Source organism: Streptomyces sp. NPDC031379, from assembly GCF_055569615.1.
In genome coordinates this window covers 133,058-245,282 of record NZ_JBVIIT010000008.1, presented here as the reverse complement: position 1 = coordinate 245,282, position 112,225 = coordinate 133,058, and the positions used below count along the sequence as shown (strand labels likewise).

The 112,225-nt window shown below is 71.6% G+C and carries 105 protein-coding genes, 1 tRNA gene, 1 pseudogene and 1 riboswitch (2 of these 108 cut by a window edge); of the genes and pseudogenes, 65 read left to right on the top strand and 42 right to left on the bottom strand.

Annotated elements, in window-relative coordinates:
• A protein-coding gene (gene ccsB / locus ACZ5CW_RS14530; RefSeq protein WP_468600994.1) for a c-type cytochrome biogenesis protein CcsB crosses the window boundary here: on the top strand, positions 1–765 show its 3' portion. The gene continues 336 nt to the left of window position 1, outside the view; only the last 765 of its 1,101 coding nucleotides appear in the window; its start codon lies beyond the left edge, outside the window; its stop codon occupies positions 763–765.
• A gap of 25 nt (positions 766–790) precedes the next feature.
• On the top strand, positions 791–1,243 hold the full coding sequence (locus tag ACZ5CW_RS14525; protein WP_468600992.1) for an SRPBCC family protein: 453 nt from the start codon (positions 791–793) through the stop codon (positions 1,241–1,243).
• On the opposite strand, the gene ACZ5CW_RS14520 is transcribed toward ACZ5CW_RS14525, so the two are convergent.
• From ACZ5CW_RS14520 to ACZ5CW_RS14490, 7 genes are all read right to left on the bottom strand, one after another.
• Positions 1,240–2,787: a hypothetical protein gene (locus tag ACZ5CW_RS14520; RefSeq protein WP_468601114.1), complete on the bottom strand. Its 1,548-nt coding sequence runs from the start codon at positions 2,785–2,787 to the stop codon at positions 1,240–1,242. The genes ACZ5CW_RS14525 and ACZ5CW_RS14520 overlap by 4 nt on opposite strands.
• On the bottom strand, positions 2,787–4,889 hold the full coding sequence (locus ACZ5CW_RS14515) for a hypothetical protein (RefSeq protein ID WP_468600990.1): 2,103 nt from the start codon (positions 4,887–4,889) through the stop codon (positions 2,787–2,789). The genes ACZ5CW_RS14520 and ACZ5CW_RS14515 overlap by 1 nt, the downstream gene beginning before the upstream one ends.
• Positions 4,890–4,960: 71 nt before the next feature.
• Positions 4,961–6,367, bottom strand: a complete 1,407-nt coding sequence (locus ACZ5CW_RS14510; RefSeq protein ID WP_468600988.1) for a condensation domain-containing protein — start codon at positions 6,365–6,367, stop codon at positions 4,961–4,963.
• Between the two features lie 152 nt (positions 6,368–6,519).
• The gene (locus tag ACZ5CW_RS14505) at positions 6,520–7,485 is read right to left on the bottom strand and encodes an isopenicillin N synthase family dioxygenase (protein WP_468600986.1); all 966 of its coding nucleotides are present in this window, start codon (positions 7,483–7,485) and stop codon (positions 6,520–6,522) included.
• Positions 7,478–7,927 (bottom strand): nucleoside deaminase, encoded by a 450-nt coding sequence (locus ACZ5CW_RS14500; protein ID WP_468600984.1) that lies wholly within the window; start codon positions 7,925–7,927, stop codon positions 7,478–7,480. Before ACZ5CW_RS14500 ends, ACZ5CW_RS14505 begins: the two co-directional genes overlap by 8 nt.
• 4 nt (positions 7,928–7,931) lie before the next feature.
• Positions 7,932–8,648 (bottom strand): TioE family transcriptional regulator, encoded by a 717-nt coding sequence (locus ACZ5CW_RS14495; protein ID WP_468601112.1) that lies wholly within the window; start codon positions 8,646–8,648, stop codon positions 7,932–7,934.
• A gap of 123 nt (positions 8,649–8,771) precedes the next feature.
• Complete coding sequence (locus tag ACZ5CW_RS14490; protein WP_468600982.1) at positions 8,772–9,743, bottom strand: quinone oxidoreductase family protein; 972 nt, start codon at positions 9,741–9,743, stop codon at positions 8,772–8,774.
• A gap of 174 nt (positions 9,744–9,917) precedes the next feature.
• Between ACZ5CW_RS14490 and ACZ5CW_RS14485 the strand changes: the two genes are divergently transcribed.
• On the top strand, positions 9,918–10,865 hold the full coding sequence (locus ACZ5CW_RS14485) for a DMT family transporter (protein ID WP_468600980.1): 948 nt from the start codon (positions 9,918–9,920) through the stop codon (positions 10,863–10,865).
• On the opposite strand, the gene ACZ5CW_RS14480 is transcribed toward ACZ5CW_RS14485, so the two are convergent.
• Together ACZ5CW_RS14480 and ACZ5CW_RS14475 are read right to left on the bottom strand one after the other, a co-directional pair.
• Positions 10,762–11,643 carry a LysR family transcriptional regulator gene (locus ACZ5CW_RS14480; RefSeq protein ID WP_468600978.1) on the bottom strand — a complete coding sequence of 294 codons (882 nt, stop codon included), beginning with the start codon at positions 11,641–11,643 and terminating at the stop codon, positions 10,762–10,764. The two genes, ACZ5CW_RS14485 and ACZ5CW_RS14480, sit on opposite strands and share 104 nt — an antisense overlap.
• 22 nt (positions 11,644–11,665) lie before the next feature.
• Positions 11,666–11,968, bottom strand: a pseudogene (locus ACZ5CW_RS14475) (PLD nuclease N-terminal domain-containing protein); the annotation flags it as partial.
• A 63-nt stretch (positions 11,969–12,031) separates the two neighbouring features.
• Here ACZ5CW_RS14475 and ACZ5CW_RS14470 point away from each other — a divergent pair.
• Complete coding sequence (locus ACZ5CW_RS14470; protein ID WP_468600976.1) at positions 12,032–12,583, top strand: DUF3515 family protein; 552 nt, start codon at positions 12,032–12,034, stop codon at positions 12,581–12,583.
• On the opposite strand, the gene ACZ5CW_RS14465 is transcribed toward ACZ5CW_RS14470, so the two are convergent.
• Entirely contained in the window at positions 12,519–13,142 is a 624-nt protein-coding gene (locus tag ACZ5CW_RS14465; protein WP_468600974.1) for a TlpA family protein disulfide reductase, read from the bottom strand. The genes ACZ5CW_RS14470 and ACZ5CW_RS14465 overlap by 65 nt on opposite strands.
• Before the next feature lie 164 nt (positions 13,143–13,306).
• Between ACZ5CW_RS14465 and ACZ5CW_RS14460 the strand changes: the two genes are divergently transcribed.
• The 9 genes from ACZ5CW_RS14460 to ACZ5CW_RS14420 all read left to right on the top strand — a co-directional run bounded on the left by ACZ5CW_RS14460 (position 13,307) and on the right by ACZ5CW_RS14420 (position 20,495).
• Positions 13,307–14,764, top strand: a complete 1,458-nt coding sequence (locus ACZ5CW_RS14460; protein ID WP_468600972.1) for a menaquinone biosynthesis decarboxylase — start codon at positions 13,307–13,309, stop codon at positions 14,762–14,764.
• Complete coding sequence (mqnP, locus tag ACZ5CW_RS14455) at positions 14,761–15,663, top strand: menaquinone biosynthesis prenyltransferase MqnP (protein WP_468600970.1); 903 nt, start codon at positions 14,761–14,763, stop codon at positions 15,661–15,663. The genes ACZ5CW_RS14460 and mqnP overlap by 4 nt, the downstream gene beginning before the upstream one ends.
• A gap of 82 nt (positions 15,664–15,745) precedes the next feature.
• Positions 15,746–16,420, top strand: a complete 675-nt coding sequence (locus ACZ5CW_RS14450; RefSeq protein ID WP_468600968.1) for a UbiX family flavin prenyltransferase — start codon at positions 15,746–15,748, stop codon at positions 16,418–16,420.
• A 67-nt stretch (positions 16,421–16,487) separates the two neighbouring features.
• Positions 16,488–16,943: an Lrp/AsnC family transcriptional regulator gene (locus ACZ5CW_RS14445; protein ID WP_073901832.1), complete on the top strand. Its 456-nt coding sequence runs from the start codon at positions 16,488–16,490 to the stop codon at positions 16,941–16,943.
• Positions 16,944–16,981: 38 nt separating this feature from the next.
• The gene (gene mqnE / locus ACZ5CW_RS14440) at positions 16,982–18,145 is read left to right on the top strand and encodes an aminofutalosine synthase MqnE (protein WP_468600965.1); all 1,164 of its coding nucleotides are present in this window, start codon (positions 16,982–16,984) and stop codon (positions 18,143–18,145) included.
• A 54-nt stretch (positions 18,146–18,199) separates the two neighbouring features.
• Positions 18,200–18,850: a UdgX family uracil-DNA binding protein gene (locus tag ACZ5CW_RS14435; protein ID WP_468600963.1), complete on the top strand. Its 651-nt coding sequence runs from the start codon at positions 18,200–18,202 to the stop codon at positions 18,848–18,850.
• A gap of 16 nt (positions 18,851–18,866) precedes the next feature.
• Positions 18,867–19,391, top strand: coding sequence for a GNAT family N-acetyltransferase (locus ACZ5CW_RS14430; RefSeq protein WP_468600961.1), 525 nt, complete (start codon positions 18,867–18,869; stop codon positions 19,389–19,391).
• Positions 19,392–19,491: 100 nt separating this feature from the next.
• Positions 19,492–19,791 (top strand): DUF4229 domain-containing protein, encoded by a 300-nt coding sequence (locus ACZ5CW_RS14425; protein WP_468600959.1) that lies wholly within the window; start codon positions 19,492–19,494, stop codon positions 19,789–19,791.
• Positions 19,792–19,838: 47 nt separating this feature from the next.
• On the top strand, positions 19,839–20,495 hold the full coding sequence (locus tag ACZ5CW_RS14420) for a TetR/AcrR family transcriptional regulator (protein ID WP_468600957.1): 657 nt from the start codon (positions 19,839–19,841) through the stop codon (positions 20,493–20,495).
• On the opposite strand, the gene ACZ5CW_RS14415 is transcribed toward ACZ5CW_RS14420, so the two are convergent.
• Positions 20,483–21,565: a hypothetical protein gene (locus tag ACZ5CW_RS14415; RefSeq protein ID WP_468600955.1), complete on the bottom strand. Its 1,083-nt coding sequence runs from the start codon at positions 21,563–21,565 to the stop codon at positions 20,483–20,485. The two genes, ACZ5CW_RS14420 and ACZ5CW_RS14415, sit on opposite strands and share 13 nt — an antisense overlap.
• A 106-nt stretch (positions 21,566–21,671) precedes the next feature.
• On the bottom strand, positions 21,672–22,601 hold the full coding sequence (locus tag ACZ5CW_RS14410; RefSeq protein WP_468600953.1) for a MaoC family dehydratase: 930 nt from the start codon (positions 22,599–22,601) through the stop codon (positions 21,672–21,674).
• Between the two features lie 336 nt (positions 22,602–22,937).
• Between ACZ5CW_RS14410 and ACZ5CW_RS14405 the strand changes: the two genes are divergently transcribed.
• Entirely contained in the window at positions 22,938–24,878 is a 1,941-nt protein-coding gene (locus ACZ5CW_RS14405) for an AMP-dependent synthetase/ligase (protein ID WP_468600951.1), read from the top strand.
• Positions 24,879–25,080: 202 nt separating this feature from the next.
• Entirely contained in the window at positions 25,081–25,974 is an 894-nt protein-coding gene (locus tag ACZ5CW_RS14400) for a LysR family transcriptional regulator (RefSeq protein ID WP_468600949.1), read from the top strand.
• A gap of 21 nt (positions 25,975–25,995) precedes the next feature.
• Here the strand turns inward: ACZ5CW_RS14400 and ACZ5CW_RS14395 are convergent, their stop codons facing one another.
• A complete protein-coding gene (locus ACZ5CW_RS14395; RefSeq protein ID WP_468600947.1) occupies positions 25,996–26,181 on the bottom strand; it encodes a hypothetical protein in 186 nt (61 codons plus the stop codon).
• Positions 26,182–26,266: 85 nt separating this feature from the next.
• On the opposite strand from ACZ5CW_RS14395, the gene ACZ5CW_RS14390 reads away from it, so the two are divergent.
• The gene (locus ACZ5CW_RS14390; RefSeq protein ID WP_468600945.1) at positions 26,267–27,919 is read left to right on the top strand and encodes a serine/threonine-protein kinase; all 1,653 of its coding nucleotides are present in this window, start codon (positions 26,267–26,269) and stop codon (positions 27,917–27,919) included.
• Positions 27,920–27,992: 73 nt separating this feature from the next.
• Here ACZ5CW_RS14390 and ACZ5CW_RS14385 read toward each other — a convergent pair whose 3' ends face one another.
• A complete protein-coding gene (locus ACZ5CW_RS14385; RefSeq protein WP_468600943.1) occupies positions 27,993–28,307 on the bottom strand; it encodes an AzlD domain-containing protein in 315 nt (104 codons plus the stop codon).
• The gene (locus tag ACZ5CW_RS14380) at positions 28,304–28,999 is read right to left on the bottom strand and encodes an AzlC family ABC transporter permease (protein WP_468600941.1); all 696 of its coding nucleotides are present in this window, start codon (positions 28,997–28,999) and stop codon (positions 28,304–28,306) included. The genes ACZ5CW_RS14385 and ACZ5CW_RS14380 overlap by 4 nt, the downstream gene beginning before the upstream one ends.
• A 68-nt stretch (positions 29,000–29,067) precedes the next feature.
• Here ACZ5CW_RS14380 and ACZ5CW_RS14375 point away from each other — a divergent pair, with 68 nt between their 5' ends.
• On the top strand, positions 29,068–29,631 hold the full coding sequence (locus tag ACZ5CW_RS14375) for a helix-turn-helix domain-containing protein (RefSeq protein ID WP_468600939.1): 564 nt from the start codon (positions 29,068–29,070) through the stop codon (positions 29,629–29,631).
• A gap of 111 nt (positions 29,632–29,742) precedes the next feature.
• On the opposite strand, the gene ACZ5CW_RS14370 is transcribed toward ACZ5CW_RS14375, so the two are convergent.
• Positions 29,743–29,946: a cold-shock protein gene (locus ACZ5CW_RS14370; protein WP_003992177.1), complete on the bottom strand. Its 204-nt coding sequence runs from the start codon at positions 29,944–29,946 to the stop codon at positions 29,743–29,745.
• A gap of 286 nt (positions 29,947–30,232) precedes the next feature.
• Between ACZ5CW_RS14370 and ACZ5CW_RS14365 the strand changes: the two genes are divergently transcribed.
• From ACZ5CW_RS14365 to ACZ5CW_RS14345, 5 genes are all read left to right on the top strand, one after another.
• Positions 30,233–31,081, top strand: a complete 849-nt coding sequence (locus ACZ5CW_RS14365; protein WP_468600937.1) for a menaquinone biosynthetic enzyme MqnA/MqnD family protein — start codon at positions 30,233–30,235, stop codon at positions 31,079–31,081.
• A 52-nt stretch (positions 31,082–31,133) separates the two neighbouring features.
• The gene (locus ACZ5CW_RS14360; RefSeq protein WP_468600935.1) at positions 31,134–33,116 is read left to right on the top strand and encodes a protein kinase domain-containing protein; all 1,983 of its coding nucleotides are present in this window, start codon (positions 31,134–31,136) and stop codon (positions 33,114–33,116) included.
• A 145-nt stretch (positions 33,117–33,261) separates the two neighbouring features.
• The gene (locus ACZ5CW_RS14355; RefSeq protein WP_468600933.1) at positions 33,262–34,059 is read left to right on the top strand and encodes a prepilin peptidase; all 798 of its coding nucleotides are present in this window, start codon (positions 33,262–33,264) and stop codon (positions 34,057–34,059) included.
• 71 nt (positions 34,060–34,130) lie between these two features.
• Complete coding sequence (mqnC, locus tag ACZ5CW_RS14350; RefSeq protein WP_468600931.1) at positions 34,131–35,330, top strand: cyclic dehypoxanthinyl futalosine synthase; 1,200 nt, start codon at positions 34,131–34,133, stop codon at positions 35,328–35,330.
• A 52-nt stretch (positions 35,331–35,382) separates the two neighbouring features.
• Positions 35,383–36,048 (top strand): amidohydrolase family protein, encoded by a 666-nt coding sequence (locus ACZ5CW_RS14345; RefSeq protein WP_468600929.1) that lies wholly within the window; start codon positions 35,383–35,385, stop codon positions 36,046–36,048.
• 6 nt (positions 36,049–36,054) lie between these two features.
• On the opposite strand, the gene ACZ5CW_RS14340 is transcribed toward ACZ5CW_RS14345, so the two are convergent.
• A complete protein-coding gene (locus tag ACZ5CW_RS14340; RefSeq protein ID WP_468600927.1) occupies positions 36,055–37,062 on the bottom strand; it encodes a chitinase in 1,008 nt (335 codons plus the stop codon).
• 276 nt (positions 37,063–37,338) lie between these two features.
• Between ACZ5CW_RS14340 and ACZ5CW_RS14335 the strand changes: the two genes are divergently transcribed.
• From ACZ5CW_RS14335 to ACZ5CW_RS14320, 4 genes are read left to right on the top strand one after another with little or no spacing between them, the layout of a single operon-like run.
• Entirely contained in the window at positions 37,339–37,701 is a 363-nt protein-coding gene (locus ACZ5CW_RS14335) for a hypothetical protein (protein WP_468600925.1), read from the top strand.
• An 18-nt stretch (positions 37,702–37,719) separates the two neighbouring features.
• Positions 37,720–40,071: a bifunctional polysaccharide deacetylase/glycosyltransferase family 2 protein gene (locus ACZ5CW_RS14330; protein WP_468600923.1), complete on the top strand. Its 2,352-nt coding sequence runs from the start codon at positions 37,720–37,722 to the stop codon at positions 40,069–40,071.
• Position 40,072: 1 nt separating this feature from the next.
• Positions 40,073–41,218 carry an acyltransferase family protein gene (locus ACZ5CW_RS14325; RefSeq protein ID WP_468600921.1) on the top strand — a complete coding sequence of 382 codons (1,146 nt, stop codon included), beginning with the start codon at positions 40,073–40,075 and terminating at the stop codon, positions 41,216–41,218.
• Positions 41,215–41,910, top strand: a complete 696-nt coding sequence (locus ACZ5CW_RS14320; RefSeq protein ID WP_468600919.1) for a demethylmenaquinone methyltransferase — start codon at positions 41,215–41,217, stop codon at positions 41,908–41,910. Before ACZ5CW_RS14325 ends, ACZ5CW_RS14320 begins: the two co-directional genes overlap by 4 nt.
• 15 nt (positions 41,911–41,925) lie before the next feature.
• Here ACZ5CW_RS14320 and ACZ5CW_RS14315 read toward each other — a convergent pair whose 3' ends face one another.
• Together ACZ5CW_RS14315 and ACZ5CW_RS14310 are read right to left on the bottom strand one after the other, a co-directional pair.
• The gene (locus ACZ5CW_RS14315; protein WP_468600917.1) at positions 41,926–42,234 is read right to left on the bottom strand and encodes a PASTA domain-containing protein; all 309 of its coding nucleotides are present in this window, start codon (positions 42,232–42,234) and stop codon (positions 41,926–41,928) included.
• Between the two features lie 109 nt (positions 42,235–42,343).
• The gene (locus ACZ5CW_RS14310) at positions 42,344–42,862 is read right to left on the bottom strand and encodes a GNAT family N-acetyltransferase (protein ID WP_468600915.1); all 519 of its coding nucleotides are present in this window, start codon (positions 42,860–42,862) and stop codon (positions 42,344–42,346) included.
• Positions 42,863–42,961: 99 nt separating this feature from the next.
• On the opposite strand from ACZ5CW_RS14310, the gene ACZ5CW_RS14305 reads away from it, so the two are divergent.
• Positions 42,962–44,245 carry a geranylgeranyl reductase family protein gene (locus ACZ5CW_RS14305; protein ID WP_468600913.1) on the top strand — a complete coding sequence of 428 codons (1,284 nt, stop codon included), beginning with the start codon at positions 42,962–42,964 and terminating at the stop codon, positions 44,243–44,245.
• Here the strand turns inward: ACZ5CW_RS14305 and def are convergent.
• Both def and ACZ5CW_RS14295 read right to left on the bottom strand, forming a co-directional pair.
• Positions 44,211–44,879, bottom strand: a complete 669-nt coding sequence (def, locus tag ACZ5CW_RS14300) for a peptide deformylase (RefSeq protein WP_468600911.1) — start codon at positions 44,877–44,879, stop codon at positions 44,211–44,213. The two genes, ACZ5CW_RS14305 and def, sit on opposite strands and share 35 nt — an antisense overlap.
• A gap of 228 nt (positions 44,880–45,107) precedes the next feature.
• Positions 45,108–45,935 carry a C40 family peptidase gene (locus tag ACZ5CW_RS14295; protein ID WP_468600909.1) on the bottom strand — a complete coding sequence of 276 codons (828 nt, stop codon included), beginning with the start codon at positions 45,933–45,935 and terminating at the stop codon, positions 45,108–45,110.
• 744 nt (positions 45,936–46,679) lie between these two features.
• Between ACZ5CW_RS14295 and ACZ5CW_RS14290 the strand changes: the two genes are divergently transcribed.
• From ACZ5CW_RS14290 to nuoN, 14 genes are read left to right on the top strand one after another with little or no spacing between them, the layout of a single operon-like run.
• Entirely contained in the window at positions 46,680–47,039 is a 360-nt protein-coding gene (locus tag ACZ5CW_RS14290; protein ID WP_007383963.1) for an NADH-quinone oxidoreductase subunit A, read from the top strand.
• 13 nt (positions 47,040–47,052) lie between these two features.
• Positions 47,053–47,607, top strand: coding sequence for a NuoB/complex I 20 kDa subunit family protein (locus ACZ5CW_RS14285; protein WP_468600906.1), 555 nt, complete (start codon positions 47,053–47,055; stop codon positions 47,605–47,607).
• On the top strand, positions 47,604–48,368 hold the full coding sequence (locus tag ACZ5CW_RS14280; RefSeq protein WP_468600904.1) for an NADH-quinone oxidoreductase subunit C: 765 nt from the start codon (positions 47,604–47,606) through the stop codon (positions 48,366–48,368). Before ACZ5CW_RS14285 ends, ACZ5CW_RS14280 begins: the two co-directional genes overlap by 4 nt.
• Positions 48,365–49,705, top strand: coding sequence for an NADH-quinone oxidoreductase subunit D (locus ACZ5CW_RS14275; RefSeq protein WP_468600902.1), 1,341 nt, complete (start codon positions 48,365–48,367; stop codon positions 49,703–49,705). Before ACZ5CW_RS14280 ends, ACZ5CW_RS14275 begins: the two co-directional genes overlap by 4 nt.
• Positions 49,702–50,589, top strand: coding sequence for an NADH-quinone oxidoreductase subunit NuoE (gene nuoE / locus ACZ5CW_RS14270; protein ID WP_468600900.1), 888 nt, complete (start codon positions 49,702–49,704; stop codon positions 50,587–50,589). The genes ACZ5CW_RS14275 and nuoE overlap by 4 nt, the downstream gene beginning before the upstream one ends.
• On the top strand, positions 50,589–51,935 hold the full coding sequence (gene nuoF, locus ACZ5CW_RS14265) for an NADH-quinone oxidoreductase subunit NuoF (RefSeq protein ID WP_468600898.1): 1,347 nt from the start codon (positions 50,589–50,591) through the stop codon (positions 51,933–51,935). Before nuoE ends, nuoF begins: the two co-directional genes overlap by 1 nt.
• Positions 51,932–54,436, top strand: coding sequence for an NADH-quinone oxidoreductase subunit G (locus ACZ5CW_RS14260; protein WP_468600896.1), 2,505 nt, complete (start codon positions 51,932–51,934; stop codon positions 54,434–54,436). Before nuoF ends, ACZ5CW_RS14260 begins: the two co-directional genes overlap by 4 nt.
• Entirely contained in the window at positions 54,433–55,797 is a 1,365-nt protein-coding gene (gene nuoH / locus ACZ5CW_RS14255; protein WP_468600894.1) for an NADH-quinone oxidoreductase subunit NuoH, read from the top strand. The genes ACZ5CW_RS14260 and nuoH overlap by 4 nt, the downstream gene beginning before the upstream one ends.
• Positions 55,790–56,431 (top strand): NADH-quinone oxidoreductase subunit NuoI, encoded by a 642-nt coding sequence (gene nuoI / locus ACZ5CW_RS14250; protein ID WP_468600892.1) that lies wholly within the window; start codon positions 55,790–55,792, stop codon positions 56,429–56,431. Before nuoH ends, nuoI begins: the two co-directional genes overlap by 8 nt.
• On the top strand, positions 56,428–57,270 hold the full coding sequence (locus ACZ5CW_RS14245) for an NADH-quinone oxidoreductase subunit J (RefSeq protein WP_468600890.1): 843 nt from the start codon (positions 56,428–56,430) through the stop codon (positions 57,268–57,270). The genes nuoI and ACZ5CW_RS14245 overlap by 4 nt, the downstream gene beginning before the upstream one ends.
• A complete protein-coding gene (gene nuoK, locus ACZ5CW_RS14240) occupies positions 57,267–57,566 on the top strand; it encodes an NADH-quinone oxidoreductase subunit NuoK (protein WP_028420845.1) in 300 nt (99 codons plus the stop codon). Before ACZ5CW_RS14245 ends, nuoK (ACZ5CW_RS14240) begins: the two co-directional genes overlap by 4 nt.
• Positions 57,567–57,581: 15 nt before the next feature.
• Positions 57,582–59,528, top strand: a complete 1,947-nt coding sequence (gene nuoL / locus ACZ5CW_RS14235; protein ID WP_468600887.1) for an NADH-quinone oxidoreductase subunit L — start codon at positions 57,582–57,584, stop codon at positions 59,526–59,528.
• 5 nt (positions 59,529–59,533) lie between these two features.
• Positions 59,534–61,105 (top strand): NADH-quinone oxidoreductase subunit M, encoded by a 1,572-nt coding sequence (locus tag ACZ5CW_RS14230; protein ID WP_468600885.1) that lies wholly within the window; start codon positions 59,534–59,536, stop codon positions 61,103–61,105.
• Complete coding sequence (gene nuoN / locus ACZ5CW_RS14225; RefSeq protein ID WP_468600883.1) at positions 61,102–62,751, top strand: NADH-quinone oxidoreductase subunit NuoN; 1,650 nt, start codon at positions 61,102–61,104, stop codon at positions 62,749–62,751. The genes ACZ5CW_RS14230 and nuoN overlap by 4 nt, the downstream gene beginning before the upstream one ends.
• Before the next feature lie 63 nt (positions 62,752–62,814).
• On the opposite strand, the gene ACZ5CW_RS14220 is transcribed toward nuoN, so the two are convergent.
• A complete protein-coding gene (locus tag ACZ5CW_RS14220; protein ID WP_468600881.1) occupies positions 62,815–63,351 on the bottom strand; it encodes a hypothetical protein in 537 nt (178 codons plus the stop codon).
• Positions 63,352–63,689: 338 nt separating this feature from the next.
• Here ACZ5CW_RS14220 and recQ point away from each other — a divergent pair, with 338 nt between their 5' ends.
• Positions 63,690–65,708 (top strand): DNA helicase RecQ, encoded by a 2,019-nt coding sequence (gene recQ, locus ACZ5CW_RS14215; RefSeq protein ID WP_468601110.1) that lies wholly within the window; start codon positions 63,690–63,692, stop codon positions 65,706–65,708.
• A gap of 55 nt (positions 65,709–65,763) precedes the next feature.
• Here the strand turns inward: recQ and ACZ5CW_RS14210 are convergent, their stop codons facing one another.
• The 8 genes from ACZ5CW_RS14210 to fahA all read right to left on the bottom strand — a co-directional run bounded on the left by ACZ5CW_RS14210 (position 65,764) and on the right by fahA (position 75,381).
• Entirely contained in the window at positions 65,764–68,529 is a 2,766-nt protein-coding gene (locus tag ACZ5CW_RS14210) for a fumarate reductase/succinate dehydrogenase flavoprotein subunit (RefSeq protein WP_468600879.1), read from the bottom strand.
• Between the two features lie 11 nt (positions 68,530–68,540).
• Positions 68,541–69,329 carry an ABC transporter ATP-binding protein gene (locus tag ACZ5CW_RS14205; RefSeq protein ID WP_468600877.1) on the bottom strand — a complete coding sequence of 263 codons (789 nt, stop codon included), beginning with the start codon at positions 69,327–69,329 and terminating at the stop codon, positions 68,541–68,543.
• Positions 69,313–70,227, bottom strand: coding sequence for an ABC transporter permease (locus ACZ5CW_RS14200; RefSeq protein WP_468600875.1), 915 nt, complete (start codon positions 70,225–70,227; stop codon positions 69,313–69,315). The genes ACZ5CW_RS14205 and ACZ5CW_RS14200 overlap by 17 nt, the downstream gene beginning before the upstream one ends.
• Positions 70,224–71,567: an ABC transporter substrate-binding protein gene (locus ACZ5CW_RS14195; protein WP_468600873.1), complete on the bottom strand. Its 1,344-nt coding sequence runs from the start codon at positions 71,565–71,567 to the stop codon at positions 70,224–70,226. Before ACZ5CW_RS14195 ends, ACZ5CW_RS14200 begins: the two co-directional genes overlap by 4 nt.
• Positions 71,568–71,602: 35 nt before the next feature.
• The gene (locus ACZ5CW_RS14190) at positions 71,603–71,830 is read right to left on the bottom strand and encodes a 4Fe-4S dicluster domain-containing protein (protein ID WP_018568287.1); all 228 of its coding nucleotides are present in this window, start codon (positions 71,828–71,830) and stop codon (positions 71,603–71,605) included.
• Positions 71,831–71,910: 80 nt separating this feature from the next.
• The gene (locus ACZ5CW_RS14185) at positions 71,911–72,699 is read right to left on the bottom strand and encodes a GntR family transcriptional regulator (protein ID WP_468600870.1); all 789 of its coding nucleotides are present in this window, start codon (positions 72,697–72,699) and stop codon (positions 71,911–71,913) included.
• A gap of 223 nt (positions 72,700–72,922) precedes the next feature.
• Positions 72,923–73,861: a M56 family metallopeptidase gene (locus ACZ5CW_RS14180; protein ID WP_468600868.1), complete on the bottom strand. Its 939-nt coding sequence runs from the start codon at positions 73,859–73,861 to the stop codon at positions 72,923–72,925.
• Positions 73,862–74,163: 302 nt separating this feature from the next.
• Positions 74,164–75,381, bottom strand: coding sequence for a fumarylacetoacetase (gene fahA / locus ACZ5CW_RS14175; protein ID WP_468600866.1), 1,218 nt, complete (start codon positions 75,379–75,381; stop codon positions 74,164–74,166).
• 304 nt (positions 75,382–75,685) lie between these two features.
• On the opposite strand from fahA, the gene ACZ5CW_RS14170 reads away from it, so the two are divergent.
• The 3 genes from ACZ5CW_RS14170 to ACZ5CW_RS14160 all read left to right on the top strand — a co-directional run bounded on the left by ACZ5CW_RS14170 (position 75,686) and on the right by ACZ5CW_RS14160 (position 79,119).
• Positions 75,686–76,930 carry a carboxylate--amine ligase gene (locus tag ACZ5CW_RS14170; RefSeq protein WP_468601108.1) on the top strand — a complete coding sequence of 415 codons (1,245 nt, stop codon included), beginning with the start codon at positions 75,686–75,688 and terminating at the stop codon, positions 76,928–76,930.
• A 45-nt stretch (positions 76,931–76,975) separates the two neighbouring features.
• Positions 76,976–78,178: an FAD-dependent oxidoreductase gene (locus ACZ5CW_RS14165; protein ID WP_468600864.1), complete on the top strand. Its 1,203-nt coding sequence runs from the start codon at positions 76,976–76,978 to the stop codon at positions 78,176–78,178.
• A gap of 128 nt (positions 78,179–78,306) precedes the next feature.
• Positions 78,307–79,119 (top strand): HAD family hydrolase, encoded by an 813-nt coding sequence (locus ACZ5CW_RS14160; RefSeq protein WP_468600862.1) that lies wholly within the window; start codon positions 78,307–78,309, stop codon positions 79,117–79,119.
• Between the two features lie 133 nt (positions 79,120–79,252).
• On the opposite strand, the gene ACZ5CW_RS14155 is transcribed toward ACZ5CW_RS14160, so the two are convergent.
• Positions 79,253–79,738, bottom strand: a complete 486-nt coding sequence (locus ACZ5CW_RS14155) for a transglycosylase SLT domain-containing protein (RefSeq protein WP_468600860.1) — start codon at positions 79,736–79,738, stop codon at positions 79,253–79,255.
• Positions 79,739–79,741: 3 nt separating this feature from the next.
• A riboswitch (cyclic di-AMP (ydaO/yuaA leader) is annotated at positions 79,742–79,923 on the bottom strand.
• A gap of 726 nt (positions 79,924–80,649) precedes the next feature.
• Here ACZ5CW_RS14155 and ACZ5CW_RS14150 point away from each other — a divergent pair.
• The 4 genes from ACZ5CW_RS14150 (at position 80,650) to ACZ5CW_RS14135 (ending at position 85,180) form a co-directional block, all read left to right on the top strand.
• Positions 80,650–81,660 (top strand): polyprenyl synthetase family protein, encoded by a 1,011-nt coding sequence (locus tag ACZ5CW_RS14150; protein WP_468600858.1) that lies wholly within the window; start codon positions 80,650–80,652, stop codon positions 81,658–81,660.
• 315 nt (positions 81,661–81,975) lie between these two features.
• The gene (locus tag ACZ5CW_RS14145) at positions 81,976–83,172 is read left to right on the top strand and encodes a LolA family protein (protein WP_468600856.1); all 1,197 of its coding nucleotides are present in this window, start codon (positions 81,976–81,978) and stop codon (positions 83,170–83,172) included.
• 33 nt (positions 83,173–83,205) lie between these two features.
• Positions 83,206–84,309: an ABC transporter ATP-binding protein gene (locus tag ACZ5CW_RS14140; RefSeq protein ID WP_468600854.1), complete on the top strand. Its 1,104-nt coding sequence runs from the start codon at positions 83,206–83,208 to the stop codon at positions 84,307–84,309.
• On the top strand, positions 84,296–85,180 hold the full coding sequence (locus tag ACZ5CW_RS14135; protein ID WP_468600852.1) for an ABC transporter permease: 885 nt from the start codon (positions 84,296–84,298) through the stop codon (positions 85,178–85,180). Before ACZ5CW_RS14140 ends, ACZ5CW_RS14135 begins: the two co-directional genes overlap by 14 nt.
• 27 nt (positions 85,181–85,207) lie before the next feature.
• On the opposite strand, the gene ACZ5CW_RS14130 is transcribed toward ACZ5CW_RS14135, so the two are convergent.
• Positions 85,208–85,795: a flavodoxin family protein gene (locus ACZ5CW_RS14130; RefSeq protein WP_468600850.1), complete on the bottom strand. Its 588-nt coding sequence runs from the start codon at positions 85,793–85,795 to the stop codon at positions 85,208–85,210.
• 198 nt (positions 85,796–85,993) lie between these two features.
• On the opposite strand from ACZ5CW_RS14130, the gene ACZ5CW_RS14125 reads away from it, so the two are divergent.
• A complete protein-coding gene (locus ACZ5CW_RS14125) occupies positions 85,994–87,055 on the top strand; it encodes a hypothetical protein (RefSeq protein ID WP_468600848.1) in 1,062 nt (353 codons plus the stop codon).
• Between the two features lie 37 nt (positions 87,056–87,092).
• On the opposite strand, the gene ACZ5CW_RS14120 is transcribed toward ACZ5CW_RS14125, so the two are convergent.
• The 3 genes from ACZ5CW_RS14120 to ACZ5CW_RS14110 all read right to left on the bottom strand — a co-directional run bounded on the left by ACZ5CW_RS14120 (position 87,093) and on the right by ACZ5CW_RS14110 (position 89,802).
• A complete protein-coding gene (locus ACZ5CW_RS14120; protein WP_468600846.1) occupies positions 87,093–87,569 on the bottom strand; it encodes a VOC family protein in 477 nt (158 codons plus the stop codon).
• Positions 87,570–87,683: 114 nt separating this feature from the next.
• Positions 87,684–88,715, bottom strand: a complete 1,032-nt coding sequence (gene rarD, locus ACZ5CW_RS14115; RefSeq protein WP_468600844.1) for an EamA family transporter RarD — start codon at positions 88,713–88,715, stop codon at positions 87,684–87,686.
• Positions 88,716–88,947: 232 nt separating this feature from the next.
• On the bottom strand, positions 88,948–89,802 hold the full coding sequence (locus ACZ5CW_RS14110) for an SDR family oxidoreductase (RefSeq protein WP_468600843.1): 855 nt from the start codon (positions 89,800–89,802) through the stop codon (positions 88,948–88,950).
• A gap of 108 nt (positions 89,803–89,910) precedes the next feature.
• Here ACZ5CW_RS14110 and ACZ5CW_RS14105 point away from each other — a divergent pair, with 108 nt between their 5' ends.
• Positions 89,911–90,315, top strand: coding sequence for a winged helix-turn-helix transcriptional regulator (locus ACZ5CW_RS14105; protein ID WP_468600840.1), 405 nt, complete (start codon positions 89,911–89,913; stop codon positions 90,313–90,315).
• A gap of 13 nt (positions 90,316–90,328) precedes the next feature.
• Here ACZ5CW_RS14105 and ACZ5CW_RS14100 read toward each other — a convergent pair whose 3' ends face one another.
• The 5 genes from ACZ5CW_RS14100 to ACZ5CW_RS14080 all read right to left on the bottom strand — a co-directional run bounded on the left by ACZ5CW_RS14100 (position 90,329) and on the right by ACZ5CW_RS14080 (position 97,715).
• Positions 90,329–91,393: a 2-oxoacid:ferredoxin oxidoreductase subunit beta gene (locus tag ACZ5CW_RS14100; protein WP_468600838.1), complete on the bottom strand. Its 1,065-nt coding sequence runs from the start codon at positions 91,391–91,393 to the stop codon at positions 90,329–90,331.
• A complete protein-coding gene (locus ACZ5CW_RS14095) occupies positions 91,386–93,314 on the bottom strand; it encodes a 2-oxoacid:acceptor oxidoreductase subunit alpha (protein ID WP_468600836.1) in 1,929 nt (642 codons plus the stop codon). Before ACZ5CW_RS14095 ends, ACZ5CW_RS14100 begins: the two co-directional genes overlap by 8 nt.
• A 336-nt stretch (positions 93,315–93,650) precedes the next feature.
• Positions 93,651–94,310 (bottom strand): LuxR C-terminal-related transcriptional regulator, encoded by a 660-nt coding sequence (locus tag ACZ5CW_RS14090; protein WP_468601106.1) that lies wholly within the window; start codon positions 94,308–94,310, stop codon positions 93,651–93,653.
• Between the two features lie 658 nt (positions 94,311–94,968).
• Positions 94,969–96,312 carry a sensor histidine kinase gene (locus ACZ5CW_RS14085; protein ID WP_468600834.1) on the bottom strand — a complete coding sequence of 448 codons (1,344 nt, stop codon included), beginning with the start codon at positions 96,310–96,312 and terminating at the stop codon, positions 94,969–94,971.
• Positions 96,313–96,506: 194 nt separating this feature from the next.
• The gene (locus tag ACZ5CW_RS14080; protein ID WP_468600832.1) at positions 96,507–97,715 is read right to left on the bottom strand and encodes a sensor histidine kinase; all 1,209 of its coding nucleotides are present in this window, start codon (positions 97,713–97,715) and stop codon (positions 96,507–96,509) included.
• 222 nt (positions 97,716–97,937) lie between these two features.
• Here ACZ5CW_RS14080 and ACZ5CW_RS14075 point away from each other — a divergent pair, with 222 nt between their 5' ends.
• From ACZ5CW_RS14075 to ACZ5CW_RS14020, 12 genes are all read left to right on the top strand, one after another.
• Entirely contained in the window at positions 97,938–98,357 is a 420-nt protein-coding gene (locus tag ACZ5CW_RS14075) for an NADH-quinone oxidoreductase subunit A (RefSeq protein WP_468600830.1), read from the top strand.
• Positions 98,348–98,983 carry an NADH-quinone oxidoreductase subunit B gene (locus tag ACZ5CW_RS14070; RefSeq protein ID WP_468600828.1) on the top strand — a complete coding sequence of 212 codons (636 nt, stop codon included), beginning with the start codon at positions 98,348–98,350 and terminating at the stop codon, positions 98,981–98,983. The genes ACZ5CW_RS14075 and ACZ5CW_RS14070 overlap by 10 nt, the downstream gene beginning before the upstream one ends.
• Entirely contained in the window at positions 98,980–100,560 is a 1,581-nt protein-coding gene (locus ACZ5CW_RS14065) for an NADH-quinone oxidoreductase subunit C (RefSeq protein ID WP_468600826.1), read from the top strand. The genes ACZ5CW_RS14070 and ACZ5CW_RS14065 overlap by 4 nt, the downstream gene beginning before the upstream one ends.
• On the top strand, positions 100,557–101,525 hold the full coding sequence (locus ACZ5CW_RS14060) for a complex I subunit 1/NuoH family protein (protein WP_468600824.1): 969 nt from the start codon (positions 100,557–100,559) through the stop codon (positions 101,523–101,525). Before ACZ5CW_RS14065 ends, ACZ5CW_RS14060 begins: the two co-directional genes overlap by 4 nt.
• A complete protein-coding gene (locus ACZ5CW_RS14055) occupies positions 101,525–102,085 on the top strand; it encodes a NuoI/complex I 23 kDa subunit family protein (RefSeq protein ID WP_468600822.1) in 561 nt (186 codons plus the stop codon). The genes ACZ5CW_RS14060 and ACZ5CW_RS14055 overlap by 1 nt, the downstream gene beginning before the upstream one ends.
• Positions 102,082–102,732, top strand: a complete 651-nt coding sequence (locus ACZ5CW_RS14050) for an NADH-quinone oxidoreductase subunit J family protein (RefSeq protein ID WP_468600820.1) — start codon at positions 102,082–102,084, stop codon at positions 102,730–102,732. Before ACZ5CW_RS14055 ends, ACZ5CW_RS14050 begins: the two co-directional genes overlap by 4 nt.
• Complete coding sequence (gene nuoK, locus ACZ5CW_RS14045) at positions 102,732–103,106, top strand: NADH-quinone oxidoreductase subunit NuoK (protein ID WP_381655417.1); 375 nt, start codon at positions 102,732–102,734, stop codon at positions 103,104–103,106. Before ACZ5CW_RS14050 ends, nuoK (ACZ5CW_RS14045) begins: the two co-directional genes overlap by 1 nt.
• Positions 103,103–105,097, top strand: a complete 1,995-nt coding sequence (locus ACZ5CW_RS14040; protein WP_468600817.1) for an NADH-quinone oxidoreductase subunit 5 family protein — start codon at positions 103,103–103,105, stop codon at positions 105,095–105,097. The genes nuoK (ACZ5CW_RS14045) and ACZ5CW_RS14040 overlap by 4 nt, the downstream gene beginning before the upstream one ends.
• 6 nt (positions 105,098–105,103) lie before the next feature.
• Positions 105,104–106,678, top strand: coding sequence for an NADH-quinone oxidoreductase subunit M (locus ACZ5CW_RS14035; protein WP_468600815.1), 1,575 nt, complete (start codon positions 105,104–105,106; stop codon positions 106,676–106,678).
• The gene (locus tag ACZ5CW_RS14030; protein ID WP_468600813.1) at positions 106,675–108,192 is read left to right on the top strand and encodes an NADH-quinone oxidoreductase subunit N; all 1,518 of its coding nucleotides are present in this window, start codon (positions 106,675–106,677) and stop codon (positions 108,190–108,192) included. Before ACZ5CW_RS14035 ends, ACZ5CW_RS14030 begins: the two co-directional genes overlap by 4 nt.
• Before the next feature lie 204 nt (positions 108,193–108,396).
• On the top strand, positions 108,397–109,260 hold the full coding sequence (gene htpX, locus ACZ5CW_RS14025; protein ID WP_468600811.1) for a zinc metalloprotease HtpX: 864 nt from the start codon (positions 108,397–108,399) through the stop codon (positions 109,258–109,260).
• Positions 109,257–109,649, top strand: a complete 393-nt coding sequence (locus ACZ5CW_RS14020) for a YccF domain-containing protein (RefSeq protein ID WP_468600809.1) — start codon at positions 109,257–109,259, stop codon at positions 109,647–109,649. The genes htpX and ACZ5CW_RS14020 overlap by 4 nt, the downstream gene beginning before the upstream one ends.
• A gap of 64 nt (positions 109,650–109,713) precedes the next feature.
• Here ACZ5CW_RS14020 and ACZ5CW_RS14015 read toward each other — a convergent pair whose 3' ends face one another.
• Positions 109,714–110,967 (bottom strand): APC family permease, encoded by a 1,254-nt coding sequence (locus tag ACZ5CW_RS14015; RefSeq protein ID WP_468600807.1) that lies wholly within the window; start codon positions 110,965–110,967, stop codon positions 109,714–109,716.
• Positions 110,968–111,122: 155 nt separating this feature from the next.
• Between ACZ5CW_RS14015 and ACZ5CW_RS14010 the strand changes: the two genes are divergently transcribed.
• Complete coding sequence (locus tag ACZ5CW_RS14010; protein ID WP_361684418.1) at positions 111,123–111,389, top strand: GlsB/YeaQ/YmgE family stress response membrane protein; 267 nt, start codon at positions 111,123–111,125, stop codon at positions 111,387–111,389.
• A 55-nt stretch (positions 111,390–111,444) separates the two neighbouring features.
• Here ACZ5CW_RS14010 and ACZ5CW_RS14005 read toward each other — a convergent pair whose 3' ends face one another.
• A complete protein-coding gene (locus ACZ5CW_RS14005; RefSeq protein ID WP_073940588.1) occupies positions 111,445–111,933 on the bottom strand; it encodes a YajQ family cyclic di-GMP-binding protein in 489 nt (162 codons plus the stop codon).
• Positions 111,934–112,159: 226 nt separating this feature from the next.
• Between ACZ5CW_RS14005 and ACZ5CW_RS14000 the strand changes: the two genes are divergently transcribed.
• Positions 112,160–112,225: transfer RNA gene (locus tag ACZ5CW_RS14000), tRNA-Tyr, on the top strand; it runs 16 nt beyond the window's last position.

Genomic DNA, 112,225 nt, shown 5'->3' with positions numbered 1-112,225 from the left:
CTCTACGGGCGTATCGCCATCTCCCTCACCGTGCTCGCCTTCCTGGTGGAGCTGAGCGGGGTCGTCTCCCGCGCGGCCTCCGTGGAGCGGGCTCCGTGGGGCAACATGTACGAGTTCAACATCACCTTCTCCACCGTCGCCGTCGGCGTGTACCTCTCGCTGCTGGCGCTGAAGAAGAACGTGCGCTGGCTCGGGCTGTTCCTGATCACCACGGTCCTCCTCGACCTCGGTCTGGCCGTCACCGTCCTGTACACCGCGAGCGACCAGCTGGTTCCCGCCCTGCACTCGTACTGGCTGTACATCCACGTCTCCACCGCGATCTTCTGCGGCGCGGTGTTCTACGTCGGCGCGGTCGCCACGATCCTGTACCTGTTCAAGGACTCGTACGAGAACAAGCTGCAGACCGGCGGACGGCCCGGCAGCTTCGCGAGTTCGGTGCTGGAGCGGCTGCCCGCCTCCGCCTCGCTCGACAAGTTCGCCTACCGGATCAACGCGGCCGTCTTCCCGCTGTGGACGTTCACGATCATCGCGGGCGCGATCTGGGCGGGCGACGCCTGGGGCCGCTACTGGAACTGGGACCCGAAGGAGACCTGGTCCTTCATCACGTGGATCGCCTACGCCTGCTACCTGCACGCCCGCGCCACGGCCGGCTGGAAGGGCCGCAAGGCCGCCTACCTGGCACTGCTCGCCTTCGGCTGCTGGCTGTTCAACTACTACGGCGTCAACATCTTCGTGAGCGGCAAGCACTCCTACGCGGGCGTGTAATCGCCCGGTCGGTGACACTGGTGTCATGAGCGGTTCCATCGAACAAGGCATCAGCCAGACGCACGGGAACACGCACATACTCCACTTCCTGGTGCGGATCCCGCGGTCCATGGAGGACGTCTGGTCGGCGGTGGCCACCCCCGAGGGACTCGGGGGCTGGTTCACCGCCGTCGACGTTCTGGAGCCCCGTCTCGACGGCTTGGTCACCCTGGGTGACCTGGGCACCGGCCGGATCACCGCGTGGGACGTGGACCGGGTCGCCGAGTACACCGTCGGGGACGGCGGCCGGATCCGGTTCCATCTGGAGCGGGAAGGGGACCGGGGGAGCGTGCTGCGCTTCACCCACGAGTTCCAGGGCGAGGGGGAGTCCGAGTCCGCCTGGCGCACCCGATTCGAACGGTTGATCGCCAACCTGGGGGGCCCGCGGGACCTCCCCGACGAGGAGCCCTCGCAACCCCTTCCCGGCCAGTTCACCTAGGACGGCGGCAGGCACTCCTTCCCCGGCGGCTTCCCCTCCGGCCAGGCGATCCGGACGAAGCGCGAGCCGCCCTGCGGGGTCAGCTCCACGATCGGCACGGCCTTGTCGTACGGGTTGCCGTGCACGTCCAGGCAGATCCACCCGCTCGCCCCGTCCACCCGCAGCGAGCCCTTGACCTGCGGCCACTGCAGGCCCACGTCCGCGAGCGCCGGAACGCTCCGGCCGCCCGGCACCGCCTCGCGGATGCCGTGCACGGCGAGCCGCAGGGTGTCGTAGCCGATGATCAACTGCCCGTCGTCCAGGGCGACGGAACCGATCGGGCCCATCGGCTCCCGCCCGGCGCCCGACACCAGCTTCCGCAGCGCGGTGAAGTCCGCCGCCGAGCCGCCCGTGCGCACCGGGTCCTTCGTCCAGGCGTCCGGGTGGGCCAGGGAGGTGTAGCGCACGGAGAGGTTGTGCCGCAGTGCCGCGCGGTCCAGGTTCTTCTCGTGGGTCAGATAGGAGGCCTCGTCGCCGGTCAGCACCGTGAACTTCCGGTCCTGGCAGCCGCGCCCGCCGAGCGCGTTGATGAACTGCCGCAGCTGGGTGTGCCGGCCCGCGAACAGGATCGTGTCCGTCTCCCGGGAGGTGTCGCACACCAGGTGCGTGATCTGCCGGAAGGTGTTCGCGGTCGTGCCCTCCGCGCTGCGGTCGGCGGGCGGGGTGAACGGTTGCGGCTCGTACGGCGAGCCCTTGATCAGCGCCGCGAACGACTCCTGCAGCGTGCGCGTGTACGGGTCGCCGGGCTTGTCGTACACCAGCAGCGCCTTGCCCGCGCTCACCTTGGCGAAGGAGGCCAGCGCGCGGGCCTCGTCGGTGTTGGTCGGCGAGACCCGGGCGAGCCCGGGGTAGGGGTCCTGGCCGCGCTGTCCGTTGGCGAGGTCGTCGGCGGTGATGGAGGAGCCGATCACCGGGATGTGGCGCCGGGTCAGCTCCTTCACGGCCTTCTTGTTGGCGTCGGTGCTCTGCCCGACGCCGGCGACCGCGCGCAGCCGGTCCGCGCTCGTCGTCATCCGGGTCAGCTGGTCGACCGTCTGCAGCCAGTGGTCGCCCGTCGCCCCGGGGTTGGCCAGCACCAGACGGATCTGCGGGGCCTCCCCGTTGGAGTCGTGGTTGGCCTGGTACTGCGCCAGGTAGGCGCCCTGGAGCTGGTGCTGGATGTCGTTCAGGTTGGTCGGCGAGGTGGAGGTGTACGGCAGCATCAGCGCCACCGTCACGTGGTCTTCGGGCTTGAGCCGGTCGTTCTCCCGCCCGATCGCCCGGACGACCTGGCGCAGCTGGGCCTGCCCGAAGTCGTACGGGCCCGTCGCCACGCCCACGCACTCCTCACTGCCCTCCGGGCGGCTCACCCCGGGCCCGCAGGAGCGGTCCTCGTGGGTGAGGGCCCGCACCGCGAACACCAGGCCGGCCACCAGGGCGGCCGTCACCACCAGGGCGAGGTAGCGGCGCAGCGGGATCTCCCACACGCCTTCGCGCACCCATGTCGCCACACCCCTGCGCGCCATCATTCCTCCCCGCTCCGGTCGTCCGGGCCCTCGTCCGTGTCGTCGGGGTCGTCGGGGCCGTCCATCGGGCGCCCGGCGAGCGCCGCCGCCGGCCAGTCCCGCGAGGCCCGCCACAGCAGCGCGTTGCCCGCCGGCCGCAGGTTGGACAGCTGCTCCAGCTCGAAGCGGAGCCGGTCGCAGACCTGCGGGTCGGGCACCGCCAGTGGATCCGCCAGCTGCCACACCGCGTGCAGCAGCCGCCGTACCCGCAGGTGCAGTACGGCGTCCGCGCCCTCCGGCACGGCGTGCTCGGCGTCCGTGCGGCCCAGCGCCACCGCGGCCCGCCGGTCGCCGTGACCGCCGAAGTCGTGGCCCTCGGCGTCGTGCGCGTGGAAGTAGGGCGCGGACGCGATGAACTGCAGGGTGCGCAGCCAGGCGCCGGGAGCCGCGGTGGGGAAGGTGTCGCGCAGGTGGGCGACCGCCGGCTCCGTGAGGCCGAGGGCGAGTTCGTGGTGCAGCCGGTAACGGGCGTGCTCGGGGGCGGTGTAGTGGGCGATCAGCGTCTCGTGCGCGGTACGCCAGGACGCGTGGTCCGCGTCGCGCAGGTGCAGCCGGAGCAGCAGCAGGGTGCGCACGAACGGGTCACCGACGAACCGGCCCGGCACGACGGGCAGTCCCTCCTCGGCGAGCAGCGTCTGCAGGGCCCGTACGCTCGCCGGACCGAAGGTGTCCGGGAGCAGCTCCGCGGCCAGCGCGCAGGCCGATCCGTGGTCGTGGGCTGCGGCCAGCACGGTCAGTTCCCCAAGGTGCTCGGCCGGCACCAGCCGGTCCAGCAGCGCCTCGTGGACGGGCCGGCCGGGCCGGTCCTCGGCGGGCCGGATCTCCGCGGTGAGCAGCTCGCCCAGCGCGGACGCCCCGGGCAGATGCCGCGCGGCCGCCTCGGCGAGCAGCACGATACCCAGCGGGTTCCCGCCGGTCAGCCGGTGCGTGGCAGGCGGCAGCTGGGGCGGTACGGGGGTGTCCGCGCAGACCGCGCCGACGATGTGCAGGGTGTCGTCCGGGCTCAGCGGCGGCAGCGCGAGCAGCAGCGCCCGCGAGGAGGGCGCCGCGTCCGGTGTCCAGTCGCTGCGCCGGGCCACCTCCGCAAGCTCCCGCCGGACCGCGCTGCGCAGCTCCTCACGGCCCTCACCCCGCCGCGCCGCGACGAACGCCACCTGGTCGGCGATGCCCTCGGTGCGGTCGCGCAGCACGGCCGCCACGAGTCCGGGACCGGGCGCCGACTGCGCGTTGTCGAGCAGCACCAGCGGCCGGCCGAGCCGCTGCATCCGCGGCAGCACGCCCGCGTACGCCTCCGTCAGATCGGCCAGCAGCGCCCGCACCAGATACCGCTCGGCGTGCTCCCGCGAGGGGCCGTCCGCGCGGAAGTGCCCGGACAGCAGGATCAGCCCGCGCTGGGCGTTGCCGCCCGCGTTCGGATACGTCCGGTACCAGACGGACGCCTTCTGGTGCCGGCGGCTGGCGAAGCCCTCCGCGACGGACTCCAGCGTCGCCTCGATGGCCCCCGACACCAGCGGCCCGGTGCCGGTGGCCGCGGCGACCACCTTGGCCGCCACCTTCCCGGCCCAGCGCCCGGCCAGCCCGCTGATCCACGAGCCGCTCTCGTTCAGCAGCAGGATCCGCTCGACCTCCCGGCGGATCCGCTCGGAGTCGGCGTCGCCCCAGCCGCCCGCGGCCACCGCGACCAGGCCCGACATCAGCCGCGGGAAGGTGATCCGCCCGGCACCCGTCACCGGCTCCGCGAGCTGCTCGGCGAGCACCAGCAGCGCCTGCGCGAGCGGCGACCAGGACTCGGCGGGCCGGTCCGTCGGCGGCCGCGCGAACTGTTCCTCCGCGCAGTCGACCAGCGCGACCGGCGTGTGCCCCTGGTAGGAGTCCCGCAGCTCGGCGAGGACCGCGCTCTTGCCGAGCCCGCGCGCCCCGGTCAGCACCACGAACGGCGGTTCCTCCGGGTGCTCCAGCGTATGACCGCGATGGTGATGGGGGCGCATGCCCACCAGCCGCGGCGCGAGACCGGCCGGATCGACATCGAAGAGCGCCCCACGCCCGTGCAACCGTCTGTGCACCGCATCTCCCCCTCAACAGCAGTGTAGAAAGGGGGAGTTGCTTCGGGCCAGGGTCAGTGGTGTCCGTTGTGTTACGAAACCGCCGGGAGACTGCCGTGGGTCACCGAGGCGATGTGGTCCCGCAGCCGCTCCACGTACAGCCGCAGGTTCTTCGCCGCCACGTCCGTGTCCGGGTACCGGCCGGCCAGCCACAGTCCTTCGTGCAGCCGGTTCACCCACACGCACACCTGGTCCCCGTACGACACCCGGATCAGCCCGTGCGCCCTCTGCTCCGCCCACCGCTCGGCGCCGGGGATGGCCCGGGCGTCGAGGTAGGAGACGATCGAGTACAGGTCGGGGGAGGTCGGCCGGAAGTCCGTGCCGAGCAGGCTCAGCACCCGGGCCAGCGGCATCCGGGACAGCGGCCGGTTCGCCTGGAGTTCGGCGCGGACCGCCCGCAGCGTCTCCGGGAAGCCCGGAGCGCGGCCCACGGGCACCTCGATCGGGGCGCCGCCCACGTACCAGCCCACCGAGTCGCTCCACCGGGACTTCACCCGGGTGTGGAACGGCACCACCGTCCGGTACACCGACTGTCCGCCCAGTTCGTGGACGATGAGCGCGGTCGCGGCCAGCAGGCCGACCAGGCTGCCGCCGTAGGGCCTGCAGTACGCCTCGAACGCCGCCGCCTCGTCGGCGTCGGCCAGCGGCTCGCACAGCATCTGCTGCCGGGGCAGCGGGCCGCCCGGCTCCAGGCCGAGGTCGACCGGGAAGCCCGGCAGCGTCCCGTCGCAGCGGCGGATGAACTCGCGCCAGCGGCTCACGATCGCGTGCCGGTCGTCGATGCCGTCCGCGTCCGCCCGCTCGATCTCGCAGAAGTCGACGTAACTCGCGGCCGGCTCGAGGGAGTCCGGTGCGGTCCCGGCGAGGCCCGCCGTGTACAGCTCGTGGATCTCGGCGGGGATGCGGTGCAGGGAGTAGGCGTCGACGTTGCTGTGGTCGAAGGCCATGTACACGCTCGTGCCGTCGTCCCGTACGACCGCCGTGTAGATGAGGTTCGGCCAGCGCAGCGCGTCCGCGACGGCGTCGAAGCGGTCCTGGAGGTGCCGGACGAGGACGTCCGCGTCGGGGAAGTCGCCCGCCTCCTCCCGGCGCAGCGAGACGTCGGCCGCGTCGAGTGTGAACCGGCGCAGTTCCTCGCCCGCCCAGCGGAATCCGCTGCGCAGCGTCTCGTGCCGCACGGTCCAGGCGCGCAGCGCCTCCTGCAGCACGTCCAGGTCGACCGGGCCCGGGAGGTCGAAGGCGGTGCCGAGCCAGGTCGGCACGAACAGGCCGTCCTCCCGGACGGACCTGGCCGTCCGGATGTGCGACTCCTGGATGTAGGCCGGAGGCCGGAAGTCCTCCGGAAGCCCCGTCGCCACCGCGACGGTCGCCGGGCTCAGCGTCCACTCGACGAGCCGTCCCGGCCGGACCTCGCAGCGCTGGATGTCAGTGATTCGCACGCGTCTCCCATCGCAGAAGGGGGCCTTGGATGCGGGCCCCCCTCAGGGCAATGCCGCGGGACGCGGCCGGGACATGCCCGGCCGGTTCAATTCAGCGGAACGGGTGGCAGACCGAACGCGGAAGTGATTAACCGACGGTGACCGGCCGGGGCTCAGCCGACGGTGATCGAGTCGAGCTTCGCGCGCAGGTAGACGTGCGAGTCGACCGGCGGGTACGCCACCCGGCCCACCGGAGCCGGCACGGACTCCACCCGGGTGCCCGGGGTGCACTCACCGAAGTACACGAGCGACATCAGCTCCTCGGCGGGCGCGTCGGCGGGCGGCGGCAGCACCCGGTGCCGCCCCGAGCGCCAGCGGTCACCGGTCCAGCGGGCCAGCAGATCGCCGACGTTGACCGTGAGGGCGGCCGGGTCGTAGGGGGCGTCCTCCCACCCGCCCTCGTCGGTGTAGACCTGCAACCCGCCCTTGCCCACCTGCCGGTCGAGGATGGTGACGGTCCCGAAGTCGGTGTGCGGCCCGATCCGGAACTGCCCCGGCCGCGGCTCCCCGACGACGTCCCTGCCGGGGTACCAGTTGATGTTGAAGCCGTACGTCGGATGGTCCATGTGCCGGGAGAAGAAGTCGGGCTCGAGGCCGAGGGCGTACCCCAGCAGCGTCAGCAGCTCCTTCTCCAGGCCGGCCATCCGCCCGAGGTACTCCTCGCACAGCGGCCGGAGTTCCGGTACCTGGGCCGGCCAGACGTTGGGCGCGTACCACTCGGCGTTGACGACCGGGTCCTCGAACGGCTCGTGCGTGGCGAAGGTCAGCGACTCCTTCAGGTCGGGCGGGGTGGGAGTGCCCTCCGCGTACGCGTTGGCCTCGGCGCCGGGCCCGAGCCAGCCGCGGCCGCCGACCCTGGCCTCGTACGCCTGTTTCGCCTCGGTGGGCAGCACGAAGAACCGCCGGGCGGCCCCGCGGACGGCGGCGCGCAGCCCCGGGTCCACCCCATGCCCGGTGACCAGCAGGAATCCCGCGGTCTGCAGGGCCTGGTCGACGGTACGGGCGAGGGCCCTGCGGGCTTCGGCGTCCCCGCCGAGCCAGGGCCGGAGATCGATGGCGGGAATCCGCGGTTCACTCACCGATGTCCTCGTTCCACAGAGCCGGGTTGTCCTCGACGAAGGCACGCATCATCGCCACGCACTCCGGGTCGTCCACGAGCACGATCTCCACTCCGGCACCGGCCAGCCAGTCGTGGCCGCCGTGGAAGGTCGTGGCCTCGCCGATCACCACCCGGGAGATGCCGAACTGGCGGACCAGGCCGCTGCAGTACCAGCAGGGGGAGAGGGTGGTGACCATGGTCGTGCCACGGTACGTGCGCTGCCGGCCCGCCGCGCGGAACGCGGCCGTCTCCGCGTGCACGGACGGGTCGTCGTCCTGGACGCGGCGGTTGCGGCCACGGCCGAGGAGGGCGCCGTCCGGGCCGTAGAGGGCGGCGCCGACGGGGATGCCGCCCTCGCCGAGTCCGGTGCGGGCCTCCTCGACGGCGGTGGCGAGCCAGGCGCGGGCCTGCTGTTCGTCCATGTTCTTACTGTGCTGCGCCGAGGTGGTCGGCGTCGAGGTAGCCGGCCAGGGCGCCGGCGCCCTGGAGCATCGCCCGGGTGCGGGCGGTCAGGGTCCGCTCGCGGGTGTCGAGCGCGGCCCGCAGCGCCTTCCGGCTGCCCTCCCGGCGCAGCTCGTCCAGGACCGGGCGGATCTGGTCGAACAGGTGGTGGCCGCGGCGCAGGGAGTGGATCACGCGGGCGTCGCGGACGTCGGCGGGGGAGTAGACGCGGTAGCCCGTGCCCGGGTCGCGGCCCGGGGCGAGCAGCCCGGCGTCCTCCCAGACCCGCAGCGCGGAGGTGCGGACGCCGAGGAGGGCGGCCACCTCGCCGACGCGCAGGGCGCCGGACCGCGGCGAGGGGTGATCTTCGGCCAAGTTCTCCAGCGCCGCCCGGGTCGCCTTCAGGGCCTCCCGCTCGCCGTGCAGGGCCGCGTGGGCCGCGTCCACCAGGGACAGGGCGGCCGGGGCGTCACCGGCGTGCACGCACCGCATGATCCGCGCCGCGGTGGTGGTGCCGTACCCCTGCGCCAGGGAGCGGTACGTCAGCAGGGCGTGGCGGTGCGGTGGGCCGAAGCGGCGATAGCCGGAGGCGGTGCGCTCGGCCGGGGGCAGCACACCGGCGTCCTCGTAGTTGCGGATCTGCTGCGTGGACAGACCGGCTGAACGGGCCAGGTCCACGGGCCGGAGCCGGCCGCCGCTCATGCCTCCCGCGCCCCCGCCGCTCGTGTCTCCTCCGCCCGGCCCGGTGTTCATCCCGGCTCCGCCGCGACCGCGCGCCAGATGCCTGACGGCCACGCCGACGCGCGGGCTGCGTGGGCCTGCCGCTCACGCATCCACGCGCAGCAGCAGCTTGCCCGTGCTGGTCCGTCCGCCCATCAGCCGGTGCGCCCGCGCCGCGTCCTCCAGGGCGAACTCGGCCGTCACCGGAAGCGTCACCGTCCCGTCGGCCGCCTTCGCGAACGCCTGCGCCGTCAGCCGGCGCAGGGCGCCCGGGTCGGTCCGGGCCAGGGTGAGGATGGAGAAGCCGGAGACGGAGATGCCGAGCGGGTACAGCTCGGGCTGGCCGACGGTCCACGGCTCGGCGGAACTGGCGTTGCCGAAGGAGACCAGGCGCCCGAAGACGGCCAGCGAGGCCAGCCCGGCACGCAGGGTGTCGCCGCCGACGGGATCCAGGACCAGGTCGACGCCCCGGCCGGTCGCCCTGCGCACCGGCTCCTGGAAGGCGCCGACGAACACCTCGTCGTAGCCGTGCTCCTTGGCGTGGGCGGCCTTCGCGGCCGAGGACACCACGCCGTACACCGCGCCGGCGCCCGCCGCCCGCGCCAGCTGGCCGACCGCCGTGCCGATGCCGCCCGCGGCGCCCTGCACGAGCAGCGTCTCGCCGGGCTGCAACCGGCCCACGGAGTGGACCAGCGCGTACGCCGTCGGCAGGACCGTCGGCAGGGCGGCCGCGGCCCGCGGGTCCAGGCCGGCGGGGAGCGGGAAGACGGTCGTCGCGTCGGCCACGACCACCTCCGCGTACGCACCGCCCTCCGTCAGCGCCACCACCTCCTGGCCGACGGCCAGGCCGGTGACGCCGGCGCCGAGCGCGCGGACGCGGCCGGAGACCTCGAGGCCGGGGACGTACGGCAGCGCGGGCACCCGGTACCCCTCCGAGCGGGCCTTCAGATCCGCGAAGTTCACCCCGGCGTAGGCCACGTCGATGCTCACCCGTCCCGGCCCGGGTTCCGGCACCTCGGCCGTCACCACCTTCAGCACCTCGGGCTCGCCGTACTCCTGGAACTCCACCGCGCGCATGGGCCGCCTCCCCGTTGGCTGTTCTCCGGCACTCGACTGCTCTCGCAGCAACGAACACCCGGCACCGCTCAGTTGATTCCGGCCCGCGCCCATCGACGGCACCGATGGGGCCATCGGCAGGACGCCCCGCCGGCGCGTGGACCGGCGCCTCGGGCCGCTCATAACGTCGTGGGCATGACCCCAGAGAACAAGGGCACGGCCCAGCTGACGACCGCGATGGTGCTCTCCGGCACCCTCGGTCTCTTCGTCGTCGAGTCGGGTGCCTCGCCCTTCAACGTGGTGTTCTTCCGCGTCCTGTTCGGCGCCCTGGCGCTGGGCTCCTACGTCGTCGCCCGCGGCTGGCTGCGCGGCCACGGCTTCACCGCGCGCACCTTCGCACTGGCCGTGCTCGGCGGCGTGTTCATCGTCTTCAACTGGGTCCTCCTCTTCCAGTCGTACGAGAACACCTCGATCTCGGTCGCCACGGTCGTCTACCACACCCAGCCGTTCTACGTGGTCCTGCTGGGCGCCCTGCTGTTCCGTGAGCGCCTCACCGCCGCCAAGGTCGGCTGGATCGTGCTGGCCTTCGCGGGCCTGATCCTGGTCTCGGGCGTCACACCGGGCGACTTCGCGGGCGGCGGGTCGTATCTGACCGGCGTCGGGCAGGCCCTGCTGGCCGCCCTCCTGTACGGCCTGTCCACGCTGGTCACCAAGCGGATCACCGGCGTACGCCCGCACCTGATCGCCCTGGTCCAGGTCCTGGTCGGCATCCCGCTGCTGCTGCCCTTCGCGGACTTCGGCGCGATGCGGGGCACCGGCGCCGACTGGGGCTGGCTGGCCGGGCTCGGCCTCGTCCACACCGGCGTGATGTACGTCCTGATGTACGCCGCCTACGCCCAGCTGCCCACCGCGAAGATCGCCGTACTCGCCTTCGTCTACCCGGCCGTCGCCATGGTGATGGACTGGGCGGTGTACGGACACCACATCGGGCTCGTCCAGGCGCTGGGCGTCCCGCTGATCGTGACGGCCAGCCTCAAGGTCACCCTTGCCCGGAAGCCAGCTTCCGCGCCTGCTCCACGAACAGCCGGGCATGCGCCGGAAGCCGCTTCCCGGTCCGCCACGCCAGCTGCGTGCGAAGCGTGAACGGCGGCTCCCACGCGAGCCGTACCAGGGAGCCCTCCGCGAGTTCGGCGGCGACCGTCACCTCGGGCAGCAACGCGGCCCCGAGGCCGGCCGCCGCCGCACGCTTGGTCGCCTCGATCGTGCCGAACTCCATGAACTCCACCGGTCCCAGCGCCGACAGCTCCCGCTCGAACAGGTCCCGGTAGGCGCAGCCCGGCTCGGTGGCCAGCAGCGCCTGCCCGGTCAGCTCGGCCGTCGCGACCGGCTTTCCGGCCAGCGCGTGTCCGGGCGCCGCGACCAGCGCCAGCGGCTCCACCGCCAGCACCACGCCGTCCAGACCGGGGTGCTCGGTCTCCTCCTCCATCAGGAAGCCGACGTCGTACGTCCCCTGCCGCAGCGCCTGCCGGGTCTCGTCGCCGATGGTGGTCCGCAGGGCGAGCCGCACCCCGGGGTGACGGTGATGGAAGTACTCCAGCAGCGGGGGCAGCCGGTAGGAGGTCAGCGACTCCATCGTGCCGACGGTCAGGGTGCCGGACGGCTCCTGCGGCTCGGTGACGGCCGCCCGGGCCTCCTCGGCCAGCTCGATGATCTGCCGGGCGTAGGGCAGCAGCCGCTCGCCCGCCTCGGTGAGCCGGATCCGGCTGCCGAGCCGGTCGAACAGCTCCACGCCGAGGGAGGCCTCCAGCGCCCGGACCTGACTGGTCACACTGGACTGCGCGTACGACAGCTCGGCCGCCGCCCGGGTGAAGCTCAGGACCGTGGCGACCTTCTCGAAGGTGACGAGCAGCCGGAGTTCCACGGGGTCAGTCGCCGTTCTTCGGGTCGTCCTTGTCCGTCCTGTCCAGGGACTTCAGGAACTCGGGGTTGTCGTCGGGGGCGACCCAGCCGGTGGCGGTGCCGCGATGCCCTTCCGAGGGGGCGGAGCCGTCCGCGGGGGCGTGCCGCACCTTGCCGGTGATCAGCCAGGCGACCGGGCCGACCAGCACCTCGCCGAAGAGCAGGATGATGATCACCCACACCACCTTCGGCAGGTGGCGCACCTCTTCCTCGGGCGTGTTCAGGCAGTCCACGAAGGCATAGATCCACAGCGCCAGGACCAGCAGGAACGGCAGATACCTGAGCATGGTCGTGCGATCTCCCGACGGTGTGAGACGGCCCCGGTGACCGGGCCAGGGTAGCGGGTGGCCATGATGGTCGTCGGGGGTCGCCGGTCGCCGGTCGTCGGCCGGGTGGGAACGGGGGACGAGACGATGAGGGTGCGCAGGCGCAGGACCTGGGCCGCGGCCGGGGTGGCCGCGGGCGGCCTGGCCGTCGCGGGGGTGCTGGTGGCCCAGGAGCTGTCCTCGCCGGTGTTCGGCCTGCGGCAGGGCCCGTTGGCGAAGGACCCGGCGTGCGCGCGGATCGCCGACCACTATCCGGACCGGCTGGACGGCGATCGGCGCGACCGGATCACCTTCGAAGGACTCGCGGTCTGGGGCCACGGGGCGGTGCGGCTGCGCTGCGGCCTGAACCCGCCGGCCCCGACGAAGGATCCGTGCGTCGCCGTGGACGGGGTGGACTGGGTGCTGCGCGAGGCCGAGTCCCGAGGCGGCCGCAAACTCCTCGTCACCTACGGCAGACGGCCCGCCGTGGAGGTGTCGCTCGCGGACTCGGTCCGGCGGACCGACACCGTGCTCATAGAGCTGAGCCGGCTGGTCGCGCCGGTGCCGCCGAAGGGGCACTGCCTGAGCCGCGACTGACCGCCCCAGGGGCCTTCTCCCGCAACAGCGGGCGCGTGATCTCGCCGACCTCCTCCTCCGTGAGCGTGCTCAGACACAGCCCCGCCATCTTCCCGTTCCGGTCGATGAGCAGCGTGTACGGCAGCGCCTGGGGCCGGTATCCCCGGGGCAGCAGGGCGAGCTGCCGGCTGCCGGGGTCGTGCAGGCTCGGGTAGGCGAGGTCGTGGTCGCGCTGGAACGCCAGGCCCGCGGCCCGCTCGGCGTCCGTGTCCAGGCCCAGCACCTGGACGCCCTTCGCCGACAAGCGGCGCTGGGCGCGGGAGAGTTCGGGCGCCTCGGCACGGCAAGGGCCGCACCAGGAGGCCCACATGTTGAGGACGACGACCTTGCCGCGGTAGTCGGAGAGGCGGACCGGCTTCCCGTCGAGGGTGGTACCGGCGAGGTCCGGCGCGGCGCGCCGGTCGGCGGCCGGTACGCGGGTCAGCGGCGAGCCGGAGGTGCCGCCCGCCTCCTGTCCCGGCGCGCACGCGGCGAGTGCGAACAGCAGGGCGAGGCCGGGCAGCAGACGGTGACGTCTCATGACCGAGGAGTATCCCAGCCGCCCCGAAGACCCCCGGTGCCGCCCCGGTGACCTGTCCGCGGCGGCCGCCGGCCGCTGTGCCGTCCCCGGGGCCGACCCCCGGCGCCCCGGCCGGGCAGGGGTGGGCGCATGGACAAAGCGGCCCGTCGGCGATACTGGGGCACATGGCTTACGACGATCTTCGCTCCCTGCTGCGGGCGCTGGAGCGCGAGGGAGACCTCAAGCGCATCAAGGCCGAGGTCGACCCCTACCTGGAAGTCGGGGAGATCGTCGACCGGGTGCAGAAGTCCGGCGGACCGGCGCTTCTCTTCGAGAACGTCAAGGGCTCCGCGATGCCGCTGGCGATGAACGTCTTCGGCACCGACCGGCGGCTGCTGAAGGCGCTGGGCCTGAAGTCGTACGGGGAGATCTCCGAGAAGATCGGCGGCCTGCTGCGGCCCGAGCTGCCGCACGGCTTCGTCGGCGTCCGTGAGGCCTTCGGCAAGCTCGGCGCGATGACGCACGTGCCGCCGAAGAAGGTGAAGCCGGACAACGCGCCCGTGCAGGAGGTCGTCCTGCACGGTGACGAGGTCGACCTGGAGCGGCTCCCGGCCCTCTTCACCTGGCCCCAGGACGGCGGCTCCTTCTTCAACCTGGGCCTGACCCACACCAAGGACCCCGAGACCGGCATCCGGAACCTGGGCCTGTACCGGCTGCAGCGCCACGACAAGCGCACCATCGGCATGCACTGGCAGATCCACAAGGACAGCCGGAACCACTACCAGGTGGCGGCCCGGCGGGGCGAGCGCCTGCCGGTCGCGATCGCCTTCGGCTGCCCGCCGGCGGTGACGTACGCCTCCACCGCCCCGCTCCCCGGCGACATCGACGAGTACCTCTTCGCCGGGTTCATCGCGGGCAAGCGGATCGAGATGGTCGACTGCAAGACGGTCCCGCTCCAGGTCCCGGCGAACGCCGAGGTCGTCCTGGAGGGCTGGCTGGAGCCCGGCGAGATGCTGCCGGAGGGCCCCTTCGGCGACCACACCGGCTTCTACACCCCGCAGGAACCCTTCCCGGCGCTGAAGATCGACTGTGTGACCATGCGCAGGCGCCCGCTGCTCCAGTCGATCGTCGTCGGCCGCCCCCCGACCGAGGACGGCCCGCTGGGCCGCGCCACGGAACGCTTCTTCCTGCCCCTGCTGAAGATCATCGTCCCGGACATCGTGGACTACCACCTGCCCGAGGCCGGCGGCTTCCACAACTGCGCGATCGTCTCGATCGACAAGAAGTACCCGAAGCACGCGCAGAAGGTGATGCACGCGATCTGGGGGGCGCACATGATGTCCCTGACGAAGCTGATCGTGGTCGTGGACGCCGACTGCGACGTCCACGATCTGCACGAGGTCGCCTGGCGGGCCCTCGGCAACACGGACTACGCCCGTGACCTCACGGTCGTCGAGGGTCCCGTCGACCATCTCGACCACGCCTCCTACCAGCAGTTCTGGGGCGGCAAGGCGGGCATCGACGCCACGAAGAAGTGGCCGGAGGAGGGCTACACCCGCGACGGCGGGTGGCCGGACATGGTCCTGTCGGACCCGGATACGGCGGCCCTGGTGGACCGCCGCTGGAAGGAGTACGGCCTGTGAGCTCCGCCTCCGCGGCCATCCCCCGGCCGGGACGCACCAAGGCGTTCCTGCGCCTGGTGATGATCGAGCACTCGGTCTTCGCGCTGCCCTTCGCGTACATCGCCTCGCTCACGGCGATGTACGACCTGGACGAGAACATCCACTGGGGCCGGCTGCTGCTGGTCACGATCTGCATGGTCGGCCTGCGGACGTTCGCGATGGCGGTCAACCGGATCATCGACCGCGAGATCGACGCCCGTAACCCGCGCACGGCGCACCGGGAACTGGTGACCGGCGCGATGTCCGTCCGGCACGCCTGGACGGGCGCCCTCGTCGCGCTGGTGGTCTTCCTCGGGTCCGCGGCCCTGCTGAACCCCCTGTGCCTGGCCCTGGCGCCGGTCGCGGTGGTCCCGATGGTGGTCTACCCCTACGGGAAACGCTTCACCAACTTCCCGCAGGCCATCCTCGGGCTCGCCCAGGCCATGGGCCCCGTCGGCGGCTGGCTGGCCGTCTCCGGTTCCTGGTCCTGGGAAGCGGTCGTCCTGGGCCTCGCCGTGGGCGTCTGGATCGGCGGCTTCGACCTGATCTACGCCTGCCAGGACGTCGAGACCGACCGCGAGATCGGTGTCATGTCGGTGCCGGCCCGCTTCGGGATCCCGGCCGCGATCTGGGGCGCGCGGGCCTGTCACACGGTGACGACGGCCCTGTTCGTCTGGTACGCCCTGGCCACCCACGCCGGTGCCTTCTTCTGGCTGGGCCTCGCGATCGTGGCGGGCGCGTTCGTCTACGAGCACCGCATCGTCCGCCCGCACGACCTGTCCCGCCTGAACCGGGCGTTCTTCTCGGTCAACGGCTTCATCGGTATTGCCCTGTTCGTGTGCGCGCTGCTCGATCTGCTGGTGCGCGGTCTGACCGTCTGACTGGCCCCGGCCCGTCTCCCCGCCGCCCCCGGGGCGTACGACCCGGCCTGAGCGCGGGGCGACCCGCCGGTACGCTCAAGGTGTGAACGCAGGAGAAACGCAGCGCGCGCCTTGGATCGTGGGGGTGTCCGGAGCTTCCGGGACGCCGTATGCCGCTGCCGTGCTGCGGGCGCTGCTGGGGGCGGGGGAAGCGGTGGACCTGGTGGTCAGCCGGGCCTCGCGGCTGACGCTGCTGGACGAGACGGGGATCCCGTTCCGTGACGCCCACTGGCAGGACGACCTGCGCGAATGGCTGGCCCGGGGCGCCGACGGCAAGCCCGGGACCTTCGACGTGGACGTCAGCGGGGTGCGGTACTGGGGCGCGGGGGACCTCGCGGCCGGGCCGTCCTCGGGTTCGTACCCGGCGAAGGGGATGCTCATCGTGCCCGCCTCCACGGCCTGCGTGGCGGGTGTGGCACTCGGCCTGTCCAAGGACCTTCTCCAGCGGGCGGCGAGCGTCACACTGAAGGAGCGCCGGACGCTGGTCGTCGCGGTGCGGGAGACCCCCCTGAACGGCCAGACGCTGCGGCACCTCGTCGCGCTGGACGACGCCGGTGCCACGGTCGTACCGGCCTCGCCCGCCTTCTACGCGGGCGCCACACACATCCAGGACCTGGTGGACTTCGTCGCCGGGCGGGTGCTGGACGCGGCGGGCGTCGGGCACGGCCTGTACCGGCGGTGGCAGGGCGACCTGGGCGGCGGCCGGCCCGACCAGTAGGGCCCGGCGGAGCCGGGCGCAGTACCTCATCACTCTTCGGAACTCTTCAGCGGAAGGCTTCGATCGCATGGACGCGGTGGACAGGCAGCTCATCCAGGCCCTGAGGGAGAACGGCCGGGCCTCCTACGCGGAGTTGGGGCGCCTCGTCGGCCTGTCGGGACCCAGCGTCACCGACCGCATCAACCGGCTGGAGGCGGCCGGAGTCATCACCGGCTACCGCGCCACGGTGAACGCGGCCTCCCTCGGCCTCGGGGTCATCGCCCTGATCGGCATCTCGCTCTCGGACGCCGCGGACCACGAGGACGTGGCGCAACGGCTGCGGGACCTGCCCGAGATCGAGGACTGCTGGTTCATCGCCGGCGACGACTCCTTCATGCTCAAGGTGCGCTCCACGGACGTGGACGGCCTGGAGAAGACGATCCGTCGGCTGAGCGGCACCAAGGGCGTCTCCCGGACCCGTACCACCATCGTGCTCTCCACCAAGTGGGAGAACCGGGTCGGCGAGCTGCCGGAAGAGGTCTAGGGATACCGTTGGTCGGGCTGTCGGAGAAAGGTGTTGGCATGGACGTCGGGCTCAAGCGCGCGCTGGAGGAGAAGGTCCGCTCCGGTGAGCGGCTGACCCGCGAGGACGGCATCGCGCTGTACGAGTCGGACGACCTGGCCTGGCTCGGCGGCCTCGCGCACGAGGTGCGGACCCGTAAGAACGGGGACGTCGTGCACTTCAACGTCAACCGGCACCTGAACATGACCAACGTGTGCACGGCCTCCTGCGCCTACTGCTCGTTCCAGCGCAAGCCGGGCGAGAAGGACGCGTACACGATGCGCATCGAGGAGGCCGTCAAGCTCGCCAAGTCGATGGAGAGCGAGAACCTCACCGAGCTGCACATCGTCAACGGGCTCCACCCGAACCTGCCGTGGCGCTACTACCCGCGCTCGCTGCGGGAGCTGAAGGCCGCGCTGCCGAACGTGTCGCTGAAGGCGTTCACGGCGACGGAGATCCACCACTTCGAGACGATCTCCGGGCTGTCGGCGTCGGAGATCCTGGACGAGCTGATCGACGCGGGCCTGGAGTCGCTGACCGGCGGCGGCGCCGAGATCTTCGACTGGGAGGTCCGGCAGCACATCGTGGACCACCGGACCCACTGGGAGGACTGGTCCCGCATCCACCGCCTGGCGCACGAGAAGGGTCTGAAGACCCCGTGCACCATGCTCTACGGCCACATCGAGGAACCCCGGCACCGCGTCGACCACGTGCTGCGGCTGCGTGAGCTGCAGGACGAGACGAACGGCTTCCAGGTCTTCATCCCGCTGCGCTACCAGCACGACTTCGTGGACATGAAGGACGGCAAGGTCCGCAACCGCCTTCAGGCCCGCACCCAGATGGCGACCGGCGCCGAGGCCCTGAAGACCTTCGCCGTCTCCCGGCTCCTCTTCGACAACGTCCCGCACGTCAAGGTCTTCTGGGTCATGCACGGCGTGCAGACCGCCCAGCTGGCCCTCCAGCACGGTGCCGACGACATGGACGGCTCGGTCGTCGAGTACAAGATCACGCATGACGCGGACAACTTCGGCACGCCGAACAAGCTGACCCGTGAGGACCTGCTGGACCTGATCCGCGACGCCGGCTTCCGCCCGGTGGAGCGCAACACGCGCTACGAGATCATCCGCGAGTACGAGGGTTCCGACCCGGCGCGTCGCGACTCCCCCCAGCCGATGCGGGTGTGATTCGCCCGGACGCCCCCCTCGGTTCCCCAGGTGACCGAGGGGTACCCGGCGTCCATGGCCACCACGAAGACCCCCGAGGACGCCTACACGGCGGAGCCCTTCGTGCCGGACCACCCCACCCTGTCCACTCTCCGCGAAGCCGCCGCCGGCTGCCGGGGCTGCCCCCTGCACCGCGACGCCACGCAGACCGTCTTCGGCGCCGGAAACGCGGACGCCCGCGTGATGCTCGTCGGGGAGCAGCCCGGTGACCAGGAGGACCGCCAGGGCAGGCCGTTCGTCGGCCCCGCCGGCAAGCTCCTGGACAGGGCGCTCGCGGAGGCCGGCATCGATCCCGCCGAGGCGTACGTCACCAACGCCGTCAAGCACTTCAAGTTCACCCGGGCCGAGCCGCGCAAGCGCCGCATCCACAAGGCGCCGAGCCTGCGGGAGACGGCCGCGTGCGGGCCGTGGCTCGCGGCCGAGCTGGCGATCGTGGAGCCGGAGCTGATCGTGGTGCTGGGGGCGACGGCCGGGAGGGCGCTGCTCGGTTCGTCGTTCCGGGTGGGCGAGGTGCGCGGGACCGTACTGGAGCGGGAGATCCACGGGCGGGCGGAGCGGCTGGTGCCCACGGTGCACCCGTCGTCCGTGCTGCGGGCGGACGACCGGGAGGGTGCCTACCGGGGGCTGGTGGCCGATCTGGAAGTGGCTGCACGCGCACTGGCGTAATAGATACCATGCGCCTATGCCCCTTACCTTTACGCTGGATCCCGCCCTCACCCCCGCCCTGCGCGACGGCGTCCTCGAGCTGTGGACGGACGTCTCCAACGCGGGCGGCGCGGTCGGCTTCGTGCCCACCGTGACCCCGGAGGACATCCGCCCCGAGCTGGTGAAGCACCTCGTGGCCATGGCGGAGGCCCGGCACCGGCTGCTCGTCGGGCACGACGAGGCGGGGGAGGTGGCCGCGACCGCGTTCTTCTCCTTCAACACGCACCGGCTGCAGCGGCACTGGGTGTGGCTCTACACGGTGATGGTCCACCCCCGGCACCAGGGCAAGGGATACGGACGCGACCTGCTGGCGGCCGCCGCGGACGCGGCGCGCGCCTTCGAGGGCATCGACGCGATACGGCTCACCTGCCGGGGCGGCCTCGGCCTGGAGCACTTCTACGCCTCCTGCGGCTACAAGGAGGTCGGCAGGGTGCCCGACGCCATCCGGGTGGCCCCTGGCGACGACCGCGACGACATCACCATGCTGCTGCCGCTCGCGTGAGGCGCCCCCACCCCCTGCCAAGATCACCGGCCCGGCGTGCTTCACTGGACGATGCCCGATATGGGTTTTCGGACCGTACGACACGGAAGAGTGGATTGAGATGCTCCGCTACACGCTGATGCGCCTCGGCATCTTCGCCGGCTGCCTCGTGGTCGTCTGGGGAGCCGTCTACTCCGGCATCTTCCCGCGCGGCTACGGCGACGCCAACTTCCTGTGGGTCCTGCTGCTCGCCATGGTGCTCTCGGCGCCGATCAGCTGGGCGGTGCTGCGCAAGGAGCGGGAGCGGGCCTCGGTGCAGGTCGCGGGCAGGGTCGACCGGATCAAGGCCAACCTGGACGCCAACCGCAGCCAGGAGGACGGCGCCGACGACACCGCCCACGCCCAGGGCCAGCCCTCCTGACCGAGTACACGGCTCCCGGCGCCCCCGGTCGCAATTAGTCTTGCCCCATGGGTGCCGTGAAGACCAAACGGATGCCGCGTGCGGTGCGGGAGCAACAGATGCTCGACGCCGCCGTACGGATTTTCGGCCGACGGGGGTACATGGCCGCGTCGATGGACGAGATCGCCGAACTGGCGGGCGTGTCCAAGCCGTTGGTGTATCTGTACCTGAACTCCAAGGAAGACCTCTTCACGGCGTGCATCCGCCGGGAGGCGGCCGCGCTGACCGAGGCCGTGCGCGCCGGTGTGCGGCCGGACCTGCCCGCCGACCGGCAACTGTGGGACGGGCTGCAGGCGTTCTTCGCGCACACCGCCGAGCATCCCGACGCGTGGTCCGTGCTGCATCTGCAGGCCCGCACCCATGGTGAGCCGTTCGCGGCCGAGGTCGCCGCGATGCGCGAGGAGATCGTCGCCTTCGCGACCCGGCTGATCGCGGTCGCGGCCCGGGAGGCCCACCGGGACCCGGACCTGCCCGAGCACGAGGTCGCCGGGCTGGCCGAGGCGCTGGTCGGAGCGGCGGAGTCGCTCGCCGCCTGGGCCAACGCCACGTCCCGTGTCACCGCCCGCCAGGCGGCGGCCACGCTGATGAACTTCGCCTGGTCGGGTCTGGGCAACCTCATGGACGGCCGGCCCTGGAGCCCGCCACCGGCCGTTCAGCCCGCCTGAGCCGTCCGGGCGCGGTCGGACAGGAGCCGGGTGAGGCTCTCGAGGTCGTCGCTGGTGTAGCTACGGCTCTCGTTGTCCTCGCCGGTGACGAGCGTGAGGACGGTTCCGGTGCGGACCATCGTGCTGCGGCTGGTCTCGGTGACGTAGGCGTCCCCCCGGCTCGTCGAGACCACGAACGCCCTGACCTGGTCCCCTACCTGCGGCATGGTCAGCGCCCGCGCGCCTTGGCTCCCCACCTCCTCGGCTTTCGCGTCGAAGGCCGACCGGGCCGTGCTCGCGTCCGGGTAGGAGAACACCGCGAACCGGGTCGTCATGCCGTACCGGCCGAAGTAGGTGGCCGTGCCCTGGAACTCCGAGCCGTCGTCCTGTGAGGAGACGCCCACGGTGGGCGCGTCGCTCTCCGTCCAACCCGACGGCAGGCTCGTCGCGTCCGGCAGGACGTCGCGCAGGGCGTAGGCGTCGGGGAGCCGTCGCGCCTCACTGTCGCCACCGTCCGCCGCGTCGTGGCCGGTCCCGGCCTCCTGCCGGCCCTGCCCCCCGGAGGCCGCCCCGCCTGCGGCCCGGGAGTCCGGTGAGCCGTCGTCCAGGACTTGGACGCCGCCGTAGAACACGAGCGCCACCAAGGCGGCCACCAGCACACAGAGAGCCCCGAGGGCGGTGCGGCCCGCGGGCGTCCGGTCGAAGTGCACCGGGCCGAGCGCGATGGTGTTGCCGCGGACCCGCGCTCCGCCGCCGATCACCACACTGTTCCGGATGTGCTGTCCGGGCGGCTCCGCGGGTCGCGGCCCGGCGAGGACCGGGGCGAGGGCCGTGTCCAGCGCGGCGGCGAAGTCCTGGTCGGCCGCGACCGTGGCCACCAGCTCGTCGCGCAGTCCGTCGGCGGCCGCCGGATCGTCGGGCCGGTCGTCCACGGCCGCCAGGGCCGCCTGTCCCGACGGCGTACCGGCGAGCCGCCGGCGTACCAGGTCGGTGACGGCCTGCCCCGCTCCGGTGGCGGCAGCGGTGGCCGCACCCCCGGCCAGGCCGGTCACCACTCTCACGGCGTGCGACACGAGTTCGGTCGGTTCCATGGTTCCCCCGTCTGGTTGCCTGCTGTGTACATGCTAGGAACGAGGGCGGCTTTCATCGAGGCAACGTGCGTACCCCAAAAGGGAGTTGGCGCATTGGTGCCGTCGTTCACCGTGGTGAAGGCCGCACCTCACCCGTGACGTGCAGCCGTCCGCCCGCGCCCCGCAGTTCGAAGCGGCCGGTGCCGTCCGCGCCGTACACCACCGTGCCCGGGAGCAGCACCGGCGCCCGGAAGCGGGCCCGGACCACGGCCGCGGTGGGCGTGCCGTGGGCGGCCAGACAGCGGGCCACGGTCCACATGCCGTGCGCGACGGCCCGCGGGAAGCCGAAGAGGCGGGCGGTGAGCGGGTGCAGGTGGATGGGGTTGCGGTCGCCGGAGGCCGCGCCGTACCGGCGCCCCACATCCCCGGCCAGCCGCCACTCGGCGACGGCGGGCAGCGGGGTGTCGTGGGCGTCGTGGGTGTCGTGCACGTGTGCCTCGTCCATGTGTGCCTCGGGTTCCGTACCGCCCTCGGTGCGGTGCCGGGCCAGGTAGGTGCTGCGGGACTCCCAGACCAGGTCGCCGCCGGAGCGCAGCCCGGTCACCACGGTGGCCTCGGTGCCGCGCCGGTGCGGGGCCAGGCCGTCGATGTGCACGGCGAGTTCGTACTCCCCGGAAGCGGGCAGTTCGGTGTGGCGGACGATCTCGATGGACGTGTGGACCAGGCCCAGCAGCGGCAGCGGGAAGTCCCGTCCGCTCATCAGGCGCATGGCCAGCGGGAAGCCGAGGACGTGCGGGTGGGTGACGGGCAGCGCGTCCGCGCCGGTACCGCCGACGGCACCCGTGGCGAAGCCGCACACGCGCTCGTACGCGGCCAGCTTCGCCAGGTCGACGCGCAGGCCGGGCAGGACGAGGCGGGTGCGCGGGAAGTCCGCGCCCGGGGCGGGGCGCTTGAAGGGGGAGCGCAGGGCGCCCCGGGCCAGCAGCGGGGCCAGCGTGGGGGCGGTGGCCAGGGTGACGGCGCCCGGCGCGTCCCCGGCAGGCTCTCGGTCGGCCATGTGCAACTCCCGCGACTCGGTTTCCGAGGGGCTCCAAAATGCTTACTCTGGAGTAAGGTTACCGAAGGTAAGGCTAGGTGAGCCACTGTGGTGAGGAGGAGCAGGTCGCGGCGGACCCGCAAAGCTGAACCCCCCTCACATAACCCCCGAGGCTGCACATCCCCGGCCCCGGACCATCCCCGAACCCGCACAAGGCCCTCACAGTGGGCCCGTACGATCACCTGCCTAACCGTCGGTAACCCCTTTCTGCGGCCCGCCGCCGGTGAACGCCTCGGTGTGCGAGGCACGTACGTCATGCAGCAAGCCGTGCACCGCTGCACGTCCGAGGAGCCGCCCGTGTCCACCCCGTACCCGAACGCCCCCGTCTCCTCCGGCGCCCCGGTCTCCGCCGTCGACTACGACGGCCGCCCGGTCCTGGTGGAGCCGGAGATCAGGCGGCTGGACGGCGTCGTACGCGAGGCGTCCGTACCGCCGTTCGCGCCGCAGGTCACCCATGGCTCGCTGGCCGACCTGCCGTTCGAGAACGCCGAGGCGGACCCCGGCGCCGTCGCCCTCAGCCGCCGCGCGCCCGACGGCCGCTGGGCGGACGTCACGGCCGCGCGGTTCGCCGAGCAGGTGCTCGCGGTGGCCAAGGGACTGATCGCCGAGGGACTGCAGCCGGGCGACCGGATCGCCGTCATGGCCCGCACCCGGTACGAATGGACCCTGCTCGACTTCGCCGCCTGGGCGGCCGGCCTGGTCACCGTCCCCGTCTACCCCACCTCCTCCGTCTTCCAGACCCGCTGGATCCTGCACGACTCCGGAGCGGTCGCCCTGATCGCCGAGACCGCCGGCGAGGCCTCCGCCATCGGTCCCGAGCTGCAGCACCTGCCCGACCTCCGGCATGTCTGGGTGATGGACCAGGACCACGTGGAGCGCCTCGCCGAGGCGGGCGCCCAGACACCGGACGGGGAGGTGGCCGTACGCCGGGGCATGCTCGGCCCGGACACCCTCGCCACGCTCATCTACACCTCGGGCACCACCGGCCGCCCCAAGGGCTGCGCCCTCTCGCACGGCAACTTCTTCGCCGAGGTCGACAACGCCATCGAACTGCTCTACCCGGTGTTCAAGGCGCAGAACGACGAGCCGTCGGTCCTCCTCTTCCTGCCGATGTCCCACGTCTTCGGCCGGATGGTGGCCATCGCCTGTGTCCGCGCGCGCGTCCGCCTCGGCCACGCGCCGAGCCTGGCGGCGCAGGACCTCCTCCCGGACCTGGCCGCCTTCCAGCCCACCTGCCTGCTGACCATCCCCTACATGCTGGAGAAGATCTACAACTCCGCGCGGGCCAAGGCCGAGACGGGCGGCCGGGTGGCGGTCTTCGACCGGGCGGCGGCCGTGGCCCAGCGCTACGGCGAGGCGGTCGAGGCCCGGCAGACCGGCACCGGCAACGGCCCGGGCCGCGCCCTGAAGACGGCCCGCACCTTCTACGACCCGCTCGTCTACCGCCGCATCCGGGCCGCCATGGGCGGCCGCGTCCGGTACGTCATCTGCGGCGGCTCCCCCCTCGGCCGGCGTCTCGCCGCGTTCTACGCCGGCGCCGGCATCGAGATCTTCGAGGGCTACGGCCTGACCGAGACCACCGCCGCCTCGACGGTCACCCCGCCGCTCAAACCCCGCCTCGGCACGGTCGGCTGGCCCCTGCCCGGCACCCGCGTACGGATCGCGGCGGACGGCGAGATCCTCATCGCCGGCGACCACGTGCTGCGCGGCTACTGGGATCCGCAGGCCGGCGGAGTCGTCCCCGCGACCCGGGACGGCTGGCTGCCCACCGGCGACCTAGGCGAGCTGGACGACGAGGGCTATCTGACCATCACCGGCCGCAAGAAGGAGCTGCTGATCACCGCGGGCGGCAAGTCGGTGGCCCCGGCCCCGCTGGAGAACTGGCTGCGCCAGCACCCGCTGATCTCCCAGGTCATGCTCGTCGGCGACGGCCGTCCGTACGTCGCCGCCCTGATCACCCTCGATTCCGACGGCATCACCCACTGGCGCCAGATGATCGGCAAGCATCCGGTGCCACCCGAACTCCTGCTGGACGACCCCGAGCTGGCGGCCGTCCTCCAGCGCGCGGTCGACGAGGCCAACAGGCTGGTGTCCCGGCCCGAGTCCATCCGCCGGTTCGCCGTGCTCCCCGGCGACTTCACCGAGGCGGCCGGTCATCTGACGCCCTCGATGAAGCTGCGGCGGGAGCAGATCACGCGGGACTTCGCGAGCGCGGTGGAGGGCCTGTACCAGCGCTGAGGCCCGCTGCCCGGTCCGCTCGCCCGGCGGACTGTCGGTCGGCACCCGCTCCTTGCCGGTCCCACCTCTGTCCGGACTCGGCGGGGGCGCGGAGCGGGTTGCCGCCTGGGTCGGTCACGGCCCGGGAACGATCCTCGTACGCCGCCTGAAGCCAGTCAATCCTTGGGTTTTCTCGCCAAACCCAAGTGTTAGCTTGGGTGTTGTGACCCTGGACGACCTCCGTGTGTTCGTGGCCGTATGCCGCGCGGGCAGCCTCAGCTCCGTCGCCCGCGACCTCGGCTGCACCCAGTCGGCCGTCAGCCAGCACGTCAGGCGGCTGGAGCGGGAGACCGGCGTGGCGCTGCTGGAGCGCCAGCCGCGAGGCGTCGTGCCGACCCAGGCCGGCCGCATACTGGAGGCCGCCGCGGCCGAGGGCATCTCCGGCCTCGACCTCGCCGTACGGCACCTGCGTGATCTCCTCGACGGCCACAGCGGACACGTCCGCGTCGCCACCGGCGCCACCACCGTCCGGCACTTCATGTCGGACGCGGTCGTCACCTTCCGCCACCGCCACCCCAAGGTGAACCTCGAGTTCCGCACGGTCAGTTCGGGCCGCGGCACCTTCGACGCCCTCGCGGACGGCACCCTCGACCTCGCCTGGATCACCATCGGCCCGCCGGTGCGCGGCATCGAGCAGCGGACGGTCGTCGAACTGCCCTGGGTGCTCGCGGTCCGGGCCGACGACCCCCTTGCCGGACGCGCCCGCCTCGACGCGGCCGAACTGACCGGCACGCGCCTCATCCGGCTCCCGCCGAACTCCACCTCCGCCGCCCACCTCGACGCCGCGTGTGCCGAGCGGGGTGTCCGCTTCGCCTACGAGCCGAGCGTGGCCGACTGGGACACCGCCCTGCTGCTCGCCGAACTGGGCGTGGGCCGGGCGGTCGTGCCCGCCGTACCCGGCCTGCCCGTGCCCGGCGAGGGCCCGCTGCGGCTCGTCCCCCTCCCCGGACTCCGGCCCCTCCCCGTGGGCTGGGCGGTCCGCCGCTGGGACGCGCTCGGCCCGCCGGCCCGGGCCTTCGCGGACACGGTCGTGGAGTGCCGGGCCGCCGCCCGCTGAGGACCGGCCGCCCTCGGGTCCTCAGCCCTCGGCGGGCTTCCGGGCGGCCACGGCGCCCTCGGGGCCGACCAGTTCGGCGTACCCGCCGAGCAGCGCCCGCTCCAGCGGCCGGGCGGCGAGGGGGTTCCGGAAGTGGTCGGCGTAGTCCTCGGAGACGGTGTCGTAGAAGGTGCGGGTGACGGTCAGGAAGTCCTCGGTGCCGGTCACGGGGAGGGACCGTAGCGGGCCGCACCGACACCCCCTTTAGTCTGCTGCCCTTGGCCGATGCATCTGAGCGGGGGGTAGTGGGCCGATGGACCATGCGACGGACGTCTTCCAGCCACTGCAGGCGGACGACCCACCGGTGGTGGCCGGGTACCGGCTCGCCGCCCGACTGGGGGCCGGCGGCATGGGCCGGGTCTACCTGTCGCACACCCAGGGCGGCCGGCCCGTGGCGATCAAGGTGGTGCGGCCTGAACTGGCGGACGACCCGGACTTCCGGCGGCGCTTCGGCCGGGAGATCAAGGCGGCCCGGCAGGTCCGGGGCGCGTACACCGCCGAACTGATCGACGCGGACGCGGACGGTGTACCGCCCTGGCTGGCCACGCTGTACGTGCCCGGGCCCTCCCTGACGGAGGCGGTGGCCCGGCGTGGGCCGCTGCCGGTGCCGGCGGTGCTGTGGCTGATGGCGGGGGTGGCCGAGGCGCTGGGGGCCATCCATGACGCGGGCATCGTGCACCGGGACCTGAAGCCGTCGAACGTACTGCTGGCCGCCGACGGACCGCGAGTGATCGACTTCGGTATCGCGCTGGCCGCCGACGGGACCGCGTACACGGCGACGGGGGGCACCATCGGCACGCCCTCGTTCATGGCTCCGGAGCAGGCGGCCGGGGGCGAGGTCACCGGGGCGACCGACGTCTTCGCGCTCGCCCAGACCGCTGCGTTCGCCGCGCTGGGCAGACCGCTCTACGGCGACGGCCCGGCCCTCAACGTGCTGTACCGGATCGTGCACTCCGAACCCGACCTGTCCCTGCTGCCCGAGCCGCTGCGTCCACTGCTCGCCCGGTGCCTGGCCGCCGATCCCGCCGAGCGGGCCACCCCGGCGGAGGTCGTGGAGTGGTGCCGGCAGCGGCTGGGAGGCGACGCCGACGCCGGTGGCGGGCCCGCCGTGTGGCGGGAGATCACCGGGCCGGAGGTCGCGGTCCCGGCTCCGGCCCCGGACCCCACCCCGGTCGTCCCGCAGCCGCTGATCGCGTACCCGCGGCCGCCGGCCGGGTGGCCGCAGCCGGCACCGGAGGAACGGAAGGCCCGCAGGCGGCGCACCGCGCTGATCACGGCCGCCGGTGTGGCGGGAGGCGCGCTGCTGGTGGCGGCCCTGGCATGGTCGGTCATGGACGCGAAGGACCGGCGCGGAGAGCGGGACACGGCCGGGTCCAAGACGTCCGCCACGGGACCGGCCGCACGGTCGTCGGCATCCTCGCCGGGGTCCTCCTCGGATTCATCGGATCCGGCGGACTCGTCGGCGGCCGGGGCCGGTGACGGCGCATCCGGCGACGCGGCGTCCGCCTCGGCCTCGCCCCGGGACCCGCGGCCGGAGGCCTTCGCCCCGGTATGGCTGGACGCGAAGACCTCGCTGAGCCTCAAGGCCGAGAACCCCGAACGGAAGGACCGCAAGGGCGACATCCGCTTCGACTGTCGGACACCCGGCTGCGAGCTGAAGAGCGACAGCACCGTGTTCGTCCAGATCTTCGGCGGGCACGGCACCACGCTCGACATGTGCCGTCTCATGCTCAGGAGCGCCACCCGGCACAGCTGGACGCTGGCCGCGGCGGCGCCCGGCTCCGAGTTCTGCGTGAAGGACACCGAGGGCAACATCGGCCTGTACGTGATCCAGACGAAGTCGACCGCGATGCCGGACATCGCCTTCCTGACGGGCGATCTGACGGTCTGGCGGAAGGCGGCCTAGGGGGTTTCGTCGGATCAGGTCGGATCAGGCCGTGCCGGGCGTCGCGGACCCGGGCTGATCCGGACGAAGACCCCTAGCCCATCCCCGCCAGCCGCAGCAGTGCCGCCGTCGCCGCCGCGGCGAGGACGACGACGGCGAAGGGCGCACGGCGCCAGGCGAGGGCCGCGCCCACCAGGACCCCGGCGGGGCGGGCCCAGCCCGCGAAGCCGCCGGACTCGGTCAGCGCGCCCGTGGCCAGCAGCGCGACCAGCAGGACCACCGCGCCGGCCGAGGCCAGTTCCTGGACGCGGGGCGGGACGGTGACCCGGCCGTGCAGGGCCGGGCCGACCAGCCGGAAGGCGTACGTCCCCACGGCCAGGGCGAGGATCACGGCGACGGTGCTGTTCATGCGGCGGCTCCCCGGGCGGCCGGGCGACGGTGCAGGAACAGTCCGGCGAGAGCGAGCAGCACCGGCACCCCGGCCGGGACCGCGGGCGTGACCGCCAGGGCCAGGGCGGCGCCGAGCAGGGCGCACCGCCGTACCGTCGCGTCCGCGCGCAGGGTGGGCAGGACCAGGGCGACCAGGACGGCCGGGAAGGCGGCGTCCAGACCGTAGCGGGCGGTGTCGCCGAGGGCGCTGCCCGCGAGCGCGCCGGCCAGGACGCCGAGGTTCCACACGGCGAACAGGCCGAGCCCGGAGATCCAGAACGCCCGCCGCCGCCGTGCCGGATCGGGCTGGGCGAGGGCGAAGGCGACCGTCTCGTCGGTGACCAGATGGGCACCGAGGAAGCGGCTGGCGCGGCTGGTGCCGATGATCTCGGCCACGGCGAGGCTGAAGGCGGCCGTGCGGGTGTTGAGCAGCAGCCCGGTGGCCGCGGCGGCGACCGGCCCGCCCCCGGCGAGCAGCACGCCCACCGCGCTGAACTGCGCCGATCCGGCATACACCACCAGTGACATGAGCACCGGCACCCACACCGGCAGCCCGCCGGCGACGGAGACGGCGCCGAAGGACACGCCGACGATGCCGCTGGCCAGCCAGACGAGCGAGCTGTCACGGAGCAAGGAGTCGACGGCCTGTGGTGTTCGTTGTGGCGAACGCATGTTCTCTACAATGGACAGAAGTCGCCCTGTCCGTCAAGGCGAACGATCGTACCGATGGAGCGAACGATATGGCCGACGCACCCGCCCGGCTCCCCCTGGAGTGGATCGCCGCGTCCCTGAAGCGGGAGCGCACCCGCGCCGGGCTCTCCCTGTCCGAACTGGCCAAGCGCGCCGGCATCGCCAAGTCCACGCTGTCCCAACTGGAGGCGGCGAGCGGGAACCCGAGCATGGAGACCATCTGGGCGCTGGGGGTGGCGCTCGGCGTCCCGTTCAGCGCGCTGGTCGAGCCGCCGGTGGCGAGGGTCCGGGTGATCCGCTCCGGCGAGGGCCCCGCCGTCGCCTCGGAGCAGGCCAACTACGTCGCCACGCTGCTCTCGGCGAGCCCGCCCGGGGCCCGGCGGGACATCTATCACCTGCGGGCGGAGCCGGGGGCGGCGCGCGCGTCGGAGCCGCACATCCCGGGCACGGTCGAACACCTGGTCGTCAGTACCGGCCGGGTGAAGGCGGGGCCGGCCGGAGAGGAAGTCGAACTGGATCCCGGGGACTACATCACCTATCGGGGGGATGTGGCGCACTCGTACGAGGCGCTGGTGCCGGGCACGACCTTCGTCCTCGTCATGCAGCACACGTAGAGAATTCGCCGAGAATTCACAAAGGGCGGGGCCCAAAAAGGCAGGAGCCCCTTTGCCTTACGGCGCGGGGCTCCTTGGGTACTGCACTCAGGTTCTGCGATCAGGCAGTGATCAGACGGGGGTGACGTTCTCCGCCTGCGGACCCTTCGGGCCCTGCGTCACGTCGAAGCTCACCTGCTGGTTCTCCTCGAGGGAGCGGAAGCCGCTCGCGTTGATCGCGGAGTAGTGAACGAAGACGTCGGGGCCGCCGCCCTCCTGGGCGATGAAGCCAAAGCCCTTTTCGGCGTTGAACCACTTAACGGTTCCGGTAGCCATAAGCCCTCCTTGGGCTCAAAAGGGTTGCCCTGCTCCAGAACCTGCACGTGCGAAACGGTGCTGCACAACTGCATTCGTCTGAAAACGACGAGAGCCCGCGGTCACATGCTCCGCAGGCTCTGTACTGCAAGGGAAACCAAACTGCAACTTGCGGCGAGCCTAGCACGCAGGCAGCCGAAAGCAATAGAGGTCAAGATCACTTCACCCGGATGTTTGAACACTCGCTAGCCCGTTTGGCGGCGGGGTCGGTCCCGGCACCGTACCGCACGGGGTCTAGTCTCGCGATGTGGACAATGCTCGCACCCGGCCGCGCGTCGGCCACATCCAGTTCCTGAACTGCCTGCCCCTCTACTGGGGGCTCGCGAGAACCGGCACGCTCCTCGACTTCGAGCTGACCAAGGACACCCCGGAGAAGCTCAGCGAGCAGCTCGTGCGCGGCGACCTCGACATCGGCCCCGTCACCCTGGTCGAGTTCCTGCGCAACGCCGACGACCTCGTCGCCTTCCCGGACATCGCCGTCGGCTGTGACGGCCCGGTGATGTCGTGCGTGATCGTCTCCCAGGTCCCGCTGGACCGGCTGGACGGCGCCCGCGTCGCCCTCGGCTCGACCTCCCGCACGTCCGTCCGCCTGGCGCAGCTCCTCCTCGCCGAGCGCTACGGGGTCCGCCCCGACTACTACACCTGCCCGCCCGACCTCAGCCTGATGATGCAGGAGGCCGACGCCGCCGTCCTCATCGGCGACGCCGCCCTGCGCGCGAACCTCCTCGACGGCCCGCGCTACGGCCTCCAGGTGCACGACCTCGGCGCCCTCTGGAAGGAGTGGACCGGTCTGCCGTTCGTCTTCGCGGTCTGGGCGGCCCGCCGGGACTACCTGGAACGCGAACCGTCCATCACCCGCAAGGTCCACGAGGCCTTCCTCGCCTCCCGCAACCTCTCCCTGGAGGAGGTCGGCAAGGTGGCCGAGCAGGCCGCCCGCTGGGAGGCCTTCGACGAGGCGACCCTGGAGCAGTACTTCACCACCCTCGACTTCAGCTTCGGCGCCCCGCAGCTGCGGGCCGTCGCCGAGTTCGCCCGCAGGGTGGGCCCGACGACGGGCTTCCCGGCGGATGTGAAGGTGGACCTGCTGCGGCCGTAACCACGAATCACTACGCTGCTGCACACGAGGCGTCGGGGGGGGAGAGTGCGCCATGCAGCCGCTGGAAGCTGACGAGCCGGCCGAGGTCGGTCCCTACCGGCTGCTCGGCCGGCTCGGTTCCGGCGGCATGGGCCGGGTCTACCTCGGCCGCAGCACGGGGGGCCGCACGGTCGCGGTGAAGATCGTGCACCCGCACTTCGCCCTGGACGAGGAGTTCCGCGCCCGGTTCCGGCGCGAGGTGGAGGCCGCGCGCCGGGTCGGCGGTGCCTGGACCGCGCCCGTCCTGGACGCGGACCCGGACGCCCCGGTGCCCTGGGTCGCCACCGCCTACGCGGCCGGCCCGTCCCTCGCGGCGGCCGTCACCGACAGCGGACCGCTGCCCGCGCACTCCGTACGGGCCCTGGGCGCGGGCCTCGCCGAGGCGCTGACGGCCGTGCACGAACTGGGTCTGGTCCACCGGGACGTGAAGCCGTCCAACGTCCTGCTGACCCTGGACGGCCCCCTTCTCATCGACTTCGGCATCGCCCGGGCCGTGGACGGTACGGCGTCCCTGACCTCCACCGGTGTGTCGATCGGTTCCCCGGGCTACATGTCGCCCGAGCAGATCCTCGGCAAGGGCGTCACCGGCGCCGCCGACGTCTTCTCCCTCGGCGCCGTCCTCGCCTGCGCGGCCACCGGCGAACCGCCCTTCCGGGGCGACTCCTCGGCCGCGCTGCTCTACAAGGTCGTCCACGAGGAGCCCGAACTCGGCTCCCTCGTCGGTGAGCTGCGGGAGGTGGTGGCGGCCTGCCTGGCCAAGGACCCGGCCGCCCGGCCCGAACCCGCCGACGTGGGCCGACGGCTCGCCCCCGAGGGCGCCGACCGGCTGATCGCGGGCGGCTGGCTGCCGGGCCACCTGGTGGAACAGGTCAGCCGCAGCGCCGTACGCCTGCTCAACCTCGACACGGGGGAGGCGGTGCGGTCGGGACCCGTGGCGTTCACGAGCCCTTCGGTGGGCGACCCGGCAGACGCTTCACCGGCGGTCTTTGCTGCCGGCGCCGGCGAGTTCGGCCCCGCGCCCGTCATGGGTCCCGGAGGGGACTCGGGGGCGGTGGCCGCCGGTTCCGGAGCGGGCCGGGGCGCGTCGGAGGCGGGTTCGGGGGCGGATGCGGGCGCGTCGACGGCGGGTTCGGGGGTGTCGACGGCTGGTTCGGGGATGGGCTCGGGGGTGCCGGCGGCTGGTGCGGGGGTGGATGCGGGGGTGCCGCTCGTCGGGTCCGGGACGGGCTCGGGGGCGCCGACCGCCGGGTCCGGGATGGCCGGGGTGCCGACCGCCGGGTCCGGTATGGCCGGAGTGCCGACCGCCGTGCCGTCACCGCAGGATGTGCCGCCTCCCGGGCGGGTCTCCCTCAGCGTGGCGGCGACCTCCGCGCCCGCACAGGGCGGCCGGGGGCGCCGGGTCAGCTGCACGGTGGCGCTGGCGGTCGCCGGTGCGCTGGCCGCGGCGTCCCTGGGGCTCGGCGTCCTGCTGCGCCCCTGGTTCGACGGCGGCGAAGACACCAACGCCGGCAGCGGCACCGAGTACTCCACGGCGCCGAGCGGGTCCGCCGCGAGCACCGCGGCCACCGACGGGCCCGCCGCCAGCGGTCCCGCCACCAGCAGCCCCTCGGCCGGCGGCTCCGGCACCGCAAGTGCCCAGCCCGCCAAGATCCCGGACCGCTACCTCGGCACCTGGGAGGGCCCGGCCACCGGTCTCGGCGGCAGCCTGCCCATGGGGACCTTCCGGCTCACCGTCCACCGGGCGGAGCCGGGCGAGGAGTTGGGACGGCTGCGGCAGACCGACCAGATCGGCGCCGTCTGCACCGACATCCTCACCCTCGAGAAGGTGACCGGTACTCAGATCCTGGCCACCTCGAAGGGCGCCGAGGGCAACCACGCCGGCTGCAACCCGGCCCCGCACCAGGTGGAGTTGACACCGGTCGGGGACGATCTGAAGTACACCTCGGACAGTTCGGCCGAAGGCAACCCCGTGTCGCGGATGTCAAGGATCCGCTAGCGGGCGCCGCCCCGCCCCTCGAGCCGGATCCGGGTGCACGCGGCGGCCGGATGTCCGTAGGCTGCTCGGCGCACTTCCGGCAACCCGCGAGGACACCCGCCATGGCACTGCGCAGCACGGTGAGTTCGACGGAAGACCCCGCCGCATGAGCGCGGCCGGGGTGACCACGGGGGTGCTGGTGCTCATCGCGGCACTGTGGGGCGCGGTGGCGGGCGCACTGCTGCCCCGGGCCGCGTACCGCTTCGCCGTCCCGTCCGGGGAGCCCTGGCGGGACCGGTGCCCGGACGGCCACCCGGTCCGCGGGTGGCTCGGAGGGGCGACGTGCGGGACATGCGGGACGAGCCGCACGCGCGGGGCGAGCCGCACGCCCGGGGTGAACGCGGAGGAGCACGCGGGCGCGTACGCACCCTCCGCCCTCCTCCTCGCCACCGGCACCGCCCTGACCTGTGCCGCCCTCGCGGCCGCCACCGGCACCCGGCCCGAGCTGGCGGTCTGGCTGCTGCTCGCGCCCGTCGGGGTGCTGCTGGCCGCGGTGGACCTCCGGGTGCAGCGGCTGCCCGATCCGCTGACCCTGCCGCTCGCCGCCGCCGCGCTCGCCCTGCTGGGCCTCACCGCGCTGCTGCCCGAGCACGCCGGCCACTGGCTCACCGCGCTCTACGGCGCCCTCGCGCTCGGCGGCGGTTATTACGCGCTGTACCGCATCAACCCGGCCGGCATGGGCTTCGGCGATGTGAAGCTGGCGGTGGGCATGGGTGCCGTCCTCGGCTGGTACGGCTGGCCCACCGTGCTGCTCGGCACCTTCGCCGGCTTCCTGCTCGGCGCGCTCTACGGCGGCGCGCTCGTCGTCGCCCGGCGGGCGGGGCGCAAGACGGCGATCCCGTTCGGCCCGTTCCTGATGACCGGTGCCTTCGCCGGGCTGCTGATCGGCGCGTACGCGGCCTGAAGGCAGGCGGTGGAAACCGCTGGCGTAGGCTGGTTCGGTCCGTCCACAACCCTTGACGAAAGGGACGCCCGGTGTCCGAGAAGGCCGACCTTCAGTCCGTCCTCGACCGTGCCGCCGCCGGTGGGCGGATCACCCCGGAGGAGGCGCTCGTCCTCTACCGCGACGCCCCGCTGCACGCCCTCGGCGCCGCCGCCGACGCCGTGCGCCGCCGCAAGTACGCCGGCACCGAGCACATCGCCACGTACATCATCGAGCGCAACATCAACTACACGAACGTGTGCGTCACGGCGTGCAAGTTCTGCGCCTTCTACGCGGCTCCGAAGGACACCGCCAAGGGCTGGACCCGGGACCTCGACGACATCCTGCGCCGCTGCGCGGAGACCGTCGAGCTGGGCGGCACCCAGATCATGTTCCAGGGCGGCCACCACCCGGACTACGGCGTCGAGTACTACGAGAAGCACTTCAAGGCCATCAAGGACGCCTTCCCGCAGCTGGTGATCCACTCGCTGGGCGCCTCCGAGGTCGAGCACATGGCCCGTATCTCCAAGGTGTCGGTCGAGGAGGCCATCACCCGGATCCACGAGGCGGGCCTCGACTCCTTCGCCGGTGCCGGCGCCGAGCTGCTGCCCGAGCGCCCCCGCAAGGCCATCGCCCCGCTGAAGGAGAGCGGCGAGCGCTGGCTGGAGATCATGGAGGCCGCGCACAAGCTGGGCGTGGAGTCGACGTCCACCATGCTCATGGGTACGGGCGAGACCAACGCCGAGCGCATCGAGCACCTGCGCATGATCCGGGACGTGCAGGACCGCACCGGCGGCTTCCGCGCCTTCATCCCGTACACCTACCAGCCCGAGAACAACCACCTGAAGGGCCGCACCCAGGCGACCCTCTTCGAGTACCTGCGGATGATCGCGATCGCCCGCCTCTTCCTCGACAACGTCCAGCACATCCAGGGTTCGTGGCTGACCACCGGCAAGGAGGTCGGCCAGCTCTCCCTGCACTACGGCGCGGACGACCTCGGCTCGATCATGCTGGAGGAGAACGTGGTCTCCTCGGCCGGTGCCAAGCACCGCTCCAACCGCCTGGAGATCATCGACCTGATCCGCAAGGCGGGCCGCGTCCCGGCCCAGCGCTCGACGACGTACGAGCACCTCGTCGTGCACGACGACCCCGCGAACGACCCCGTCGACGACCGCGTGGTCTCCCACATCTCCTCCACGGCGATCGAGGGCGGCACGGCCCACCCCGAGCTGAAGCTGCTGGCCTCCAACTGAGCGGCGGCCGGATGAGCGGCGCCCGAAGGAGTGGCGTCCGAATGAGCCTGCCGTGCTGACGATGCACGCCGCCCCACTGGTCCTGCCGGTGGGTGCGGAACCCGTCGTGGACGGGGCCGTCCTGGTGGAAGGCGACCGGATCAGGGCCGTCGGGCCGTATGCGGAGGTCGCCGCCGGGGCGCCCGGCGCGCGGGTGCGGCGCTGGCCGGGCGTGCTCACCCCGGGCCTGCGCCAGTGGCACCCGCTGTGGCTGCTGCGCCACTGCTACCATCCCGACCCGCGCGAAGCCGACGAGCTGGGTGAACTGCCCCTGTGGGGCGAGCGGTTGGGCGCCCTCGGCGACCTCGGCGAGACCCGCTGGGCAGGCAGCGTACGGCGCGGTGTGCAGCGGATGCTGCGGTACGGCACGACGGCGGTCGCCTCCCCCGGAGCCCGCTTCCACGATCCGCTGGTGGCCACGGCCGTCGCCCGGTCCGGGCTGACCGTCGTAGGAGTCACGGGCGCCCCCGGCGGCATGCTGCTCGGCGAGCGGCCGGACCTCGACCCGTTCGCCGAGGGGTACGACCTGCCCGGCACGGTCCACGGCCCCCTGACCGTCGGCGGCCGGGCCGACCTGGCCGTGTTCGACGTACCCGACGAGGCGGCCCTCACGGAGCGCGGCGCGGGGACCTGTGTGGCGACCGTGCTGGCCGGCCGACTGGTGTACCGGGGCCGCTGACCGGCTTCAGCCGCCGAACCTCTCCCCGAACGCCCCCGAAGCCTGTGTCACGCCACTGCAGTCGGTCGCCGCGTCGTCCCGCCCGGACTCCCCGTCCCGGCACTGCCGGTCGCGGAAGGCCGACCACATCGACACCCAGGCGATCCCCTTGTCCTCGGCGAAGGTCCGCACCTGGTCGGCGTCGGAGAGCGTGAACGTCTCACCGTCCACGTCGTTGACACCGATCATCGAGGTGAGCGCCATGCCTTGCCAGGCACCGGTGTCCGACAGCCCGAACACCTTCTTGAGCTGGGCGTGGGCGGCCCGCGCGGAGGCGAGGGCGTAGTCGCCCATGTCACCCGCGTACGACTCGCCGTAGTTCATGGTCATCAGGTTGACCGTGGAGACCTGGACGTCGTACCTGTTCGCCGACTCCAGCAGCGCGAGGCCGTCGGAGTCGAGACCCGAGGGCATCACGGACAGGGTGAAGGAGACCTGCAGATCCGGGCGTTCCTTCTGCAGCCTGGCCATCGCCCGTGAACGCAGGGCGACGGAGGCGGAGTCGGTCAGTTCGTCGCCCTCGATGTCGAAGTCGGCCCTGGTGGAGCCCGCCGCGTCCAGCGCCTCGGCGTAGGCGGCGGCCAGCGCGGAGACGCTGTCGCAGGTGGCGGCCAGCTCCTTGCCGGAGGCGCCGCCGAAGGAGACGCGAACGGTGGCGCCGTCCTTCTTCAGCCCCGAGATCCGGGAGGTCACCGCGGAGGCGTCGATCGCCTCGGTGCCGTTCCACCGCGGGGTGCAGCCGTTGTCGTCGGAGATCACGAAGGCGAGGTTGTACGTCGAGGGCGACCCGGCGGGATCGGTGTCGGCGGCCTCGGTGGCACTGACGTAGGGGGCGTAGGTGGGCGTGTACGCGGGGGACGAGCTGGGGGAGGAACTGGGGGAGCGGGCTGTGCCCGCCGCGTCCGCGGAACAACCGGTCACTGCGAGTGCAAATGCACAAGTGAACCCTGAAATCGGCCCCAGTGAAGTCCTCATCGCGTATGCACCCGTTCTTGTGACGTCGGTCGCAGGAGGGGAACAAGGCGCGTTCCCGGGAGGGAATCTCTCACACGAAACCGTGTGAATGCCCGGTCTTCTCAGGGAAACGACAGGTTGAAGCAGTCCTCATGGGCGGCTCACAGGGATTTCCGGGAAAGGGCCACATAAAGCGTCCCTAATATCCGAGGAATGCAATCCGAACCCGCCATCGAAAGTCGCGCCGCCGGGCGTGATCGCCGTCGCAAACATGGCAACGGGTCCGCCGAGGGGCCCGTGTTCGTTGACGCCACCGGACGCCGGTCCAAGGTGCTGCGCCGCGTCGGCCTGCTGGTCGGCGCCGTCTGCCTCACCTACGCGGGCGTGCTCGTCGCCGCCTTCATGGGCTGGGGCACCTCCCTCACCCCGTCCTCCCTGCTGCCCTTCGGCAACGCCGGTGACCGCCAGACCCCCGGCCGGATGCAGCCGCAGGGCGGTATCGGCCGCCAGGCGGACCTGCCGAACGGCACCCCCTCGGCGCCGCCCGCGGCCACCGTCACCCCGTCCGCTGCCCCGTCCGTGTCCGCTGCCCCGTCCGTGTCCGCCGCCCCGTCCGTGTCCGCGGCCGTGTCCGCGGGCACGGGCGCGGGCGCCAACTGAGCGGAGCCGGCGGAAGTCATGACCACTCCGACGTCCTCCCGGGGCCGCAGGCGCGCGCCCACCCGCATCGAACGCGCCGCAGGCAGGGCCGCGGCGCTCCAGCGGCCCCGCATCATCCTCGCCTTCCTGCTCCTGCTGGCGCTGACCTGCGTGATGCTGCTCGACGGGTATCTGCGCGCCGAGGTCGGCGGCGACCAGCGGGTGCGCACCGGCGCGAGCGCCGACCAGGTCCCCGACAAGATCCTGAACGGCGGCCCGATCCTCACCTTCCGGGGCGGCCAGGCCACCACGGTCTCCGTCCCGTCCAAGACCATCGCGCTCACCTTCGACGACGGCCCGAACCCGACCTGGACGCCCCAGGTCCTCGCGATCCTGCGCAAGTACCACGTCCCGGGCACGTTCTTCCTGGTCGGCTCGATGGTGTCGCGCTACCCGGGCATCGTGAAGACGATGGTCCAGCAGGGCAACGAGGTCGGCATCCACACCTTCACGCACGTCGACCTGTCGTACCAGAGCGCTGCCCGTGTCAACCGCGAGATGGAGCAGACACAGCTCGCCCTCGCCGGCGCGGCCGGCATCACCACGACCCTGTTCCGCGCGCCGTACTCCTCCGAGACCGACGCCATCGACGACTACAGCTGGCCCGTCTACCAGAAGCTCGGCGAGGACGGCTACACCAGCGTCTTCGTCGACACCGACAGCGACGACTGGAAGCGGCCGGGCGTCTCGAAGATCGTCGACTGGGCCACCCCGAAGGACGGCAAGGGCGCCTCCGTCCTCTTCCACGACGCGGGCGGCGAGCGCTCGCAGACGATCGAGGCGCTGCCCGAGTACATCCAGAAGATGCGGGCGAAGGGCTACACCTTCACCACCATCAGCGGCGTCATCGAGAAGCAGCGCGCCACCGAACGGCAGGCGGCGAGCGGGGGCACGGCCGGCCGGACGGCGCAGGACACGGCCGGCCGGACGGCGCAGGGCACGGCCGAAGCCGGTGCGACCGGCACCGGGGGCGGAGCGACTGCGGGGGGCACCGGGGCCGGTACGGGGGCCGGGACCGGCCGTCTGCAGGCCGCCCACCGCACCGCCACCGGCATGACCCTCTACGAGGGCAAGGCCCTCGTCGCGGCCGTCGCCGTCGCCGAATGGACCCTGCCGGTGCTCTCCGTCGGGCTGACGGTCGTCGGCGTGGCCGTGATGGGCCGCTTCGGGATGATGGTGATCCTCGCCCGGCGCCACCACCGGCAACGCAACAGGCGCCGGTTCGCCTGGGGCCCGCCGGTCACCCGGCCGGTGAGCGTGATCGTCCCGGCGTACAACGAGAAGGAGTGCATCGCCAACACCCTGACATCGCTGGCGCGGAGCACCCACCCGATCGAGATCATCGTCGTGGACGACGGTTCGACGGACGGCACCGCCGAGATCGCGCGGGAGGCGGCCGAGTCGCTCGGCATGACGAACGTGCGTGTCATCCGGCAGGAGAACGCGGGCAAGCCGGCCGCCCTGAACAACGGCGTCCGCAACGCCGCTCACGGCATCGTCGTGATGATGGACGGCGACACCGTCTTCGAACCGGACGCCGTACGGCACCTCGTGCAGCCCTTCGCCGACCCCCGGGTCGGCGCGGTCGCCGGCAACGCCAAGGTCGGCAACCGCAACACGGTCATCGGCGCCTGGCAGCACATCGAGTACGTGATGGGCTTCAACCTCGACCGGCGCATGTACGACCTGCTGCGCTGCATGCCGACGATCCCGGGCGCGATCGGAGCGTTCCGCCGGGAGGCGGTGCTCGCGGTCGGCGGGATGAGCGAGGACACCCTCGCCGAGGACACCGACATCACGATCGCCATGCACCGCGCGGGCTGGCGCGTCGTCTACCAGGAGCACGCCAAGGCGTGGACCGAGGCGCCGGGCTCCCTGAAGCAGCTCTGGTCCCAGCGCTACCGCTGGTCGTACGGCACCATGCAGGCCCTGTGGAAGCACCGCAAGTCCCTGACGGACAGGGGCCCGTCGGGCCGCTTCGGCCGCGTCGGCATGCCCCTGGTGGTGATCTTCCAGATCATCACACCGGTCTTCGCCCCGCTGATCGACGTCTTCACCGTCTACTCGATGATCTTCATCGACTTCCGCGCGGCCCTGCTGGCGTGGCTGGCGGTCCTCGGCGTCCAACTGGCCTGTGCCGCCTACGCCTTCCGCCTCGACCGCGAGAGGTACCGCTACCTCCTCATGATGCCTCTGCAGCAACTGGCCTACCGCCAGATGATGTACCTCGTCCTCATCCACTCCTGCATCACCGCCCTCACCGGCGGACGCCTGCGCTGGCAGAAGCTGAAGCGCACGGGCGAGGTCGGGACACCGGCGGGGGTGAGCTGACGTGGGAGCGCACAGCCGGGGCGCCACCCGGTCCCGGGCCCGGGCGGTGCCGGACACCGCCCACGGCACCGCCCAGCCGCAAAGGCCGCCGGCGCGCGACCGCTACTTCGACACCCTCCGCGCCCTCGCCCTGATCCGCGTCGTCACCTACCACACCTTCGGCTGGCCCTGGTGCGGCCTGCTCTTCCCCTCCATGGGCGTCATGTTCGCCCTCGCCGGCACCCTCATGGCCAAGTCCCTGGAACGCCCCGCCCTGAAAGTGCTCAGAGGCCGCCTGCGCCGCCTCCTGCCCCCCTTCTGGTTCTGGGGCGCGTTCGTGGTGCTCGCGATGCTGGTCCACGGCTGGATGCCGGGCCCGCAGATCGTCTACTGGATCGTCCCGCTCGGCGACCCGCCGGGCAACGCGTGGGGCGAGCAGGCCTGGGAGATCCTCTGGTACCTGCGCACGTACCTCTGGTTCGTCCTGCTCTCCCCGGCCCTGCTGTGGATCTTCCGCAGGGCTCCCGTCCCCGTCCTGCTCCTCTCCCTCGCCCCGATCCTGGTCCTCGGCTTCGTGTGGTCCGGCCCGGACGACCGCTTCGGCAGCGCCCTGTGGGACCTGTCGACGTACCTCTTCTGCTGGATCCTCGGCTTCGCCCACCACGACGGCGTGCTCCAGCGGATGAGACCCCTCCTGGTGCTCGCGCCGTCCTGCGCGGCACTGGGCTACGGCGCCTGGTACGCCTTCTCGCACCAGGCCGACTTCGGCACCTACGACCTCGACGAGAACCCCCTCGCACAGGCCTTCTGGTCGGCCGGTTTCGTGACGCCGCTGATGTGGGCGAAGACGTACTTCCGCATCGACTTCGCCCGGCTCTCCCGCTTCCGCCGCCTCGACCGGACGGTCACCGCGTTCAACGCGCGCGCGGTGACGATCTACCTCTGGCACGAGATCGCCCTGATCCTCGCCGTCCCGCTGATCGACCGGTTCTGGAACGTGCCCGCCTTCGAGGCGCACCTGCCGCTGGACAGCGAGTGGTTCATGTTCGGCGTCGGCTGGCTGCTGATCGCCGTCTTCGTTCTGCTGTGCGGCTGGGTGGAGGACGTCGCGGCGCGCCAGAAGCCCAGGCTCGTGCCGTGGGACCGGGCTGCAACAATGGGCGGGTGACCCGCGCTTCCTTGAACAAGCAGCCGCACGAAGTCGCCTCGATGTTCGACGACGTGGCGGAACGGTACGACCTGACGAACGACGTGCTCTCGCTCGGCCAGGACCGGCGCTGGCGCAAGGAGGTGGCGTCGGCGGTCGACGCGCGCCCGGCGCAGAAGGTCCTCGACCTCGCGGCCGGCACGGCGACCTCCTCGCTGCCCTTCGCTCAGACGGGCGCCTACGTCGTCCCCTGCGACTTCTCCCTCGGGATGCTGCAGGTCGGCAAGAAGAAGCACACCTGGCTGCCGTTCACGGCGGGCGACGCGACGAGGCTGCCGTTCAAGGACGACACCTTCGACGCCGTGACGATCTCCTTCGGGCTGCGCAACGTGCAGGACACGGATGCGGCACTGCGGGAGATGTACCGGGTGACGCGGCCCGGCGGGCGCGTGGTGATCTGCGAGTTCTCGCACCCCACCTGGGCACCCTTCCGGACCGTCTACACCGAGTACCTGATGCGGGCGCTGCCGCCGGTGGCGCGCGCGGTGTCCTCGAACCCGGACGCGTACGTCTACCTCGCCGAGTCCATCCGTGCCTGGCCCGACCAGCCCGGCCTCGCCGAACGGCTGCGCAAGGCGGGCTGGTCGAAGGTGGCCTGGCGCAACCTCACCGGCGGTGTGGTCGCGCTGCACCGGGGCTTCAAGGAGAGCTGAACCCCCTCCGGTGCCTCACCGGTCGATCATCTCGAAGGCGTCGCCGGGCTCGCCCAGCTCCCGCTGGAGTCCGCCGGCGGGCGGCCGCGGGATGCGTGGTTCGCGCACGCCCCCGCCGCCCTCGCCCTCACCGAAGTCGAACCACACGTACACCATCGAGTCCGGCGGCACCTCGGCACCGGCCTGCGGATACTGGCGTACGACGTAGTCGACGACCGTGCGGTGGAAGTCCGGGCGGTCCGGCGCGTTGAGGAACAGGCCCCGCGCCCGGGCCGTTTCGCGCGCGTCCACGGCCATCAGACCGACCAGACGGGGAACGCGCACTTCGGGTGTTTTGGGTGTTATACGCACAGATGTCACCCCCAGCGGTACTGGAAGGGTAACTCCCGCGCACGGCCCCCGGAAGGCGTCGGTGTCTTTCTGTAACAGACGACTACTGTGCGTGTTCGAGGGTGAGTCGGAAGCAGAGCGCCGGCTCGTTCAGCGTGGGGTGTTCGTAGGACTCCGCCGGCTCCATGCCGAGCCGCCGTGTCACCGCGATCGACCGTTCGTTGCCCGGCCGGACCATCGCCACCACACCCGGCACCCCGGCCGCCCGCACCCGCCTGAGGGTCTCCAGCGCCGCCGCGGTGACGTACCCCTTGCCCCAGTGCTCCCGGCCCAGCCGCCAGCCGATCTCCATCTCGCCGGCCGGCCCCCACTCGGGCCGCCAGGGCTGCGCGCCGGTGAAACCGATGACCTCGCCCGCCTCGTCCAGCATCGTCCACAGGCAGAAGCCCAGCTCCGCGTCGTGCCGCCGCTGGCGCGCGGTGAGTTCCTCGTAGACCGACAGCGCCGCGGGCTTGCCGCCGTAGAACTCCATGACCTCGGGGTCGTCGAAGATCCGGTGCCAGGCGACCGCGTCCTCGTGGGTGGGGACGCGCAGCCGTACCGCGGGGAGAGGTCGGTTCACAGGGCAGCCCTTCAGACGGGTGATCAATTCTGCTGAATAGACTGCCCATGTCCAGTGCCGGTCGGCACGCATATTTCGAACCTTGGGGGAGATCCCGCCGTGACCGAGCCCCTCTCCGACAACACCGCCGATGTGATCGTCGTGGGCGCGGGGCCAGCCGGCTCCACGACCGCGTACCACCTCGCCAAGGCCGGCCTCGACGTCCTGCTCCTGGAGAAGACCGAGTTCCCGCGCGAGAAGGTCTGCGGCGACGGCCTCACCCCTCGAGCGGTCAAGCAGCTCGTCGCCATGGGCATCGACATCTCCGAGGAGGCCGGCTGGCTGCGCAACAAGGGTCTGCGCATCATCGGCGGCGGCAGCCGCCTCCAGCTGGACTGGCCGGATCTCGCCTCCTTCCCGAACTACGGCCTGGTCCGCAAGCGCGACGACTTCGACGAGCAGCTCGCCCGCAACGCCCAGAAGGCCGGCGCCCGCCTGTACGAGCGCTGCAACGTCTCCGGCCCGGTCGTCGACGACCGCACCGGCCGCATCACCGGCGTGACCGCCAAGCTCGGCGAGGAGAAGCGCGAGGTCACCTTCCGCGCGCCGCTCGTCGTCGCGGCCGACGGCAACTCCACGCGCCTGTCCCTCGCCATGGGGCTGCACCGCCGCGAGGACCGCCCCATGGGTGTCGCGGTGCGCACGTACTTCACCTCGCCCCGCCACGACGACGACTACCTGGAGTCCTGGCTGGAGCTGTGGGACCGCCGCGGCGCCCAGGACCGCCTGCTGCCCGGCTACGGCTGGGTCTTCGGCATGGGCGACGGCACCTCCAACGTCGGCCTCGGCGTGCTCAACACCTCCGCCTCCTTCAAGGAGCTGGACTGGCGCGAGATCCTCAAGGCCTGGTGCGCCTCCATGCCGGAGGAGTGGGGTTACACCCCGGAGAACATGACCGGCCCCATCCGAGGCGCCGCACTCCCCATGGCCTTCAACCGCCAGCCGCACTACACGCGCGGGCTGCTGCTCGTCGGCGACGCCGGCGGCCTGGTGAACCCCTTCAACGGCGAGGGCATCGCCTACGCCATGGAGTCCGGCCAGATCGCCGCCGACGTCATCGTCCAGGCCCACGCGCGGGCCACGCCCGCCCAGCGCGAGATCGCCCTGCAGCGCTACCCGCGCGTCCTCAAGGACACCTACGGCGGCTACTACACCCTCGGCCGCGCCTTCGTGAAGCTCATCGGCAACCCGAAGGTCATGCAGATCGCCGCCCAGCGCGGCCTCACGCACCCGATGCTGATGAAGTTCACCCTGAAGCTGCTGGCCAACCTCACCGACCCCACCGGCGGGGACGCGATGGACCGCATCATCAACGGTCTGAGCAAGGTGGCCCCGAAGGCGTGAGCACGCCCTGGGCCCGGCTCAGGGCCTCGGCCTTGGCGGCCCGGCGGGCGTGCACCTCGTCCCGCCGGTCCGCCATCTGCCGCAGCGCGTCCTTTTTCTCCCGCTTGGAGAGCCGGTCCAGGTAGACGCACCCGTGGGTGTGGTCGGTCTCGTGGGCCAGGCAGCGCGCGAAGTACCCCGTGCCCTCGACGACCAGTGCACGGCCGTCCTTGTCCTGGCCGCGCATGACGGCCCGGTCCGGCCGCGGTACGGCCATCACGGCACCCGGCACCGACAGGCATCCCTCGCCCTCGTCGAGCAGCCGTCGCCCGCTCGAGGGTGTTTCGAGGACCGGATTGACAATGTGTCCGACATGCCGGATTCCTTCGTCATCGAGGCAGTCGTACACGAACAGACGCAGATCGACCCCGACCTGATTGGCCGCCAGTCCGGCTCCGTCGGCGACGTACATGGTGCGGAACATGTCGTCGATGAGCGCGGCGAGGTCGGGCCCGAACTCCGTGACGTCCCGGCACGGCCTGTGCAGCACCTCCTCGCCGACCTCGGTGACACGGCGCACCGCACCGCGCCCGGCCTCGGGTGCGTACCGGGGGAATCGGTCTACGGGGCTTCCCTGCACGAACACGCGTGGCATCGCGCTGTCTCCTTCGCTCGTGGACGAACCGCCGTCCGGCGGTCCGAGCCGAGCATGTCAGGGAAGAGCGGAGCCGGGCAGCCCGGAGAAGGAGAGGGCCGGGCGGCGCGCTGGAGGAGAGGGCCGGGCGGCGCGGGAAAGGGGCGGGCCGGGCGGCGCGGGAAAGGCGTAAGGGCCGCTGCCCCCGAGCGGCTGCGGCCCTACACGCGTAAGAGGTGCGAGGTGCGCTCAGAGCACCCGCACGGCGCCGGTGGGCGGGTCGTACGACAGAGGCCTCTCCACGACGCCGGTGGAGGGGTTCTGCGCCCCGACGAACATACCGTCGCCGACGTACACGCCGACGTGGTACGCGCTGCCGGCGCTGCCCCAGTACAGGATGTCGCCCGGCTGCAGGTTGCTCAGCGAGACCTGGGTGCCGGCGGTCGACTGGTCCTGGGAGACGCGCGGCAGGCTGATGCCGACCTGCTTGAAGGCCGTCTGCACCAGGCCGGAGCAGTCGTAGGCGGAGGGGCCGGTGGCGCCGGAGACGTACGCCTTGCCGACCTGCGCCTTGACGAAGCTGATGACGGCAGCGGCCGACCCGGTGGCCGTGGACGTGCCGGTGGAGGTGCTGCCGGTGCTGGTGCTCCCGCTGTCGGCCGTCGTGGAGAGCGTCGTCCGCTCCGCGTTGCGCGTGGCGCGAGCGGCGGCCTCCTTGCGGGCGGCCTCCTCGGCCTTCTTCTTGGCCTCCGCCGCCTTCTTCTTCGCGTCCGCGAGGTCCGCCTTGGCCTGCTTCGCGGCCTTTGCGGCGGCCGCGTCGCGCTCGGCCTGCAGCTGGTAGTTCGCCGCGGCCTGCTGGGTGGCGTCCGCGGACTTCGCGGCCTGGGCGGCCAGATCGGATGTCAGGGTGGGCAGTTCGAGGGTCTGCGTCACCGGCTCGGCAGCGTTCGCCGAACCGGACGCCCCGGCGACTGCCAGGGTGCCGAGGACGCCACCGGCAACTCCGGCCCGCATCGCGAGGGTCGACGCGCTGCGGCGGGGCTTCCGGTGGCTGCGTATGTGAGCGGTGTGGGACATGGGAACAACCGGTACCAGGGGCTCCTTCATATCTTCAAGAAACGTGTGCTGCGCCACAGTTGTTCAATCAGGCCTACGAATCCCGGGCGTGTCGCTCTTTATTGACGCCGTAACGGACATTGCGGACGCGGGTGATCAAGCCCTTGATCACGGTCTTTGATCATTACGTCCGAATTGCCCCTCGCCTACCACTGCTTTGGGTGGTTGGCCAAGCCCGGTTCTCATGGATCTCTCATCGATGTGGCGGAGGTCACGGAACGGTTGCCGGAGGGGTGGCGTCCGGTGCGCGCGGAGTTCGTGAACGCGCGCACACGCCCCGACCCGCGTCCACATCCCGCCCGGCACTCCCCCTGATGTGTGAACGAGTCCCTCTATCAGGGCCCCGCGTCCAGCACCAATTTGCATGCAGCGGAAGTCTCTTGATATTGAGACGACCCTTCCGGCCTGCGATGACGAGCGAAAATGTCACTTCTGGTGATCAAGTGAACGCTTCCGGTGTGAAGATCACTCATCATCCGACTTCATGATCCTTCGTCAGGTGGTGGAGATCACAAAGCTTGTGTAATACCCCGTGTCGCAGATCACAGAGCGGCGGGCATAAGATGCGAGGCAGTTGGGCTTGTGACCTGCTTCACATGTTCTCGATCTTCGCCCGGGACGAGCGGGGCTCGTGGGACCGGTGAGGCGGGTGTGAGCCCAGTGCAACCGCCAGCAGTCAGCGCCGACTGAGAGGAGCGAGGAGCGGTGAACGCGTATGCGCCCATCCTCGTACTGGGAGCCCTCGGGGCAGGCTTTGCGATCTTCTCCGTGGTCATGGCCACGCTGATCGGTCCGAAGCGGTACAACCGCGCCAAGCTCGAGGCCTACGAATGCGGCATCGAGCCGACCCCCACGCCGGCCGGCGGCGGGCGCTTCCCCATCAAGTACTACCTGACGGCGATGCTCTTCATCGTCTTCGACATCGAGATCGTCTTCCTCTACCCGTGGGCCGTCACCTTCGACGCCCTGGGTGTTTTCGGGCTCGTGGAGATGCTGCTCTTCGTGCTCACCGTCTTCGTCGCGTACGCGTACGTATGGCGGCGCGGCGGCCTGGAATGGGACTGAGGGGCCTTTAGACATGGGACTCGAAGAAAAGCTGCCGAGCGGCTTCCTGCTGACCACCGTCGAGCAGGCCGCGGGCTGGGTGCGCAAGGCGTCCGTCTTCCCGGCCACCTTCGGCCTCGCCTGCTGCGCCATCGAGATGATGACCACCGGTGCCGGCCGGTACGACCTGGCCCGCTTCGGTATGGAGGTCTTCCGCGGCTCGCCGCGCCAGGCCGACCTGATGATCGTCGCCGGCCGGGTCAGCCAGAAGATGGCGCCGGTCCTGAGGCAGGTCTACGACCAGATGCCCAACCCGAAGTGGGTGATCTCCATGGGCGTCTGCGCCTCCTCGGGCGGCATGTTCAACAACTACGCGATCGTCCAGGGCGTCGACCACATCGTGCCGGTCGACATCTATCTCCCCGGCTGCCCGCCCCGCCCCGAGATGCTGATGGACGCGATCCTCAAGCTCCACCAGAAGATCCAGTCCACCAAGCTCGGCGTGAACGCCGCGGAGGCGGCCCGCGAGGCGGAGGCGGCGGCACTCAAGGCCCTGCCCACGATCGAGATGAAGGGGCTGCTGCGGTGAGCGACGCGAACGGCACCAACGGCGTGAACGGGTCCGGGAACGGGGTGAACCCCGAGAAGGACCTCGCCGCCTCCAACCTCCCCGGCCAGCGCGGCCAGGGCGGCGAGGAGATCCGCGTCCAGCGCGGCATGTTCGGCGCCGACAACGGCGGCGACACCTCCGGCTACGGCGGCCTGGTCCGCTCGGTCCGACTCCCGGGACCGGCGACCCGCCCCTACGGCGGCTGGTTCGACGAGGTCGCCGACGAACTGGAAGGCGCGCTGGAGGAGCAGGGACTCCTCCCTGGCAACGCCCTCGAGAAGACGGTCGTCGACCGCGGCGAGCTGACCTTCCACGTCGAACGCGAACACCTGGTCCGCGTCGCCCGCACCCTGCGCGACGACCCGGCCCTGCGCTTCGAACTGTGCACCGGTGTCAGCGGCGTCCACTACCCGCACGACAAGGGCCGGGAACTGCACGCCGTCTACCACCTGCGCTCGATCACCCACAACCGGCTGATCCGCCTCGAGGTCAGCGCCCCCGACAGCGCCCCGCACATCCCGTCCCTGGTCTCCGTCTATCCGACCAACGACTGGCACGAGCGCGAGACCTACGACTTCTTCGGGATCGTCTTCGACGGTCACCCGGCCCTGACGCGGATCATGATGCCGGACGACTGGCAGGGCCATCCGCAGCGCAAGGACTACCCCCTCGGCGGCATCCCCGTCGAGTACAAGGGCGCCCAGATCCCGGCTCCGGACCAGCGGAGGTCGTACTCGTGAGCACGCAGTCAGCATCCGCGGCCTCCGCCGCCTCGGCACGTGAGACCACCGAGGGCACCGTATATACGGTCACCGGTGGCGACTGGGACGAGATCGTCCAGTCCGCGGCCCGCGCCGACGACGAACGCATCGTCGTCAACATGGGTCCCCAGCACCCGTCCACCCATGGAGTGCTCCGCCTGATCCTGGAGATCGAGGGCGAGACGGTCACCGAGGCCCGCTGCGGCATCGGCTACCTGCACACCGGCATCGAGAAGAACCTCGAGTTCCGCACGTGGACGCAGGGCACCACCTTCGTCACGCGCATGGACTACCTGACGTCCTTCTTCAACGAGACCGCCTACTGTCTCGCCGTCGAGAAGCTCCTCGGCATCGAGGACCAGATCAGCGAGCGCGCCAAGATCATCCGGGTGCTCCTGATGGAGCTGAACCGGCTCTCCTCCCACCTGGTGTGCATCGCCACCGGCGGCATGGAACTGGGCGCCACCACGATCATGATCTACGGATTCCGTGATCGTGAAATGATTCTCGACATCTACGAGCTGGTCACGGGCCTGCGCATGAACCACGCGTACATCCGGCCCGGCGGACTCGCCCAGGACCTGCCGCCCGGCGCGGTGGACCAGATCCGCGAGTTCGTGAAGAAGATGAAGAAGAACCTCCCGGAGTACGACAAGCTCGCCACCGGGAACCCCATCTTCAAGGCCCGCATGCAGGACATCGGCTACCTCGATCTGGCCGGCTGCATGGCCCTCGGCGCGACCGGCCCGATCCTGCGCTCCGCCGGCCTGCCGCACGACCTGCGCAAGACACAGCCGTACTGCGACTACGAGACGTACGACTTCGACGTCCCGACCGCCGACACCTGCGACGCCTACGGCCGCTTCCTGGTCCGCCTGGAGGAGATGCGCCAGTCGCTCGGGATCGTCGAGCAGTGCCTGGACCGGCTCCAGCCGGGCCCCGTGATGGTCGCCGACAAGAAGATCGCCTGGCCCGCCCAGCTCGCCCTGGGACCGGACGGGCTCGGCAACTCCCTCGACCACATCAAGAAGATCATGGGCACCTCCATGGAGGCCCTGATCCACCACTTCAAGCTGGTCACCGAAGGCTTCCGCGTCCCGCCGGGACAGGCGTACGCGGCCGTCGAATCGCCGAAGGGCGAACTCGGGGTGCACGCCGTCTCCGACGGCGGCACCCGCCCCTACCGGGTCCACTTCCGCGACCCGTCCTTCACCAACCTTCAGGCCATGGCGGCGATGTGCGAGGGCGGCCAGGTCGCCGACGTCATCGTCGCCGTCGCGTCCATCGACCCCGTGATGGGAGGCGTCGACCGGTGACCACCAGTTCCTCGGAGCGGGGCGTCAGCCTGGGCATGCCCGAACTGCCCGCACCCGCATACCCGGACGACGTCCGGGCCCGGCTGGAGACGGACGCGCGCGAGGTGATCGCGCGCTACCCGGACTCCCGGTCCGCCCTGCTCCCGCTGCTCCACCTCGTCCAGTCGGAGGAGGGCCACGTCACGCGTACCGGGATGCGGTTCTGCGCGGACATGCTCGACCTGACCACCGCCGAGGTCACCGCCGTCGCCACCTTCTACACGATGTACCGGCGCAAGCCGTCCGGTGACTACCAGGTCGGCGTCTGCACCAACACGCTGTGCGCGGTGATGGGCGGCGACGCGATCTTCGAGACCCTCCAGGAACACCTGGGCGTCGGCAACGGCGAGACCACCGACGACGGCAAGGTCACCCTGGAGCACATCGAGTGCAACGCGGCCTGCGACTTCGCGCCGGTCGTGATGGTCAACTGGGAGTTCTTCGACAACCAGACCCCGGCGAGCGCCAAGCGCCTGGTCGACGATCTGCGCGCGGGACGGCCCGCCCAGCCCACGCGCGGGGCGCGGCTGTGCACCTTCAAGGAGACCGCGCGGATCCTGGCCGGCTTCCCCGACGAGCGGCCCGGGGCCGTCGAGGAGAGCGGCAGTGCGGGGCCCGCGTCGCTGGTGGGCCTTCGCCTGGCAAGGGGAGAGGCCGCACCCGCGCGCGTGGTCCATCCGCGCGACGGCGGTCCGCACGAAACGGGGCCGCACGACGAACCGCAGGACCGGACGGTGCACGAGCCGTCGCCGGCCGAGCACCTCAGCTCGCATGACGCGCCGCAGGACACATCGGCCTCCGACCCGGCTCACCCGGCAGGGCCTACCGCCGAGGAGGGGGAGTGATGACCGTGGTACCCGAGGTCAAGGACACGAGCCCCGAGAAGCTGCTCGCACCCGTGCTGTCGGCCTTCTGGGACGAGGACCGGTCCTGGACTCTGGACGTCTACCGGAGGCACGAGGGGTACGAGGGGCTCCGCAAGGCGCTCGCCATGTCGCCGGACGACCTGATCGCGTACGTCAAGGACTCCGGTCTGCGCGGGCGCGGCGGCGCTGGATTCCCGACCGGAATGAAATGGCAGTTCATTCCGCAGGGTGATGGAAAGCCGCACTATCTAGTTGTCAACGCCGACGAGTCGGAGCCCGGAACCTGCAAGGACATCCCGCTCCTCTTCGCGAACCCGCACAGCCTCATCGAGGGCATTGTGATCGCGTGCTATGCCATCAGGTCGTCGCATGCCTTCATCTATCTGCGTGGTGAAGTCGTCCCCGTTCTGCGGCGGCTGCACGAGGCCGTGCGCGAGGCCTACGCGGCGGGCTACCTCGGCGAGAACGTCCTGGGCAGCGGACTCGACCTCGACCTCACCGTGCACGCGGGCGCCGGCGCGTACATCTGCGGTGAGGAGACCGCACTGCTCGACTCGCTCGAAGGCCGCCGTGGTCAACCGCGGCTCCGTCCCCCCTTCCCTGCGGTGGAAGGCCTCTACGCCTGTCCGACTGTGGTGAATAACGTCGAATCGATCGCGTCAGTTCCCGCCATCCTGAAAAACGGCAAGGAATGGTTCAGGTCGATGGGCAGCGAGAAGTCCCCGGGCTTCACGCTCTACTCGCTCAGCGGCCACGTGGCGAGCCCCGGCCAGTACGAGGCGCCGCTCGGCGTCACGCTCCGCCAGCTCCTCGACATGAGCGGCGGAATGCGGCCCGGGCACCGCCTCAAGTTCTGGACGCCGGGCGGCTCCTCGACGCCGATGTTCACCGACGAGCACCTCGACGTCCCCCTCGATTACGAAGGGGTGGGCGCCGCCGGTTCCATGCTCGGCACCAAAGCCCTGCAGTGCTTCGACGAGACGACCTGCGTGGTGCGGGCGGTGACCCGCTGGACCGAGTTCTACGCCCACGAGTCCTGCGGCAAGTGCACGCCGTGCCGCGAAGGGACGTACTGGCTGGTGCAGCTGCTGCGGGACATCGAGGCCGGCAAGGGCGTCATGTCCGACCTCGACAAGCTGAACGACATCGCCGACAACATCAACGGCAAGTCCTTCTGCGCCCTCGGCGACGGCGCCGCCTCACCGATCTTCTCCTCGCTGAAGTACTTCCGCGAGGAGTACGAGCAGCACATCACGGGCCGGGGCTGCCCCTTCGACCCGGCCAAGTCGACGGCCTGGGCGGACCGCCCGGAGGTGAACGCATGACCGTGACCACCAGCGCCCCCACAGGAGGGGGACAGGCGGCGGTCCCGCCGGAAGACCTCGTCACGCTGACGATCGACGGCATCGAACTCAGCGTGCCCAAGGGCACCCTGGTCATCCGGGCCGCCGAACAACTCGGCATCGAGATCCCACGGTTCTGCGACCACCCCCTGCTGGACCCGGCCGGTGCCTGCCGCCAGTGCATCGTCGAGGTCGAGGGCCAGCGCAAGCCGATGGCGTCCTGCACCATCACGTGCACCGACGGCATGGTCGTGAAGACCCACCTCACCTCGCCTGCCGCCGAGAAGGCCCAGCACGGCGTGATGGAACTGCTGCTCATCAACCATCCGCTGGACTGCCCGGTCTGCGACAAGGGCGGCGAGTGCCCGCTGCAGAACCAGGCCATGTCGCACGGCAACGCCGAATCCCGTTTCGAAGGCAAGAAGCGCACCTACGAGAAGCCCGTACCGATCTCCACACAGGTGCTGCTCGACCGTGAGCGGTGCGTGCTGTGCGCCCGCTGCACCCGCTTCTCCAACCAGGTCGCCGGCGACCCGATGATCGAGCTGGTCGAGCGGGGCGCCCTCCAGCAGGTCGGCATCGGTGAGGGCGACCCGTTCGAGTCGTACTTCTCCGGCAACACCATCCAGATCTGCCCGGTCGGCGCGCTGACCTCGGCGGCCTATCGTTTCCGCTCCCGCCCCTTCGACCTCGTCTCCTCGCCCTCGGTCTGCGAGCACTGCTCCGGCGGCTGCGCCACCCGCACCGACCACCGGCGCGGCAAGGTCATGCGGCGGCTGGCCGCCAACGACCCCGAGGTCAACGAGGAGTGGATCTGCGACAAGGGACGCTTCGCGTTCCGGTACGCGCAGCAGAAGGACCGCCTCGACGCCCCCCTGGTCCGCAACGCCGACGGCGTCCTGGAGCCCGTCTCCTGGCCGGAGGCACTGGAAGCGGCCGCGCGCGGGCTGACGGCCGCCCGCTCCCGGGCCGGTGTCCTCACCGGTGGCCGGCTGACCGTCGAGGACGCCTACGCGTACAGCAAGTTCGCGCGCGTGGCGCTCGACACGAACGACATCGACTTCCGCGCGCGCGTGCACAGCGGCGAGGAGGCCGACTTCCTCGCGGCCCACGTGGCAGGCCGCGGCCGCGACCTCGACGGTACGGGAGTCACGTACACCTCCCTGGAGAAGGCGCCCGCCGTCCTGCTCGCCGGGTTCGAGTCGGAGGAGGAGGCGCCCGGCGTCTTCCTGCGCCTGCGCAAGGCCTGGCGCAAGCACAAGCAGCAGGTGTTCGCGCTGGCCACACACGCCACACGGGGACTTCAGAAGGCGGGCGGCACCCTGCTGCCGGCCGCACCGGGCACCGAGACCGAGTGGCTGGACGCGCTCGCGAGCGGCGTCGGCCTCGAGGAGCTTGGCGCACGTGCCGCCGAGGCGCTGCGAGCCGAGGGCGCGGTCATCGTCGTCGGCGAGCGGCTCGCATCGGTCGCGGGCGGGCTCACGGCCGCCGTACGCGCCGCCGCCGCGACCGGCGCCCAGCTGGTGTGGATCCCGCGCCGCGCCGGTGAACGCGGCGCGGTCGAGGCGGGCGCGCTGCCGTCGCTGCTGCCGGGCGGCCGCCCTGCGACCGACCCGCGGGCGCGGGAGGAGGTCGCCGCCGTCTGGGGGCTCGCCGAACTCCCGCTGCGCTACGGCCGCGACACCCACCAGATCGTCGAGGCCGCCGCAAGCGGCGAACTCTCGGCACTCCTGGTCGCCGGTGTGGAGGTCACCGACCTGCCCGATCCGGCACGCGCGCGTGAGGCCCTCGACGGCGTCGGCTTCCTGGTGTCGCTGGAGCTGCGGCCGAGCGAGGTCACCGAGCACGCCGACGTCGTCCTGCCGGTCGCCGCGGCCGCCGAGAAGGCGGGCACCTTCCTCAACTGGGAAGGCAGGGTGCGCTTCTTCGAGGCCTCCCTCAAACCCGAGCAATTGACCCGCCGTGTCGCACCGACCGACACGCGCGTGCTGCAGATGCTGGCCGACGCCATGGACGTGCACCTGGGCCTGCCGGATCTGCGCACCACGCGCGCGGAGATCGACCGGCTCGGCCCCTGGGACGGCCCCCGCGCCACCGAGCCCACGGAGTCCGCGGGCGTACTGCCCCGCCCCGCAGTCGGCGAGGCCGTACTCGCCGGACACCGGCTGCTGCTCGACCAAGGTGTCCTTCAGGAGGGTGACGAGGCGCTCGCCGGAACCCGGCACGCAGCGCACGCGCGCGTGTCGGCCGCGACGGCCGCAGAGGCGGGCGTCGAGAACGGCACCCTCCTCGCCGTCACCGGCCCCGCCGGCACGGTCGAACTCCCGCTCCAGGTCACCGAGATGCCCGACCGGGTGGTCTGGCTCCCGCTGAACTCCGTCGGCGCGGGCGTCGCCTCCGACACCGGAGCACAGCCCGGCTCCCTCGTCCGCATCGGCCCGGCGACACCCGCCGAAGTGGCCCCCAAGGAGGTGGAGGCATGAGCCCGTACCTCGCCGCTGAAGACCTCTCGATGTTCGGCCGCGACCCTTGGTGGCTGGTCGTCGTCAAGGCCGTCTTCTGCTTCGCCTTCCTGATGGTGACCGTGCTGTTCTCCATCGTCTGGGAGCGCAAGGTCGTCGCCTGGATGCAGCTGCGCATCGGACCCAACCGGCACGGCCCCTGGGGCATGCTCCAGTCGCTCGCCGACGGCATCAAGCTGATGCTCAAGGAAGACGTCATCGTCAAACGCGCGGACAAGGTGGTCTACGTCCTCGCGCCGATCGTCGCGGCCATCCCGGCCTTCATGGCGATCGCGGTGATCCCCTTCGGGCCGGCCGGCAACGAGATCTCGATCTTCGGCCACCGCACCACGATGCAGCTCACCGACCTGCCGATCGCGATGCTCTACATCCTCGCGGTCGCCTCCGTCGGCATCTACGGCATCGTCCTGGCGGGTTGGAGTTCCGGATCCACCTACCCGCTGCTCGGCGGCCTCCGCTCCTGCGCGCAGATGATCTCGTACGAGATCGCCATGGGCGCCGCGTTCGCCTCCGTGTTCCTCTACTCGGGGTCGATGTCGACGTCCACGATCGTCGAGCAGCAGCACGACCGCTGGTACATCCTGCTGCTGCCGGTCTCCTTCATCCTCTACATCGTCACGATGGTCGGCGAGACCAACCGCGCCCCCTTCGACATGCCGGAGTCCGAGGGCGACCTGGTCGGCGGTTTCAACACCGAGTACTCGTCCATCAAGTTCGCGATGTTCATGCTCGCCGAGTACGTGAACATGGTGACGGTCTCGGCCGTCGCGACCACCCTCTTCCTCGGCGGCTGGCGCGCCCCCTGGCCGATCAGCTCCTTCTGGGAGGGCGCGAACCACGGCTGGTGGCCGTTGCTCTGGTTCGTCATCAAGGTCCAGTTGCTGCTGTTCCTCTTCATCTGGCTGCGCGGCACGCTCCCGCGCGTCCGCTACGACCAGCTGATGAAGCTCGGCTGGAAGGTCCTCATCCCGGTCTCGGTGACCTGGCTGATGCTCGTCGCGACCGTGCGGGCCCTGCGCAACGAGAACTACGACTTCGCCGACATCGCTCTCTACGTCGGCGGCGGGGTCCTGGCCCTGCTGCTGATCTCCTTCGTCGCCGACATGTTCCGCGAGAAGACGAAGGCGCCCGAGCAGCCCGCCGCCCAGCAGCCCGGATTCGACCCCATGGCGGGCGGATTCCCCGTACCACCGCTGCCCGGGCAGGAGCTGCCACCCGTGCCGAGGCGCCGCCCGCGCCGCGAGCGCGAGCTGATTGTCAGTGGCGGGTCGGACACTGTCAGTGACGGATCTACGGATGGAAAGGAGGCGTCCGATGGCTGAGGAGCCCAAGGAGACCAAGCCCGGTTTCCAGAACCCCGTGGCCGGCTTCGGCGTGACCTTCAAGGCCATGTTCAAGAAGCGGCTGACCGAGCAGTACCCGGAGCAGGAGAAGACCACGGCTCCGCGGTTCCACGGACGGCACCAGCTCAACCGCCATCCGGACGGCCTGGAGAAGTGCGTCGGCTGCGAGCTGTGCGCCTGGGCCTGCCCCGCCGACGCCATCTACGTGGAGGGCGCCGACAACACCGACGAGGAGCGCTACTCCCCGGGCGAGCGGTACGGCCGCGTCTACCAGATCAACTACGCCCGCTGCATCCTGTGCGGGCTGTGCATCGAGGCGTGCCCCACGCGCGCGTTGACGATGACCAACGAGTTCGAACTGGCGGACTCCAGCCGCGCCAACCTCATCTACACCAAGGAGCAGCTGCTCGCCGGCCTCGAAGAGGGCATGGTCGACACCCCGCACGCGATCTTCCCGGGGACGGACGAACAGGACTACTACCGGGGTCTGGTGGCGCAGGCCGCGCCCGGCACGGTCCGCCAGGTCGCCGTCTCCAAGGGCGAGGTCCCACAGGAGGCCGCCTCCACCTTCGGCGAGGACGAGCCGGCCTCGGAGAAGGTGATCGGCCGATGACCGCACAGCTCGCCGCCTACACCACCTCCACCGGTGAGGCCTTCCAGTTCTGGGTCCTCGGCACCGTCGCCGTCGTCGGCGCCCTGTGCACCGTCCTCATGAGGAAGGCCGTGCACAGCGCGCTCTGTCTCGCCGGCACCATGATCGTCCTGGCCGTCTTCTACCTGGCCAACGGCGCCTACTTCCTGGGAATCGTGCAGATCGTCGTCTACACCGGCGCGATCATGATGCTGTTCCTGTTCGTGGTGATGCTCGTCGGCGTCACGGCCGCGGACTCGCTGAAGGAGACCATCAAGGGCCAGCGCTGGCTGGCTCTCCTCTGCGGGGTCGGCTTCGGTGTCCTGCTGTTCGCGGGCATCGGGAACGCCTCCCTGAAGGAGTTCAACGGCATCGGCCAGGCGAACGCGAACGGCAACGTGGAGGGCCTCGCGTCGCTCATCTTCACCAAGTACGTCTTCGCCTTCGAGATCACCGGCGCCCTGCTGATCACGGCCGCCGTAGGCGCCATGGTGCTCACCCACCGCGAGCGCACCGAGCGCGCCAAGACCCAGCGCGAGCTGTCCGAGCAGCGCATCCGCGAGGGCGTGCACATCCCGCCGCTGCCCGCCCCCGGTGTCTACGCCCGGCACAACGCCGTGGACATCGCGGGCCTGCTGCCCGACGGCACCCCCGCCGAGCTGACGGTCAACAAGACGCTGCGCGAGCGCGGCCAGATCCGTGACGTGTCCACCGAGGCGCTCAACGACCTGCGGGCGCTGGAGCAGCGCGCGGAGGAGCGCCTGGAGCGGACGACGATCGAGCCGACCACGTTCAAGCGGCCCGAGGAGGCGTCGAAGTGAACCCGGTCAACTACCTCTACCTCGCCGCCCTGCTGTTCACGATCGGCGCGACCGGCGTCCTGATCCGCCGCAACGCCATCGTGGTCTTCATGTGCATCGAGCTGATGCTGAACGCCTGCAACCTCGCGTTCGTCGCCTTCTCCCGGATGCACGGCAACCTCGACGGCCAGATCATCGCGTTCTTCACGATGGTCGTCGCCGCCGCGGAGGTCGTGGTGGGCCTCGCGATCATCGTGTCGCTGTTCCGTACCCGCCACTCGGCCTCGGTCGACGACGCCAGCCTGATGAAGCTGTAAGGGGTCGGAAGAATCGTGGAGAACCTGATCGCGCTGCTCATCGCGGCGCCCCTGCTCGGAGCGGCCGTCCTGCTGGTCGGCGGCCGGCGCCTGGACCGCGTCGGCCACTGGATCGGCACGCTCCTGTCGGCCGCCTCCTTCGTGTTCGGCCTGATCCTCTTCGTCGACCTGCTCGGCAAGGAAGCCGAGCAGCGCACGCTGACCCAGCACCTGTGGACCTGGATCTCGGTCGGCAGCTTCCAGGCGGACGTCACCTTCCGACTGGACCAGCTGTCGATGACGTTCGTGCTGCTGATCACCGGCGTCGGCTCGCTGATCCACCTGTACTCGGTCGGATACATGGCGCACGACGAGCGCCGCCGCCGCTTCTTCGGCTACCTGAACCTGTTCCTCGCGGCGATGCTGCTGCTCGTCCTCGCCGACAACTACCTGCTGCTGTACGTCGGCTGGGAGGGCGTCGGCCTCGCCTCCTACCTGCTGATCGGCTTCTGGCAGCACAAGCCCAGCGCCGCCACGGCGGCGAAGAAGGCCTTCCTGGTCAACCGCGTCGGCGACATGGGCCTGTCGATCGCGATCATGCTGATGTTCACCACCTTCGGCACCTTCGCCTTCGGTCCGGTCCTCAGCCACACCGGGGACGCCTCCGAGGGCAAGCTGACCGCGATCGGTCTGATGCTGCTGCTCGCCGCCTGCGGCAAGTCGGCCCAGGTGCCGCTGCAGTCCTGGCTCGGGGACGCCATGGAGGGCCCGACCCCGGTCTCGGCCCTGATCCACGCCGCGACGATGGTGACCGCCGGCGTCTACCTGATCGTCCGCTCCGGTGCCATCTTCAACGCCGCCCCCGACGCACAGTTGGCCGTCACCGTCGTCGGCGCGGTCACCCTCCTCTTCGGTGCGATCGTCGGTTGCGCGAAGGACGACATCAAGAAGGCGCTGGCCGGCTCGACCATGTCGCAGATCGGCTACATGGTGCTGGCGGCCGGCCTCGGCCCCATCGGCTACGTCTTCGCGATCATGCACCTGGTGACGCACGGCTTCTTCAAGGCCGGGCTGTTCCTCGGCGCCGGCTCCGTCATGCACGGCATGAACGACGAGGTCGACATGCGCAAGTACGGCGGCCTGCGCAAGTACATGCCGATCACGTTCATCACCTTCGGCCTCGGCTACCTCGCGATCATCGGTTTCCCCGGCCTGTCGGGCTTCTTCTCCAAGGACAAGATCATCGAGGCGGCCTTCGCCAAGGGCGGCACCGAGGGCTGGATCCTCGGCGGCGCGGCCCTGCTGGGCGCGGCCATCACCGCCTTCTACATGACGCGCGTGATGCTGATGACGTTCTTCGGAGAGGAGCGTTGGAAGAACCAACCCACTCGCTCCCCGGAGGCGCCCAGCGCGGAGCCGGCCGCCGAGCACCGCGGTGAGCACACCGAGCCGCACCCGCACGAGTCCCCGAAGGTCATGACGATCCCGATGATCGTGCTGGCCGTCGGCTCGGTCTTCGGCGGCGCCTTCTTCAGCATCGGCGACCGCTTCCTGCACTGGCTGGAGCCCGTCACGGGCCACAGCGAGGGCGACTCGCCGCTCAGCGCCGCCACCGTCACCGGCGCGACCATGGTCTGCCTGGTCATCGGTGTCGGCATCGCCTGGGCCCAGTACGGCCGCAAGCCCGTCCCGGCCGTCGCCCCGCGCGGCTCCCTGCTCACCCGCGCGGCCCGGCGCGACCTGCTCCAGGACGACTTCAACCACGTCGTCCTGGTGCGCGGCGGCGAACACCTCACGCGCTCCCTGGTGTACGTCGACCACACCCTGGTCGACGGCGTCGTCAACGGCACGGCGGCCGGCTTCGGCGGCCTGTCCGGGCGGCTGCGACGGCTCCAGAACGGCTTCGCCCGCTCCTACGCGGTCTCGATGTTCGGCGGTGCGGCACTCCTGGTCGCCGCGACCCTGCTGATGAGGGCGGTCTGATACCGATGTCCTTTCCTCTTCTGACAGCGACGGCGGCGCTCCCGGCACTCGGGGCCGTCGCCACGGCCGCCGTACCGGCCACGCGGCGTACCGCCGCCAAATGGCTGGCGCTGCTGGTCTCACTCGCCACGCTCGCCCTGGCGATCATCGTCCTGGTCCGCTTCGACCCGGACGGCGCCCGCTACCAGCTCGCCGAATCCCATGCCTGGATCAAGGACTTCGGGGTGAGGTACGAGCTGGGCGTGGACGGCATCGCCGTGGCGCTGATCGCGCTCACCGCCCTGCTCATCCCGTTCATCGTCCTCGCGGGCTGGCACGACGCCGACCCGCTGGAGACCGGCAGCCGCCGCTGGCGTCCCACCCAGGGCTTCTTCGCACTGATCCTCGCCGTCGAGGCGATGGTGATCATCTCGTTCGAGGCCACCGACGTCTTCCTCTTCTACATCTTCTTCGAAGCCATGCTCATCCCGATGTACTTCCTCATCGGCGGCTTCGGGGACCGTGCCCACGAGCACGGCGAGGAGGCGGCCGCCACGCAGCGGTCCTACGCGGCGGTGAAGTTCCTGCTCTACAACCTGGTCGGCGGACTGATCATGCTGGCCGCGGTGATCGGCCTCTACGTGATCGCCGGGAACTTCAGCCTCTCGGAGATCGCCGAGGCCCGCGCCAACGGCTCGCTGCACATGGCGACGGACACCGAACGCTGGCTGTTCCTCGGCTTCTTCTTCGCCTTCGCGGTGAAGGCGCCGCTGTGGCCGCTGCACACCTGGCTGCCCAACGCCATGCAGGAATCCACCGCCCCGGTCGCCGTGCTCATCACGGCGGTCGTCGACAAGGTGGGCACCTTCGCGATGCTCCGCTTCTGCCTCCAGCTCTTCCCGGAGGCCAGCAAGTGGGCGACGCCCGTGATCCTCGTACTGGCGCTGATCAGCATCGTCTACGGCGCACTGCTCGCCGTCGGCCAGCGGGACATCAAGCGACTGGTGGCCTACGCGTCGATCTCGCACTTCGGCTTCATCGTCATGGGCATCTTCGCGATGACCAGCCAGGGCCAGTCCGGCGCGACGCTCTACATGGTCAACCACGGCATCTCCACGGCCGCGTTGATGCTGGTCGCCGGCTTCCTGATCTCCCGGCGCGGCTCGCGGCTCATCGCCGACTACGGAGGCGTGCAGAAGGTCGCCCCGGTGCTCGCCGGCACCTTCCTGATCGGCGGCCTGGCCACCCTCTCGCTGCCCGGACTCGCGCCGTTCGTGAGTGAGTTCCTGGTCCTGGTCGGCACGTTCACGCGCTATCCGGCGATCGGCATCATCGCCACCTTCGGCATCGTCCTCGCCGCGCTGTACACCCTCGTGCTGTACCAGCGGACGATGACGGGCCCGGTGAAGCCCGAGGTCTCGGCGATGCCCGACCTCCGCGCGCGCGAGCTGGTGGTGGTCGCCCCGCTGATCGTGCTGCTGATCTTCCTGGGCGTCTACCCGAAGCCCGTCACGGACATCGTCAACCCGGCGGTCAAACAGACCATGTCCGACGTTCAGAAGCAGGACCCCAAGCCCGAGGTGGAGGCGGCCAAGTGAGCACAGTAGCCGTCCACAGCCTGTGGACAACCGCGGCCGATCCGATCTCGAAGATCGACGCACCGAAGATCGAATACGGACAATTGTCGCCGACTCTGATCGTCGTCGGCGCGGCGCTGGTCGGAGTGCTCATCGAGGCCTTCGTCCCGCGCAGGTCCCGCTACTACGCGCAGGTGTTCGTGTCCGTCGTCGCGCTCTGCGCCGCGTTCGCCGCGGTCGTCGCGCTCGCGTCCGACGGGTACGGCACGACCAAGGCGCACGTCGCGGCCATGGGGGCGATCGCGGTCGACGGACCGTCCCTGTTCCTGCAGGGCACGATCCTGCTGGCCGGCCTGGTCGGCCTGTTCACCTTCGCCGAACGGCGCCTGGACCCGGCGGCGCACGGCAACCGGGTCGACTCCTTCGCCGCCCAGGCCGCGTCGGTGCCGGGCAGCGACAGCGAGAAAGCCGCGGTGAAGGCCGGGTTCACCACCACTGAGGTCTTCCCGCTGCTGCTCTTCGCCATCGCGGGCATGCTGGTGTTCCCCTCGGCCAACGACCTGCTGACGCTGTTCGTGGCCCTGGAGGTCTTCTCCCTGCCGCTGTACCTGCTGTGCGCGCTGGCCCGCCGCAAGCGGCTGATGTCGCAGGAGGCCGCGGTCAAGTACTTCCTGCTCGGCGCGTTCGCCTCGGCGTTCACGCTGTTCGGCATCGCCCTGCTGTACGGCTACGCGGGCTCCGTGTCGTACGCGCGCATCGCCCAGGTCGTCGACGGCACGGTCACCAACGTCGACCCGGCGCTCGCCGGCACCATGGGCAACGACGCACTGCTGCTGCTCGGCAGCGCGCTGATCGTGATGGGCCTGCTGTTCAAGGTGGGCGCGGTGCCGTTCCACATGTGGACGCCCGACGTCTACCAGGGTGCGCCGACCCCGGTGACCGGCTTCATGGCGGCGGCGACGAAGGTGGCGGCGTTCGGCGCGCTGCTGCGCCTGCTGTACGTCGTACTGCCCGGTCTGCGCTGGGACTGGCGACCGGTCATGTGGGCGGTGGCGGTCATCACCATGCTGGGCGGTGCGATCGTCGCGATCACGCAGACCGACATCAAGCGGCTGCTGGCGTACTCGTCCATCGCGCACGCCGGATTCATCCTCGCGGGTGTCATCGCCACCTCGAAGGACGGCGTGTCCTCCGTCCTCTTCTACCTGGCCGGGTACTCGTTCGTGACGATCGGCGCGTTCGCCGTGGTCACGCTCGTACGCGACGCGGGCGGCGAAGCGACCCACCTGTCCAAGTGGGCGGGTCTGGGCCGCCGTTCGCCGCTGGTCGCGGCGGTGTTCGCGGTGTTCCTGCTGGCCTTCGCCGGCATCCCGCTGACCTCCGGGTTCGCAGGTAAGTTCGCCGTGTTCAAGGCGGCGGCGGACGGCGGTGCGGCCCCCCTGGTCGTGGTCGGTGTGATCTCCTCGGCGATCGCCGCGTTCTTCTACATCCGCGTGATCGTGCTGATGTTCTTCAGCGAGCCGAGGCCCGAGGGCCCGACCGTGGCCGTCCCCTCGCCGCTGACCATGGCGGCGATCGGCGTGGGCGTGGCGGTGACCCTGGTGCTCGGTGTGGCGCCGCAGTACTTCCTGGACCTGGCGAGCCAGGCGGGAGTGTTCGTGCGCTGAGACCCGCGCCACGGCCGTACGGCCCCGGTTCCCGCTCGAGAGGGGAACCGGGGCCGTCGCACGTCAGTGACCGGACGGGCTCCCCGTGGCCGAGGACGGGCACTTCACCTTCGGGTTCCAGGGGGAGAAGAGGCCCGCGGGGTTCTTCTTGTACAGCCACACGTGCAGGTCGTAGTGGGCGGGCATCCCCGGGTAGTGGCCCGGCATCGGGCCCTGGAAGGCATGCCCGAACAGGCTCGGCCGCTTCATGTTCCTGCCGGTGACCGGGACGACCCACTCCACGCCGGCGAGCCGGCGCTTCCCGTTGCCGGCGTCCTCGTACAGCAGGCCCGCGGGCTTCTGCGGAGCGAGGGAACCGAAGAGAGACTCGTTGAAGTAGTGGAAGCCCATGCCACCCTGCGAGCGTGCCAGGCACATGTGCGGCTCGTAGCCGCGGGCGGTCGCGAGCGGCAGGGAGCGGTACTGAGCCGTCGCCGCGTACGCCATGGCCAGCTGCCGGTCGACGAGAGGGCTCCGGCCGGCGGCCTGGGCGGGCGCGGACGCGGGTACGGCGAGGGCGGACACGAGGGCGAGGGAGGCTCCGGCGAGACGAGCGATCATGAGGTGGGACTCCTAGGGGCAGGCGAGGGTGGGTCGTGCACGCGTGAACGGCGCGCGAAGCGTGATCCCCGAGCGGCCGGGCCTCCTCCCGGCCCGCTCCAGCAGCCTGTCCCCGGGCGAGGGGAGGCGGCGATCCGGAAGCGCCCAATGGGGTTGAGCGGGCGCTGCCCGGCGTCGTTCGACAGGCCGCGTGGCCGTGACCCACCGGCATGCGACGGCGTTGATACGACAAGCACACCCCCCCTGTGGACAACGGTCGGGCGTTGTCGGCACGGGCGCCTATCGTGGACGCAGTGGTCGACGGACGACGCACGGGGGAACCGACGGGGGACAGGACGATGGGCGCGACGGGCGGAATCAGCGAGATGCCAAGGATGACCGAGGGGCCGGGTGCGGCCGACAGCGAGGCGCTGGCCACACTCCACCGGGTCTTCGGATACGAAGCCTTCCGGGGCGAACAGGAAGAGATCATCGAGCACGTGGTGGCGGGCGGCGACGCCGTCGTCCTCATGCCCACCGGCGGCGGCAAGTCGCTGTGCTACCAGATCCCGGCCCTGGTCCGGCCCGGCACCGGCGTGGTGGTGTCACCGCTGATCGCCCTGATGCAGGACCAGGTGGACGCCCTGCGCGCCCTCGGCGTGCGGGCCGGCTTCATCAACTCCACGCAGGACTTCGACGAGCGGCGCCTCGTCGAGGCCGAGTTCCTGGCCGGCGAGCTGGACCTGCTGTATCTGGCGCCGGAGCGGCTGCGCCTGGACACCACGCTCGACCTCCTCTCCCGCGGCAAGATCTCCGTCTTCGCGATCGACGAGGCGCACTGTGTGTCCCAGTGGGGCCACGACTTCCGCCCCGACTACCTCACCCTGTCCCTCCTCGGCGAGCGCTGGCCGGACGTCCCGCGGATCGCCCTCACCGCCACGGCCACGCACGCCACCCACCAGGAGATCACCCAGCGGCTGAACCTCCCGACGGCCCGCCACTTCGTCGCCAGCTTCGACCGGCCCAACATCCAGTACCGGATCGTGCCGAAGGCCGACCCCAGGAAGCAGCTCCTCGCCTTCCTCCGGGAGGAGCACGCGGGTGAAGCAGGCATCGTCTACTGCCTCTCGCGCAACTCGGTGGAGCGGACCGCGGAGTTCCTGACCGCCCACGGCATCGACGCGGTGCCGTACCACGCGGGCCTGGACGCGGGCATGCGCGCCGCGCACCAGTCCCGGTTTCTGCGCGAGGACGGCCTGGTCGTCGTGGCGACCATCGCCTTCGGCATGGGCATCGACAAGCCGGACGTGCGCTTCGTCGCCCACCTGGACCTGCCCAAGTCCATCGAGGGCTACTACCAGGAGACCGGCCGCGCGGGCCGTGACGGCCTGCCGTCCACGGCCTGGATGGCGTACGGCCTGAACGACGTCATACAGCAGCGCAAGCTGATCCAGTCCGGTGAGGGCGACGAGGCGTTCCGCCGCCGGGCGGCCACCCACCTCGACGCCATGCTCGCGTTGTGCGAGACGGCCCGGTGCCGCCGCGGCCAGCTCCTCGCCTACTTCGGCCAGGACCCCGATGCGGCGGGCTGCGGCAACTGCGACACCTGCCTCGTCCCGCCGGAGACCTGGGACGGCACGATCGCCGCGCAGAAGGTGCTGTCGACGGTGGTACGGCTGCAGCGGGAGCGCGGGCAGAAGTTCGGGGCGATACAGATCGTCGACATCCTGCTCGGCAAGCGCACCGGCAAGGTGATCCAGTTCGACCACGATCAGCTGTCCGTCTTCGGCATCGGGCAGGACCTCACCGAGGTCGAATGGCGCGGCGTCATCCGCCAGCTCCTCGCCCAGGGGCTGCTCGCGGTCGAGGGGGAGTACGGCACGCTGGTGCTCACCGAGGTGAGCGGCTCGGTGCTGCGGCGGGAGCACGAGGTGCCGCTGCGCAAGGAGCCGAAGAAGCCGGCCGGCTCCCGGTCGCGGTCCACCGGTGGCTCCGGTGGTGACCGCAAGGCCAAGGCCGTCGCGGCCGAGCTGCCCGAGGAACTGATCCCCGCCTTCGAGGCCCTGCGTACCTGGCGCGCCGAGCAGGCCAGGGAGCAGGGCGTCCCCGCCTACGTCATCTTCCACGACGCCACCCTGCGGGAGATCGTCTCCCAGCGGCCCGGTTCCGTGCGCGAGCTGGGCACCGTCAGCGGCGTCGGCGAGAAGAAGCTGGCCACGTACGGGGAAGGGGTCCTCGAAGTGCTGGCCTCCCTGGACGGGCCGGACCCGGCCGGCGCCACGGACCCGGCGGGCTCCGCGGACCCGGCGCGCGCCGAGTCCGCGGAGGACCATTGGCCCGAGCCGGTGGACGAGCCGGAGCCGGACGACTGGATATAGCCCGGCCCGGCTCGGCGCCCGGCAGGGTGGGCGCGGCCGGGCGGCTCGGCCGGGGCTAAAGCCCGCGGGCCGCGTAGGCCCGGACGTCCGCGTCCGAGTCCGCCGTGGCCGTGGCGAGGGCTGCCCTGGCCTCCTCGGTGGCCCGGTGCCGCGTCAGAGCCAGGACCGCCGCCTTGCGGACATCGGCGTTCGAGTCGGCGAGGGCCTTGGCGAGGGCGGGGACAGCAGTGTCGGCAGGCGCGGCCGAGAGCGCGGTGGCGGCGCCGGACCGCACCTGCCAGGCCGGGTCGGACAGGGCGGCCACGGAGCGGACAGCGAGCGGCGCCGGGCATCCGGTAGCGGCCAGCGCACCGAGCGCGGCACCGCGCACCAGCGGATCGGCGTCCTCGGAGAGCCGGTCCAGGGTGCCGGTGAGCAGCTCCCGGTCGGACACGGCCTGCGACGCCGGGGCGACGGCGGCCAGCGCCTTGGCCACGGTGACCCGGACCTCCCGGGAGGGATCGTCCGCGGCGCCCGCCAGCGGCCCGACCGCGTCGACCGAGACGAGCGCCCGCACGGCCTCGGTGCGGACGGCGATGTCAGGGTCGTCCAGCGCCGCCGTGAACACGCCTGCCTCGCCGAGTCGTAGGGCGCGCAGCACATCGAGGGCGGCGGCACGGACCACGGGATCGGCCTGGCCGAGCGCACCGGTGAGGGCGGCGCCCAGGGAGGGCTCGGGCGGCAGGGTCTCGACGAGTTCGCGCAGAGAGGCCGCGGCGGCCGCGCGGACCTCGGCATCGGCGTCGGCGAGGGCGCCGGCCAGGGCCCGCCCGGTGCCCGGCGGCACGGTCTCGGTGAGCACCGAGACGGCCGTGCGGCGCACAGCGGGGTCCGGGTCGCCCAAGTATGGCTCGAGCAAGGAGAGTTCGGGCTCCGCCTCGGCCAGCTCCAGCAGCTCCAGGAGCCGTGGCGAGGCGGAGCCCTGGGGGTCGGCCCGGCCTGCGGGCCCGGCGGTGGGCGCGGAGGCCGGTCCTGCGGCGACCGGCGCCACCTCACGCGGCCCGGCCGTGGCCACGTGCTCGGGACGGACCTCGCCCAACCGCCGGGAAGGACCGCCAGCCGGCGTGAACTCCTCCACCGGCACCAGATACGGGGCCACGGGACGGGCCGTGAACTCCATCGCACCAGAGGGGGACTTGTGCAGATCGAGATGATGGAACCAGGAGACGTCGTCGCGCCCGGGATGGTCGAGACGGTCGTGGTAGAGGCCCCAGCGGGACTCGGTGCGGGCCAAGGACGCACGAGCGGCCATCTCCGCGCAGTCGCGGATGAAGGAGACCTCGGCGCAGCGCATCAGTTCGTGCGGGGTACGGGCGCCCATCGCCGCGATGTCGGCGCGCATCCGCTCGAAGGACTCCAGGGCGAGGGAGAGCCGGGCACCCGACTTGGGCGGGGCCACGTAGTCGTTCACGAAGCGACGCAGTTTGTACTCGACCTGGGTCTGCGGCGGGCCGTCCGGGTGGCGCAGCGGGCGGTAGATCAGCTCGTGCGCCTCGCGCACCTGGTCCGCGGGAAGCTCGCCGTCGTAGGCCGTGTACTGGGCGGCGTCCGCGCCCGCGAGGTCACCGAAGACGAAGGCGCCGATCATGTAGTTGTGCGGGACGCAGGCGAGGTCGCCGGCGGCGTAGAGCCGGGGGACGGTCGTGCGGGCGTGGTCGTCGACGCGGACCCCGGAGGCGGAGTGTCCGCCGCACAGGCCGATCTCGGAGATGTGCATCTCGACGTCGTGGGTGCGGTAGTCGTGTCCGCGTCCGGCGTGGAAGGTGCCGCGGGTCGGCCGCTCGGTGGAGTGCAGGATCGACTCCAGCGCGGAGATCGACTCCTCGGGGAGGTGGCTGAGCTTCAGGTAGACCGGCCCCCGGTCGCCGGCGACCTCGGCGGCGAACTCGGCCATCATCTGCCCGGACCAGTAGTCGGAGTCGACGAAGCGTTCGCCGTGCCGGTTGACCTGGTAGCCGCCGAACGGATTGGCGACATAGGCGCAGGCCGGGCCGTTGTAGTCCTTGATCAACGGATTGATCTGGAAGCACTCGATGCCGGTCAGCTCGGCGCCCGCGTGGTAGGCCATGGCGTAACCGTCACCGGCGTTGGTCGGGTTCTCGTATGTGCCGTAGAGGTAGCCGGAGGCGGGCAGCCCGAGCCGGCCGCAGGCGCCGGTCGCGAGGATCACGGCACCCGCGCGGACGGTGACGAAGGCGCCGGTACGGGTGTGGAAGCCGACGGCGCCCACGGCCCGGCCCCCGGCGGTGAGGACCCGGACCGGCATCAGCCGGTTCTCGATCCTGATCCGCTCCCGCATCTCGCGCCGCCGCAACTGCCGGTACAGGACCTTTTTGACGTCCTTGCCCTCTGGCATCGGCAGTACGTACGAGCCGGAGCGGTGGACCTGGCGGACCGCGTACTCGCCGTGCTCGTCCTTCTCGAACTTGACCCCGTACGACTCCAGCCGCTGGACCATCGCGAAGCCACGGGTGGCGGTCTGGCGGACGGTGGACTGGTCGACGATGCCGTCGTTGGCGCGGGTGATCTCGGCGACGTAGTCGTCGGGTTCGGCACGGCCGGGGACGACCGCGTTGTTGACGCCGTCCATGCCCATGGCGAGGGCACCCGAGTGGCGGACGTGGGCCTTCTCCAGCAGCAGGACGTTCGCGCCCCGCTCGGCGGCGGTCAGGGCGGCCATGGTGCCGGCGGTACCGCCACCGATGACGAGGACGTCGCAGGTCAGCTCCTCGGCGTCGGTGACGGCGGGGATCTCGAGGGAAGCGGGCGCGGGGGTGGTCACCGGGGTGCCTTTCAGGAGCCGAGCGAGGTGAGGATGTCGCGGCGCAGGGCGACGCGAGCCGGGGCGTCGAAGGCCGCACGATCACGGGGGCGCGGCACGTCCCGCACGGCGGCCACCCGCCCGGAGCCGAGCAGGGCCACGCGGTCGCCGAGGAAGAGGGCCTCGTCCACGTCGTGCGTGACGAAGACGACGGTCGCACCCGTGCCGCGCAACACCTCCACGAGCAGGTCCTGCATGCCGGAGCGGGTCTGGGCGTCGAGCGCGCCGAAGGGCTCGTCCATGAGGACGGCGCGCGGGCTGTCGGCCAGGGCGCGGGCCAACTGGGCGCGCTGGCGCTGCCCACCGGACACCCGGTGCGGCAACTGCCCGGCCTGCGCACTGAGCCCGACACGCTCGAGCCAGGACTCGGCTCGGGAACGGCGCACGGCGCGCGGTACGCCCCTGATGGCGAGCGGCAGTTCGACGTTTCCGCGCAGCGTCCGCCAGGGCAGCAGCGCGTCCTCCTGGAAGACCAGCGCGCGGTCGGCCGACGGCCCGGTCAGCGGGCTGCCGTCCACTTCCGTCGTGCCGCCCAGCGGGGCCAGCAGTCCGGCGAGCGTGCGCAGCAGCGTGGACTTGCCGCAGCCGGAGGGGCCGACGACCGTGAGGATCTCGCCGGGGGCGACCTCCAGGTCGACGCCGGCGAGGACCGGGGCGTCCGGGCGCCCCAGGACGGCGCCGCGGAACGCGAGCCGGGTGCCGCGCACGGCTTCCGGCGCCGGCGTGGCGGGGGCGTTGACGGTCTCAGACGAGGTGCTCATCGCGGGCCTCCTCGGTGTCGTTCTCGCCGTGCTGCTGGGACTGGGCCTTGTGCTCGGGCTCGCCGTCGGCCTGAGCGTGGACGGCGAGCGGACGGGACGCGCGGGCGCGGCCGCGGGGGACGTACGAGGTGCGGGGCAGCCAGCGGGTCAGGCGCCGGCCGAGGAGTTCCACGGCCGTGGAGGTGAGCCAGCCGAGGACGCCGATCGTGACCATGCCGACGAACACGCCGGGGTAGTTCACGACCGTGTAGTCCTGCCAGGTGCGGTAGCCGACTCCGTACTGGCCGGAGATCATCTCGGCGGAGATCACGCAGATCCAGGACACGCCGATGCCGACGGACAGACCGCCGAAGATGCCGGGCAGCGCTCCCGGCAGCACGACCGAACCGAGGATCCGGAACCGGCCGCCGCCCATGGTGCGCACCGCCTCCTCCCACACCGGGGTCAGCGCGCGGACCGCGTGCCGGGTGGAGACCAGCACGGGGAAGAAGGCGGCGGTGCAGGTGATGAAGACGATGCCCTGCTCGTTGGAGGGGAAGAGGAGGATCGCGACCGGGACGAGGGCGATCGCCGGGATCGGGCGGATCACTTCCAGGACCGGGCCGAGCAGGTCCTCGGCGAGGCGCGAGCGGGCCACGAGAACGCCGGTCGCCACGCCCAGGACGGCCGCCAGCGCGAAGCCGGTGAGGATCCGGGTGAGGCTGTCGGTGAGGTCGGTCCAGTAGTCGGCGCCGGAGAGCCGGTCGGTGAAGGCGTGGGCGACGTCGGTGACCGTCGGGAACTGCGAGAAGCGGAGCCACAGGTCGACGTCCAGGCTGGTCAGCAGCTGCCACAGGCCGAGGGCGGTGGCCAGGGACGCCGTCCGCAGCGCATACCGGGCGAGGGGCAGCCGGGTCATGAGGCCCGCTCCAGAGCCTCGTCGTACGAGACCGTGCGGGCGCCGCCGTGGGCGGAGACGTAGGCCTGCGCGGTCGCCGGGGCGACGAAGGGCAGTAGCCGGTCGCCGTCGGCCACCCAGACCGCCTTGTCGGCGAACCAGAGGGTGCCGGTGGTGGTGTCGGGCACGTAGGCGGCGCGGACGCCGTTCTGGTGCTCGGCCAGGTACGCCAGGAGTTCCTTCGGGGTCTTGAAGGCGGTCGTCTTCTCGCTGCCCTTGACCCACGCCTCGCTCGCGGCCGGCGCGGGTGAGGTGGCGAGCCGCTTGGTGTACGAGCTGCTGAGGGCTTTCTTCACGTACTGGTCGTCGACGAAGGAGTCCACGTCGATGTCGCCGGTCAGCTTGGCGGCCTTCAGTACGGACACGTCCTGCTTCAGCGCGGCGACGAGCCGCGGCTTGACGGCCGGGTCGAAGGTGGCGATGCCGTGGGCGCCGTTGTACAGGTAGACGACCTCGGCTGGCAGGCCGGTGGCCTCGGCGACCTTCTCGGCTGCGGTGACGGGGTGGCCGTTGAGGTAGTCCGTCGCCTGGGTCTGGGCCTTGAGGAAGGCTTCCAGTACGGCCGGGTGCTGCGTGGCGAAGTCCTCGCGGGCGGTGACGCCGTGGAAGGTGGGCAGGTTCAGCTGGGCGCCGTCGTACAGGGCCTTCGCCTTGCCCTGGTAGGCGAGCAGGCCGGGCCAGGCGACGAACTGGGACAGTGCGTCCACGCTGCCGGCGGAGAGCGCCGAAGCGCCGACCGCGGGCTGCTGGTTGAGCTTGGAGATTCCCTTGTTCGGGTCGATGCCGGCACGCTGCAGGGCTCGTACGAGAGTGCCGTCGGCTGCGGAGCCGATGCTCGTGGAGACCTTCTTGCCCTCGAGGTCTCGCAGAGAAGTGAGCTTGGAGTCCGGTGCGGTGACGACGGTGTTGAGGCCGCCGCGCAGGTTGTAGCCGGTGACGGACACCAGGTGGGTGGGGCGGCCGAGCTGTTTGCCGCGTGCCGCGTTGAGCAGCAGCGGGAAGTCGCCCATCGAGCCGATGTCGATCTTCCCGGCGGTCATCTGGGCGGTGATCGGGGCGCCGGTGGCGTAGTCCTGCCAGTCGACCTTGTAGGTGTGGCCGTCGTGCAGGGAGTTGAGCTGCTTCTCGAAGTAACCGAGGGAGCGCAGGAGCGTGCCCGCCGTGACGGTGTTGATGGTCTTGGACTGGTAGCCGACGGTCACGGTGACCGTGGAGCCGCTGCCCGCCTCGGCGCTGCCGCCGCAGGCGGACAGAGGAAGGAGGAGCGCGGCGGCGGACAGGGAGACTGCCGTGCGTTTCATGGTGGTTCGGCCTCTCGCCGGAGCGGTTCGGAAGGTCAGCGGAGCAGGTAGGGCATGTTGACCGTGACGGCTCCGGTGGGGCAGCGGGCCGCGCACGGGCCGCAGTACCAGCACTCGTCGACGTGCATGTACGCCTTGCCGCTGCTGGTGTCGATGGCCAGGGAGTCCAGCGGGCACATGTCCACGCAGAGGGTGCAGCCGTCGATGCACTTCGACTCGTCGATGGTCACGGGCACGTCGGCCCGCTGGGGTGCCAAGGGCATGGCTGTCTCCAGGAAACGTGCAGGCAGGGGCGAGCGCAGGCAGGGGTGCGTGCGGCCGGGGACGGATGGGTGCGGGGCGGTTACGACCGGTGGAGCAGGCCGCTCATGGTGATGCGGTCGCCGCGGAAGCGGATGAACTCCAGGTCGACGGGGCGGCCGTCGGCGAGGTGCGTGAGGCGTTCCAGCATGAGCACGGCGGCACCGCGCGGGGCCTGGAGCACGGCGGCGGAGTGGGCGTCCGCGTTCACCGCCTCCAGGGTGATCTCGGCGTGGCCGAGCGGCTGTCCGGTGGTGGCTTCCAGGAGGCGGAAGACGTCGGTGTTCTCCAGGTCGGCGCCGAGCAGGGGGGTGCCGATGTCGAGCGGGATGTAGGTGAGGTCGAGGGAGAGCGGGAGGCCGTTCAGGCGGCGCAGGCGTTCGATGTAGAGGACGTCGGCGCCGGCCGGGACGTGGAGGCGTTCGGCGACCGGGGCGGGTGCGGGGGCGGGGCCCATGGTGCGGACCTCGTTGGTGACGCGGCCGTGTTCGCGGAGGGTTTCCGCGAGGCCCATCAGGCGGTCGAGCCCATGGGGGTATTTCTGGGCGACGACGACGGTGCCGACTCCGGGCAGCCGCTCCACCAGGCCCTCCGCCCGGAGCAGGTCCAGGGCCTGACGGACGGTGTTCCGGGAGGCGCGGTAGTCGATGGCGAGGGTGGACTCGTGCGGGAGGGTGCCGTCCTGGAAGGCGCCGGCGAGGAGTTGGTGGCGCAGCAGGTCGGCGAGTTGCCGGGCCCGGTCCGCACGCAGCCGGCGACGCGCGCGGTGGGCGGCGACGGTGGTCGCGGCGCCCTGACCGGCGTGGTCTCGGGGGCGGTCGGTGGGTGGCATGGCTGGAACCATACCGATGAGGTAGGGAAAGGGGTGTTGCTGGATTGTTGCGCCAGGTGAGGATACGTCGGATCAGCCGCTGACCTGCGGTTTTGTGCGGGGCGCGGGTCAGATCTGCCACCCGGCCCGAACGTGGTCGGTAACCCTGTGCCGGACGGGCGCGGGGTCGAAGGGTGGGACGGCGGGCGGGAGCGGTCGCGGCCCGGGCCGGCGCCTCCCACGGTCAGGTCAGCGCCGTCAGCCCCGGAGCGAAGGTGATCAGCAGCGGGAGCAGCGGAACCAGCGCGGCCACGGTCGTCGTGAGGGCCCGGTGCCGGCGCAGCAGCCGCGGGGGCGGCTCCAGCAGGCGGTCCACGCGTTCGCCGAGGAGGCGGCGGCTGGAGGCGCAGGAGAGGACACCCCGGTGCTGGTTCAGCTCGATCAGCGCGAGCGCCGTGGTGAGGTGCCCGCAGCGCCGCGAGGCCGTGTCGTCGGCGGCCAGCTCGACCAGGCGGTGCGTCTGGTCGCAGAAGTGGGCGAAGAGCGGAATACGCGGGAAGCCCGTGGCGAGCGCGGTGGACAGGTGCAGCAGCCAGTCGTGGCGGGCGCGGGCGTGACCCCGTTCGTGCGTGAGGACGGCGTCCAGCTGGTGGTCCGTGAGGCGCTGCAGCGCCCCGGTGGTGACGACCAGCTGCGGCGGATGTCCCGGCATCCACCAGGCGTCCGGGTACTCGTCCTCCAGCACCAGCATGGGCCCGCGTGCCGCCGGCAGTCCGGCCGGCAGGTCGGGGGCGCGTTCGCGCAGTTGCGCCCGGGCCTGGCCGCGGCTGCGGCGGGCCTCGACCAGTTCCCGGCCCAGCATCGTCGTCGTCCATGCGGCTCCGCAGGCCAGCAGGACGGTGAGCGTGGTGGCCCACACCGGTGCGGCGGACAGGTCGTACGCGGCGGTGACCGCGGGCGGCGCCGGGGCGAACACGTGGTCGCGCACGGTGTGGAAGACGGCCGCCGCGCCCAGGACCAGTGCGGTCAGGCAGCACAGCAGGACGGTGGCGACGAGACACTGCCACACCCACAGCGCGACCACGGGATCCCGCTCGGGCCAGGCGGCCCGGGTCAGCGCACGCGGCGCCGGTACGGCGGCCGTCAGAGCGACGACGCTCAGCAGGAGCAGGCAGACGGTCATGCCGGGGCTCCGGTTCCTGGTCGGAGACGTGCGCGGGTGTCGGGTGGTGCGGGGGCGACGCGCTGGGGGCGCGTCGCGTGGTGCGTGTCCCGCCAGTATGACGGTGAGGGAGGGTCCGATGTCAGGTGCCGGAGGCGAACCGGCCGCCTTCTTCGAGTCCGGCTCGCCTCCGCTCCGAGTCCGGAAGTCCTTCTTCTCCCGAACCGCTTCGCTTTCTCCCGAACGGCTCGCCGCACCGCCACCCGTCAGCGGCGATCGTCGGAGGTGATCGTCGGCGGCAACCGGCTCCTACAGGCCGCCACTCACCTCGTCACGACCCGCCCGCTGACCTCTCCCAGCCCCACCCGGTGCCCGTCCGCGCCGGGTGCCCATGCCGACAGCGTCACCACGTCGCCGTCCTCGAGGAAGGCGCGCTTGCCGTCGGGGAGTTCCAGGGGCTCGCGGCCGTTCCAGGTCAGCTCCAGCAGGGAGCCCCGCTGGCGCTCCTCCGGTCCGCTCACCGTGCCCGAGCCGTAGAGGTCACCGGTGCGCAGCGAGGCGCCGTTCACCGTCATGTGGGCGAGCTGCTGGGCGGCGGTCCAGTACATGGTCGAGAAGGGCGGCTCCGACACCACATGGCCGTTGATCGCGACGGAGATGCGCAGGTCGTAGCCGCCGGGCTCGATGCCGGGCGCCGAGTCGTCCAGGTAGGGCAGCAGCGGGTGCGTGCGCTCCGGTGGCGCCACGCGCGCGTGCTCCAGTGCCTCCAGCGGGGTGATCCACGCCGACACCGAGGTGGCGAAGGACTTGCCGAGGAAGGGGCCGAGGGGGACGTACTCCCAGGCCTGGATGTCCCGTGCGGACCAGTCGTTGAGCAGGCACAGACCGAAGACGTGCTCCCGGAAGCCGCCGAGCGCGACCGGGCTGCCCAGGGTGGAGGGCGTACCTACGACGAAGCCGACCTCCGCCTCGATGTCCAGGCGGATCGACGGTCCGAAGACGGGGGCGGGGTCACCGGGGCCCTTGCGCTGCCCGGACGGCCGTACGACGTCCGTGCCCGAGACGACGACCGTGCCGGAGCGGCCGTGATAACCGATCGGCAGGTGCTTCCAGTTGGGGGTGAGGGAGTCCTCGGCGTCCGGTCGGAAGATCTGGCCGACGTTCCGGGCGTGGTTCTCCGAGGCGTAGAAGTCGACGTAGTCCGCGACCTCGAAGGGCAGATGGAGGGTCACCGACGACAGGGGGTGGAACAGCGGTTCGACGGTCGGCCGGTGTGCGGGCTCGGTCACCCACTGCGTCAGCGCGCGCCGCACCTCCGACCAGGCCGTGCGGCCGGCGGCCAGCAGGGGGTTGAGGGTGGGTCGCGCGAGCAGGGAGGCGTACGGCGAGCCGAGGGCGGCGGCCGCGGCGCCCGCGTCGAGGACGTGGTCTCCGAGCCGGACGCCGACCCTCCGCTCCGTGCTGCCCGAGGGCGAGAACACGCCATAGGGAAGGTTGTGCGGGCCGAAGGGGTCGCCCTCGGGGACGTCGAAGGGGGGCATGGGGTGCTGCCTCGCTCTCATCCGGGCCATGCATGGCGATGCGTTCCATGTGGTCGCGGCACACGTTACGGCCGGGATGCGTGTCTTGGGCAGTGTCCCCCGGTGTCCCTCCGGCGCGTGGTCGCCAGGTTGGCGACGGGCGATCGAATGGTTGCCCGATCAATGTCTAAAGAGTTCGCAATGTCCCAATAGCCCTTGTCGGAGGCGGCAATTCCGGCTTAGCGTCCTTTGGGGACACGGACGGGGTGGGTCCGTTCCATTGGGGGGACACGTGGGGGGACCCGTGGCCGGAAATGCCGCCAGTGTGCCGTTCGAGGCCGACTGTGACGTGCCGGGGCTGATCGTCAAGTTCGGCGACTACCCGCTGCACCACGGCGGCGTCGGCGCGATCCGCAGCCTGGGCCGCCTGGGCGTGCCCATGTACGCGGTCACCGAGGACGCGTACACACCGGCGGCCTCCTCGCGGTACCTGAAGAAGGCGTTCGTGTGGCCGACGACCGGTGCGGAGGACCCGGCCCATCTGGTCGAGGGCCTGCTGCGCGTCGGCCGCCGGATCGGCCGACCGACCGTCCTGATCCCGACGGACGAGGAGGCCGCCGTACTGATCGCCGAGCACCAGGACGATCTGGCCGGTTCCTTCCTCTTCCCGCGCGTGGACCCCGCGCTGCCCCGCCGGCTCGCCAGCAAGCAGGGGCTGCACGAACTGTGCGCGGAGCACGGCATCGCGAGTCCCCCGGCCGCGTTCCCGGAGTCGTACGACGACATCGTCGCCTTCGCCGGAGTGGCCCGCTTCCCGGTGGTGGCGAAGAACCGCGAGGCGTTCGTCCGGCGCAGACGGCCGGCCGTCAACGGCACGACGAGGATCGCCACCCGCGAGGGCCTGCTCACGCTCGCCCGGGACTGGGGCGACGAACCCGGCGTCATCCTTCAGGAGTACCTGCCGCGCGAGGAGGCCGAGGACTGGATCGTGCACGCCTGCTTCGACCGGGACTCCAGCCCGCTGGCGGTGTTCACCGGGGTCAAGGTCCGCTCCTGGCCGCCGCACGCGGGCATGACGGCGAACGCGTACGTCGTCGACAATCCGGAACTCGCCGACCTCGCCACTCGTTTCATCAAGCAGATCGGCTTCAGCGGCATCATCGACCTCGACCTGCGCTTCGACCGGCGCGACGGACAGTACAAACTCCTCGACTTCAACCCGCGCATGGGCGCCCAGTTCCGGCTCTTCGAGAACGAGTCGGGTGTGGACGTCGTCCGCGCGATGCACCTGGACCTGACCGGCCGCCCCGTTCCCGAGGGGGAACAGCGCGCCGGCCACCGCTACATCGTGGAGAACATCGACCTCCCCGCCCTCCTCGCCTACCGCCGCAGCGGCTACACGACGCCGCACGCGCCGGTGAAGGCGAGCGGGACGGAGCTGGCCTGGCTCGCGGGTGACGACCCGCTGCCGTTCCTCACGATGCTCGCCCGCTTCGTGCGCCCGGGCGCGAAGCACCTCTATCAGCTGTGGCGGACCAACCGCCGCGGCAACGGCACATCCACGAAGTAGGCAAGGCCACGTAGGTGGCGCACCGTGTCTCTGGGGAGGGACTTCGTGATTCGACCGGTTGCAGTCATCGGGGCCGGGCCGTTCGGCCTGTCCACCGCCGCCCATCTGCGGGCGCGCGGCATCCCCGTCCGCGTCTTCGGTGACCCCATGGTCAGCTGGCGCGACCACATGCCCGAGGGCATGCTCCTGAAGTCGACGCCCGTCGCCTCGAACTTCGACTGCCCGCAGGCCGGCCACACCCTCGCCGACTACTGCGACGCGGCCGGGATCCGCCGCCTGGTGACCGACGAGGACATCATCCCGGTGGAGACCTTCATCGCCTACGGCGAGTGGTTCCAGCAGAAGCTGGTCCCCGGCCTGGAGCGGGTGCGTGTCGTCTCCGTCGACCGCGACAAGAGCGGCGGGTTCGAACTCAAACTGGACTCGGGGGAGCTGTTCACCGCGCGCGCGGTCGTCGTCGCCACCGGCCTGTCCGGGCTGGCCCATCTCCCGGCGGAGCTGGCCGCGGCGGCGGCCGACGGTCCCGCTCCGACGGGCCCCGTCTCGCACAGCGCCCAGCACCACGACCTCGGCCGCTTCGCCGGCAAGGAGCTGATCGTGGTCGGCGCCGGCCAGTCCGCGCTGGAGACGGCGGCGCTCGCGGCCGAGGCGGGTGCCCGGGTACGGGTGGTCGCCCGCGGGCGCGGCCGGGTCGCCTTCGGGGCCCCGCCCTGGAACCAGCCGAAGTTGCGTCCCGAGTCCCCGTTCGGCCGTGCCTGGTCGCTGTGGGCGCTCAGCTACTACCCGCACCCCTATCGCTTCCTGCCCGAGGCCACCCGTCACTACCTGGTCCGCCGGGTCCTCGGTCCGCTCGGCGCCTGGTGGCTGCGCGATCGCTTCGAGAGCGGTGTGGGGGTCCAGGAGGTCGAGCGGCTCGTGGGCGCCGAGGCCCCGGACGGCAGCCCCGTCCTCACCGTCCGGTCCCTCGGCGGCCGGACCGAGCGGCTCACCGCCGACCACGTCATCGCCGCGACCGGCTACCGCGTCGACATCGCGGCGATGGACTTCCTCGGCCACGAACTGCGCACGCGGCTCGCGGTGAGCCGCGGTGCCCCGAAGCTCGGGCCCGGCTATGTGTCCTCCGTACCCGGCCTGTACTTCACCGGGCTCCCGGCGGCGTCCTCGTACGGCCCGGTGATGCGCTTCGTCTGCGGTACGGAGTTCGCCTCCCCGCGTCTGACGAAGCACCTGGCCGCGGCCCACGGCTGACGTCCTCGGGGGGAGAGAGGACCGTCGTCGTCAAGTGCCGCCCGCTGGCGGCACTTGTGGTCGAACAGCGCGCAAGTGTGCGGAAACAGCGATGAGTCGGCGGGGCGCGGTGTCCGTATTCTCTGATCATGGCACCCACCCCCGCGTATGCACTGATCGCCACTGACCTGGACGGGACGCTGCTGCGTGGCGACGACACCGTCTCCGACCGGTCGCGCGCCGCGCTCGCGCGGGTGGCGCGGGCGGGCGCCCGGCATCTGGTGGTGACGGGCCGGCCGGCCCCGCGGGTGCGGCCCCTGCTGGCGGACCTGGGCTGCACGGGGCTCGCGGTGTGCGGACAGGGTGCTCAGGTCTACGACGCCGCCGCCGGCCGCCTGCTGTGGTCGGTCCGGCTGGACCGGGAGCTGGCGGAGAACGCGCTCGGCAAGATCGAGGCGGAGGTGGGGCAGGTCTACGCGGCCGTCGACCAGGACGGCACGGACGGGCTCACGCTCATCGAGCCCGGGTATCTGATGCCGCACCCGACTCTGCCGGCGGTACGGGTCGGCCGGCGCGACGACCTGTGGTGCGAGCCCATCAGCAAGGTGCTGCTGCGCCACGCGACCTTGTCCGACGACGAGTTGGCGGCGGTGGCGCGCGCGGCGGTGGGCTCGCTGGCGACCGTCACCATGTCGGGGCCGGGGACCGTGGAACTCCAGCCGTGCGGGGTGACCAAGGCGACCGGGCTGGCGCTGGCCGCCGAGCGGCTCGGGGTCGGCCCCGAACAGGCTCTGGCCTTCGGGGACATGCCCAACGACATCCCGATGTTCGACTGGGCCGGACGCGGGGTCGCCATGGCCAACGCGCACCCCGAACTCAAGGCGGTGGCCGACGAGGTCACCTTGTCGAACGAGGACGACGGCATCGCCGTCGTCCTCGAAAGACTTTTCCCGACCGACTGAGCGGCACTTCGGTACCACTCGTCAGTGCCACGCCGTCGGCCGGAGGCCGGTGCGCGCCGGTCCGTCAGGTGTCGGTGCGCGCCGGTCCGTCGTATGCCGGTCCGCCCTGTGTCGGGTGTCGGACCGGGGTGGGTCAGTACGCGCCGAACACGTTGTCGATCGACCCGTACCGCGCGGCCGCGTAGTTGCAGGCGGCGGTGATGTTGGCGACCGGGTCGTAGACGTTGAACGACGTTCCGGCCACGTGGTAGGCGTTGAACGTCGGGTCGATGACCTGGAGAAGGCCCTTGGACGGGATGCCCTTGGCCGCGTTGGAGTCCCACAGGTTGATGGCCATCGGGTTGCCCGACGACTCCCGGATGATGTTGCGGTGGATGCCGTTGTAGGTGCCCGGGATCTTCTTCTCGGCCATGATCGCGAGCGACTCGCGGATCCAGCCGTCGAGGTTGTTCGGGTACCCGGCGGGGGTGGTGGCCGGGGTGGTCGCGCTGTCGGCCGCGGAGGCGCTGGTCGCGCCGATGAGCGGGAGCGCGAGGACGGCGGCGCCGGTACCGGCGGCGGTGAGGGCGCGGACGAGGCGGTTGTTCCGGGTGCGGCGGGGCTGAGCGGCAGCAGACATGGGGAAGTTCCTCTCCGGCGCCTGCGAGGTGAGCTGTCGGGTTCGGGCGGGGAGGTGCCCGGCCGTGCCCTGGGAGAGGCACGGCTTCACCCCGAGCCGTTCCGGTGCGACATGGGTCGTCCGGTCCGGCGGCTTACCTGGGTCCCCCGCTCCTGCCGTACGAATGAGTTCGTCGATGGGTTACGCGGGCGGCGGCAGGATTCGGCGTCCGCCCGACGGCCCGGAACGTATGCGAGAGCACATGTCGGGAACAAGTACCGGATTCGTACAACGCACTATTTGACCTTGATCTGTGCCGTATGAGGTACTTGATCCTTTGCGGATGCCAATCCTCAACTGGCCGACGGCGCAAGGGGAGAAGGGTGTCCTGGCGGGTTGGTCCGGCCAGGGGGGCGAGTGACCCAATTCACGAAATAGCAAAGTGCAGCAAATCAGACATGAGGGATTCAGGTGATTCGGGCTTCAGGTCGGCCGGAGGTGGAACCCGCAGTGCGGCGCCCGTCGTTCTCGTGGTGACCGCGGCGCGTGCTCGTGGTGGCCGTGGCGTGCGGAGGGCGCCATGTGTGGAGGGAGGTGGGCCGTCCGGGCGGATTCGGGGCGATTCGGGCGTGGCTGTCCGTCTGTCGCGGTGGCCCGGGGTGGCGGTGGCCGGCGCTCCGGTGAGGGTGCGGGCGTTACTCCGCTCACCCCTCGGTTCGCGACAAAGTGTGCAGATTCCTGTTAAGTCGATAAATGTCCGTTCTTAACAGCTGATCACAACCATACCGGTCATGATCCGATACCGCCCAGGCTGGACCGGTGGGCGCTATCGGTGATCGAAAGAGGACCGGATACGCTGACTCGAGTGATGGCAGCGACCTATCGACAAACCGTGTAATCGCCAGCAGACACCAGCAGACAGGAGACCCCTCGTGACCGTCGTCGGGCCGTTCGGGCTGAGCGTGCGGGACCAGGCTCTGGAAGCCGATGTCCAGGTCGGATTGGCGGCTGTCGAGGAAGGCTTGCTCGAGGCCACCAAGAGCGAGGTCCCGTTCATCACGGAGGCCGCGCAGCACCTCGTGCGGGCCGGCGGGAAGCGGTTCCGGCCGCTGCTCGTGATGCTCGCGGCCCAGTTCGGCGACCCCTACGCGCCCGGCGTCGTGCCGTCGGCCGTGGTCGTGGAGCTGACCCACCTCGCCACGCTGTACCACGACGACGTCATGGACGAGGCGGCCGTGCGGCGCGGCGTGGACAGCGCCAACACACGCTGGGGCAACTCCGTCGCGGTCCTCACCGGCGACTTCCTCTTCGCCCGTGCCTCCCAGATCCTCGCCGACCTCGGCCCCGAGGCGGTCCGGGTGCAGGCCCTCGCGTTCGAACGGCTGGTCACGGGACAGATCCTGGAGACCGCCGGCCCCTCGGACGGCCGTGACCCGGTCGAGCACTACCTGGACGTGCTGGGCGGCAAGACGGGCTCCCTGGTGGCGGTCTCGTGCCGGTTCGGCGCCATGATGTCCGGCGCCGACGAGACGGTCGTCGACGTGCTCACCCAGTACGGCGAACGGCTCGGGGTCGCCTTCCAGCTCGCGGACGACGTCCTGGACATCGCCTCCGACTCCCACGAGTCCGGCAAGACCCCGGGCACCGACCTGCGCGAGGGCATCCCGACGCTGCCCGTGCTCCGGCTGCGCGAGCGTGCCGCCCGGCTGGGGCTGCCCGAGGACCTCGCGCTGTGCGAGCTGCTGGACTCCGACCTCAGCGACGACGCCCGGCACGCCGAGGCGTTGACCGCGCTGCGCGCGCACCCCGCGCTGGAGCAGGCCCGCCGGGACACCGTCCGGTACGCGGAGGAGGCGCGGGGAGCGCTGGCGCCGCTGCGGGAGTGCGACGCGAAGGCGACCCTGCTCGAGCTGTGCGACGCGGTGGTGCACCGCGCCGGCTAGCTCCGCGGACCGACCTCTCCGGCCTCCCTCGGTCGGCCCGTCCGTGCGGCGTTTGCGCGCACCGTCCCCGTACCCCCGGTCGTCCGGCTGGCGTACGGCCGCGGCGCTACCCCTACGGGTCGGGGGAGCTGCCGGCCCTGCGTGTCATACCGCAGGCGTACACGGAGTTGCCTCCGAGGTCTGACGCTTCCTCACGGCCGATTTGGTCAGATGGTAACCACGGAAATCACCACTCCTCACCGATTCGGGTGAGAATGGCGGCTCAGGTGGACCAGCGTGAGGACAGCCGCCGCCGACGACGGAGGTAAGGCACACATGGCACCGTACGAATCCGACGACGCAGTGGGCGCCGCGCGGGACGAGGACGCGCGCTCCGGCCGCCGCAAGGCCGCCCGGTACGCCGTCCCGGTCGCGGTGGTGGGGGTGGCGGCGGCCACGATCGGGCTGGTCCCGGCGCTCGCCGACTCCGGTGACCCCGACCTGCCCAAGGTCACCGCGCAGCAGCTCATCGAGAAGATCGCCAAGTCGGACGTGCAGCAGCTGTCCGGCACCGTGAAGATCAGCACCGATCTGGGTCTGCCCGACCTCGGCGGCCTGGGAGGCGGCATCGTCTCCGGGGCGGCGCAGGGCTCCGGCGAGGGCTCCTCCGCCGACCCGCAGTCCAAGCTCACCGAGCTGGTCAGCGGTACGCACACGCTGCGCGTGGCGGCCGACGGCCCGGACCGGCAGAAGCTGTCGCTGCTGGAGCAGGGCGCCGAGTACAGCCTCGTCCACGACGGCAAGGACGTCTGGGGCTACGACAGCAAGAGCAACGAGGTCTACCACTCCACCGCGGCCGGCTCCGGCAAGGACCGCAAGGCGGAGCCGCCGGCCACGCCCAAGGACTTCGCCGACGAGGCCCTGAAGTCGGTGGACGACACCACCTCCGTCACCGTCGACGGCACCGCGCAGGTCGCCGGTCGTGACGCCTACAAGCTGATGATCAGGCCGAAGCAGTCCGGCACCACCGTCGGCGCGATCAGCATCGCCGTGGACGCGAAGACGGGGCTGCCGCTGAAGTTCACGCTGACCCCGAAGAGCGGCGGCGCCGCCGTCGTCGACGCCGGCTTCACCCAGGTCTCCTTCGCCGAGCCGGCCGCCTCCACCTTCGACTTCACCCCGCCCAAGGGCGCGAAGGTCACCGAGGAGAAGGACGCCCCTGCGCGGCAGCACGCCCCGAAGGCGGGCGAGGGCTTCGGCCGGGACCTGGACGGGGCCACGGTCCTCGGCAAGGGCTGGACGACCGTCGTCTCCTTCGACACCGGCGCCGAGGGCGGCCTGCCGACCGGCTCCCAGGGCGGTGACCTCGGCGGCTTCCTGGGCTCGCTCGGGGACAAGGTCTCCGGCGAGTTCGGCAAGGGCACGGTCTTCTCCACCCGCCTGGTCAACGCCCTGATCACCGACGACGGCAAGGTCTACGCCGGCGCGGTGACCAAGGACGCCCTGGTGAAGGCGGCGGACGCGGGGAAGTAACCCGTCCGGGCACGACGAGTCGAGGGGGAGCCGATGGACGCACCGTCCGCCGCGCAGCGCAAGGAGCGCGATCCGGAGGACGCGCCGGAGGTGAACCCGGAGCGCGCGCCGGGGGAGAACCCGCAGGACGCGCGGGAGCGCGACCCCGGGGACACGCCGGAGCGCGATCCGGGGGACGCACCGGAGCGTGACCTCGAGGACGCGCGGGCGAGTGTCATCGCCACGCGCGGCCTCACCAAGCGCTACCGCGGCGGACAGCTCGCCGTCGACGGTCTCGACCTGACCGTCCCGGCGGGCAGCGTCTTCGGCTTCCTCGGCCCGAACGGCTCCGGCAAGACCACCACCATCCGCATGCTGATGGGGCTGATCGAGCCGACCGCGGGCACGGCCCGTGTGCTGGGCCGCCCCATGCCTCGATCGGCCCGCGCCGTCCTGCCGCAGGTCGGCGCGCTGATCGAGGGGCCCGCGCTGTACGGCTTCCTCTCCGGCCGGGACAATCTGCTGCGCTACGACGCCGCCGACCCGACCGCCGACCCCCGCACCCGGCGTGCCCGCGTCGCCGCAGCACTGGAGCGGGTGGGACTCGCGGCGGCCGCGGGCAAGAAGGCGAGGGCGTACTCGCTCGGCATGAAACAGCGCCTGGGACTTGCCGCCGCGCTGCTCCAGCCGCGCAGGCTGCTCGTCCTGGACGAGCCGACCAACGGCCTCGACCCGCAGGGCATGCGCGAGATCCGCACCCTGGTCAGGGAGTTGGCCGCCGACGGCACGACCGTCTTCCTCTCCTCCCATCTCCTCGACGAGATCGAGCAGGTGTGCACCCATGCGGCGGTCATGGCGCGGGGCCGGCTCGTCACCCAGGGCGCGGTGGCCGATCTGGCGGCCGGAGCACGCGGCCGGCTGGTGGTGACCACCCCGGACGCGGCCGAGGCGACCCGGGTGCTCAAGGAGCAGGGTGTCGGGGATGTCACCGCAGACGGCGACCGGGTCACCGGGGAACCGCCGACGCGGGACCTGGCCGAGGTGAACGCGGCCCTGGTCACCGCGGGTGTGCGGGTGCGGGGATTCGCGCTCGAACGGGCCTCGCTGGAGGACGCGTTCGTGGCACTGACAGGGGAGGGCTTCGATGTCGCGGGCTGAGGCGGTACCGGCGCCGGCGGTGCGCCGGCCGAATCCCCTGTGGACCTTCGGGCTGCTGCGCAGCGAGGTCGTCACCACGCTCTGCCGCTGGCGCACGCTCGCCCTGCTCGGGGTGCTGGCCGCGGTGCCGGTGCTGGTCGGGGTCGCGGTGAAGATCGAGACGCGGGGCGGCTCGACGGTGGGCGGGGGCGGCGGCGAGGGGCCGGCGTTCATCGCGCAGATCACCAACAACGGTCTGTTCCTGGTCTTCACGGCGCTGGCCGCGACCCTGCCGTTCTTCCTGCCGATGGCCGTCGGCGTCGTCGCGGGCGACGCGATCGCGGGCGAGGCGGGCGCGGGCACCCTGCGCTATCTGCTGGTCGCCCCGGCCGGACGCACCCGCCTGCTGCTGACCAAGTACACGACGGTGATGGCGTTCTGCGTCCTGGCCACCCTGGTCGTCGCCGGCTCGGCGCTGATCGTCGGCGCCCTGCTCTTCCCGCTCGGCGATCTGACGACGATCTCCGGTACCCGGATCAGCTTCACCGAGGGACTGGGCCGCGCCCTGCTGATCGCCCTGGTCGTCGCCGCCTCACTGGTCGGCGTGGCGGCCCTCGGCCTGTTCGTGTCGACCCTCACCAACAGCGGCATCGCGGCGATGGCGACCACCGTCGGCCTGCTCATCACCGTCCAGATCCTCGACCAGATACCCCAGCTGCACGCGCTCCAGCCGTACTTCTTCTCGCATTACTGGCTGTCCTTCGCCGACCTGATGCGCGACCCCGTCTACTGGGACGACCTGGTGAAGAACCTCGGCCTGCAGGCCCTGTACGCGGGCGTGTTCGGCTCGGCGGCCTGGGCGCGGTTCACGGCGAAGGACATCAGCGCCTGAGCCTGCGCCGCGCACGTCCCTTCCCCCTCACGGGGTCTCGTACGGGAAGCGCGCGAGGGGCGCGTCCCCCGCGAAGAACGTCTTCGCGCGCGTGAGCGCCTCGGTGTCCCTCAGCACGTCGCCGCGCCTGCTGCCGTTGCCCAGCAGAACGCCGCCGAAGCGCATCCCCATGTAGGCGGCCGAGTTGTTGAGGGTGCCCGCGTAGGGGTCCGCGACCGACTGCTCGTGGTCCGCCAGTGCGGCGATGCCCCAGAGCGTGCGGCCGGCCATCGTGGCCTTGAAGTCGAGGCCCGGGGTACGCAGCCAGGCGGACCAGTGATCCAGGTAGTTCTTGGTGAGGCCGGACACCGAGTACCAGTACAGGGGCGAGGCGATCACGATGTCCGTGGCGGCGAGCGTGGCGTCCAGCAGCAGGCCGGTGGAGGTGTCCGAGGGCGGCCGTACGTGGTCGCTGTCGTGCCTGAGGTCCACGAAGTCCGGCAGTGGGTGCTCGGCGAGGCGGATCCAGTGCTGTTCGACGTCATCGGGGAGCTGTTCGGCGGCCGCGCGGGCCAGGGACTCGGTGTTGCCCTCGGTGCGGGCGCTGCCCAGGACGAAGAGGAAGCGGCGGTTCATGGGTCCCCCGGTGGAGCGGTGTCGTCAGATAAATAAAGGCGTATGCATTTTATGCACACGCAAGCAGTTTTCTCCAGGGCGCGGCTGGTGCGATGCTGTGACGTCGCGGTTACGCGGAAGCCGAGGGGAACCGACACACTGTTTGGCAGGGCGCGTACGACCGGCTCGTCGCGACGCCGGGGGAGTGAGGGAAAACCGATGTCTCGACTCAGCTTCGAGAAGAAGCGGGCGCAGCAGCCCGCGGCGCGTCCGGCGGCGGTGGCCGTCCGGGTGTTCGGCGCGGGAGGCGCGTCGGTGGGCGGGACGTCCGTCGTGGCGGCACCGGGCGAGCAGATCCAGCAGGCCGTGCTGAACCACCTCCAGCGCCTGGCCATCAGCCTGGGCGCCCCCATACGCGCCACCATCCACGACGATCGCGCGGGCTGCGTGGTCCCCCTGGAGGTCTCGGCCGACGGCTCCAGCCGGATGACGGGAGAGCCGGTCCGGGTGGTTTCCGGGGAGGAGCCGGGGCCGGTGGAGGTGGCTCCGGAACCGCAGCCCCTGCCGGCCGGGACGGTGCAGGCGCCGACGGGACGGTTCGGTCCGCCGCCCGCCATGGACGCGCCGGCAGCACAAGCGGCGACCGCCCCTGCCTCCGGCTCCGTTCCTGCCTCCGCCCCCGCCCCTGCCCCCGCCTCCGCCTTCGTGTCCGCCGAAGCGGAGCCTTCCTCCGTCGCGACCCACACCCCGCCCCGAGGGTTCGACGCCGTCGCCGAAGAGGTGCTGGGGGACGGGCCCGTGACCGAGACCGCGGAGGGGGCCGAACTGCTCACCGAGCCGATGACGCGGATCAACGAGGCCGTGCGGGCGGGCCGTATCGAGGCGGCGGCGGAACTCGCCGACCGTACGCTCACCGAGGCCATCGCCGTGCTGGGCCCCCGGCACGCCGAGGTGCTGCACGTACGCGAACTGACCGCCTACATCGCCTACTTGGCGGGCGATGCGGCCCGCGCCTTCCAGCTGTCCCTGGACGTCGCCCGGCTGCGCCGCGACGCGCGGGACGCGGAGGCGGCCTACGGCAACGTGCAGAGCGCGGCGACCGCCTGGCGCGCTGTGCGCGACCCCGAGGAGGGACTGCGGATGGGCCGCGACCTGATCGACCTGTGGACCGGTCTCACCGCGGAGCCGGGTCCCGCGGCCGACGACCCGCGCCCCCTGGAGTCCGCCCGCGCCCGCATGGTCCGCCTGACCGAGCGGGCTGCCCGCGCCGCACGGGCGTGACCGGAAGGACCGGCACGAGCGGCAGGCGGACCGCCGTCTAGTGCACGCAGAACTCGTTGCCCTCCGGATCCGCCATCACCATCCACGCGCCGGAGGGCTCCTTCACCTCGTGCAGCACCCGCGCGCCCAGCGCCTCCAGCCGGGCCACCTCGTCCGCGCGTAGCCCCTCACCGGTGTGCAGGTCGAGATGGAGCCGGTTCTTGACGGTCTTGGCCTCCGGCACGCGCTGGAACAACAGCCGCCGTCCGAGTCCGGTGCCGGTCTCTGGATCGCAGGGGTCGTCGGGGTGCCGTACGGCGATCAGGTCACGGAAGGCGGGGCGGCCGTGGTACTCGACCGTGGCCGCACCGGACAGCGCGCCGAGGGACAACAGCCGTTCGATCAGCGCGCTGTTGTCCTCGGCCGTGTAGTGCAGGGCGGCGGCCCAGAAGTCGGCCTGGGTGTGCGGGTCGCTCGCGTCGATGACGAGCTTCCAGTGCAGCGGGGCAGGCGTGGATGCGGGTGTCCGGGTCATGGTGACCACTTATAGCCGTGGCCGGCCGCCGGACGAGCCGGTTCCGTGCCACCGTGCCCCAAGTCCCCCAGGGTGCCCCGCCCGTGCTCCTTCGGCCCGGGCGGTGGCCGTCGTCTACGGCCGCGCGGCCTCGGGCTCCGGCTCGGGACCGGAGGCCACGTTCTCCGCTTTCCGTACGGTCCTCACCGCGCCGTTCGCCCGGTCGGTCGGCATGGCGGTGCCGGGCCCGCCGCTCTTCCCGGCGAGCGCGCGGGACGCCCGCCGCGCGGAGCGCAGCGCGTCGCCCGTGAGAAGGATCAGCGCCAGCCAGACCAGCGCGAATCCGGCCCAGCGCTCGACCGGCATGGACTCGCCGAAGTAGAGGACGCCGAGCAGGAACTGGAAGACGGGGGCCAGGTACTGCAGCAGGCCGAGCGTGGACAGCGGCACGCGGATCGCCGCCGCGCCGAAGCAGACCAGCGGCATCGCGGTGACGATGCCGGTGGAGGCGAGCAGGGCGGCGTGCCCGGTGCCGCCGTTGACGAAGCTGCAGTCGCCGTGCGCGACGAGCCACAGCAGATAGCCGAGCGCGGGCAGGAACTGGATCGCGGTCTCGGCGGCCAGCGACTCGACACCGCCGAGGCCGACCTTCTTCTTCACCAGGCCGTAGGTGGCGAAGGAGAAGGCGAGACAGAGCGAGATCCACGGCGGGCGCCCGAAGCCGACGGTCAGGACGACGACGGCGGTGAGGCCGGTCGCGACCGCCGCCCACTGCACGGGCCGCAGCCGCTCCTTCAGGAGCAGCACGCCCATCGCGATGGTGACCAGCGGGTTGATGAAGTACCCGAGGGAGGCCTCGACGACGTGGCCGGAGTTCACGGACCAGATGTAGACGCCCCAGTTCACGGTGATGACGGCCGCCGCCACGGCGACGAGTCCGAGCCGGCGCGGCTGGCGCAGCAGCTGACCGGCCCAGGCCCAGCGCCGTACGAAGAGCAGGGCGGCGGCGACGAAGACCAGGGACCACACCATGCGGTGGGCGAGGATCTCCGTCGCACCGGCGGGCTTGAGCAGCGGCCAGAACAGGGGGACCAGTCCCCACATGCCGTAGGCGGCGAAGCCGTTCAGCAGGCCTATTCGATGCTCCCCCTTGGACGTCCCGGCCACGGGCCCCTCCTCCCTCTCGTGTCAGGCGCGCGAGAACGAAGGTAGCGCCGACCACCCCCGCCTGTCATGCCCGTATCGCCATACGGTCATGACAGGCGGGAGGGGTGGCGGTCGGGGCGCCCCAGGGCGGAGTCGGCCCGTGAGCGCGGCCGCGGCGTCGGCCCCGTGGTGCGGTGGCGAGGCCGGCCCGTGCGCGGGGTGGCGGGGGGCGCCCTTGAGCGCGGTGGCGGGGTCAGCCCTTGAGCGCGGCCGAGATCGCCTCGGAGAGGGGCGTGGTCGGGCGGCCGGCCAGGCGGGACAGGTCGCCGGAGGACACGACCAGCTCACCCTTCTCGACCGAGGCGTCCACGCCGGCCAGGAGCCCGGCCAGCGGGCCGGGCAGCCCGGCGCCGGCCAGGATGCCGGTGAAGGCCTCGACGGAGACCGGGCTGTAGACGATCTCCTTGCCGGTCTGCCGGCTCAGCTCGGCCGCGTACTCGGCGAAGCCCCACGCCTCGTCGCCGCCCAGTTCGTACGTCGTGTTCTCGTGCCCCTCACCGGTGAGCACCGCGGCCGCGGCGGCCGCGTAGTCGGCGCGGGAGGCGGAGGAGACCCGTCCGTCACCGGCGGCCTGGACGACCGCGCCGTGCTCCAGCACCGGGGCCAGGTTCTCGGTGTAGTTCTCGTGGTACCAGCCGTTGCGCAGCAGGCTGTAGGGCAGACCGGAGGCCAGCAGCACCTCCTCGGTGGCCCGGTGGTCGTCCGCCAGCGAGGCCGTCAGGCTGCCCGGCGCGCTGGTGTACGCGAGCAGCGCCACGCCCGCCGCCTTCGCCGCGTCGATGACGACCTGGTGCTGGCGCACCCGGCCCTTGTCGAACTCGTTGCCCGAGATCAGCAGGACCCGGTCGCCGGCCGCGAACAGGCCGTCGAAGGTCTCGGGCGTGTTGTAGTCGGCGACGGCGATGCGTACTCCGCGGGCCGCGAGGCCGGCGGCCTTCTGCTCGTCGCGCACGACCGCGGTGATCTGCTCCGCCGGAACCTTCTCCAGCAGCTGGTCCACGACGAGGCGGCCGAGGTGTCCGGTGGCTCCGGTGACGACGATGCTCATGGTCGGTAACTCCTTGGGGTGCCGTGACGGCGTTCGATGTCGTATGCCACTCACCGTAAGAGCTGCACTAACCAAGCGAAAGTACCCACTTTGAGGTAAGGTACTGGCATGTCGGTAAGTAACCAGATGGTGGACGCCGAGGCGATGTGTCCGCACCGCCTCGTCCTGGAGCACGTCACCAGCCGGTGGGGCGTCCTCGTCCTGATCGAGCTGCTCGAGCGGCCGTACCGGTTCAGTGAGCTGCGCCGGGCGATCAGCCGGTTCGGCGGCCGGGGCGTCAGCGAGAAGATGCTCACCCAGACCCTCCAGACCCTCGAGCGCGACGGCCTGGTCCACCGGGACGCCAAGCCGGTCATCCCGCCCCGCGTCGACTACTCGCTCACCGCCCTCGGCCGCGAGGCGGCGGAGCAGGTGCGCTCCCTGGCCCGGTGGACCGATGAACGCATGGGCGAGGTGGAGAAGGCACGCCGGGCATACGACGAGGCCCGGGAACCGAAGTCCCGGGCCTCGTGAGTCGGCGGGCGGATCAGCCGACGACCGTCCAGGTGTCGCCACCGGCCAGCAGCGCACCCAGGTCGCCCTTGCCCTGCTGCTCGATGGCCGTGTCGAGCTGGTCGGCCATCGCCGTGTCGTAGACCGGACGTTCCACCGAGCGGAAGACACCGATCGGGGTGTGGTGCAGGGTGTCCGGGTCGGCCAGCCGGGACAGCGCGAAGGCGGTCGTCGGGGACGCGGCGTGCGCGTCGTGGACGAGGATGTCCGCCTCGTTCTCCGGGGTCACCGTCACCACCCTCAGATCACCGGTCTGCCGGTCGCGCACGACACCGCGCGAGCCTTCCCCGCCGCCGAAGCGGATCGGCTGCCCGTGCTCCAGACGGATCAGCGCCTCCTCCGCCTGCTGCTTGTCCTTCAGGGCGTCGAAGGCGCCGTCGTTGAAGATGTTGCAGTTCTGGTAGATCTCGATCAGGGCCGTGCCCGGGTGGTCGGCGGCGGCGCGCAGCACCTCGGTCAGGTGCTTGCGGTCGGAGTCGATCGTGCGCGCCACGAAGGACGCCTCCGCGCCGATCGCCAGCGACACCGGGTTGAACGGCGCGTCCAGCGACCCCATCGGCGTCGACTTGGTGATCTTGCCGACCTCGGAGGTCGGTGAGTACTGGCCCTTGGTCAGGCCGTAGATACGGTTGTTGAACAGCAGGATCTTCAGGTTCACATTGCGGCGCAGCGCGTGGATCAGGTGGTTGCCGCCGATGGACAGGGCGTCGCCGTCACCGGTGACGACCCACACGCTCAGGTCCTGGCGGGAGGAGGCCAGCCCGGTCGCGATGGCCGGGGCGCGGCCGTGGATGGAGTGCATCCCGTAGGTGTTCATGTAGTACGGGAAGCGGGAGGAGCAGCCGATGCCGGAGACGAAGACGATGTTCTCCCTGGCCAGCCCCAGCTCGGGCATGAAGCCCTGCACAGCCGCCAGGATCGCGTAGTCACCGCAGCCCGGGCACCAGCGCACTTCCTGGTCCGACTTGAAGTCCTTCATCGACTGCTTGGCCTCGGCCTTGGGGACCAGCTGCAGCAGCCCGTTGCCGGCGTCAGTCATCGATGGCCTCCTTCAGCGCCGCGGCGAGCTGTTCCGCCTTGAACGGCATGCCGTTGACCTGGTTGTAGGAATGGGCGTCGACCAGGTACCTCGCCCGGATCAAGGTGGCCAGCTGCCCCAGGTTCATCTCCGGGACGACCACCTTGTCGTACTGCTTCAGCACACGTCCGAGGTTGCGCGGGAAGGGGTTGAGGTGGCGCAGGTGCGCCTGCGCGATCGACTCGCCGGCCGTGCGCAGCCGCCGTACCGCCGCCGTGATCGGGCCGTACGTCGAGCCCCAGCCCAGCACCAGCGTCTTCGCGCCGTGCGGGTCGTCGACCTCGATGTCCGGGACCTCGATCCCGTCGACCTTGGCCTGGCGGGTGCGGACCATGAAGTCGTGGTTGGCCGGGTCGTAGGAGATGTTGCCCGTGCCGTCCTGCTTCTCGATGCCGCCGATGCGGTGCTCCAGACCCGGCGTGCCCGGGATCGCCCACGGCCGGGCGAGGGTCTGCGGATCCCGCTTGTAGGGCCAGAAGACCTCTGTGCCGTCCGCCAGCGTGTGGTTCGGGCCGGACGCGAACTGCACCCGCAGATCCGGCAGCTCGTCCAGGTCCGGGATCCGCCACGGCTCGGAGCCGTTGGCCAGGTAGCCGTCGGAGAGCAGGAAGACGGGGGTCCGGTACGTCAGCGCGATCCGGGCCGCCTCCAGCGCCGCGTCGAAGCAGTCCGCCGGGGTTCTGGGCGCGACCACCGGCACCGGGGCCTCGCCGTTGCGGCCGTACAACGCCTGCAGCAGGTCCGCCTGCTCGGTCTTGGTCGGCAGGCCGGTGGACGGGCCGCCGCGCTGGATGTCGACGACCAGCAGCGGCAGCTCCAGGGAGACCGCGAGCCCGATCGTCTCGCTCTTCAGCGCCACACCCGGCCCGGACGTCGTCGTGACCGCCAGTGAGCCGCCGAACGCCGCGCCCAGCGCCGCGCCGATGCCCGCGATCTCGTCCTCCGCCTGGAAGGTTCGCACACCGAAGTTCTTGTGCTTGCTCAGCTCGTGCAGGATGTCCGAGGCCGGCGTGATCGGGTACGAGCCCAGGTACAGCGGCAGGTCCGCCTGCTGCGAGGCCGCGACCAGGCCGTAGGCCAGGGCCAGGTTGCCGGAGATGTTCCGGTAGGTGCCGACCGGGAAGGCCTGGGCGGCCGGGGCGACCTCGTAGGAGACCGCGAAGTCCTCCGTCGTCTCGCCGAAGTTCCAGCCCGCCCGGAACGCGGCGATGTTCGCCTCCGCGATGGCCGGCTTCTTCGCGAACTTCGACTTCAGGAACTTCTCGGTGCCCTCGGTGGGCCGGTGGTACATCCAGCTCAGCAGGCCCAGCGCGAACATGTTCTTGCTGCGCTCGGCCTCCTTGCGGGAGAGGGCGAACTCCTTGAGCGCCTCGACCGTGAGCGTGGTCAGCGGCACCGGGTGGAGGTTGTAGCCGTCGAGCGAGCCGTCCTCCAGCGGCGAGCTGTCGTAGCCCACCTTCTGCAGGGCCCGCTTGGTGAACTCGTCCGTGTTGACGATGATCTCGGCACCGCGCGGCAGATCGCCGATGTTCGCCTTCAGCGCGGCCGGGTTCATCGCGACCAGCACGTTCGGTGCGTCGCCCGGGGTGAGGATGTCGTGGTCGGCGAAGTGGAGCTGGAACGAGGAGACGCCGGGCAGGGTGCCGGCGGGGGCGCGGATCTCGGCGGGGAAGTTCGGGAGGGTGGAGAGATCGTTGCCGAAGGAAGCGGTCTCCGAGGTGAACCGGTCTCCGGTGAGCTGCATACCGTCACCCGAGTCCCCCGCGAACCGGATGATCACCCGGTCCAGGCGCCGCACGTCCTTGGCTCCGCCCGGTTTGCGCTGCTCTCCCACGACCGTTCCGTCGGTCTGCTCCGCTGGGCTGCTGACCTGGCTGGTCACTGAACTGGACCTCCTTCGAGGCGGCTGTCCGGGGCGTGGTCTGTCCCACGGACCATCCCAGGATCAACCCTACGTCGGTTAGGGTCGCCTTCCCGAGGCCATCCACGGATCGGATGACATTTCGAGACGGCCTGTCGCGCTGACCTCCCATGATGTCCCGCATCTCTCAAGGGCCTCTCAAGGCGCTCCCCGCGCGTCCCCCTGTTCTCTCAGGTTCGGACATCTCCCGTCATGGGTACGACATGCGGCCGTCAAGGGTTTGGACGTGTTCCGTCACGAGTTCTGATACGTCCGTGACGGGCTCAGCCGCGTCCCTCTCGGGTTCGGGTGGTTCTGTCATGAATTCAAGTACGTGAGAACGGCCAGAACCCGCCGGTGGTCGCCGTCGCTCGGGGCCAGACCGAGCTTCAGGAAGATGTTGCTGACGTGCTTCTCCACGGCCCCGTCGCTGACGACCAGCTGCCGGGCGACCGCCGAGTTCGTCCGCCCCTCGGCCATCAGTCCGAGCACCTCGCGCTCGCGCGGGGTGAGCCCCGCCAGCACGTCCTGCTTGCGGCTGCGCCCGAGCAGCTGCGCGACCACCTCGGGGTCCAGCGCCGTACCGCCCTCGGCCACCCGCACCACCGCGTCGACGAACTCCCGCACCTCCGCGACCCGGTCCTTGAGCAGATACCCCACACCGCGGCTGGAACCGGCCAGCAACTCGGTGGCGTAGCGCTCCTCCACGTACTGCGACAGCACCAGCACCCCGAGCCCCGGGTGCGCCTTGCGCAGCGACACGGCCGCCCGCACGCCCTCGTCGGTGTGCGTCGGCGGCATCCGTACGTCCGCCACCACCACGTCGGGCAGCGCGCCCTGCGCGTGCAGGTCGGCGATGGTCTTCACCAGCGCCTCCGCGTCCCCCACACCGGCCACCACGTCGTGCCCGCGGTCGGTCAGCAACCGGGTCAGGCCCTCCCTGAGCAGCACCGAATCCTCGGCGATGACCACCCGCACCCTGTCCTCCACGATCCTCCGGCCCCCCACAGCCCGTTTCCCGCGACGGCGTCCGGTCCCTGACGCGCGTCCACACAGAGGCCCAGCATTCCAGCATTCGGCCCGTGCCGCCGCAGCACCCGGGATTACCGGGTCGGTGCGGCAGGGGAGTTCGGGATCCCCGTCCGCGCCGGCACAGCGGACCGTCTTCCGGCGGCCGTCCTGTCGCCGGCCGGCACTCGGAGGGGTCCGTGACCATGCGGGCGATCGAGTGCCGACGATCGTGTGCCGGGGGCCGGGGGGGCCGGGGGGGGCGGGGGACTGGGGGACCGGGAGATCGGGGGATCGGGGGACTGGGGGACCGGGAGAGGGGGACCGGGAGACCGGAGGTACCGGAGAAGGCGGGGTACGCCCGGCGTTCCCCGCTTACGACGAGGTCTTCCTCCGCGAGGGGGTCCCGGAGTCCGTCCGCACGGTCACCGCCGGCCGGGGCGCCGACCTCGTCCTCGCCCCGGTGGGCGGCCCGCCCGGCGAGCCCGGAGACGCCGGCGCCGTTCGTCCGCGTCGCGGTCCACGGGGAGGCGGCCCGGGCCCACCGGCAGCCGGGGGAGGGGCGCAACCGCGGGAGGCGGTGCTTGCCGTGTCCGTGTCCGTGTCGCCGTGAGCGACCGGAGCGACCTCACACGGACGTCCGCCACGGCAGTTCCGCGATCACGCGGGTCGGGCCGCCGGCCGGCGAGTCCACCATGAGGATGCCGTCCACCGCGTCCAGCCGGCCGGCGAGTCCGGCCAGCCCCGAGCCGCCGGAGACGTCCGCGCCGCCCACGCCGTCGTCGGTCACCTGCAGCATCAGCCGGTCCTCCGAGCGCCACACGTCGACGGAGGCGGACCGGGCCCGGCTGTGCTTGCTGATGTTCTGCAGCAGCTCGGCGACCGTGAAGTAGGCGATGCCCTCGATGGCCGCGGCCGGCCGGGCGGGCAGGTCGACCTCGACCCGGACCGGCACCGTGCAGCGGGAGGCGACCGCGGAGAGGGCCGCGTCCAGGCCCCGGTCGGTGAGCACGGCCGGATGGATGCCCCGAGCCAGATCGCGCAGCTCCTGCAGCGCCGTCTTCACCTCGCCGTGGGCCTCCTCCACCATCCGTGCCGCGGCCTGCGGATCCTCCCGGAGCTTCTCCTTGGCGAGCCCCAGATCCATGGCCAGGCCGACCAGCCGGGCCTGCGCCCCGTCGTGCAGGTCCCGCTCGATGCGCCGCAGGTCGGCCGCGGCCGTGTCGACCACGACCCCCCGGTCCGACTCCAGCTCCACCACCCGCGCCGACAGCGGCGACGGTCCGAGCAGCCCCCGTACGAGCAGTCCGTCGACGGTCGTCAGAGCCCGCACGAGCCAGGGCGTGGCCAGGGTGAACAGCAGGCCGACCAGCGCGGTCACGGTGATCTCGAACGGGTTGTCGAGGTAGATGCTGTGGTGCTCGTCGCCGTACATCTGCAGACCGCCGGTCCCCGCGTACGCCGGGAACACCCAGAACCACAGCGGATACGTCAGCAACGCCCAGCCGACGGTCCAGAAGCTCAGGGCCACCGAGAACGAGAACACCGCCCACGGGAACTGCACCAGCGCGTACAGCAGCTGCCGCCAGGAGGCGCCGCTCTTGAGGACCGCGCCCATCCAGGCCAGTGCGCCCGGCCTGCGGACCCGCAGCGGCTCCGGGTCGGCCACCTCCAGGCCGAGCAGCCCGCGCGCCCGCGCCCGCTCCAGCACGCCGAAGCCGCGGCAGCCGGCGAGCGCCGCGGCCAGCACCGGGACGCCGAGGAACGTCACCAGCAGGCCCGCCCCGAGCGGGACCATCGCCACCGCCCAGGTGAAGAGCACGATGGAGATCGGCAGACTCAGCAGGACGTAGCAGAACTCGCGCCGACTGCGCGCCTCGAAAGGCGCCCGCAGCGCGGCGGGCAGCCGGTGGCCGGTTCCGGCGGGCTGCCCGTGCCCGCGCCCGTATTCCTGCGCGTACTCCGTGGCCATTGGATGTCGTCCCGTTCTCCTCGTCCGAGCGGCGGTTCAGCCGTATCTCCAGAGTCGTGCGCCGTCCGTCCCCGAGCCATGAAGGCCGTCGGCGTCTTGGACCGGGGGTTTTCCCCACCCCCACCCCCGGGCGTAGCGGGCCGCGCGGTTGTCAGACGGGGGGCGCGGCTACGCCTTCCGTACGGGGGGCGCGGCTACGCCTTCCGGTCCCGCCACGGCAGTTCCGCGGTGATCACGGTGGGGCCGCCGGCGGGCGAGTCCAGCACGAACAGGCCGTCCACCGCGCCCAGCCGCTCCGCGAGGCCCCGCATGCCGCTGCCGCCGTCCAGCCGGGCGCCACCCCGGCCGTCGTCCCGTACCTGGATGAGCAGCCGGTCCTCCGAGCGCCACACGTCGACGGAGGCGGACCGGGCCCGGCTGTGCTTGCTGATGTTCTGCAGCAGTTCGGAGACCGTGAAGTAGGCGATGCCCTCGATGGCCTCCGCCGGCCGGGCCCGCAGGTCCACGGTCACCTTCACCGGCACCGTGCAACGGGACGCGACCGACGACAGGGCCGCGTCCAGGCCCCGGTCCGTGAGCACCGCCGGATGGATGCCCCGGGCCAGGTCGCGCAGCTCCTGCAGGGCCAGCTTCACCTCGCCGTGCGCCTCGTCGACCATCGCCGCCGCGGCGTCGGGATCCTCCAGCAGCTTCTCCTTGGCCAGACCGAGCCCCATCGCCAGGTTGACCAGCCGGGCCTGGGCCCCGTCGTGCAGGTCCCGCTCGATCCGGCGCAGGTCCGCCGCCGCCGTGTCGACCACCACCCCGCGGTCGGACTCCAGTTCGGCGATACGGCGTTCCAGCTCGTCCGACGGGGACAGCAGCCCCCGCACCATCGCCCGGTCGACGTTCGCGAGCGCCCGCGCGAGGTACGGCAGCACCGGCCACAGCACGAACAGCGAGGGCAGCACCGTGCAGAAGGTGAGGATGCCCCAGGGCAGCCGGATGGCGTCGTACAGCAGCGTCCGCCAGCCCACCGGGTCCTTCAGCGCCATCCACAGCCGCTGCACCGGCCCGCCTCCCTTGGCGAGCGGCAGCGGCGTCGGCTCCTCCACCCGCACCCCGAGCAGCGTCCGGGCCCTGGCCCGTTCCAGCTTCCCCAGCTGCCGGGCGCCCAGCAGGCAGAGCGCGAGCAGCGGCAGGCCGATCACGGTGAGGGTGAGTGTCCCCCCGGCGACCAGCACCGTGAACGCGTAGGTGAAGCCGAACACCGCCACCGGCAGGTTCAGCAGGAGATGCGCGATCTCCTTCCAGGTGTGCGCGTCGTAGGCCGGCCGGGGCCGGGGCAGACGGCCGGCGCCGTCGGTCCGGTCGGTGCCGTCGGTGCCGTCGGTCCGGTCGGCGGCGGAGCTGGGAGCGGTCATGGCGGTCAGCCTGCCGTGCGCGGCGCCCCTCGCGCCATGCGGTACGCCGCCCTCCGCCGACGGGGGAAAACCCCACCCCGCGCCCCTGCCCCGCGTCTCAGGGTGTGACGGGCTGCTTACCCTTTCTTTATCAGGGCCTAGACTCCCGTGCGTACAGATCCTCGAAGCACGCTGGATCACCAGTTCACTCAGGTCACGAGGTCAGGGAGCGAGGGACGGACGGTGCCGGAGACGTTGGGGCACTCGACGGTCGCCGCGGCGAACGTCATCGCGGCCGGCTACTTCCGGTCCTACTCGGTCGTGGGGCTGCTCGCCTTCATCGGCGTGCTGTTCGTCGCGGTCGCCTTCGGCGCGGGACGCCTGCTGCGCCCGGTCGTGCCGACCCCTGAGAAACTCCTGACCTACGAGTGCGGCGTCGACCCCGTCGGCGAGGGCTGGGCCCACACTCAGGTCCGCTACTACGTCTACGCCTTCCTCTACGTGATCTTCGCGGTCGACTCGATCTTCCTGTTCCCCTGGGCGACGGTCTTCGCCGCCGACGGCTACGGCGCGACGACCCTCGTGGAGATGTTCATCTTCCTCGGCTTCCTCGCCGTGGGCCTGCTGTACGCATACAAGAAGGGCGTCCTGACATGGACGTGAACCCCTCCGTCTCCGGGCCGATCTCCGAGCCGGTCTACGAGCCTGTTCCGCTGCCCGAGCCCAAGCGGCTGGGCGCCCTGGCCCGCCTGGCCCCCGAGCCGATGAAGGTGGTCCTGAACTGGGGCCGCCGCTACTCGCTGTGGGTCTTCAACTTCGGCCTCGCCTGCTGCGCGATCGAGTTCATCGCCGCGTCGATGGCCCGCCACGACTTCATCCGGCTCGGCGTCATCCCCTTCGCTCCGGGCCCCCGCCAGGCCGACCTGATGGTCGTCTCCGGCACGGTCACGGACAAGATGGCCCCGGCCGTCAAGCGCCTGTACGAGCAGATGCCCGAGCCCAAGTACGTCATCTCCTTCGGCGCCTGCTCCAACTGCGGCGGCCCCTACTGGGACTCGTACTCCGTCACCAAGGGCGTCGACCAGATCATCCCGGTGGACGTGTACGTCCCCGGCTGCCCGCCGCGCCCCGAGGCGCTGCTCCAGGGCATCCTCAAACTCCAGGAGAAGATCGCCCGCGAGTCCCTGGGCGAGCGGTACGGCGCCGGTCCCGCCCGGCCGTCCGTGGCCGCCCTGCAGAGCGGCCTGGTCGCGCCCCCGGCCCCGGCCGGCGAGGGGGACGCCCGATGAGCACGGTCGGCTGGCTGCCCGCCCCCGCCGAAGAACTCTTCGGCACGGACGCCACCGCCGAGGAGTCGTACGACGTCCTGGCGGTGGACGTGCCCCCGTCCTCCTGGCTCACCGCCCTCGAGACGGCCCGTACGACCCTGTCCTGCACCTACTTCGACTGGCTGAGCGCGGTCGACGAACCGGGCTCGGGCTTCCGTGTCTCCGCCCACGTCGTCGCGCTGAACCCGGTCCGCCGGCTCCTGGTCCGCACGACGGTCCCGCACGAGGCACCGACGCTCCCGTCGGCCGTCGGTGTCTACGCGGGCGCCGCCTGGCACGAGCGCGAGACCCACGAGATGTTCGGCGTCGTCTTCGAGAACCACCCCGGCCTGGAGCACCTGCTCCTCCCCGAGAACTTCGAGGGACACCCGCTCCGCAAGGACTTCGTCCTCGCCGCACGGGTCGCCAAGGCCTGGCCCGGCGCGAAGGAACCGGGGGAGTCCGATCACGGCGGCCCCAAGCGCCGCCAGATGCTGCCTCCGGGCGTCCCCGACCCGAACGAGTGGGGCCCGCTCAAGGGCCAGCTGCCCCCCGCCCCGGCCCGTCCGGCCCGGGCGGCGGGACGCGCGGCCGGGGAGCGCCCCGCACGCGCGGCCGGGGAACGCCCGGTCCGGCGCACCCGTACGGCGGCGCAGGGCTCCGCGAGCCAGACCGAGGGCGGCGCGGCCCCCGCGGAGGGCGTTGCGGGCGCGCGGCCGGGGGAGGGCGCTGCCTCGGAGGCCGCCGGCGTGCAGCCGGGCGGCGGCGCCGGTGCCCCGGGCCGGCCGCGCCGCATGAGGAGCGCGAGCGAGGGTTCGGTGAGCCAGTCGACGGCAGCGGCCGAGGACACGGCTGTACAGGCCGAAGAGGCGGCCCCCGGCGAGGAGGCGGCGGCACGGAAGCAGGCCGCGGCCGAGGGCGACGCAGCCCAGGCGGCGGCGGAGGGACCGGCCGCCGAGGCCCCGGTGGCGCATGAGCCCGGCCCGGCGCGGCCGGCCGCCCCCGCACCGGGACGTCCGCGCCGCGCGCGCACCGCCTCGGAGGGCTCGGCCTCACAGCGGCCGCCCCGGACGACCGAACCTGCCCCGGCAGCCCCGGCAGCCCCGGCAGCCCCGGCAGCCCCGGCAGCCCCGGCCGAGTCGACGCGACCTGAGTCGTCCGAGCCGACGGAACCCGAGCCGACGCAGCCGGAGCCGGAGCCGACGGAACCGGACAGCCCCGCCGGGCCCGCCCGGCGCAGCACGGCCCCGCGCAGCTCGGACGCCCCCTGGCACCACGCGCGCCCGGCCTTCGACGAACCGGACCCGACGCGCCGGTCCCGCCCGGAGGAACCCGCGGAACGCACGGCACCCGAGAAGACCCCCACAGAGCCCACAGAGCCCGCGGAGCCCACGCCGCCCCGCGAAACCGGGCAACCCCGTGAAGCCACCGGGCAACCCGGTGAGACCGCCGGGCACCCCCGGCAGCACGGCACCCCCGCCGAACACGCCGATGACGGCACCCCCGCCGAACCCGACCAGCCCGACCAGCCCGACCACCCCACAGGAGGCCCGCAGTGAACGGCGCGCTGGACGTCGCCCTGCGACTTGTGGTCGTGTTCGTCGTCTTCCTCACCTTCCCGCTGATCGTGGGCCAGACCGAGCACAAGGTGATGGCCCACATGCAGGGCCGGCTCGGCCCGATGTACGCGGGCGGCTTCCACGGCTGGGCCCAGCTCATCGCGGACGGCGTCAAGTTCGCGCAGAAGGAGGACGTGGTCCCGGCGGGCGCCGACCGCCGCGTCTTCCAGCTCGCCCCCGCCGTCGCCCTGCTGCCGTACCTCCTCGTCCTGCTCGCCATCCCGATCGGCCCGAGCAAGGGCGCCGTCGGCGAGATCGTCGACGCGGGCGTGTTCTTCGTGCTCGCGGTGATGGGCGTCGGCGTGCTCGGCTCGCTCATGGCCGGCTGGGCCAGCGCGAACAAGTTCTCCCTGCTCGGCGGCCTGCGCACGGCCGCCCAGCTGCTCGCCTACGAACTTCCGATGCTGCTCGCCGCCGCCTCCGTGGCCATGGCGGCCGGAACCGTCTCCCTCCCGGGCATCGTCCACGCCTTCCACTGGTGGTGGCTGCCCTGGCAGATCGTCGGCGCGATCGTCTTCTTCGTCGCCGGACTCGCCGAACTGCAGCGCCCGCCGTTCGACATGCCCGTCGCCGACTCGGAGATCATCTTCGGCGCGTACACCGAGTACACGGGTCTGCGCTTCGCCCTGTTCCTGCTCGCCGAGTACGCGGGCATCGTCGTCCTGTGCGGCCTGACCACCGTCCTCTTCCTCGGCGGCTGGCACGGCCCCTGGGGCGCCGACGGCCTGGGCTGGCTGTGGACCCTGCTGAAGACCGCGATCCTCGCGTTCGTCGTCATCTGGCTCCGCGTCACCTACCCCCGGCTGCGCGAGGACCAGCTCCAGAAGCTCTCCTGGACCCTCCTCGTCCCCCTCTCCCTCGCCCAGATCGCCCTCACCGGCATCGTCAAGGTGGTGATCTCCTGATGCCCCCCTTCCCCGGCTCCGGCCTTGCCAAGGGCCTGGCCGTCACCCTGCGCACGATGACGCGGAAGACCGTCACCGAGCAGTACCCGGACGTCCTTCCCGAGCTGCCGCCCCGCACCCGTGGCGTGATCGGCCTGTTCGAGGAGAACTGCACCGTCTGCATGCTGTGCGCCCGCGAGTGCCCGGACTGGTGCATCTACATCGACTCCCACAAGGAGACGGTCCCCCCGGCGGCCCCGGGCGGACGTGAACGCAGCCGCAACGTCCTCGACCGGTTCGCCATCGACTTCTCCCTGTGCATGTACTGCGGTATCTGCATCGAGGTCTGTCCTTTCGACGCCCTGTTCTGGTCCCCGGAGTTCGAGTACGCCGAGACCGACATCCGCGACCTCACCCACGAGCGGGACAAGCTCCGCGAGTGGATGTGGACCGTCCCGGCCCCGCCCGCCCTCGACCCCGCCGCGGAGGAGCCGAAGGAGATCGCCGCCGCCCGCAAGACCGCCGAGAAGCTGGCAGCCGCGCAGACCGGACCGCAGGAGCCGCAGGAGGGAGAGTCATGAGCCTCGCAGCAGCAGCCGGCTCGCTCGCCTCCGGCACCGGGGGCGCACTCCTCACCGCTCCCGAACGGCACGGATTCCTGTCCCCGAACGGCGTCGAGATCGCCTTTCTCCTCGTCGGCCTGGTCACCCTCGGCGCCGCGCTCATCACCGTCACCACACGGCAGCTGGTGCACGCCGCCCTGTGGCTCGTGGTCGCCCTCGGCGGCCTCGCCGTGGAGTACCTGCTGCTCACCGCCGAGTTCATCGCCTGGGTGCAGGTCCTGATCTATGTCGGTTCCGTCGTCGTCCTCCTCCTGTTCGGCCTGATGCTCACCAAGGCCCCCATCGGCCGCTCCCCGGACGCCGACTCCGGCAACCGCTGGGCCGCCCTGACCGTCGCGGCGGCTGCGGCCGTCTCCCTGGTCTGGGTGGTCGTCGACGCCTTCCGCACCACCTGGATCGACCTGGACGGCCCGGCCGCCGGCACCACCCGCGTCACCGGCGAAAGCCTCTTCCAGAACTGGGTCCTGCCCTTCGAGGCCCTCTCCGTCCTGCTCCTCGCGGCCCTCGTCGGCGCGATCGTCCTGTCCCGCAAGGTGAAGGCGGACGCGGCCTCCGGCGCCCCCGCCGCTGTCGACGTCCCCGGCGACCAGGAAGGCGCCCGCTGATGCACCTCGCCTATCCCGCCGTACTCTCCGCCCTCCTCTTCTGCACCGGCCTGTACGGCGTCCTCGCCCGCCGCAACGCGATCCTGGTCCTGATGTCGGTCGAGCTGATGCTCAACGCCGTCAACCTCAACCTGGTCGCCTTCGACGTCTGGCTCAGCCGTGCCGCCGAGGAGACCCTGCACTCCGGCCAGGCGCTGACCCTGTTCACCATCGCCATCGCCGCCGCCGAGATCGGCATCGGCCTGGCGATCGTGCTCGCCGTCTACCGCAACCGCGGCACCTCCGACATCGACAAGCTCCGCGACACCGCCGAGGGCCCCGAGACCGAGGGCCCCGACACCCCCGCGGCCGAGAAGGCTGAGGCCACCGCGTGACCACGACCACCCTCGCCGTACTCGTCCCCCTTCTGCCGTTCCTGGGAGCAGCGGCCGGTCTGCTCCTCGGCCGCACCGCCCCCGGTTTCGTCCGCCCGCTCGCCGTCCTGCCGCCCCTGGCCGCGCTCGTGCTGGCCGCGCTGGTCGCCGTCCGTCAGGGCGGCGGCCCGGCCATCGAGGCGCACACCGAGCTGACCCCCACGGGCTCGGTCCCGATCGACCTGGCCGTGGACATCGACGGCTTCGCCGCACTCGTCGCCGTCCTCGTCGCCTTCGTCGCGAGCTGCGTGCAGATCTACTCGACGGGCTACCTGCGCGACGACCCGCGCTACCCCTCCTACGCCGCTCTCGTCTCCCTGTTCACCTCCGCGATGCTGCTGGTCGTCTACTCGGGCGACCTGATCGTGCTGCTGGTCGGCTGGGAGGTCATGGGCATCTGCTCCTACTTCCTGGTCGGCCACTACTGGGAGACCCCCGAGGCCCGCGCTGCCTCCCTGAAGGCTTTCCTGGTCACCAAACTCGGCGACGTGCCGTTCCTCATCGGCCTGTTCGCGCTCGGCACCGACGCCGGGTCGTTCCGCATCACCCGCGTCCTCGGCACCGTCGCGAGCGGCGGCCTGGACCACCCCACGCTGATCGCCCTGCTGCTGCTCGCGGGCGTGGCGGGCAAGTCGGCGCAGTTCCCGCTGCACACCTGGTTGCCGGACGCGATGGCGGGCCCGACGCCCGTCTCGGCACTGATCCACGCCGCGACCATGGTCGCCGCCGGTGTCTACTTCGTCGCCCGTCTCCTCCCGGTCTTCGAGGCCTCCGCGGCCGCGATGGTGGTCCTCGCCGTCATGGCCGCCGTGACCATGACCGGCTCGGGTCTGGCCGCGCTCGCCCAGGACGACATCAAGCGCGTCCTCGCCTACTCGACGATCGGCCAGCTCGGCTACATGACCGGCGCCCTCGCCGTCGGCGACCGCGGTGCCGCCGTCTTCCACCTCCTGTCCCACGGCGCCTTCAAGGCGCTGCTGTTCCTCGCGGCCGGCGTGATCATCCACGCCGCCGGCACCAACTCGCTGGCCGCCATGTCCCGCATGCACGGCCTGCGCGACCGCGTCCCGGACGCCTACTGGACGATGACCGTGGCGCTGCTCGCCCTCGCCGCGATCCCGCCCTTCAGCGGCTTCTTCTCCAAGGAGTCCGTCCTCGGCGCCGCCGAACACGTCATCGACGGCCACACCGAGCACGCGCCCGGCGCGGCGGGCTGGATCGTCCTCGTCGCCGGCCTGGTCACCGCCCTGCTCACCGCCGCCTACGCCACCCGGCTGTGGCTGCTGACCTTCCGCGGCCGCGGCAACGAGGCCCCCGACCACGGCCGTCAGCCGCTGACGATGACCGTGGTGCTGTGGGTGCTCACGGTCCCGTCCCTGGCCTTCGGCGGGCTCGCCTACCGCTCGCTGCCCGGCTGGTTCGACGGCCGCGACCTGACCCCGACCCTCCTCACCTCCATCCTCGGCACGGGCCTCGCCCTGGTCGGCGGACTGCTCACCTACGGCGCCTGGCAGCGCACCTCCGCGCTCGCCGCCCGCGCCCCGCTCGGCGCGGTCGCCGCCCACCCGGAAGGCGACGCCGGACTGGTCGAGGCCGAGGCCATCGCCACCCACAAGCCGGCCTACGGCGACATCGCCTACGCCCCCGACCCGGCCGACCCCGGGCGGCTGCTGCTCGGCCCGCTGCACCGGCACGCGGCCGTCGGCTTCCACCTGGACGCGGTCTACTCCGCGCTGTTCGTCCGTCCGGTCCAGGCCGGAGCGAGTCTCGTCCGGTTCCTCGACCGCGAGGTCGTCGACACCTACGTACGCGCCGCCGCCGCGCTGCCCCGGTTCCTCGGGGCCGCCGTACGGCGCGCGCAGACCGGCAATGTGCAGACCTATGTGAGCGCGCTGCTCGCCGGCACCGTCGTCCTGGCGGTCGCCGTCGTCCTCGTCGCGACCGGAGCGTGAGCAGGCGTGATCGATATCAACGAGTCCGTGATGCAGTTCCTTCTGGCATTCGTCGTCGTCGGCCCGCTCGTCGGCGCCGTCGCCGCTCTTCTGCCCGCCCCGCCCGGACTGAAGGGGAAGTCACCCGAGCAGGCCGTGCTCCGGCACGGCGTCACCGTCACCGGCGCGATCCTTCTCGCCGCGATCGTCCTGGCGCTCGGCTTCGACCACGACCATCCGTCGAAGATGCAGGCCACGACCGACATCAGCTGGATCCCGGCACTCGACGTGCGGATCCACCTCGGCATCGACGGCATCTCCCTCCCCCTCCTGGTCCTGACCGCGCTGCTGACCTTCCTCTGCGCGCTCTACTCGTACTTCAAGCTGCCCTCGGGCCCGTCCCCGAAGGCGTTCGTCGCACTGCTGCTCCTGCTCGAGTCCGGCACCCTCGCGACCTTCGCCGTCCTCGACCTGCTGCTGTTCTTCCTCGCGTTCGAGACGGTGCTCATCCCGATGTACTTCCTCATCGCCCGCTGGGGCGGCGAGGGCCGGACCCGGGCCTCGTGGAAGTTCATCCTGTTCACGCTGCTCGGCTCCGTCGTCATGCTGCTCGGCCTGCTCCTGATCGGGATCAAGGCGGGCACCTTCGACATGGTGGCACTCGCCACTGACAACGGCCGGTCGCTGACCGCATCCGTGCAGGTCATCGCCGTTCTGACGATCGGGATCGGGCTCGCGGTCAAGACGCCGATGTGGCCGCTGCACAGCTGGCTCCCCGACGCCCACACCGCCGCGCCGACCGTCGGCTCCGTCCTGCTGGCCGGTGTCCTGCTGAAGATGGGTACGTACGGATTCGTCCGCATCCTGCTGCCGATCGCACCGGACGGCTTCCACACCTTCGCGCCCTACCTCGCCGCGTTCGCCGTCGTCGGGATCATCTACGGGTCCCTGGCCTGTCTGGCCCTGGCCAAGCAGGGCGCCAAGGGCGATCTCAAGCGGCTGATCGCCTACTCCTCCGTCGGCCACATGGGCTTCGTCCTGCTGGGCATCGCCACCATGACCCCGACCGGCGTGAACGGCGCCCTGTTCGCCAACATCGCCCACGGCCTCATCACCGGCCTGCTGTTCTTCCTGGTCGGCGCGTTGAAAGACCGCACCGGCACCACCGACCTGGACACCCTCGCGCAGGAGTCGGGCGCCGCCCTGTACGGCAGGGCCCCGCGCCTCGGCGGACTCCTCGCCTTCGGCGCCGTCGCCTCCCTCGGCCTGCCCGGCCTCGCCGGGTTCTGGGGCGAGATGCTGGCCCTGTTCGGCGCGTTCGAGCCCGCCTCGGACCTCAGCCGGCCCGCGTTCCTCACCTTCATGGCCATCGGCGCGTTCGGCACCCTGCTGACGGCCGCCTACATGCTGATCGTGGTCCGCCGCGTGTGCATGGGCGGCGCCGAGCAGGAGGTGCCGAGGCTCGCTGACGTCCACGGGTACGAGTTCGCCGCCTGGACCCCGCTCGTCACCCTCACCGTCGTCGCCGGACTGTGGCCGAAGTCCCTGCTCGGCCTGACCGACCCGGCCGTGCAGCAGCTCCTCGCAGGAGGCACCCGATGAGCGCCCAGCCGCTTGCCGAGTCGCTGGTCCAGTCCGTCGACTGGCTCGCGATCGCCCCGCCCACGATCACCGCCGTCGTGGCGCTGGTCGTCCTCGTCGCCGACCTGTTCCTGCCCGAGCCCCGCAAGGCCGTGCTCGGCTGGGTCTCGGTCGCCGGACTGGCCGCGGCCGTCCTGCTGATCCTGCCCCTCCTGGACGGCGACCGCAGCACCTTCTGCCTGACCGGCCACGCGCGCGTGTGCAGCTACACCGCGGACCGGTTCACCCTCGTCATCCAGTTCCTGGTCCTCGGCGGCGCCCTGCTGGCGGCCCTGCTGTCGGTCACGAACCTCGACGACGACCGGCGGCGCGTCCCGGCGGGCGAGTTCTGGTTCCTGCTGCTGTCCTCCGCGGCCGGCGCCGCCCTGCTGCCCGCCTCCCGCGACCTGGCCACCCTGATCGTCGCCCTGGAGGTCGCCTCCCTGCCCGCCTTCGCCCTGGTGGGCATCCGGCACGGCGACAAGCGGTCCTCCGAGGCCGCCCTGAAGTTCTTCCTGTCCTCGGTCACCGCCACCGCGGTGAGCCTGATGGGCATCAGCTTCGTCTACGCCTCCACCGGCACCCTCTACCTCACCCAGGTCGCCCAGCGCCTGACGCACGTCGACGGCCGGCTGGACACCCTCGCCCAGACCGGGGTCGTCCTGACCCTCGTCGGCTTCGCCTTCAAGACGGCCGCCGTGCCCTTCCACTTCTGGGTGCCCGACACCTACGTGGGCGCACCGCTGCCCGTCGCCGCCTACCTCTCGGTCGTCGGCAAGGCGGTCGGCTTCTCCGGCCTGATCCTCGTCACCGTCGTCGCGTTCCCGTCGTACGCCGACGTCTGGGGGCCCGCGCTCGCCGCCCTGGCCGCCCTCACCATGACCATCGGCAACGTCGGCGCCCTGCGCCAGCAGGCCACGCGCGCGTACAGCGCCGTACGGCTGCTCGCCTGGTCCTCCGTCGGCCAGGCCGGCTACCTCCTCGTGCCGATCGCCGCCGCCGGCTACGCCAAGGACCCCCAGAAGGCGATCGGCTCGACGGTCGCGTACGCCCTGATGTACGCCGCCGTGAACCTCGGTGCGTTCGCGGTCGCCGCCCTGGTGGGCCGCAGCCGGGCCCTGAACCGGGTCGCCGACTACCGGGGCCTCTACGCCACCAACCCGTTCACCGCCCTGCTCATGGCCTTCTTCCTGCTGTGCCTGGCCGGGCTGCCGCCGGGCGTCATCGGCCTGTTCGCGAAGGTCACCGTGTTCTCGGCGGCCGTCGACGCGGGCCTGGGCTGGCTCGCGGTCGTCATGGCCGTCAACGTCGTGATCGCCCTCTTCTACTACCTGCAGTGGACGGCCCTGCTGTTCCGCGCCCCCGAGGGCGAGCCCGCCCGGCACCGCGTCCCGGCCCCTCTCACGGCCGCCATCGCCCTGACCGGAGTCCTCGGCGTCGCCCTGTCCGGAGCACCCCAGCTGGTCCTGCGCTTCGCGGCCACCGGCCTGTTCTGAGGAATCGGCACGCGCGCGTGGGGCACCCGTGCCACCACGCGCGCGTGAGGCCGAAGGCGCAGGCCGAAGGCGCACGTCACCCGTACGGCCGACCCATGCCGCCGCACACACCAGGGAACTCGTGACCGCCGCCTGGCGTTGTCCCAGACGGGAGGGTCCACTGGACCAAAGTGTTCCCCAGCTGCACGACTTGGAGGGCGCACCGTGCACCGCCGGCACAACGGGCTCAGGACCGCCGTACTCCTCGGGGGACTGTCCGCACTCATCATCGTCATCGGCAGCTTCTTCGGCCGCGCCGGGCTGATCGTCGCGGTTCTGGTCGCCCTCGGGACGAACGCGTACGCGTACTGGAACAGCGACAAGCTGGCGCTGCGGGCGATGCGTGCCCGTCCGGTCAGCGAGTTCGAGGCCCCGGCGCTGTACCGAATGGTGCGCGAGCTGTCCACGCAGGCCCGCCAGCCCATGCCCCGGCTGTACATCTCCCCGACGGAGGCCCCCAACGCCTTCGCCACGGGCCGCAACCCGCGCAACGCGGCCGTGTGCTGCACCGAGGGCATCCTGCGCCTGCTGGACGAGCGCGAGCTGCGCGGCGTCATCGGCCACGAGCTGAGCCACGTCTACAACCGGGACATCCTCATCTCCTCGGTGGCCGGCGCCCTCGCCTCCGTGATCATGTTTCTGGTGAACTTCGCCTGGCTGATCCCGATCGGCCGCTCGGACGACGACGACGGCCCCGGCCTGCTCGGCCTGCTGCTGATCATGATCCTCGGCCCGATCGCCGCCACCGTCATCCAGCTGGCCATCAGCCGCTCCCGGGAGTACGAGGCGGATGCCTCGGGAGCCCAGCTCACCGGCGACCCACTCGCCCTCGCGAGCGCGCTGCGCAAGCTGGATGCCGGCACCCGGCAGCTCCCGCTGCCGCCCGAGCCCCGGATCGAGACCGCGAGCCACATGATGATCGCGAACCCCTTCCGCCCGGGGCAGGGGCTGTCCAAGATGTTCTCCACGCACCCGCCGATGGCGGAGCGCATCAACCGGCTCGAGAAGATGGCAGGGGGCCACCGGTGAAGACCGTCCTGAACGTCATTTGGCTCGTCCTGAGCGGCTTCTGGCTGTTCCTCGGCTACCTGCTCGCCGGCGTCCTGCTGTGCATCACGATCATCGGCATCCCGTTCGGCATCGCCGCGTTCCGCATCGGCGTCTACGCCCTGTGGCCCTTCGGGTACACCACGGTCGAGCGCCACGACGCGGGCGCCCCCTCGTGCCTCGGCAACGTCCTGTGGCTGGTCCTGGCCGGCTGGTGGCTGGCGCTCGCCCACATCGTCACCGGCATCGCCCTGTGCATCACGATCATCGGCATCCCGTTCGGCATCGCCAACTTCAAGCTGATCCCGGTCTCCCTGCTCCCGCTGGGCCGCGAGATCGTCCCGACGGACCAGCCGTTCGCGGCCCGCTGAGTCGACCGGCGAGCAGCGGGCGCGGGGTGCGCGGGCGGCCGGGCGCCCGCCCGCTGACGGCACGTCACGCGGCGTGCCGCCCCGCCCGCCACCGTCGTACGCCGTAGGCCGCCGCGCCCAGCGCGAGCACGCCCGCTCCCACGGCCACCGAGAGCACGGGCAGCGCGAACGCCAGGGCGGCGCAGCCCAGCAGGCCCACCACCGGCACCACCCGGGACAGCGGGGCCGGACTCAGTGTCCAGGCCGAGGCGTTGGCGACGGCGTAGTAGGCCAGTACGCCGAAGGAGGAGAAGCCGATCGCGCCGCGTACGTCCACCGTCGCGGCCAGCACGGCGACCACCGCCCCCACGGCCAGCTCAGCCCGGTGCGGCACCTGGAAACGCGGGTGTACGACCGCCAGCGCCCCCGGCAGATGCCCGTCCCGGGCCATGGCGAGCGTCGTACGGGACACACCGAGGATCAGCGCCAGTAGCGAACCGAGCGCGGCCACGGCCGCACCCGCGCGCACCACGGGCACGAGTCCCGGCGCCCCGGCCGCCCGCACCGCGTCGGCCAGGGGAGCCGCCGCCTGCCCGAGGCCGTCGGCGCCGAGGACGGCGAGCACCGCGACGGCTACGCACGCGTACACCACCAGAGCGATCCCCAGGGCCAGCGGAACGGCACGCGGAATCGTGCGCGCCGGATCGCGGACCTCTTCGCCGAGGGTCGCGATCCGCGCATAGCCGGCGAACGCGAAGAACAGCAGCCCGGCCGCCTGAAGGACCCCGCCGGCACCCGTGGACACCCCGATGCCGAGCCGCCCGGCGTCGGCCCGGCCCGAGGTCAGGCAGACGACGACCACGGCGGCGAGCACGGCCAGCACCACGGCCACGATCACTCGCGTCAGCCACGCCGACTTCTGGATCCCTCCGTAGTTCACGGCGGTCAGCGCCACCACGGCCGCGACCGCCACCGCGTGCGCCTGCCCCGGCCAGACGTACGCGCCCACGGTGAGTGCCATGGCTGCGCAGGAGGCCGTCTTGCCGACCACGAACGCCCAGCCCGCGAGATATCCCCAGAAGGCGCCGAGCCGCTCCCGCCCGTACACGTACGTGCCGCCCGAGGCCGGATAGCGGGTGGCGAGACGGGCCGAGGACATGGCGTTGCAGTAGGCCACCACGGCCGCGACGGCGAGCCCCGGCAGCAGCCCCGAGCCCGCCGCTCGCGCGGCGGGTCCCAGGGCCGAGAAGACGCCGGCCCCGATCATCGAGCCGAGGCCGACGACCACGGCGTCGCGCACCCCGAGGGTGCGGCGCAGGTCGGTGCCGGTGCGTGTCATGCGCCGCACCCTACTGACCGCCGCAACCGGCTGGTGGACCTGTGACGTCTTCTTCGACAACACGGCACGAACACGCGCGCGACGGACGGCGGGTCCTCACCGGAATTTCAGGGACCGGACAGTGCGGACACAGCGCGGAAGGGCAGGTTCACGGCATGAGCATCATCGGTTGGATCATCCTGGGACTGCTGGCCGGAGCCATCGCGAAGGTTCTGTTGCCGGGCCGCGACCCCGGCGGCTTCATCGGTACGACCCTCATCGGTGTCGCGGGGGCGTTCATAGGCGGCTGGATCTCGGCGCGCTGGCTGGACCACCCGATCACCAAGGACTTCTACGACGGCGCCACGTGGGCCGCGGCCATCGGCGGCTCCCTGGTGCTGCTGATCGTCTACCGCATCCTGTTCGGCAACTCCCGCGACTGACCGAGGGGTGGGCACCGCCGGGTGCCCACCCCTCGCTTCCCGTGCTGCGGGAGTCCTACCGGTAGTTCACGAACTGCAGCGCGAAGTCGAAGTCCTTGCCCTTGAGGAGGGCGATCACGGCCTGCAGGTCGTCGCGGCTCTTGGAGGTGACCCGCAGCTCGTCACCCTGGACCTGGGCCTTCACGCCCTTGGGGCCCTCGTCGCGGATGATCTTCGCCACTTTCTTCGCGTTCTCCTGGGAGATGCCCTCCTCGATGGAGGCGAAGATCTTGTACTCCTTGCCGGACAGCTGCGGCTCGCCCGCGTCGAGCGCCTTCAGCGAGATACCGCGCTTGATCAGCTTGGACTGGAAGACGTCGAGGACAGCCTTCACCCGGTCCTCGGAGTTCGCCTCCATGAGGATCTTGTCACCGGACCACGAGATCGAGGCGCCCACGCCCTTGAAGTCGTAGCGCTGCGAGATCTCCTTGGCGGCCTGGTTGAGGGCGTTGTCGACCTCCTGCCGCTCGACCTTCGAGACGATGTCGAAACTGGAGTCGGCCATGTCCTGTGGCTCCTTGTATCGGGGTGCTGGTCGGGTGCGTGCCGGCGTGCGCGGCGGCGGCCGCCGGGCCCGGCATCGTGCCGGGCCGCATCCGCACCAGCCTAGCCACCCCGCGACCTCCGGGGTGGAGATCAATCGGGTGGCGAAGCACCCCTCCGTATCGGGTATTGTTTACGTCGTTGCCAGGGAGCACCGCCGAAAGCGGGTTCACTTGGCGGCACAACCCGGCGGTGTGCCCGAGCGGCCAAAGGGAGCAGACTGTAAATCTGCCGGCTCAGCCTTCCCAGGTTCG

What these genes read in the sequence shown, in the direction of transcription:
- ACZ5CW_RS14525 (WP_468600992.1), top strand. Translation starts at nt 791, where the DNA reads ATGAGCGGTTCCATCGAACAAGGCATCAGCCAGACGCACGGGAACACG.
- ACZ5CW_RS14520 (WP_468601114.1), bottom strand. Translation starts at nt 2,787, where the DNA reads ATGGCGCGCAGGGGTGTGGCGACATGGGTGCGCGAAGGCGTGTGGGAG.
- ACZ5CW_RS14500 (WP_468600984.1), bottom strand. Translation starts at nt 7,927, where the DNA reads ATGGACGAACAGCAGGCCCGCGCCTGGCTCGCCACCGCCGTCGAGGAG.
- ACZ5CW_RS14495 (WP_468601112.1), bottom strand. Translation starts at nt 8,648, where the DNA reads ATGAGCGGCGGCCGGCTCCGGCCCGTGGACCTGGCCCGTTCAGCCGGT.
- ACZ5CW_RS14490 (WP_468600982.1), bottom strand. Translation starts at nt 9,743, where the DNA reads ATGCGCGCGGTGGAGTTCCAGGAGTACGGCGAGCCCGAGGTGCTGAAG.
- ACZ5CW_RS14485 (WP_468600980.1), top strand. Translation starts at nt 9,918, where the DNA reads ATGACCCCAGAGAACAAGGGCACGGCCCAGCTGACGACCGCGATGGTG.
- ACZ5CW_RS14470 (WP_468600976.1), top strand. Translation starts at nt 12,032, where the DNA reads ATGATGGTCGTCGGGGGTCGCCGGTCGCCGGTCGTCGGCCGGGTGGGA.
- ACZ5CW_RS14465 (WP_468600974.1), bottom strand. Translation starts at nt 13,142, where the DNA reads ATGAGACGTCACCGTCTGCTGCCCGGCCTCGCCCTGCTGTTCGCACTC.
- ACZ5CW_RS14460 (WP_468600972.1), top strand. Translation starts at nt 13,307, where the DNA reads ATGGCTTACGACGATCTTCGCTCCCTGCTGCGGGCGCTGGAGCGCGAG.
- ACZ5CW_RS14445 (WP_073901832.1), top strand. Translation starts at nt 16,488, where the DNA reads ATGGACGCGGTGGACAGGCAGCTCATCCAGGCCCTGAGGGAGAACGGC.
- mqnE (WP_468600965.1), top strand. Translation starts at nt 16,982, where the DNA reads ATGGACGTCGGGCTCAAGCGCGCGCTGGAGGAGAAGGTCCGCTCCGGT.
- ACZ5CW_RS14435 (WP_468600963.1), top strand. Translation starts at nt 18,200, where the DNA reads ATGGCCACCACGAAGACCCCCGAGGACGCCTACACGGCGGAGCCCTTC.
- ACZ5CW_RS14430 (WP_468600961.1), top strand. Translation starts at nt 18,867, where the DNA reads ATGCCCCTTACCTTTACGCTGGATCCCGCCCTCACCCCCGCCCTGCGC.
- ACZ5CW_RS14425 (WP_468600959.1), top strand. Translation starts at nt 19,492, where the DNA reads ATGCTCCGCTACACGCTGATGCGCCTCGGCATCTTCGCCGGCTGCCTC.
- ACZ5CW_RS14420 (WP_468600957.1), top strand. Translation starts at nt 19,839, where the DNA reads ATGGGTGCCGTGAAGACCAAACGGATGCCGCGTGCGGTGCGGGAGCAA.
- ACZ5CW_RS14415 (WP_468600955.1), bottom strand. Translation starts at nt 21,565, where the DNA reads ATGGAACCGACCGAACTCGTGTCGCACGCCGTGAGAGTGGTGACCGGC.
- ACZ5CW_RS14410 (WP_468600953.1), bottom strand. Translation starts at nt 22,601, where the DNA reads ATGGCCGACCGAGAGCCTGCCGGGGACGCGCCGGGCGCCGTCACCCTG.
- ACZ5CW_RS14390 (WP_468600945.1), top strand. Translation starts at nt 26,267, where the DNA reads ATGGACCATGCGACGGACGTCTTCCAGCCACTGCAGGCGGACGACCCA.
- ACZ5CW_RS14385 (WP_468600943.1), bottom strand. Translation starts at nt 28,307, where the DNA reads ATGAACAGCACCGTCGCCGTGATCCTCGCCCTGGCCGTGGGGACGTAC.
- ACZ5CW_RS14380 (WP_468600941.1), bottom strand. Translation starts at nt 28,999, where the DNA reads ATGCGTTCGCCACAACGAACACCACAGGCCGTCGACTCCTTGCTCCGT.
- ACZ5CW_RS14375 (WP_468600939.1), top strand. Translation starts at nt 29,068, where the DNA reads ATGGCCGACGCACCCGCCCGGCTCCCCCTGGAGTGGATCGCCGCGTCC.
- ACZ5CW_RS14370 (WP_003992177.1), bottom strand. Translation starts at nt 29,946, where the DNA reads ATGGCTACCGGAACCGTTAAGTGGTTCAACGCCGAAAAGGGCTTTGGC.
- ACZ5CW_RS14360 (WP_468600935.1), top strand. Translation starts at nt 31,134, where the DNA reads ATGCAGCCGCTGGAAGCTGACGAGCCGGCCGAGGTCGGTCCCTACCGG.
- ACZ5CW_RS14355 (WP_468600933.1), top strand. Translation starts at nt 33,262, where the DNA reads ATGAGCGCGGCCGGGGTGACCACGGGGGTGCTGGTGCTCATCGCGGCA.
- ACZ5CW_RS14340 (WP_468600927.1), bottom strand. Translation starts at nt 37,062, where the DNA reads ATGAGGACTTCACTGGGGCCGATTTCAGGGTTCACTTGTGCATTTGCA.
- ACZ5CW_RS14330 (WP_468600923.1), top strand. Translation starts at nt 37,720, where the DNA reads ATGACCACTCCGACGTCCTCCCGGGGCCGCAGGCGCGCGCCCACCCGC.
- def (WP_468600911.1), bottom strand. Translation starts at nt 44,879, where the DNA reads ATGCCACGCGTGTTCGTGCAGGGAAGCCCCGTAGACCGATTCCCCCGG.
- ACZ5CW_RS14295 (WP_468600909.1), bottom strand. Translation starts at nt 45,935, where the DNA reads ATGTCCCACACCGCTCACATACGCAGCCACCGGAAGCCCCGCCGCAGC.
- ACZ5CW_RS14285 (WP_468600906.1), top strand. Translation starts at nt 47,053, where the DNA reads ATGGGACTCGAAGAAAAGCTGCCGAGCGGCTTCCTGCTGACCACCGTC.
- nuoF (WP_468600898.1), top strand. Translation starts at nt 50,589, where the DNA reads ATGACCGTGGTACCCGAGGTCAAGGACACGAGCCCCGAGAAGCTGCTC.
- ACZ5CW_RS14260 (WP_468600896.1), top strand. Translation starts at nt 51,932, where the DNA reads ATGACCGTGACCACCAGCGCCCCCACAGGAGGGGGACAGGCGGCGGTC.
- nuoH (WP_468600894.1), top strand. Translation starts at nt 54,433, where the DNA reads ATGAGCCCGTACCTCGCCGCTGAAGACCTCTCGATGTTCGGCCGCGAC.
- nuoI (WP_468600892.1), top strand. Translation starts at nt 55,790, where the DNA reads ATGGCTGAGGAGCCCAAGGAGACCAAGCCCGGTTTCCAGAACCCCGTG.
- ACZ5CW_RS14245 (WP_468600890.1), top strand. Translation starts at nt 56,428, where the DNA reads ATGACCGCACAGCTCGCCGCCTACACCACCTCCACCGGTGAGGCCTTC.
- ACZ5CW_RS14230 (WP_468600885.1), top strand. Translation starts at nt 59,534, where the DNA reads ATGTCCTTTCCTCTTCTGACAGCGACGGCGGCGCTCCCGGCACTCGGG.
- ACZ5CW_RS14220 (WP_468600881.1), bottom strand. Translation starts at nt 63,351, where the DNA reads ATGATCGCTCGTCTCGCCGGAGCCTCCCTCGCCCTCGTGTCCGCCCTC.
- recQ (WP_468601110.1), top strand. Translation starts at nt 63,690, where the DNA reads ATGGGCGCGACGGGCGGAATCAGCGAGATGCCAAGGATGACCGAGGGG.
- ACZ5CW_RS14205 (WP_468600877.1), bottom strand. Translation starts at nt 69,329, where the DNA reads ATGAGCACCTCGTCTGAGACCGTCAACGCCCCCGCCACGCCGGCGCCG.
- ACZ5CW_RS14200 (WP_468600875.1), bottom strand. Translation starts at nt 70,227, where the DNA reads ATGACCCGGCTGCCCCTCGCCCGGTATGCGCTGCGGACGGCGTCCCTG.
- ACZ5CW_RS14195 (WP_468600873.1), bottom strand. Translation starts at nt 71,567, where the DNA reads ATGAAACGCACGGCAGTCTCCCTGTCCGCCGCCGCGCTCCTCCTTCCT.
- ACZ5CW_RS14190 (WP_018568287.1), bottom strand. Translation starts at nt 71,830, where the DNA reads ATGCCCTTGGCACCCCAGCGGGCCGACGTGCCCGTGACCATCGACGAG.
- ACZ5CW_RS14185 (WP_468600870.1), bottom strand. Translation starts at nt 72,699, where the DNA reads ATGCCACCCACCGACCGCCCCCGAGACCACGCCGGTCAGGGCGCCGCG.
- ACZ5CW_RS14180 (WP_468600868.1), bottom strand. Translation starts at nt 73,861, where the DNA reads ATGACCGTCTGCCTGCTCCTGCTGAGCGTCGTCGCTCTGACGGCCGCC.
- fahA (WP_468600866.1), bottom strand. Translation starts at nt 75,381, where the DNA reads ATGCCCCCCTTCGACGTCCCCGAGGGCGACCCCTTCGGCCCGCACAAC.
- ACZ5CW_RS14160 (WP_468600862.1), top strand. Translation starts at nt 78,307, where the DNA reads ATGGCACCCACCCCCGCGTATGCACTGATCGCCACTGACCTGGACGGG.
- ACZ5CW_RS14155 (WP_468600860.1), bottom strand. Translation starts at nt 79,738, where the DNA reads ATGTCTGCTGCCGCTCAGCCCCGCCGCACCCGGAACAACCGCCTCGTC.
- ACZ5CW_RS14145 (WP_468600856.1), top strand. Translation starts at nt 81,976, where the DNA reads ATGGCACCGTACGAATCCGACGACGCAGTGGGCGCCGCGCGGGACGAG.
- ACZ5CW_RS14140 (WP_468600854.1), top strand. Translation starts at nt 83,206, where the DNA reads ATGGACGCACCGTCCGCCGCGCAGCGCAAGGAGCGCGATCCGGAGGAC.
- ACZ5CW_RS14135 (WP_468600852.1), top strand. Translation starts at nt 84,296, where the DNA reads ATGTCGCGGGCTGAGGCGGTACCGGCGCCGGCGGTGCGCCGGCCGAAT.
- ACZ5CW_RS14130 (WP_468600850.1), bottom strand. Translation starts at nt 85,795, where the DNA reads ATGAACCGCCGCTTCCTCTTCGTCCTGGGCAGCGCCCGCACCGAGGGC.
- ACZ5CW_RS14125 (WP_468600848.1), top strand. Translation starts at nt 85,994, where the DNA reads ATGTCTCGACTCAGCTTCGAGAAGAAGCGGGCGCAGCAGCCCGCGGCG.
- ACZ5CW_RS14120 (WP_468600846.1), bottom strand. Translation starts at nt 87,569, where the DNA reads ATGACCCGGACACCCGCATCCACGCCTGCCCCGCTGCACTGGAAGCTC.
- ACZ5CW_RS14110 (WP_468600843.1), bottom strand. Translation starts at nt 89,802, where the DNA reads ATGAGCATCGTCGTCACCGGAGCCACCGGACACCTCGGCCGCCTCGTC.
- ACZ5CW_RS14105 (WP_468600840.1), top strand. Translation starts at nt 89,911, where the DNA reads ATGTCGGTAAGTAACCAGATGGTGGACGCCGAGGCGATGTGTCCGCAC.
- ACZ5CW_RS14100 (WP_468600838.1), bottom strand. Translation starts at nt 91,393, where the DNA reads ATGACTGACGCCGGCAACGGGCTGCTGCAGCTGGTCCCCAAGGCCGAG.
- ACZ5CW_RS14085 (WP_468600834.1), bottom strand. Translation starts at nt 96,312, where the DNA reads ATGGCCACGGAGTACGCGCAGGAATACGGGCGCGGGCACGGGCAGCCC.
- ACZ5CW_RS14080 (WP_468600832.1), bottom strand. Translation starts at nt 97,715, where the DNA reads ATGACCGCTCCCAGCTCCGCCGCCGACCGGACCGACGGCACCGACGGC.
- ACZ5CW_RS14070 (WP_468600828.1), top strand. Translation starts at nt 98,348, where the DNA reads ATGGACGTGAACCCCTCCGTCTCCGGGCCGATCTCCGAGCCGGTCTAC.
- ACZ5CW_RS14065 (WP_468600826.1), top strand. Translation starts at nt 98,980, where the DNA reads ATGAGCACGGTCGGCTGGCTGCCCGCCCCCGCCGAAGAACTCTTCGGC.
- ACZ5CW_RS14055 (WP_468600822.1), top strand. Translation starts at nt 101,525, where the DNA reads ATGCCCCCCTTCCCCGGCTCCGGCCTTGCCAAGGGCCTGGCCGTCACC.
- ACZ5CW_RS14050 (WP_468600820.1), top strand. Translation starts at nt 102,082, where the DNA reads ATGAGCCTCGCAGCAGCAGCCGGCTCGCTCGCCTCCGGCACCGGGGGC.
- nuoK (WP_381655417.1), top strand. Translation starts at nt 102,732, where the DNA reads ATGCACCTCGCCTATCCCGCCGTACTCTCCGCCCTCCTCTTCTGCACC.
- ACZ5CW_RS14030 (WP_468600813.1), top strand. Translation starts at nt 106,675, where the DNA reads ATGAGCGCCCAGCCGCTTGCCGAGTCGCTGGTCCAGTCCGTCGACTGG.
- ACZ5CW_RS14015 (WP_468600807.1), bottom strand. Translation starts at nt 110,967, where the DNA reads ATGACACGCACCGGCACCGACCTGCGCCGCACCCTCGGGGTGCGCGAC.
- ACZ5CW_RS14010 (WP_361684418.1), top strand. Translation starts at nt 111,123, where the DNA reads ATGAGCATCATCGGTTGGATCATCCTGGGACTGCTGGCCGGAGCCATC.
- ACZ5CW_RS14005 (WP_073940588.1), bottom strand. Translation starts at nt 111,933, where the DNA reads ATGGCCGACTCCAGTTTCGACATCGTCTCGAAGGTCGAGCGGCAGGAG.